This window comes from Methanobacterium formicicum DSM 3637 (assembly GCF_000302455.1).
GTDB lineage: Archaea > Methanobacteriota > Methanobacteria > Methanobacteriales > Methanobacteriaceae > Methanobacterium > Methanobacterium formicicum_A.
Map to the genome: position 1 here is coordinate 1 of NZ_AMPO01000013.1, position 82,042 is coordinate 82,042.

Genomic DNA, 82,042 nt, shown 5'->3' on the forward strand with positions numbered 1-82,042 from the left:
TAGATTAGGATTATAATAGAATTATAGTTTGGGATTATAATAATAGATTAGGATTATAATAGAATTATAGTTTGGGATTATAATAATAGATTAGGATTATAATAGAATTATAGTTTGGGATTATAATAATAGATTAGGATTATAATAGAATTATAGTTTGGGATTATAATAATAGATTAGGATTATAATAGAATTATAACTTGGGATTATAATAGATTGGCATTACTTACTACGTTACCTAAACTTTAAAAAAACACTTACTTGGGTGAAATTAATATGTGTGGAATTGTGGGATGTATACTTAAAAGTAATAAAGCAGCACCTGTGCTCCTGGATTGTGTTCAGCGCCTGGAATACAGAGGTTATGATTCAGTGGGTATTGCTACTTATTCATCTTCTGGAATCCAGATCAGAAAAGACCGGGGAAAAATTGACGAAGTTTCAGAGGAACTCCACCTGGAAGAACTTCCCGGAGAAATGGGCATAGGTCATGTTCGCTGGGCCACTCATGGCCTTCCAACCCAGGAAAATGCTCATCCGCATACTGATTGTGAAGGAAAAATTGCAGTGGTTCACAATGGTATCATAGAAAACTACAAGGAACTTAAAGACCAGTTGATACGTGAAGGGCACCAGTTCGTATCCCAAACTGATACAGAGGTTATTCCTCATCTCATTGAAAAATACCATAAAGAAGGGCTTGGCATGGAAGATGCCATGAATAAAGCTATCAGTAAGTTACATGGTTCCTATGCCTTTGCAGTTGTCAGTGTAGATGAACCCAACAAGATCATGGGAGTTCGGAAGGAAAGTCCACTCATACTGGGCCTGGGAAACGGCGAATACTTCCTGGCTTCTGATGCTCCAGCCATACTGCAACATACACGACGGATTATTTACCTGGCAGACCATGAAACATTCATCATTGATGCTGATGGTATCACTGTAAAGGATGTGGATGGACAGGTAATTGAAAAGAAAATCGAAACCATTAAATGGACTCCTGAAATGGCCCAAAAATGTGGTTATCCCCATTTCATGCTGAAAGAAATTCATGAACAACCAGAAGCAGTTAAAAACACCCTTTTTGAAGTTTCAGATATTGAGGAGATCGTCAAAAAATTCCCCAAATTCAAACGCATCACCTTTGTAGCATGTGGAACATCATATCATGCCTCACTTGTTGGAAAATATCTTTTTGAAGGTCTTTTAGGGTTGCCTACAGATGTAATGCTGGCATCGGAGTTTGAATTCTCAGAAAAAGCCATTGATCCCGAGTCACTGGTTATATTCATCAGCCAATCAGGAGAAACAGCTGATACTCTTAAAGCCCTTAGAATAGCCAATAAAAAGGCAAAAACCCTCACAATTGTTAACGTACTGGGTAGTACAGCTACAAGGGAAGCTGATTATGTTATATTCACCAGAGCAGGACCTGAAATAGGTGTAGCGGCAACCAAGACATATATAAGTCAATTAACCTGTATATACCTCCTGGCAGCATGTATGGGTAAAAACAGGGAGCTTTTAGATGAACTGCAACTGATTCCAGATTACATGAAAACAGTACTCTCCTTTGAAGATGAAATCAAAGAAATGGCAGCTAAGTACAAGGATGCCCAGGATTTCTTCTTCATTGGCCGAGGATTTTCCTACCCCACAGCCATGGAGGGGGCATTGAAACTCAAAGAAATAACCTACATTCATGGTGAGGGATATGCAGCTGGTGAACTTAAACATGGACCATTAGCCCTTATAGATGATGATGTGCCCGTGGTAGCGGTGGTACCTCCAGGTAAAAGTCACGATAGGACCCTCAGTAACGTGGAAGAAGTTAAAGCCAGAGGAGCACGGGTTATAGGTCTTGGATCAATTGATGATCATGTCCTGGAATATGAAGCCAGTGATATGATAAAATTCCCTGCCCAGATCAGTGAATTAATATCACCCCTGATCTACGTGGTGCCTTTACAGTTATTATCTTACCATATAAGTGTGCAGAGAGGCATTGACCCGGATAAACCAAAAAACTTGGCAAAATGTGTAACTGTGGAATAAAACTATCCTCTTTATTTCATTTTAATCCAGATAACAGAATATCTGCCGGGTAAAAGGAATTTTCGTGATGAAGACATTATTACTCCATACTCTAGCTTAATTGTTGAGTTATGCAGTAGGGCTATTCTATTTAAAGGTGTTTTGAGATATTAATCTACAGAAATCTAACTAAATTAAATAATTAATTCAAAGAATTAAATTATTAACCTGAATTTATCATTAAATCCCATGGTATTTGATTAACTGGGGTTATTAAGTGATTGATAGTTTTATGTTAGATGAAAGGTAATTTAAATGACTCCTAAAAAATCAGGAACTCTGTTCATTGTTCTAATGATTGCACTGGTTGCCTACGGGGCTGCTTCAGGTGCCAATGCTTTAAACATAGGTACCGATATTGGGGTGGGATTAATTCCATCGAACTTTAATTTAAACGGTGATCAGAAGATCAGTGAGATCGGTGATTCCAACTTCACCCCGGTTCACATTGTAAAACATATTCAGGTTAACATCACCAATACCACCAATACCACTAACAACACAACCGTCAACACCACTCCCACCAATGGAACCACTCCCTGAGATTATATCCATAAATTAGATTGATAATTCAGGATGTATTCCTGGAAAATAATCAATAAATTCAATATGTTTCTGGAAAATAATCAATAAATTCAATATGTTCCGGGAAATAATCGGTAAATCCAATAAATCAACTTTTTTTATTAAGTTGCAGATATGGAAAATGATGAAACATTTAGTCACCGTTCCCTAAAACCTATTTTAATGGGTCTCATGGATGGGTGGGTGTAATATTTAAAAAAATGTTTAAGTAACTAAAGTATAATTTTCAGGTATACTAAAATTAAGATATACTATAAAATATGCTAAAAATTACATGATTAAAGTTTACGTTTATGAATTGAAAATTATGAAATTGAAAAATTTAATATTTATGAAATTAAGGTGATTTGAATGAATGAGGAGAACAAAGTTGGAGCGAAAATCCGTCAGTTAAGAGAAGATCGAAAACTTTCGGTGGAAGAACTGGCCGATGCCAGTTATAGCAGTGTTGAACTCATAGAAGACCTGGAAAGCGGAGCACTGGTACCATCACTAACTCCTCTTTTAAAAATTGCACGGGCACTGGGAGTACGCCTGGGCACCTTCCTGGATGATGCCCCTCACAGAGGCCCTTTCATGGTTAAATCTGGAAAATCAGATAACATAATCCGATTTTCTGGTCAGGGACTTGGCGAACACAGCAACCAGAGTGCATTGGAATTCTACTCACTGGCCTATGGGAAGGGGGACAGGCACATGGAACCATTCATCATCGATGTCCACCCCACTGAAAACCAGGATTACGAGCTGGCATCCCATGAAGGTGAAGAATTTCTGTATGTTATCCAGGGAAAGATAGAAGTGCTTTACGGGCAGGATAAATACCTTTTAGAACCTGAAGACAGCATTTACTACGATTCAGTGGTTCCTCACCACGTACATGCCAAAGAAAAAGATTCAAAAATGTTGGCAGTGGTTTACACTCCCTTCTAAAATGAGGGAGACCCTTTTATAAAAATTGGAGATACTTATACATGTACACTATTACAGTAACACCGCGATTTGGAGACTCAGACGGATTAAGACACATAAACAACATAGTACTTGCTGAATGGTTTGAACTGGCAAGAAACGAGATTTACCGATTATTCACCCCAGATCTCGACCTCAGCTACGAGAAATGGAAACTGATAATGGTTAAAACCGATTTCGAATTCCTGGGACAGATGTACTACAGAGATGATGTGGAAATAAAAACCAGTATAATACGAATTGGTAACAGTTCCTATACCACATACCACGAAGCATGGCAATCAGGACACCTTAAAGCAAAAGGAACTGCAGTCCTGGTGAACTATGACTTCATACAGCAGAAATCACGACCAATACCCGATGATATAAGGAAAAAACTGGAAGAACATCTAGATGACTATTCAGGTAAATAACTTACCTAATTCCCGGTAAATAAATTCCTAATACTATCTAAATGGCATATTTCAGGTAAATAACCTAATTTCATAAGGGTTTATTTCAGGTAAATAATCTTGTTCCTGTAAATAGCTTAGTTCAGATGAATAGATAATTACGCTAAATAACCTGTATTGGGAAAATATATTCGAAGGGAACTAATTATTCAAAAAAATAAAGTCAAACCTACATATTTAAGATTGTAAAACGTGGAGTTTTTAAAATGGTTTTTAGTGAGCTTACTATTGGTGATTTCCTGGAAGAAATGGTAAAAAAGGATCCCAATCAGGAATTCATGGTATACCCTGACCGAGATCTTCGTTTCACCTACCAGGAGTTTGATGAGAGAGTCAACCTCCTGGCCAAGGGTTTCCTGGAAATAGGAATAAAAAAGGGAGACCACGTGGGTATCTGGGCCAAAAACGTGCCTGACTGGCTTACCATGTTGTTCGCAACCTCCAAGATCGGAGCAGTTCTGGTCACAGTTAACACCGCTTACAAAAGCCATGAACTGGCATACGTACTGGAACAATCAGATATGAAGGCCCTGGCGATTATTGATGGATACCAGGATGTTGATTACATCCAGATAGTTTATGAACTCATCCCTGAACTTAAAACCCAGGAAAGGGGTAAACTCAACAGTGAAAAATTCCCATTCCTGGACAGTGTGATCTACGTGGGCCAGGAAAAGCACAGGGGAATGTACAACACTAACGAACTACTCTTACTGGGAAACCACGCAGATGATGAGGAATTCCAGCGGATCAAGTCATCTGTTACCAATGATGAAGTGGTTAACATGCAGTACACCTCCGGAACCACTGGATTTCCCAAGGGTGTTATGTTAACTCACCGTAACATCTTGAACAATGGATATTACATTGGTGAGAGGCAGAAATTCACCGAAAAAGACAGGTTATGCATAACTGTGCCCCTTTTCCATTGTTTCGGTATTGTACTGGCAGTGATGGCCACCTTCAGTCACGGGGCCACTATGGTAATGGTTGAACTTTTTGACCCACTACTGGTTCTGGCTGCGGTTCAAAAGGAACGCTGCACAGCCCTATATGGGGTGCCTACCATGTTCATTGCCGAGTACAGTCATCCTATGTTTGATATGTTCGATCTTTCCAGCCTCAGAACCGGGATCATGGCAGGCTCCACCCCGCCCATTGAGGCCATGAAAAGGGTGGTCAACGATATGAACATGACCCAGATAACCAGTGTTTACGGATTAACTGAAGGGTCACCTGGATTCACTCAGACCAGTGTGGATGACCCCCTGGAGAAGAGGGTGGAAACAGTGGGCAAACCCTTACCAGAATGTGAAGTTAAAATCGTGGACCCTGAAACAGGAGAAACCCTGGGACCCCACCAGACCGGGGAAATATGCTGTAAAGGGTACAATGTTATGAAGGGCTACTACAAAATGCCGGATAAAACCAGGGAAGTCATAGATGAAGATGGATGGCTCCACAGTGGGGATCTGGCAAGTGTGGATGAAGAAGGATACTACTCCATAGTGGGCCGTATCAAGGACATGATCATCCGTGGAGGAGAAAACATTTACCCCCGTGAAATCGAGGAATTTTTATACACCATGCCCGGAGTTCTTGACGTGCAGGTAGTGGGAATCTCTGATGAGAAGTACGGAGAAATCGTGGGGGCCTGTATCATCCTGGAAGAAGATGCAGAACTTACCGAGGAAGATGTCCGGGACTACGCCCGAACCAAGATTGCCCGTTTTAAGGTACCCAAACATGTGTTCTTTGTGGATGAATTCCCCCTTACTGCTAGTGGAAAGATACAGAAATTTATACTGAGGGAACAGGCAGAAAAACTTCTAAAAGAAAAACTGGAAGAACAGGAAAAAGCTCTTTAGGAAATTTCTTTATAGGGGTGGGTTACTATTTTCCCATTCCCCTAACAATTTATGACAGAATTCAGTTTGATTCAAAGTGCGGAGGCCCAGTTAATGTCATTATTAGCTCTAGCATATCCTAAAATTAATCAGAAGGATTACCAGTGGATTCAGGAGTTCCGGGAAGAAAATGACGAGCTTTATCATGGTGTGGTGGAGCCCCATTTTACCCTTGTTTTTCCAGTATTCAACCAGAGACCAGAAACATTCATTGAAGAAATTAAAAGAAGAGCAGCAGATCACAGTAGGATAGAATTTGCCATAAGATGTGCAGTTATGGAAAAAGATGCATTCACCCCCTACTGGCATGTTTTCCTGGTGCCAGATGAGGGTTACAGCAAGATACTCAAACTTCACGATAGTCTTTATTCAGGGAAACTGGCTGATGAACTCCGAATGGACCTCCCCTTCATCCCCCATATTGGCATTGGTAATTCCATAGAACAGTGGACCTGCAAAGAACTGGTTGATCAGATAAATTATTCGGATATGGAGATAAAGGGCACCATAGAGGAAATTAACGTGGCAGAATACCATGAAGAACGGGTTGAAACAATGGAAAAAATAAAATTATCCCCTTAATTATTTTTTTGATGGTTAATTTGTAAACTTTAATTTCATCATAAGTCTGGTTTCTTCGATTTTATGATAATTAATTTTAGGTTTGGCACTGGGGTAAGTAAGTTTTGCACATGTTTAGGTGGTTCTGTAGGTTTTGCATACCCGAATCTAATTTTTCACTAAAATTGGTCCCTAAAATGGATACCATGGGTTCATATAGCTTTAACTAAGTGTGTTTTTAATTTTAATGAAATAGATATATGTGAAGGAATATAAACTAGAATAATACGTTTTAAATGGATATATTGCGTATATCCTGTGAATAACGATTTTAAGATGAATACATGAATTTTTGACAAGTAATGGTAAAATGATAATTTTAAGACGTAAAAAGAAGATTGTGGAATTATTCCCCATTGGAAGTTCAAAGGGTGCTTTGAATAATCGAAGAACACCTTTCTTCAATGGTTACATTAAGTTTCGCAGGGTGGATGGTCAGCTAAAGATCCACAAGTTCATAGTCACCAAAGACAAGGAGATCATCCTGCCTCCCAGTGAAGCAGTCAAGGTCCTGCGGAAACAGAACGTATTCCTGGTTGGCCGGGACCCCGATACAGAAGAATTCCTCCAATCATTGAATATAAAATATAATTACACTCTTATATGCAGGCACTGCACTTTTGAAGGTTTCATAACATTGATCCAGAGGGAAAAATCTTACCTCTATCACGGGGACTATCTCTGCAGGGTATGCGCAGAAAACGAGATAAAAAGAGAGCTAAAATCTCGTTCATACGACATGAGCACCTTCCCCAGATTCAGGAAAATGCTGGATGAAACTGGTGATCTTTCGAAAGTACTGAGTGTCTTTGACCCACGCTTCGATCCGCTCAAAAACCGAGAACTTACTTTATACGATAAAGTAACCACTAAAAAAGATACTCTTCCTAAAGTCAGAATTGATAGTCTGGATATCCCGGAAGCCTTTAAAAAATCTTTAAAAAGCCAGGGAACCCACCTTTTACCAGTTCAGGTTCTGGCACTTCAGGCAGGACTCCTGGAAGAGGAAAATCTACTGGTGGTATCAGCCACTGCCAGTGGAAAAACGCTTATTGGGGAACTGGCAGGCATACCCCACGCCCTTGAAGGTGGTAAATTCCTATTTTTAACTCCGCTGGTGGCATTGGCCAATCAGAAGTACCGGGATTTCAAGAAAAGATACCAGAAAATGGGGTTAAACGTTTCCATAAGAGTGGGAATGAGCAGGATAAAGGCCAAAGAAGAGCTTACTCTTCCGGATGAGAAAATAGACACATCAGACATTGTGGTGGGAACCTATGAAGGTCTGGATTTTCTTCTACGCGCTGGAAGATCATCCCAGCTGGGTGATCTAAAAACCGTGGTGGTGGATGAAATCCACATGTTGGGAGATGATGAGCGAGGGCCCCGACTCAGGGGACTCATACACCGCCTGAGGGCCCTATTCCCTAATTTGCAAGTCATTGGACTTTCAGCCACAGTCCGAAACCCCAAGGAAATTGCATCAGAATTTGGCATGAAACTGGTTGAATACCCACTGCGCCCGGTTCCTCTGGAGCGACACCTGATATTCACCAGAACCGAGGAGGAAAAAAACCATCTCCTAACCCAGATCGCCCGTAATGAATACCAGAACCGATCTCAAAAGGGTTACCATGGTCAGAGTATTATTTTCACCAATTCCCGTCGTAAAACTCATACTGTGGCTGATTACCTGACCCGAAGGGGTGTAAAGGCAGCAGCATACCATGCAGGGTTATCCTACTCTAAAAAAAACCGGATCGAAAAAGAATTTGGTGCACAGAAGCTGGGGGCAGTGGTCACCACCGCAGCATTAGCAGCGGGGGTGGATTTTCCTGCCTCGCAGGTACTTTTTGAAAGCTTGACCATGGGGAATAAAACACTCACACCCAATGAGTTTTCCCAGATGCTGGGCCGGGCAGGAAGACCCACTTACCATGATCAGGGAAAAGTATATCTTTTACCAGAGGTTGGCCGGAGTTACGGAGATGAAACCGAGGAAATGCAGGCCATGGAACTTTTATCCAGTGATGTGGAATCAGTCAATGTAACTTACTCTGAGGACAGTCAGATTGAGCAGTTCCTGGCTGATATATGTGCCGGAAGGGTGGATACCTTCTCCCAGATAAGTCATGAATACCGTAATGATGAGTTACCAATTGAATTTGAAGAAGCCTTCAATATACTGGTGGATTATGGTCTGGTAAAGGAAAAAGATGGTAAAATAACACCCACCTCCTATGGGCGGGCGGTTTCAATGTCCTTTTTATCATATCCCTGTGCAGATTACATCCGGAAGAACCTGAACCGGATGCATCCCATGGACATAGCCCTAAAATTGGAACCATTTGAAAGCGCGTACCTTTCCAACAGAATAACCACACAGATAGGTCGTATTCTTAAAATAAACATGTCCACTCGCTTATTTGCTGACAGTACCCTGGATATACTGAGTTCTGGTTCTGCGATTAATAAACTGGAACCCAGCTTGAGGGAAAGACTGACAAAACTCCAGATGGACTTTTACACCTGCCGGTGCAAGGAAAGACCGTTCTGTGGTTGTTTCCAGAGGGAACTATCCCGAAAAATGGTCAAACAGCGCCTGGCAAAGCGGGACCCAGTGGATATAAGTCGGAGGTTAATGCGGGATTATGAGATACATGCCTATGCTGGGGATATATTCAGCTGGCTGGACTCCCTTATCCGGATGCTGGAGGCAGTGCGCAGGATAAGCCAGGCATTTGGCAAGAAAAAAGTGGTTGGAGAGTGCAACCGGTTAATAAGGCAGATTGAAAATTAATTATATACTCTCCTTTTTGTTTCTTTTTAATTTGCAGTATTCTCTAAACGTTCGTAGTATTTTTTTTAAAATAATAGAACGTATCCTCTAAGAAGAACATATCCTCTAAAAAGAATAATATTCTCCAAGACTTTATGATATTTCCCTAGAATCATGACCATATATTAAAACTGATTTTATGGATTTCGGGAAAAGTGTCTAATTTAGTTTGCAGCTATCCTTTTTTGGCAGTGTTTATTGTTAAACTGGGTCCTTATGAATCTTCCCACTCATATAATCACTGCTCTTGTGGTGGTAAACTAAAATGTTATCTGGATATATATGGAAATAATCATAACCGGTAAATAGAAAATTCTAATTGTTAGAACAGTTCTAATTATCTATGATAATTAATTGAATGAAAGTTTTACCTAGAAACCAATCTTTGTGGGGGGTTAACTTTTTTGTCTGGTAAATCTAATGGGAACCAATCGAAGAATGGGGAAGTTAAGCCCTGGGGACGTAGATTCCTGAGATGGTGGATAATAGGGGTTATCCTGATATTTTTACTTGTTGGTAGTTATATGGTGGGAACTGTTTATGAAAATAAACAATCGGCCGTCACCAGACATGTGCAGTGGATAAGTCCCAATCTTACCGAAACCGGCCTCAGCGCAGATGATTTTAATCTTTCTTCCAATATTACTCCCACTAAAGTTATTTCTGGGTTTTATGTGGATCGAATCAAGGATCTATCTTTATCCGATAGTGTATGGACTGTTGATTTTTATATCTGGTTTAAATGGAATGGTAGTGAGGTCAATCCCGGTGAAAACTTCCAGGTTATTGATGGGGAAATAGAAAAAAAGGAACTGGTGGATGAATACACCAATGGAACTGAACATTACCAGATTTACTATGTCACAGCTAAGATCACCAAATTCTTTGATGTTCTAAGATTCCCAGTGGATAGTCACCTGCTTAAATTGGAGATAGAGGATAAAAAAACTGAAAGAGAAAATTTAATCTATGTAGCGGATAATAGCACCTCCAATATAAATCCAGGGGTTCAAATTCATGGTTACAGTGTTGAAAAATTTTCTGTTTTAGAAAAGCCTCATATTTATAATTCCAGTTTCGGAGACCCTCGCATAGAAACGAGGCCAACATCCTACTCTCAATTGAGAGCAGGTATTGATATATCCCGACCAGACCTTGGATTTTACTTCAGAATATTTATAGGATTGTTTGTAGCTGTTGCAGCTGCACTGGTGGCTTTATTCATTAAACCTACTGAAGCTGAGCCCCGTTTTGGATTAGGAGCAGGAGCTTTGTTTGTGGCAATTGCCAATACCATAGTCACCTCTGGACTAATACCAAAAACAGGTATCATGACCCTGGCAGATATGGTGAATGACTTAGGGTTGCTTTTAATTCTTATAACCATAGTAGAGTCAACTATTTCATTATATATCTATGATATTCGGGGTGAAAAGGAGTTATCAAGGATATTGGATAGAATTTCTTTTATATTCCTGCTTATTATTTATATAATCGTAAATGCAGTAATTGTAACTTCAGGTTGGTGATGAATAAAAATTGGTTAATGAATAGTAAAACGGTTTATTGGGGGAAAATTCGGGGATTGGCTTATAAATTGATTATAAAATAAGAAAAATAGTTTAATACAAGTTTTAGTTCCAAAGCTAGAAATCCACTTTAGGAACTTCTCCGGGTTCATGTTCAAAGTATTCAGCTTCTTCAAAATTGAAGAAATTCGCCAGTATATTGTTGGGGAAAACTTCACGCTTGTTGTTATAGGTTAAGACTATTTCATTGTATAATTCACGGTACTGGGCGATTTTATCCTCAGTTGCAGATAGCTGGTCCTGCAGTTCCAGGAAATTTTCATCGGCCTTCAAATCAGGATAATTCTCTGCCACTGCAAAAAGGCTTTTCAAAGTACCGGTCAGAATATTATCCGCTTTTTCATTTTCCTTAACAGTTTCTGCGTTGTTTAAGTTTGAACGTGCCCGGGCAACTTCCTGGAAGGTGGTTTTTTCATGTGCTGCGTAACCCTTAACAGTTTCCACCAGATTATCAATCAGGTCAGATCTTCTCTCCAGCTGTACATTTATCTGTGACCAGGCACCTTCAACCCCGTTTTGAAGTTTAATCAAACTGTTGTAGATTAAAATAATTATGGCAAAGAATATTACAATTATTAAAACTACCAGTCCAAAACCAATTAAGTTCCACATTAAGACACCTTTATCCTCATTATTACCTACTAATCCAGTTAGGTTATACTTTATTTAAATGTTTTTAAAGCCACTGGTATTAATTTCAAAAATCTCTCGGGTCATCTTAACCAGCTATCTTCAGTCATCATTTAATGAGGTTAAATAGCAATTAAAATCATTAAATGGGCTAAAATTGATTAAAAACTTTAAAATAATCTGTAAATCAAAATAAAAGGAAGAAAATGGCAAATTTAGGTAAAAAAAATGAGGTAATTAATTACCAAATTTACCATTGCTCCAGCTATATAGTATCCTAAACTCACCATATAAATTTTTTGAAAAGCAGTTTATTATTACATTTTTGAAAGATCTGCTATCAAAAATCAATGGGTAAACAAAATGATATGTGAATTAATTTTGAATTATAATATCTTAAAATATGTTAAATGTTAAATGGGATGCAAAAAATGAGTATGAATGGGCCCGCTGGGATTCGAACCCAGGACCTCACGGTTATCAGCCGTGCGCTCTACCGCCTGAGCCACGGGCCCCTCAAATGTTAGTAACAGCTTTTAAAACCTGAATTTCATGAACAAATTCAAAAACTGCAGGGGTAGATTCTTGATTTAGAATTCATCCTATATATACCTTTGCGGTGGTATCATTACTAAAATAGTATTAACTTTTTTTAAAAGCACCTGTTTTAAAAAACATCTACTTCTCAAAGGTTCAAATGATAATTTATACTATTTTTTCTAGCTAAATAATAGGAGTAATGGAGACGACCAGTTATAGTGAGATTTATCCCCTCTGAAAACTCAACTACAGTTGTCTTCCATGAATTCCCTTTAACACACCATAAAAGTGGGATGTGTAATGTTTTAATAAGAATCTCTATTTGTTGACCATTTCACTGATGGCATCAGCCATCATATGACCTTCAACCTGGACTTCTGCCTTGTCGATTCCTTCCACTTTCTCAGCAGCTACACGAGCTTGCATAGCCATGTTGGCAGCGCTCATGCAACCGGGGTTGGTTGGTTTTATAATGATTTTGGCAGTTTTATCAGCTTCATTAACCTCTATATCGGACACAAGGCCCATTTCCACAATACTAATTCCCATGTGGGGATCAGCTACCTGAGCCAGAGCTTCTCTAATTTTTCCAACTAATTCATCACTCATAACAATACCTCAAATGATTTTTTTATTTTTCACACTTTTTAGTGCGTTATAATGTATAATTACTTTAAAAAACCTTCATATACATTAAATAATACTTTTATATACATCAAATAATTCATATACCTTAAATAAAGGTACTCTTCTATTTCCATATTTATGCTATTTAAACTTATTTATAATCTGGGAACTTAAGTCACCCGATGTCTAACTCGAACCGCCACACCTTTTTCTCCCTTTTTCATTTCATTACCGGTCATGATAGCCTTACCTACTCCTATTACTTCTCCTTTTCGCACGATGACCACTTCATCCTTTGGAATTATCCCTGGATGGGCGTCCACCACTCCCGGAGCAAACAGGGTATTGGTCTTCATGTCAAAATCTATTTCCACCCAGTTAACACCAATCTCATTCAGGATGATGCCTCCCTTAATGTTTAAGCTGTAAAGCCCGTTGTTGTGGTGTAAGACTGCGATCTGTTCATCACCCTGCATCAACCGCCGGTCAAACCTTCCCCTTAATTTATAATCATCCGGCACCAGCTGGTCAGCATCCCGGGTGTTAAACTGGTAACGGGCTATGGAGCGGAGCATGTGTGGTTGGCGGGCACGACTTTTGAGCTTATTGTATTTTCTAACCTCATTTTTGAGGTTGGTCATTGAATCTGGGGATGTGGTTTTACTATCCTGACAGGTAAAAGTGGCCTGTGGCAGATATTCCTGACAGACTTCCAGATAACCGTGGGCCACATGGGCTATGACCTTGTGGTCTCCAATATACTCTTTTAGACATTCCCCTGTGATTTTTATTTCTTCACGGGACCAGTCTCCAACTGTGGAAACATCGTAGGACTGGATGGGATAGGTTTGTTCCATTTCCCGGGGGCAAACACCAAATGGTGATGTTAAAATCGCTTCCTGCAGGCCCTTGGTGGCCTGAGTGAACACATGGTGTGACTTACTGGCAGAATAAGGTTTACGCATACTGCAGGGTAAGACCACCACCACCTCTCCCAGGGGCTCTAAAAGTTTCATTCTCTCCCTCCAGCGACGTGCTTCTGGACGATTAAGTGAGGTTTCAGTGGTACATAGTACTTTGATCATTATTTTACTCCTAAATTTGTTATATAAATCAGTTATTCTGCTTTATAACTTAATTATTCGCTTTGAATTATTATTATTCCTTATAAATTGGTTATATGGGTTATTTCAGTCATATTGGTAATTTTTAGTTTTTCCAGTTAATTTATGGTTTTATTATGTTTAGATTTTTTCAGGTTAAGGTTTTTTTTCTTCTGTAGAAGTTGTTTTCTCCTTATATTATTATATCCTGACGAGTTCAATATAATTTTATATGTTAAATGGTAACTTTAGGGGATACTGATAATTTAGAGGTATACATGAATGGATACAAAATAATGGATCAGGAGGAAAACCAGACTTTTGTAGTCACGCAATCCTATCAGAATCTTCTTTCAACTTTTCATAAACTGCCTGATCATGGTGGGATTATTGTACACGTGGTAGGGGCCCCTGGAACTGGTAAATCCACCAATATATATGCTGCGGTGAATGAACTGGGCTTAAATTTTTATGAAGCCAAATTACCAATTCCTTCTTTGGATTTAAATTCACGAGATGTATTCAATTTGATGGTAAAATCCATGAAACAAGATCTGGGAGTTAAATCCAATGAAAGTTTATTTGATGTGTTAAAAAAATTTGATGCAGTTCTATTTGCAGACCTATTCCATGATTATCATGTGGTTAATGAAGACTGTGCAGGGTTCAGTCAGTGGACAGATTATGCTGGTTTTAAATCATTAAATTTTTATTTAATATGTATTTATGAGTATTTAAGGCATAGAAATGATTTTAAGGATGTTAATATGGTATTCCAGACTGCTTGGAGAATTTATAGGGGTGGTAAGAAGAAGGATTTGTTCACGGACATGGGGCCCCTCTCCAGGTTGGCTGTGTCAATACTTGAATTTCCATTTGAAGTGGTGGAAATATCTTACTCAGAAGAGGAAACCATAAATATAGTAAAAAGCCATCTAAGTGATACCAGCAGTGATGAAATAAAACAATACATGAAAAAATATGGTAACAAACCCCGTTTTATATGTCAAGACATTAAAACCGGTTTACAAAATGAGTGAATTTTTTCAAAGTATCGTTCTGTAATTTTCCGGTATCATAGGTATTGTATTCCCCAATGATTATCTGGTACTGAATGGAATTATCCTGTGAATGGAGTTTAAAATGATAAAAACCCTGATAAAATCCACCCGTATGACATGGGCATCCAAAAATGCCAACATGTTTTTACTGGCACTTACCTATGCCTATTTTTCCAACACTCCCATCAATAATCCCTTTGAGATTTTAGGTGGTCTGGTACTGGTTTCTGTTCTATGGGGTGCTCTGTACACACTTAACGATCTGACTGATCTGGATTTAGACCGAGGGGACCGTCAAAAGCAGGATCGTGCTTTTATAAAGAACAAGGTGGATAAAGAGTTCATACTCCTTTTTGTGGGAATTTTAACCTCTGCAGTATTCATAATCTCCTTTGCAGCTTTCCCGCCTGCTTTCACCTTTATAATGTCATTGATGCTGATTAATCAGTTGATATACACTGTTCCACCCATCCGCCTCAAGGAAACAAGTCTGGCTCCTTTTTTTAGCACTGCCACCAATTCAGTGCTGCGCCTGGCTTCCTGTGCTGTGCTACTGGGAAATGTTTTCCTGGTTCCCATTTCAGTTTACCTTTTCATGTACCTGGCGGGTATGGGAACTTACCTGATGTACAAATCTCATTCCAAGGATGCCAGTCTGGTGGCGATTATGGGGGGTGCAGTACTTCTTTACATGCTTTACTCGGGGGACATGAATTTAATACAATTCGCGGTGGCTGTTTTACCCTCTTTCCTGGCAGCAGTGCCTCTTTATTTATCACTGTTTACAAATAAGGAATCCATGTTCCATCTGGCAGATATACTGTACCATCAGGTGGCCATGGTATTTTTCCTTCTGTGCATACTGGTAATCGTATTTTAGTGGAAGTTTAGTAAAATTAGTGAAGATTAGTAAAGTAATGAATTCTAGTGGAATGGAAAAATCAAATAAAATATGAAATGTTTCAAAGGTTAAAAATTTCTTAACCTTTAAAACGGTTAAATCACATTTGAAGTATGCTTAGAATAATTTACCTAACTTTAAAAGAGCTTTTGGTGAGATTTTAACCAGTTTCCTAACCATTTCTGCGGTGTTAATGGTCTCAAAGTCACTGTCCTTGAAAACATTGGCAATTTCATCTAATTCTTCATCAGAAAGGCTTAAAAGATATTCTTTAGCTTTAAGGTACTTTTTGAATGATTCTCCCAGTTCATCTTCGCAGAGTTTTTCGTAGACTTTGAGGTTTTTATGGGAATAATCACCATCACTAACAGCCTGGGCAGCAACCTGACCAGCTATACGACCTCCCAGCATACCACTGATTATACCTCCACCAGTGAGTGGGTTTACCATGCTGGCAGCATCTCCAGTCACCAGAACGTTATCTGCCACCATTTTTTTGAGTAATCCACCTACTGGATCACCACCAACGTTGAGTTCCACAGGTTGAGCATTCTGAGTGGCGGGGTTGCTTTCCACAAACTCTAAAAGGTGCTGGTATGCAGTTTTGTCGGTTATGGTGGTTAAAACACCAAGACCAACATTGGCTATGTCATCCCCTTTGGGGAATATCCAGGCGTAACCTCCAGGGGCTACACTACCAAAGTGGAATTCTATACAATCTGGTTCTGCCATTTGGACTCCGGCCATTTCAAACTGTGCGCAGGATTCCATATTTTTAGGTTTAAGGGCAGTTTTGAGTCCAGCCCATCTTCCAACACGGGATTCAGGGCCATCAGCAGCTATAACAATCTTGGCTTTGATTTCCAGTTCTTCTCCCATGTGCTCGACAGTAACCACGACCTGGTCTTCTTCTCTTCGCAGGCCGGTAGCCAGAGTTTTTACCATGATCTTAGCACCGGCACGGCCGGCATCCATAGCCATAAACTTATCAAAGACCTTACGTTCCAGGATATAACCTGCTTCAGGGAGTTTCACTTTTTCATCTGTGAGGTTCACTGCAGTGCCGTTGGGTGAGACCATTCTAACTCCAGTGGCCTCTTTGGTCACCCATCGTGGGGATGGTTCAATTCCCAGTTTCTTAAGACCGTCTTTGGAGACACCTTCTGCGCATCTTTTGGGTGATCCTATCTCTGATTTTTTGTCAATTACAATTACCTGGGCACCACCAATGACTGCGTGTTTGGCCGCTGTTGAACCGGCAGGACCGGCACCTATAACCAGAATATCAGTTTCCATCATTTTATCATTCCTTTTTTTCCAGGGCCTTTACTGGACACACCTGGAGACATATCTGGCAGTCTTTACATTCTTCTTCGTTGAAATTTAAACTGATTTCCCGTACTTCAATGAGGTTACGCGGACAAACACCCGCACATTCCCCACAGTACATACACCATTCCTTGACTATCATATTCTCAGTCCTATCGTTATTTTTAAATTAACAATTGAATCATTATCAATTGAATCATATTATCAAACTTAAATTATTATCAAATCTTTTTATTTCTTACAATATTAGTTTTACTTTTTTAAAAAATCCTTGGCTATTTTATTCAATTTAGTGATAAATCTAATGAAATCAAATGTATTTTAAATCGCTTAATTCCCAATCTGGTATTCCCAATTAGGTATTTTCAAGATTTTTTTTAATCTAAGAATCAAAAACTGTTTTTAAAAGTAGGAAATAAATGAAATTTAGAAAATAGTTTTAAGCAGTTGTATTGGTTTCTTCAGAAGGGGTATTTGTGGTTGGTTCTTGTGTTTGAGTATTAGTTTTTTGGGTTGTGTAACTACTGCTTGATGTTGTTTTTCGGGTACTGGTGCTGGTTGTGGCTTTCTGTGATGTTGCTGTTTGCGTGGTAGTGCTGTTATTGGTAACTGTTGCGGGTGTGGATGTATTGGTGGATATATTACTATTTAAGGTTTGGTTGGTGTCTGGTGACTCGGCAGGACTGTAACCCATTCCCACTACTGATCCAGCAATTACTCCAACTAGTAGTATAGGTATGATTATCATATCTTTCCTAATCATAAAATCCACTCCTTAAATCAAATCCACTCCTTAATATTATCTGATTATTTATTACATTTATATTTTTGCAGAGTTAGAGTGAATTAGACTTTCAAAGTCTTGTTACATTAAAAGAATCCGTGGTCAATCAGAATTCCATTATTAACGATACAAGAAGAGTCTTTAACTATTTTTCATAAAATAGGAGGATATCTAAGTATAATCTCAACAATGAACAGATAGTAATCTAAATGGTTAATGGTAAGTTAAATAGTTATTTTACTAATAAAATAATTCATTAAATCAATAATTCATTAATCATGTAATCATTGATATAACATGTAATCAGCAGATAATTGTCAAAAATATCGTTAATTAATCTGGACATCTGCTTATTGTTGACTTCTACCTTCTTTGCAGAAGTAACCGGCTGGTTCCCCACTGAATAGGTTGTTCTCTTTCCAAACCAGACACTTATCGCACTGACATTCTTGATTGGTATTTAGGTCCCCTATAGTTTCCTTTTCTCCAGAGCAGTACATTGCTGGAATTCTTTCCTCTTCAATCATCATCCTGGAGTCCAGATCTTCCATTGCAATTTCATCTATTATTTTCATTTTATCCAGAACACATCTTGATCTATTTTGCACCGGACAACAGTCACAAAGACATTCATTCAGGTTTTCCAAATTGAATTCAACGTCCATCCAAATATCCCCCTTATCCCATTATCAATTGTTTAATTATGGCTATTATTAGAAATACAATTATGTGAAGAATACAATTATATGATTGTAGATGTTCTCAAATAATTATTTAACATGGCTGGAGGAGGTGATGGGAATCAGTGTAATTTTTAAATCATTGTTATTCTTTATTCTAGCAGGTTTATGTGAAATAGGTGGAGGATACCTTATATGGCTCTGGTTAAGAGAAGGCCGGGGCATTGAATTAGCATTTTAGGTGCCATTATCTTGGTACTTTACGGTGTTATTCCCACATTACAACCTGCTAATTTTGGAAGAGTTTACGCGGCTTATGGTGGTGTTTTCATTGCAATGACTTTAATCTGGGGTTGGCAAATAGATAAGGTCATTCCGGATAAATTTGATATTATTGGTGCCAGCATAGCACTTACCGGAGTTTTTATCATCATGTACTGGCCTCGTAGTTAACCATGTGTTGAAGTTAACCCGATTAATTAATTATTATTACTTAACGTCATAAATCACCAAGGAAAACCCTTAAAAATAATGTAATCTAGAATTTATAGAAATTGTAATCTAAAATTTATGGTATAAAACTGCTTTAACTGTTAAATAATGAATACTAAAAAAATAATGAAATACTAAATATTGCAATACTAAAACAGCTTAAAAATAATTAAATTTAATTAAAAGTAATTTAAAAAAAGATTTTAAATAAGCAGGATACATTCCTACTCATTTTCTTCTTCATTTTCATCTTCACGGGATTTAAACACATAACCACAGTCACTGCATGTAAGGTTTTGAGTGGTGCCAAAGGCACGATGTTTTGCATCTAATCGTCGGTTAAGGGTTTTATCTTTTGAACCGCATTTTGGGCATTTTTCATTCAATTTACCTAAATTCATCATATGCCTCCATTTAGAGTGAATTCTATGTCTGGGTATCTTAATAGTTCATATTAGGTTCATAACATCATTAAGTTCATATCATTCTGGTGGGGTACGTGTTCTTAGGGGGTATTGTAATGTATTAAACTTCATGTTGATGGTTGAGTTGTGGTTGTTTGATTTTGAGTGTTGTTTTGAGTGTTGTTGCCGCTGTTGGTATTTGTATCACTGGAAGATGTTGTTGATTGCTGGCTTTGAGCTGCCTGTCCAGACTGTGTCTGGTCCGATGAAAGGGGGTTTTTCAAAAGGGTGAATTTTGTGGAATTATTAGTGGTATTGTTACTTACAGAATTGGCTTCAGCGAAGTAACCCAAGGCAACCACTCCTATAATAAGCAGAACGCCTATAATTACCGGTGTACTTCTTTTCATATCAAGTCATCTCGTTATTTTATTTTTTTTGTTATCACGTTACTGGAGTATTTAGTAAATGAAAAATAATCATTTGATTATTTATGAATAATTTTTATTTAATCTTTTGCAAAATCAAACTTTGGTTTCAAATCCTGAAGGTTTCAAAACATGAATTCTTGATGAACTAAGAAGGTTTAAGCATTATGGACATTATTCCCTTCTTTGCTTTTTGTTCCATACCAGATGTATCTGGAACCATACCCATACTCGAACCCAGCATTTCTTTAGTGGCTCGCATGGTTATCTCCTTGAATATCATCTTGTACGCAGTGCAGTGAGGGTCCACCCCGTTGATTTCAGCTTTCCCTGTCTCTTCATTGATGGAAAGAGCATTGTACGGGCATCCGCCCCGACAAAACTTAATGTAGGAACATTTCTTGCATTCTGAGTCCACGTAATCCTTGAATTCCTGAAGAAGCTTCCATGCATCAGACTGGGAAAGATCCTCCATACTGGGATGGTCCCGTACGTTTCCAATAACGTATTCCGGCATACCAACGAAACGGTAACAGGGATAGATGCTACCATCGGGACCAACTGCAAAGGTGTCACCCATGCAGTCTACAAAGGTACAAACCACTCCTCTGCGGATAAAAACACACTTACAAAGGTGGTCAATGTTTTTAAGCTCAATTTGGTCCATATGTTCCAGGTACTGATCCAGGAGATAGATTAAAAGTTCCCCATACTCTTCAGGGGATAAAGCCCATTTTTCAGGGTTATCATCACGTAAAGATGGGAGAGCAGGGTGTAGTTTGAGGTTCAACCCATTTTCCAGGAAGAAGTTAAAGATATCCTCTTTGTACTGTATGGAGTATGATGTGAAGGTGGAAATGAAGCTAACCTGCAAATCCTGCTCTCGAGCAATTTCATATCCTCTCATGGTCTTCTGGTAGTAACCTTTTCCCCTTTGCAGGTCGTTAAGTTCTTCTGGACCATCCAGGCTGGAACCAATTGGTATGTTATATTCTTTGAATAACTGGGCCATTTTCGGGGTGAGATTCCACAGATTTGTTTGCAGGGCGAAGGCCGGTTTAAGATGAGCTAACTCTTCTGCCAGGAGGGGTAATGCTTCGGAAAAAAAATCATATCCTGCCAGTAATGGTTCTCCACCATGGAACGTAAAGGTCACAGGTTCCATGCGGAAATCCTTGAGCCATTCCACAGTCTCTTTGATAACATCAATATCCATAACTGGAGATCCTTCCTCAGAACTCCAGCAGTACTCACAGTCTGAGGGACAACCCAGGGTAGGGATCAGCATAACATGAAAAGCCATTAAGTTCACCACTTATTCTATTAGTTCATTATGAACATTATTGTACGAACATTTACTTTGCAAAGATCTTAGTTTATCTTTTTTGTAAATATCCTATTTTATCTTAATTTTTAGATATTGCACTTTTAGTGATATATTTAACTGTTTGAAGGATCATTGCACTGTTTTAATAATTATTGTACTGTTTTAGAAATATTCCTTCGGTAAATGTATTCTCAAATGAAACATTAGATAGTCATTATAGGGGGGTCTTGTTTTTATACCTTACTCTGGCTATTAACTGGTTTTGGGACTCTGGCCTTTTGTAGGTCTAATTTTAAGATTTATAGCTGGAAATTTTTATTAAACTCTAAAATAGCTATATTTTTAGTTTTTTCTTAGATATAATGGTTATTACCTGTTGAAAAACCTATTCTGGATTAATCAAAATTTTGAATGATTAATAATCTAAGAAATGTTTTTATAGGATGAGGGCAGAGACTATAAACTTCTATTACACTACCTCCCTTAAATTAATTGGATGGTTTTAATGATTAAAGGTGCAAGAGAAATTTTTAAAAGCGATCTTAGGGCTATAAAGAACAACCCTGTAGTTTTAATTGTCCTAGCGGCGATTATCATAATCCCCTCAATGTACGCCCTGTTGAATATTCAGGCAACATGGGATCCCTATGCTTTAACATCTAACCTCAAAGTGGCAGTAGCCAACGAGGATACAGGTTCTACTCTTAATGGGACCCAGTATAATGTTGGAAATATGCTGGTTGATGAATTGAAGGATAACGATAAATTCAACTGGCAATTCGTTGATGAGGAAACAGCGCGAAACGGGGTTAAAAATGGAGATTACTACGCAGCTCTTATAATACCCGGTAATTTCAGTCAGACTGTACTATCCATTGACACCACCAATCCACAGCAGGCCAATATAGAATATGTGGTTAATGATAAACTGAATGCCATTGCCCCTAAAATGACCAACACCGGGGCAGATACCTTACAAACAAAGATCAATGATGAAATAGTGGAAACTGTTGATGGTATCATATTTGGTAAACTCAGTGATGTGGGTCAGCTGGCCAAGGAGAACAAAGCAACGTTTCTTAAAACAAAATCCATGCTAAATGAGTTAAACGGGAATTTAGGAAACATTGATAATGATCTACTTCAGGCTAACTCAGTAATGGCCACTGTTAATGGAATCTGGCCTAAGTTCAGTGCACAGCTACCAGTTATGAAGAGCGAGGCTGATGAGGTCAAATCGAAATACGATACTCTGTACAATTACATTCAGAGTGACCCTGCAAAGGCCCTCTCCACAGTTCAGGATATGGAGTCCGTTGATACTAAAATTATAACTGGCTTAAAATATGTGGATGCCTTTTTAGTTGCCCTTTACAATCAAACCGGGGATGAAAATTTAAAGCCAATCATCGCCCAGGTCGAAGATGCCACTACCAAGGCAACTACAGTTCTCACACTCTTACAAGAGATTGAAGCAGATATTGCCAGTAGCAAAGACCCTTCAGGTAAGTTAAATCAACTTAAAACTTCAATTGACCAGATGGACAGTGCCATTAATTTCTTGGCAAACAACAAGGACAACATTGATCAGGCCATCAATACTGCATCAGCTAAACTGGCCATGGCCAACTCCCAATGGCCGGAGGTTAGAAGTTCCATCCAGACTGCAACTAGTAAAGTTAATTCAGTGGATGAAGCTGATCTGGATCGTTTAATTGCATTTGCGGACACAGATCAAAACGGTGTGAAAAATTACTTTGAAACTCCGGTAAAACTGGATAAAACCCATATTTATCCGGTAGATAATTATGGTTCTGCACTTGCACCGTTCTATATTGCAATCTCTTTATGGATTGGTTGTATAATTGCAGTAGCAATGATCTCCATGCGTGTCAAATCCCGGAAGAAGTACAGTGCCGAAACAGTGTATATGGGAAGAATGGGCCTATTTTTATTAATAGGTTTAATACAGTCGTTTATAGTTGCGGTAGGGGCTTTACTCATGCATATTCAGGTCTCATCACAGCTTTTGTTCCTGTTTACCACCATCTACATTGGTCTGTGTGGTATGGTTGTGGTCTACTCCATGACCTCTGCCTTTGGAAATGCAGGGAAAGCACTGGCCATTATAATCCTGGTTCTGCAGATAACTGCCACCGGAGGAACATTCCCAGTGGAGCTTTTACCCTCATTCTTCCAGGCCATACACCCCTATCTTCCTTTGACTTATGCTATTGGAGCACTGCGTGAAGTGGTTGCTGGTGTATTATGGAGTAATTTCTTATACTGCATAGGAGTACTAGCCATATTCCCAGTTGTAAGCTTTATCCTGACTTTGATCATCAAAGAAAAAGTTGATAAACGGGCCCAGTGGACGGAAAGCAAGTTGAAAGACAGCGGATTGTTCTAAAATAATTCCTTTTTTTTATTTTTCTATTTTTTTCAAATTAAATTAATCTAAAAGTTACCTCTTAGTTCTGGAGATTTTCTTTGTTCTTTTCAAGTAATTTTTGATTTACTGATGTTTTAACACCTTAACCATTGATTAAAAACTCTAATTATTTACTTAATATCTTAATTATCTATTTAACACTCTAATTATTTATTTAATATCTTAATTATCTATTTAACACTCTAATTATTTATTTAATATCTTAATTATCTATTTAACAGTCTAATCATCTATTTAATATCTTCAGATACTTCTCAACTACTCTCTCTACCCTAATGGCCATGACTAATGGAACCTATAGTATTGCACCCCATTGTAGGAGTTGATCATTTATGAGAGTAAGTCAGGGAGTGCTTTGCAGAATGAGAGTGGAACTTTATCATCCTGAACTATTCAAAGAACATGAAGATGTTATTATTTTCACCAGGGAAGAATTTAGAAGAATCTATGAGTCCATGGTTCAGCAGATAGAACACATCACTCTATTGGACATGAGCTTGGATCGAAGTGAGGCATGGAAAATGCTGGGGGTGTGGCCTAGGATTATGGAACGTGTACACCTGTTAAATTTGAATTTAGAAACTATTTTCAGTAACAAGCCATTACAGGCCTATCTTGATACATATATCTATGATAACACAGAACTACCTGAAATAGTCACAGAATCCTTAAATGGTATGGTTACAGTGGAATCACTGGGTACTACCTGGTTAAAATAGGTTTATGGTTAAAATAGTTTGAGATTATTCTCAACCCGCATAGTAACATGCTTAACTGGTTGGAATATTGGATATTTATGATTCATTACCTCATAATGGGAAATATTAGGTTTATAAAGAGATATACTCGGTATAAAAATGGCATAGTAAGTATAAAAGGATATACTGGGTTATAAGGCGAAATAATAAGTTATTAAAAGATATACTGGGTTTATAAATGGATAATGTGTTGATTTAGATGAAGTACAGTTATGGTATTGTGGACCGGAAGAATATACGAGTATATCAACCGTATTTGTTCCAGAAAAAGGAGGATCTACTGATTTTCCCTGGGGAGGATTTCCGGAAATGGTATAGTAACCTTAAAGAGTACTTGGACGGAATTTACCAGATCAACGCCCATAACTGTGAAAACGGAAGATCTGCAACTATAACTGATTTAAACCTGGTACAGGGAATTTTAAATGAGATCACCTTTGAAATGGAAAACATCTTCAACCCGGAAAAAGAACTGGATCTATCCTATTATTACATTTCAACCATGGATGAGGATTACAAAAAGATTAAAACCAATTTTTATGGAAGATATCGGTATAAAGTGGATAGAAAAGTAGTTCACGTCACACCGGAGTTAAAATATATGCACATGATGGAAATCGTGGATTATGCACATAAATTATGGAGCCAAAACAAAGACAGGAACCGTAAACTGAAAATGGTAGAAAATCCAGGAGATTAAATAGAATACCAAATACTAAATTAGGAGTATCCAATGCTAAACTTAGGAATACCAAATGCTAAAATTAGGAATATACAATACCAAAATTCATTTTTACAAGACCAGTCCCCATAAAATGAACTATCTTTCAGATCAGTCAAAGCATTTCTATAACAAATTATTACTCCTTTTTATAACATATAATATATTGGAGATGTTTTAGGAGGAATAAATGGGGGATGCTTTTATGAGAGGGATGTTTTTATGAGATCAATCTGGTCAGGTTCTATAAAATTCGGAACTATTTTTATACCCATCAGACTGTACGCTGCAAGTGAAAACCTCCATGTAGGGTTTCACCTGGTTCATAAAACTGATTGTGGTAGAGTTCATTATAAAAAGGTTTGTGAAAAGGATGGTAAAGAACTCAAACCCCATGAAATTGCCAAAGCAATAGATATTGCCGGAGAATGCATACAGTTCACCGATGAGGAGATTAAAAACCTCCACCCATTCTCCACTAGAACCATGGAAATAATGGGATTCTGTGATTACAGTGAAATACCCCAAATTTCCCTGTCCAAACCTTACTATCTGGGAACTGATAACCCCAAGAAGGGAGGTACCGGTCAGAGTTTCCATTTACTCAAGGAAGCTATGGAAAAGAAAGAGAAAGTGGCAGTGGTGAAATGGGTTCAGCGCAACAATGAGTACATTGGGATGTTACAATCCCATGAGAATGGATTTCTCCTGAAACAGTTGCTGTACTTTGAACAGGTGAGATCACAGGAGGAAGTGGAGATCATTCCCAGTGAAGTTGACCAGGATCTCCTGGAGAAGGCAACCCGAGTAATGGAAAGCATGATCTTTGATTTTGATTGGACTGATTACTCTGAAACCTACACTCAACAGTTACATGAACTAATTGAGAAAAAATCTGCTGGTGAAGAATTAATACCAGAATTAAAGCCTCCAGAAACCAGGTCACTGGAAAAAGAACTGGAAAAAATGTTAGCCATGATGGAAGAATAAATTTCGGGGGATTATTCTTATGGAAATGTTAGAACCCATGCTCAGCAAATTAGCAGAGGGTGATGTTTACCTGCAGGATGTCTGGATCAGCGAACCTAAACTGGATGGTGAAAGGATCATAGCGATGCGTGAAGGGGATGTTATCAACATGTGGACCCGTCGCCATGTTGAAGCTTCATATAAATTCCCTGAAATCGTTTCTAGTCTCAAAAAAAATGTTAAAGGGGATAACTGGATTTTAGATGGGGAACTCACAGTTCCAGGTGGATTTCGGAGACTTTTAAAACGCAATGTTGAAGATAAAATGAAAATCTCCATATTATCCCGGAAACTTCCTGCAACTTTCAACCTGTTCGACATTCTCCGCTTTAAGGGTGAAGATCTCACTGGTAAAGCACTGATTCAGCGCAAAAAAATATTATTGGAGGCGGTGGATGTGGGAAATCATGTCACCCTAATTCCCTTTAAAAGAGTAACCACAGAAACAGTTAAAGAACATTTTGAAGAATCTCTCAAGAAGGGGTATGAAGGAGTGATCCTTAAAAATGCCAGTTCTGGATATGAATCAGGTAAACGTTCGGTAAATTGGTTGAAAATCAAGAGATCGGAGACCATAGATGTTAATGTGATCGGTGCAACAAGAAGTACTGGAAGCATAGCCTTTGGAGCCCTGATTCTGGAGAAGGATGGTCAGTATTTTGGTAAAGTGGGCACTGGATTCAGTGATCTGGATCGAAGGAAAATACTGGAGTTTTTAGAAAAAAATAAAGCAGAAACTAATATTTCAATTCCACAGGTTCTGGATGTACTTTTAACCACCCGTCCCCTGCCTGCAGAGATCAAGGCCAATGAAATTGTAAAAAATAAACCCCGAGCCCCGGTATGGGTGAGATTCAGATGGGATTAATTAAAAAAAGAGAGATTCATACGGGAGTAAAATAAAAAAATTAAAAAATCCCTTTTTAATTAGAATCTCTTTTATTTAGAACTATTTATTTAAAAATTCCTTCTTATTTAGAATCCTTTTTTAAAGAAATAACTGGATTTTCTTAGTTTTTCGTAAATTTATCCAGTTAGAGTTGTTCTCCGCTGGAGGTGGTGGTGAGTTTGACGTGTTCTACACCCTTGAGTCTCATGATCTTCTCAGTAAGGTTTCTGATTTTCTGGGCGTCTCCTTTGACTACTATGACCTCCAGACAGTTTTTTTCGGTCATGTGTATGTGCATGGTGGCGTTAATGAAGTCCCGGAACTCGTGCTGGATATCGGTGAGGTCTTCCATTACTCCGGTGTAGTGATGATCGTATATGACCGCTACTATTCCAACCCGATCTCCCTCCACCTCTTTCATCCATTGATAACGCACGATATAATCCTTCAAGGCATCTCTAATACCTTTAGATCTTGAATTATATCCTCTGTCCTTCAAAACCTCATCAAATTCACTTAAAAGTTTTTTTGGCAATGACATGCTTATTCTCATCATTATATCCCATCCTGTTAATATGCTTGTTATAACTATTATTAATTTATTAAGTAATAAATATTTTCATCTAAGAACAAAATTATTGCTAATACATCACTTTTAATTATATGCTATTTTTTGGGTCATACTACGTTTTTGGGTCATAGCACTGTATTTTATTAATCTTATATTTTTAATAATTTTATTTTTCTTTAATTTAATAAACTTATTTTCAAAATTAAATTTTCTTCCTTAGATTTGAATCAATCTGGAGAACTGGGGAGAGTATTTTAACAGCCTCCCTAATATTTAAGTAATACAATTATTATTCAATTCATAACTTTTTAGTATATAAAAATACGCTTATTTAATGAAATATTTTGTTTGAGGAATAAGAATTCTTCAATGGCCATAAATGATTCAAATATTTGTTTATTGGGTTCAAATATTATAATTAGGTTTTCCTAACAATAAGTAAACATTATAAGGTTTAAAAATAAACTAGGACAAGAATAAATGAGTTTTATTATGAGAAAATCTACATTTTTATAATTTGATTTTAATGGACTATATTAACTTAAAATTTGTTTAGTGGGATGATTGAATTGAATAAAGACTTAGAAAGGGAAAATATTGGTAGAAAAGCTTCCATGGTGGCTATATCTGGTAATATTCTTCTGACAATATTCAATTTTATTGTAGGTACTTTATCTGGCAGTACTGCGCTGGTTGCCGAGGCAGCCCACACCCTTTCTGATGTGATAACATCTATACTCGCCTTTGTTGGGTTTAAAATTGGAATGAAACCCGCTGACAGGGATCATCAGTACGGGCATGGTCGGGCCGAACCAATTGCAGGGTTAATAATTGTGGTGTTTCTGGTGGTGGTTGCCTATGAAATACTTTCTGATGTTTATGTTAAGCTTTTAATGAACGAATCGCTTCAGGCACCGGATTGGACTGCTGCCGGAATGGCAGTGATTGGTATGATTGTTAATTACGCCATGACCACCTACCTTATTCGTTCTGGGAAAAAAATTAACAGCCCGGCCCTTATTGCAGACGGACAACATCAGAAAGTGGATATATTCTCCTGTGGAGCAGTACTAGTAGGTGTAATAGGTGCGCAAATGGGGTTCACCCTGTTAGATCCTATAGTGGCCATGTTCATTGCAATAATGGTTCTTAGAACTGCATTTGTCGTTGCACGTGATAATATCAACACTATAATGGGAAAATTACCTTCAGAAGAAATTTTAGAAGAAATACGGGCCGCGGCAATGTCTGTTGAAGAAGTTAAGGGAGTTCATGATTTGAGGGTAAACAACATGGGCCCTTATGCTTCAGCAGAGTTACATATAGAACTGGATGGAGATTTAAAACTCAGAGAATCTCATGAAATTTCCCATAAAGTTGAAAAACAGGTTATAAACAATGTAGGGCCTATAAAAATGGCTATTGTTCATACCTGTCCATTTGAAGATGGTTGCGAAGAATAACAGGGATTTAGTTCTAATGCTATGACCACAGAATATATCTGGGTCTGATTGGGGGCAGTTATTAAAATGAAGATCTGTCCATACTCTCTATTTTTTTTGAGAACTTCTTTTTAATTGAGAACTTCTAATTTTTCCTAATTAAATGAATTTTTTGTTGAAAAATACGGAAAAATAGAAAATTAAATAAATTGGTGAACTAATATTATTAATTATATTGGTAATTACCCACACATATAATTTAAAAATGCCAAAGCAGGTGTTTAGAAAATGTTAATTATAACATCCCCTACCCTTGAAGGGAAAAAAATAAACGAATACTATGGTCTGGTAACTGGAGATGCTCTATTGGGAGCCAATCTGTATAAAGATATGTTCTCAGGAGTGCGAGATGTGGTAGGGGGAAGAACTTCTAAATATGAAGAGGAGCTTACCACCGCCAGAAACTTAGCTCTTAAAAGTATGAAAGAAAAAGCTGAGGAAAAAGGAGCTAATGCAATCATAGGAACTAGGGTGGCCTACCATAACCTGGGAGGCACCATGGGAAACACCATAATGGTCACGGTAGTTGGAACCGCAGTTTCATTCCAGGAATGAATTGATCCCAGGAGATACCAAATCTGAGGTGACATGGTTGACCAGTACCGAGAATAAAAACATCATTATGGATAATCGGTGGGCAATTATTTCCATATATCTGGGATTAGTGGTAGGAGTTATTTCTGCTGTTATCTGTTTGAAATGGCAGTTAATTATTTTTGGATTCAACATAATGTACATAGTATCGCCATTACTGGCGGGATTTGTGGAAAACTACGTTGCAACCAGAAAGCATGGTAAAAGTACTGGTGCTATCAGCGCTCTATTGACCTTCATTTTAATCAATATTTATGGCTGGGTTTTACCGGGCTGGATTTTCCCCAAAGAACCAGTTACTCTTAGTTTAATAACCATAATTGCATTAATTTTGACTATTCAAGCAGCATTCCCCATATTCGTCAACCATCTTCTTTTAGTGGTGGTCCCGGGCATAGCTTCCAGGATTATGAGGGTACTGTTGAGGACTCCTTCTGAAATAATCCAGGCAACCGCAGGAGTTGAAGGGGATAAAACCACCAAACAGCCAGATGAACTTTTTTTAAATGAATTAGACATTCCATTAGTATCAGTTCCCGATGTAAATGGTGGAAAAATAAAGGAATATCTGGGCTTGGTTGTTGGAGAGGCCATAGCTGAAGAAAATGAGACTGAGGGGCGGCTTTCAAAGATTGTGAAGATCATCGAACCTGCTCAGCTGGATAACTTTAATTTAGGGTCCGCTAAAAAGATGGCACTGTCTCGAATGTTAGAAAATGCAGAATCAATGGGAGCTAATGGGGTGGTTGAAGTTTTAATCGATTTTGTATCCATGGGTGGGTTACAGGGCAGTGTCACAATTGTAACTGCAACTGCAACTGCAGTTATATTGGAACAAGACAATAAGTTAACTGAAAATGCATCTAAGTTAACTGAAGACACCCCTAAGTTAACTGAAGATGTTCCTAAGTTAACTGAAGAATTATCTGAATTATCAGGAAGAACTGCTTCTAAAAAATTAAAAAAAAGTTCACATGAGGATAGTAAACACTCAAAAACATTTAAAAATGTGTCTGATGAATTTTTTATACCTTTGGTAACTGAGAAAGATGATGTTCCTATCATTGAAAAGAGTTCAGAGGGCAATAATGCCAAAATGGATGATGACCTGTCTAATTATTTTTTAAAGATTGATAATGCATCAAAATCAGATAAAAATCTATCAAAAGATTTATCCCTTGAAATCAGACAATTTGTCAATGAAGAAATGCACAAATTAACCAAAACATTGGAACTGGCTACTAAAACTTATCTTAATGATGAGCTTGAAAGAAGATTCTTAGAGGTATCCAGTGATCTGGATGACCTTAAAAAAAATTGAATTGATAAAGAGGTGACTGATATGAGAATAAAAGAAGAAATGCTCGGTAAAGAAGTGGTAGACATCAACGCAATGGTAATTGGCAAAGTTACAGATGTGGAAGCGAACTTTGAAAGTAAAACCTTAGAAGCATTCATAGTAGGGGGAAATGGAGGTATTTTAGATAGTCTGAGAGGTTCTAAAAATGATGTTATAGTCCCTCTGCACATGGTAGTGGCCATTGGTGATAAAATAATAGTTAAAAGCGAAAAATAATCTGAGGAATAATCTGAGGAATAATCTGATAAATTACAATGAGTTACAGGATTAAATTAGTGGATAAAAAAGGATTGAAACCCTAAAACTCATAAATATGGGTTTTTAAGTCCATGAAATTATCTTTGTATGTCAGAGGTTGATATTTATTATAGGTTAATATTCATTGAGGATGGGGTCATGTTCATGGACCAAATTAAATGGGGGTGAAATCATGGAAACTGTACAAATGAGTGGGGGCGCAATGTTAGTGCTGGGAATCATTATCGCCATCATTATCATCTTACTACCAGCGTTCATATACATCTATGCATGGTTAGCAGCGATATTCTTAATCATTGGTGGCCTTGTAACAGTAATGCAAGGAAAATAATTTCAGTAATCTGAGCCATCAAAACTGTATTTTTTTATTTTTCATCCACCAATTCTATTTTTTTCAAATTGAATGAAAATGTGCGATCAATGGGGAATGTTAAAGCACTGGGAGTTTTATTTGCATTGATATTTCCATTAATTAATTAAAATTAATCGAATGCTAAGGTAAGAATGGAAATAAATAAAATAGGGGAATATATAAAATTATATCAGCATTTATTCCGTGCACTCTGTAGAATTTGAGGGAAAAAGAGTACAACTGTCTGTGTAACCTGGATTATAATCGTATTGGGAAATGATTAAAAATATCTGAGTTTATCCTAGATTATTATTGTATTGTGAATGAGTGTAAATATCTTGAGTTTATCCTAGATTATAATTGTATTTGGAAAAAGGGGTTGAAGTATATTTTTAGGGCTTTTAGTGTCATTAAAGAATCTTAAAAGTAAGAGGAAGATGATAGATGTGAACGATTATAAAATACCCTCATTTATGAGACAAATTAGTATCATAGCCATTTTGTTCATTGTGGTCATTGGAATGAAATACAGTTCCGAGATTTTAGGTCCAGTACTCCTTTCAATATTTATCAGCATAATAATTTATCCTTTCCTGATGTGGCTGAAGAAAAAAGGCCTTTCTTATAATCAGTCAGTTATTTTAACTTTGGCTGCTATTTTTGCCCTGGGAGTGGGGATAATATGGTTCCTGGCTGTTTCATTGGCACAATTAATAAAAGAACTGCCCGATTTAACCATAAACTCAGGCGGGATTCTGGCACAGTATGGGAATGAAATAATAAAATTCCTGGCCACCCATATCCCCATATCCGATATTACCGGACTTGTTGGCCTTGGAATTTTCATGCTCTTTGCAGTTATATTCCTGGTCTATGAACTCCCCCAAATAAAAGTCAGGTTGGTTAAAGGATTTGGAGAGGATAGCTCTGTTTTAAGTCGGATAATGGATCTGGTAGATGCCAACATCCACTACTTCATAATCAGAGCTAAAGTGAACTTTTTATATGGGGTGGGTGTTTCAGCAATTCTTTTCGTCTTTGACATTAACTTTGCAGTTTTATGGGGATTATTAACATTTGCACTGGGATTTATCCCCTACCTGGGGATAATAATAGCTGCTATCCCTCCAGTGTTAGTTGCCTGGGCCAAATATGGTATTTGGGGAGCTGTAATCATGGGATTATTCTTCATAATTATTAACACAGTAGCAGAAAGTTACATATTCCCCAGATTAACTGGAAAAGGACTTCAAATGTCTGTTTTTGTGGTATTCGTCTCATTATTTGTATGGGGATGGATTATAGGGCCCACTGGCTTCTTAATTGGAGTGCCTTTAACCTTGGTCGTCATAAAATACCTGGAAAACTTCGATGAAACCCGCTGGCTAGCCTTACTAATGATAAGTGAAGGTGATGAAGAGGAAAAACAAGAAAAAGATAAATAAAAATGAATTAATGGAGTTCAATGATCCTGTTTCACCTGAACTCCTCCCCTATTACTTTTTAGATTTTGTATTCCAGTGTTACTGTTTCTGTCCAATTTGCAAATTTCTATCCAAATAACAGGTCATACTCTGATTGGGTTATAACACCTTTGTCTATCAGGAGTTTAGCTAATTTTTCTAATTTTTCGGCAGTATCAATGGTTGGGGAACTGTCATCACGCACCCCGGATTCGGCATAGTTCTGCTCTTCATTATCCTCTTGGTTGGCAGCGGAGTTTACAGCGGTCATTCTTCTCCTGGTTCTTCTTCTAGCCCCTCCACGTCCTAATGGTCCTAAATCAGGCATGATATAACCTCCATTTTTCCCAGATATATTTATTTTTCCCACAAGAATTTTATGAAATCCACTTTTATTTATGTAATTCACAGTATAATTATCAATTCACATATCCTCCACATAAATTCCAGTTCATCTATCATCAATCAAATTTCAGTTACCCTGAGTCTGAAAGGTAATTTAATATGGGGATGAGAATAGAATAAAATTAAAATAATGGAGTTATCAGTAGGGGTGGTGATTTTAGTTGGTTGAGCTGTTATTCTTTTTTATAATGATTTTAATTGTGTCTCTGTTATCCTTCAAAATCGATAAAATGCCAATTAGTTTCCAGATGATATTCATCGTTGCTGGGATGTTCATGGGCTGGCTGGTCACTGGATACGTGGATGTCACAGAACCACCCTACTCTACCATAATCTTTTTAATAGCAGAAATAGCTCTGGTAATTGTTCTTTTTTCTGATGCATCCCGTGTGGGATTAAAGGCACTTAAAAATAACCTGAGCACCAGACTGCTCATTGTAAGCTTACCACTTACCATTATTTTTGGAGTTTTAGTAGCCGCGTTACTGTTCCCGAATTTACCATGGTGGTTGGCAGGGATTATAGGAGCAGCTCTGGCACCAACCGATGCTGCTTTAGGGCAGATAGTGGTTAAAAATAAGAACATACCCGAAAGAATAAGGAAGACTTTGGAAATTGAAAGTGGATTAAATGATGGAGGGTCAGTTCCCTTCCTTTTGGTCTTCATAGCTATTGGTTTAGCTTCGGAGGTTTTCAAGCCAATGGGATACTTTATTGAGGTTGCACTTGAACAGATAGGCTTTGGAATTTTAGTAGGTCTGGGTGTGGGTCTTATTGGCGGTGGATTGGTTTTAAAAGCACGGGATAAAGGATGGATCACTCCAGTCTACCAGAGAATAGCATTTTTAGCACTGGCAATTCTCACCTTTATCATAGCTGATGAAATTGGTGGAAGTGGCTTTATTGCTGCTTTTATAGGGGGTTTAGCCTTAGGATACGTTGTTAAAGATGCTGGAAATATATTAATGGATTTTTCCGAGGCAGAAGGACAATTATTAAACTTGATGGTTTTTTTCCTCCTGGGAATAGTGGTAGTTCCACTCCTCTTTCACCTGACCTGGCAGATATTGCTCTATGCCATCTTAAGTCTAACCATTATCCGAATGTTACCGGTGGCAATATCCCTGATTGGCACTAAATTAAGATGGAATACAGTACTATTCATGGGATGGTTTGGTCCAAGGGGCCTGGCCTCTGTGGTACTGGCCCTTTTAGCCATATCTGAACTGGGATCATTTCCAGGTGAAGATACCTTCATTTCAGTAGTTTTTATCACCGTACTTTTGAGTGTTTTTGCCCATGGCCTCACAGCATCGCCTTTATCTAACCTTTATGGTCGAGGAATAAGGGAAAGTAATCAGAATCAAAATTAATACATGAAAACGGGCAGTGTTTATATTACGAGAATTTTACATTTGATGAATCTAATAATTAGAAGTTATAGCGTAACAAACGTATCATGTTCCTAAAATTTGGAATTAGGTGCATGATTTTATAAATCAAACGGTATTTTAATGGAAGTTTATGTATATATTTCGATCCCATAATCGACAAACTGGAGATTCTTTTAAGCTTTGAATCCATTACATCCACTTTTTGAATGTCATCAACAGCCCATTTATGTTCTGCCCCGGTTGTCTTTTTAAGACTCTTTTGGCTGGATTCAATGGCAAATGAGTTCATAACATCAAATATAATTTGACCATGGGAGAAATGATCGGTGAGTCTGTTGAGCAATATTTTCACTTCATCTTCGGTAAGGTATTCCAGCACACCTTCTGCAACTACCATTACCGGTTTATTGTCTGGAATTTCTTCCAACCATCTTAATTCAGTTAATGAAGATTCCACCATCTGGTAGTTTTTTTGGTTTAAATAGAACTTTTTTCTTAGGTTTATAACTTCGGGGTAATCCACATCAAACCAGCTAACATCTGCAGAGGGATTTATTCTGGATACCAGGGTATCTAAGCCACAACCAAGATTAAGCACTACTACATCCGGATGTGTCTTAAGAAACTCTTCAAGCCAGGCATCTATCTGTTTGGCTCGGATAACCACAAGATTGGCACTATTTAAATCTTCAGGGGGAATCAGTTTCTCGAAATCATAATCTATTGCTTTTACCATTTCATCAGCTTTCTGGTCACTGAGAACTGGTTTTTCAGAACGTTTGTCCAGAGCTTTTGCATAAAGAGTGATAAGAAGTGTTTCTTTTTCCTCTGTCAAGTGAACTCTTTCTGTTTTACTGTATTCTGGACTTTTTGTTTTACTGTATTCAGGTTTCATATCAACTATCTCTTTTTCACTTTAATTTGAAAATTCCCACAATTTAATTTAAAAAAAACCGTTTCAAAACTATTAATGCACCTTTTATGTTGATTGTGAATGTAATTTTTTCTTGTGATGGTATTGCCGGTATATGATTATACGGCGGCTGATCATGGTTCCAAGGGTAATGGCCAGGAATATTGAGGTTAAAAGATCCAGGCTCAGGACGTGGTTTGCGTTGAGATAGTTTTTGCCCAAAACCTTGAGGGTAATTACGATCCCCCAGATGATAACCACCAGAATTGAGCCTTTCATCACAATTTTCCCATCTTCTTCCCGGAGCTTTACTTCCATTAAAGAGCCCAGAAACACTCCCAGTATCAAGCCCACCACCAGGCCAATGATTACCAGAAGTAGTGGAAACCATCCCATACTTGCTTCAGCAAAAAAGAATGGCAAGGATGCGATAGTCATTATAATTGGCATTATAATGAGCCGAGCCATGGAAACCTTCCTCTCTCTAAGCTGAAGCAGCAGGATTAGAAAGATTACAAATAGAAAAGCATCACTGTTAAGGAATACATCTCCGCTTACTTGCATATTATCCTCTCAATTGTAGTTTAAAAAAAATATCATGGTAATTTAAGTTTGTAAAAATCATTATTTACTTCATTTTAACTTTCATTCCAAAAATCACTTTAATCTTTATTTAACTTTTATTCGAAAAAAGCACTATTTAATCTCCATTTTAGCCTTTATTCCAAAAATCACTTTTTAATCTCCATTTTAGCCTTTATTCCAAAAATCACTTTTTAATATTCATCTTAACCTTCATTCCAATTAATCCACCTATGGCCCCCAGAATCACGCTTATTATTATTATAGATAGCTGGCAGATAATGTACGCTGCCACTACAGTATTAGCCCCGGGCATTATTCCAATTTGGAGAGATATTAAATTTATAATGGTGCTAATGGCTTCAAAGCCCATAATCAATATTAGTGTGATTAGAAGGCCACCTATAATTCCTGAAATTATTCCAACAACCGTTCCATCCTTTAAATCCATTTTATCGTAATTTTCATATCCTCGACTAAAGTAGGAGGCTAAAAATCCCCCAATTAATGGACCTAAAAAGGAAATAGGAAAGAAGATTAAAATTAAGATAATGGTTAATACTGAGTTAATGAGTTCACTTAATCCTATAATTTTCCAATCAGCCATTTTAACTCCTGTAATTTGAGAACAATTTATTATTAGTGTCGTTACTAAATGATTTAAACATCTTCATTTAAATCTTCATTTAGCATCATTCATTCTACTAATTATTCTCAGAATATTATATTAAGTATATTTTTGTTTTTGTCCAACCGTTCTAACTTGTGAAATCTTTTCAGTTCGATTAGTCCGGGCCATAGAATATTTTTTTATAAAAAGAATGATATAATATACATTCAGAATTATTAAAGGAATTATTAAAGGGCATACCTTGGAGTCAGGGTATCCATTGGAGTATTCAGGGGGTTTAAAATGAAAACTTATGTTCTTGTTCACGGTGGCAACATGTCAACAAAGACCTGGAACAAGCTATCTGGGCAGAAAATTTCCACAGATGACGGTTTTATGGGGGCCAGGTACTGGGATGGGACAGTTAATGCCATTGAAGCAGCAGGTGGCTGTGTTTTTGCACCGACACTGGGTGATGAATTTACCAGCAACTTAACTGATCACATCCAGCAGATATGCGAGCTGATTATTGAGAACAACTTGCAGGATATTATTCTGGTGGGACATAGTTATGGTGGATTCGTCATTACCGGCGTTGCAGACCGGATGCCCGAGAGAATTCATAGCTTAGTTTATCTTGATTCTGCTTTGCCCGATCCTGGACAATCCCTGATGGATATCCTGAATTTAGCATATTCGCAGGAGGACTCTGCAGTCCTGCCTGATCCAAATCCACCTTACGTGGAAAAACTGCAGTACAATCCAGAAACGATTTTCCGGATTGAAAAAATTTATATACGCTGTACAAAGAGTGAGTTTGCGGATATTTCTCATCTTGCTACGGAAAAAATAGATACTGCAGGAGGAAGGTGGACCTATTTTGAGTTACCATCTTCACACGTGCCAATGGCTGACCTTCCAGAAGATTTTTACAAATTATTATTTAGAATTGCTAAATTGTAACCTGCTTGAATAAGATTTATTCTATTTAACAAGGTTATGCTATTTTAAAAAAGGTTTCCTATTTTCAAAAGTGTTATACTTATTGTCAATAGAGTTATCCTATTTTTCAACAGTTACCTGTGTTTCTGGTACTGTTTTTTCAGTAATTTCCTGCTGTTGGGAGTGCCATGGCCAGGTAAAAATATATTACAGCTGGTTTCAAGGAGTTTGTTCCAGCTTATGATCATGGAAGGCACGTCATCGGCAAAAGCAGGGAAAACCGACCACCAGAATATTCCCACCATGGCATCACCAACTAAAGCCACTTCATCATCAATTATTAAACTCATTGAACCTTTAGAATGACCTGGAGTATGAATAAGATAACAATGGGGTGTTAAATGGTGCTTTTCACCCACTAAATAATCCGGTTTAACTGCAGGGTACTCATTGAATTGCTTAATTTTTCTTCCAATCTTCACCAGAATGCCAGTAATTGGATTGGTTCCATGTAGAATTGGTGTATTTCCGCGCTTTAAATTCTCTGATTCGCTTTTTTGAACGATTATTCTGGCTTTATACTCCTTTTTTATCCTGGTGGCATTTCCAACATGATCAAAATGGGTGTGGGTTAAAATGAGATATGATAAGTTCCTTTCACCTAAAAGGTGGTCCAGTTTTTTCATGAGTTCATTTTTTGAGTTTTCCAGTCCGGTGTCTATTAAAATTGAGATATCATCATCCAAAACTAGATAACTATTGGATCTACCTTCGGTGACCTGATAAACTGTGCAACCACTGGTTGTGGTCCATTTTTTCATTTTTAAGTCTTTAGTAATCAATTGTATGCCCGTCACTAATCTATTAACGCTAAATCACTTAATCTGTTAAAACACCAATCATTTAATCTATTAAATTCAATACTGATCTTATTCAATATTATGATTTTAGTGTTTGACATTGATCTTCATGAGTTAATAAAATTTACTAAGGGCGAAGGGTTTAGTATTTCACTGGAAAACTGTTATTTTCTTTGGTCTTTGCACTCAAATTTGGATAATTATATGTGAAAAATAAGATTAATTAAATAACATATCTACGTAAAATATCTCTTATTCCTGCAGTAAATTCTTAAACAAACTATTTATCTCAATGGATGAGGAGTGATCGGTAAAATAAAGTGTTTTTTAATTTGAGAGTGCATTTTTAAGAGTATTTTTTGTTTCCATACACACAAATAGTATTAATTATATATTATATTATGGGTCATTCCAATGGTGGATGAGAAAATTCTTCTGGTAGAAGATGAAAGCATAGAAGCCATGGATATTAAGCATACATTGGAATCCTTTGGTTATGAAGTTCCTTATGTTGCTACCAGTGGTGAAGAAGCGGTAGAGAAAGCTTTAGAAATCATGCCCGATCTTATTTTGATGGACATAGTTTTAAAGGGCGATATTGATGGAGTCGAAGCTGCAGCTATGATTAAAGACTTTAATATACCTCTCATCTATTTAACTGCTCATTCTGAAGAAAATACAATTGAAAGAGCCAAGTTCACAGAACCACAGGGGTACATAATCAAGCCCTATGATGTAAGTGGACTTAAATATGCTATTGACCTGGCAATTTACAAAAATCAGATGGAAAGAGAATTTAAAGAGTCAGAAGCATATTACAGAACAATTTTTGAGCACACTGGAACTGCAACAGTTATCCTCGAGGAAGATACAACTATTTCACTGGTCAATGCAAAATTTGAAAAGCTCAGTGGCTACACCAGGGAAGAATTAGAGGGTAAAAAAAGCTGGACTGATTTTGTGGTGAAGGATGATCTTGAAAAAATGGAAGAATATCATCGTCTTCGCAGGAATGATCCTGCTTCTGCCTCAGTAAATTATGATTTCAGGTTCATTGATAAGCAGGGTAATATTAAAAACATCCATTTAGATGTTGACATGATACCCGGCACTAAAAAGAGTGTATCCTCTCTTCTGGATATCACCGAACGTAAAAAGACTGAAATGGCATTACTTGAAAGTGAAGAACGATATAAATCAATCTTTGATAAATCCATTGATGCAATCTACATCCATGATTTCCAGGGGAATTTTGTTGATGCCAACCCTGTTGCTCTTTCGATGCTCGGTTACAGGAAAGATGAACTGGAAAACTTGAGTTTTGCTTCCCTGTTATCTCCCCAACAAATCCCACAAGCATTCAAGAACATTAACCAGATCAAAAATATTGGTTATCAAAAGGAAGTCTCTGAGTATAAGCTCCAGAAAAAAGACGGTAGTTCGATTTATGTAGAAACCAAGAGTTCTCTACTCAGCTTTCCCGGGGGAAACCATCTAATTCAGGGTATTGCAAGGGACGTAACTAGTCGTAAGCTGGCAGAAGAAGCATTGAAAGAGAGTGAAAGGAGTTACAGGGCCATATTTGAAAATAGTGGAATTGCTCTTTTGACTTTCACAAACGATGGCACCATCCTCATGTTTAACTCTGAATGGGAACGACTCAGTGGTTATTCCCGTGAAGAGGTGGAAGGTAAAATGAAATGGATGCAAATTGCCCATCCAGACTACCGGAAAAAGATGATGGAGTATCACCAGCAGAGAATAAAAGATCCTGACTATGCACCCCAGAAATATGAAACAGTTTTTATTAAAAAAAATGGAGAACAAAGGGTGGCGTATATCGCAGTTACTGCTCTTTCCGGTACCCAAAAGTGGCTAGCATCGGCCACAGACATTACAGATCTTAAAAGCATCCAAAAAAAACTGGAAAAAAACGTTCTACGTATCCGTGCTTTGGCTGAATACAATGTCGATGGAATAATAACCACGGATGCCCCTGGTAAAATTTTATATTTCAACAAAAGCCTGCTTGAAATGTTCGGTTATTCTGAGGATGAATTAAAAAACAGAGAAATTACCCTGTTAATGCCAGAAAGATACCGGGAAAATTTCATGAAAGGTATTAAAAAATACCAGTCAACAGGAGAACACCGTCTAGCAGGACGAACCATAGAAACATTTGGACTTAATAAGGAGGGCCATGAATTTCCCCTTGAAATGTCCCTGACCAAATGGGAAGCAGATGAAAAAATATACTTCACATCAATCATAAGAGACATAAGTGAACGTAAAAAGTCAGAAAAAGCCCTTTTAGATAGTGAACAAAAATACAGTCATTTATTTAGCAGCGTTCCGGTGGGAATTGGTATTACCAGTTTAAATGGTAAAATTCTTGACGTCAATAAAGTTATGCAGGATATAACTGGCTATGCTCCTGAAGAATTGAAAAATACAAATTTTAAAACTTCCTTTGTCACACCTGAAGACTATGAACTTTTATTAGAAGAATTACAAGAATCGGGTAAGGTTCGGGATTATGAAGTTACACTTAAAAGAAAAGGCGAAAGGATTTATCATGCCCTCCTAAATTCAGAATTAATTGAAATTGGAGGGGATGAAGTTATTCTTATCACTGTCCGAGATATCACTGAAAGAAAAGAGACAGAACAATGTCTTATTAATAGTGAAAAACGTTACAGGAAACTTTATTCTTCCATGAACGAAGGATTAGCTGTTCATGAAGTACTTTATGATGATGCAAATATTCCAGTAGATTATGAAATAATAGATGTCAACAATGCATATGAAAAAATCTTGGGAATTAAAAAGAAAGAAATCCTGGGGAAAAAAGCATCAGAGATTTATGGAGCTGGAAAAGCACCCTATGTTGAAGTTTACTCAGAAGTGGCTGAAACAGGAAATCCAGCTCACTTTGAAACCTACTTTGAACCAATGGATAAACACTTTAACATATCAGTCTTTTCACCATCAAAAGGAACATTTGCAACGGTATTTGAAGATATTACCTCTCGTAAAAAGGCAGAAGAAAAAATAAAAAAATCTTTGGAAGAAAAAGAGGTACTGCTCCGGGAAATCCATCATCGTGTTAAGAATAATATGCAGATTCTCTCCAGTTTACTGAATCTGCAGATACAGTATGAGGATTTGGATGAAACTATAGGTGTTTTGAAGGATAGTCAGGGTCGAGTGAAGAGCATGGCCATGATCCACGAGAAATTATATCAATCATCCAATTTCTCCAACATCAACTTCAAAGAGTATTTGGAGAGGCTTGTTTCTGGTATCTTCTATTCCTACGAGATCACCACCGGAGATATTGGATCAGACATAGATATTGAGGATGTTAATTTAAGTATTGACACTGCCATACCATTGGGGCTCATCATCAATGAGCTGGTGACCAACAGTGTAAAATACGCCTTTCCCCAAGGTGAAGGAACAGTATCCATCCAACTAAAATCCCTCCCGGAACAAATGGAGCTCACAGTTGCAGATAATGGAATAGGCTTACCTGAGAATATTGATATTCAAAACCCAAAAACACTCGGTCTTCAGTTAGTCAAAAGTTTAACTGAACAATTAGATGGGGATATACGGGTTGAAAGCTCTAATGGAACTGTATTTAGGATTACTTTTAACGAGTTGAATTACAAAGAAAGAATTTAATTGGATTAAAGTTATGGAAATAATGTAATTGGATTAGAGTTATGTTTATTTTAGTTTTCAGTGTCAGCTTCCTGGTACTGGGTGAGTAATTTTTCCTCTTCCTCTTTTTTTGGAAACTTGAAGAATACTATGGCCGCTCCAATTAGGATGGCAATCATCCCTGCAAAGTAGGCCCAGTGATCTCCTGCTAAAAATGAATATTTTGCAGCAGTGATGATCTGGCTGGAATATTGTGGATTCTGCTGTGCCAGGGCTGCAGCACTGGAGAATGATTTTTGAAGTGTCACTTCTATGCTGGTGGTTATTTGCTCTTGGGCAGAGGCGGGTAAATTGTCAATTTGTGAGGCAATTGATCGGGCATAACCGGCTGTAAGTAGCGCTCCAAATATGGAAGTCATTATTGCACCACCAAAATCACGCTGCAGGTCTGCGGTTCCCGAGGCCATACCCACCCTTTTCACGGGAACAGAACCAGTGAGGGAATGGGAAGCCGGAGTTCCGGCTAATCCCACCCCAATTCCAACAAAAGCATAAGCCAACCCCACTTTCCAGTAGGGGATGTGATCCTGCCATAAAATTAGCATGGTCAAAAATCCCAGTAAACAGAACACATAACCGGCAAGGAGTGTAAATCTGGATCCACGGGACTCAACCAGTTTGGCAGATTGTGGTGCTACAATGATCATGAGCAATGCTGCCGGTAAAATCGCAAGTCCAGAATCCAGAGTGGAATAGCCCAGAACGTTCTGTAAAAACTGCTGACCAATGTACATAGCACCCATTAAAGCCCCGAAAACTATTATCCCCGCACTTGCTGCTACCCAGAAGATGCTGCGCCTAGCAACTTTAAGATCATAGAGGGGATTTTCTACACTGAGCTGGCGTTTTATAAATAAGATTCCTGAAGCAGCAGCGATGATTAGGAAACTAAGTATCAGACTTCCGGAGTTAGGTACTGGGGCGAAGTTAATGGCCAGAATCAATGTTCCCAGAACAACAAGAGACAGTATTCCTCCAACATTATCAACACGGGCCTTTGTCTCGTTAATGTGATTTGGAATGAACTTAATCGCCATGATCAGGGCTACCACAGCGAGGGGTAGTGTAATTCGAAATACAGAACCCCAATCAGCAAATGTTAATAAATATCCGGAGAGTAAAGGTCCAAGGGCGGCAATGGCAGCACCTATAGCCGACCATAAGGCGATGGATTTTGTTCTTTTTGTTCCGGACCACAAAGCAGCTATGAGTGCTAAAGTTGTTGGATAAGCCATTCCTGCAGCTAAACCTCCAAGGATACGGGCAGCAATCAGGATCTCAACAGATGGTGCAAAACCAGCAATTAAAGATGATGGTATGGCCAGCAGGGTACCTATTATTAGCATCAGTTTTCGGCCGTGGTGATCACCCAAGGCACCGAACCATAAAACTGAAGCAGCCAGGCCCAGGGAGTAACCTACTGCCACCAGATTAATCTGAACCTGTGAAGCATTAAAAGCAAAACCTATGGAAGGAAGTGCCACGTTAGCCACGGATAAATTCAGGTTTGCAACTGCAGCTACCAGAATGAGGGTAACTAGAGCTATCATTCCTGTTTCAGCATTTTTTGTTGGTTTTTGGTGTTGTATCCATTTTTATGCACCATATCATCTATTTACGATATTAGTATGTTTTAAGATGATGATATAATCTAATCACCGTATTTTCTAATCAACATTAGTATTAGATTTTTTATATATTCGTTAATGGTTTTTTGGGCTGGAATTTAAAAGAAGTATAAAATGAAAATCGTAGGGTATCTCTTCATTTGAGAGTTGTTTCAAATCTCATATTTAGTGGCTTAAAAAGAGATATGGGGCCTAAAAAGAGTGATAAGAATCATTAAGGAGAATCATATTAATATATGGGTTAATATCTTTTTTTAAAATCATCCCAGTTCAATCAACCATTTTTAACCTTGAAAGAAAGGTAATAATCAATTCATAGTACATGGAAAGTGCTGGTTACAATTTCAAGATCTTTTTCAATGCTGGTAAGATTTTTACCGGAACCCGGGACAGCATAAATCGTGTACATGGTTCCATCTTTAATTAACCATGTTTTTATCAGTGGATTATTTTCTTGATTAAGTGCTGAAATTTGATACGCTGGAAGACCATCTACAGTAAGTTCTTTTTCGGATGTTATGGTCCAGTTCCTGAGTGGAATTTCCTTCTTTTCCGAACTAATGTATTCGGATAAAGTACGATTATAGGCACCTTCGTAGAAATGAATAAAGTCCATATTTTCATCGGTTCCTTTACTTATGGAAAACAAGTAATCCCCTGATGTTTCATTTTCCATTTTATAAAAAGACCAATTGATAGAAGAATTAAAAGATATGCCTTCACTCTCAAAATGTTTTATACCAGTAGATTCGGTTTTATATACATTATCCAGTGGATCATTTGAGAGGCATCCTGAAACAGCCACAACACTAAAAATAAGGATCACTAATCCAATGGAACTAATCTTTGGCAACATATATTTTAAGGTGGGATAATCTGTCTAAAATATTTTTTCTTGTTCATTTAGAAATCCTTTGGTTTATTTTATTAGAAATGTCAGTGTTGGGTTGGAAATGTCAGTATTGGGGGAATAAGAAACTTGAATACAGTAATTAATTTTAAACAATTGGGTGTAAATCGGGAATAATTACTTAAATATATTTATATCTATTGTTATGTATAATTAAACTGAAAATTTACTCAGGTTTCAATTGTGAGTTTTACAAAAAAAGGCGTTTATGGTTTTTAAGCAATGTATAGTGGTTATAGTATAAATCCTAGTGAAAAATTGAAATAATTTAATTTGATGAATTATAATATGGCTTATAAGTTCATTAATACAATTTTTAACACTTTAAAATGTAAATAAAGGTATTATGCTATTTTAATTGTAGGAATTTGAATTTTAGAAAATAAGTTTAAAGTTAATTTATTTTTATGGTGAAAAAATGAGATGGTCTTTAGTTGCGATAGCCATTCTGGTTGTTATTGTTGGTTACTCTTACGTTGTGGTTTCAAATGGTCCCATAGAGCCCATGGGAAGATTAGCATTTGTTAAATTGTTAAATCCGGATATGTATCCTGGCCATCCTCACTCAGTTCTTCTAGCTCAGGAAGCAGAAGCAACTGGATCTAAATGTGCAATGGTCCTGCAACTTTATGGTGGTTCCAATTATCGTAGTTATCAGGAAGGAAACGTGTATATAATTGAAGTAGCTTTTATTGACAGGCAGGGTATGGGTTCCATTAATATGAGTCAGGTAAACTTTTTAGACTCATTTAAAATTGCATTATTTGGTGTTCCAGATGATAGGTACTGGTACATGTCTGATGGACATGTTTACACTAGCTATGATGACATGATGGCTCACGTCAACCAACTTGCAGAAGCACACGGGCAAGAGGGTCCACTCCCCATGTTCTTCAAGGGAACAGTGAGGCAGGGAAATCCAGTGATAACTCCAGGAGAAGGGTTCCCATTGTACTTCCAGATATTAACAAAAACCTATGGAATAATCCCAGCCTACATATACACATTCACCGGATTACTATCCCCATATTTCACCAATCCATACAGGGCCTTTGAATTAAGAAACGCTACTCAATTACAGGACATGTATAATGCTGGATTGTTAAACGAGAACTTCAAAACCGGTAATGAAACAGCCATGAACTATGTCAGTCAGATGTACATAAACAACTCCCAGACCTATGGTAATTAATGGAGAATAATGCCTGGAAAAAGGATAATCTTATGTGGAGTACTAAAAAGGAACTGGTGGGTGGAAAAAACTGTTTCCGTCTTAAAAAACTGTTTCCATAAAATAGGGGAGTATTTATGGGGAACGAGTTCTTGGATACCAGTTCCTGGGGGAAAATAGTTAAATGAAGACTTTTAGAAAATATTCGGAACAAATATAACTAACTTGAAGAGATATTATAATAACAGAGGGGGGATTGTTAATGAGTGATGATGAGAAACGTTATGTCAAATCAGTGTACACTGGCCGTTACAAATCTAAAGGTAGCTTAAATAATACCAAAACCTTTGTTAACACTAAAGAAACTCAAGAAAAACAGGATATAATAGCTAAACACAACCTTAAAAATCGTTTAATTAAAAAACCCAAAAAATTGTATTCTCATTGATTTAATTTTTTTAACAGGCCATTGTTTTTTCAGGATTTAACAGGCCATTGTTTTTTTAAGGATAATTTAGGGATCATTTCCCATGATTGAGAACAATCTTAGTATTATTCCCAATTTAGGGGAACTGTAAAACTCTAAGGAAGCTGTAAAATTATATTTTACATTTTTTTCTCAATTACTATCTTATTTTTCTAAAAAAAATGAGGATATAATAAATAAATTTGAATAATCAACTAATCACAACCTAATGATTTGATCATTTATAATTCCTATTTTCTTTAATCTTCCAAAATTTTAATAATAGAAAATTGCAAGAATTATTCAATAACTCACAAATTCGAGTAACTTCACAATTATCTAGGGAAGAAAAATGACTGAACCCAAAGAACAAACTACTAGCTTGCCCTGTAATGATAATTCGAAATACGGGACTGTTATATTAAAAGATAAAGGAGTTTGCATTAAATTAAGAAGCAACAATCCATTTTCAAATGATTCAAATAGTGAATTAATTAAATACACTGATATATTAAGTGTTCGTTACGATAAAGGGTTTACTCTGTCCAGGTGGCCCAAATTATACATTGAAACTTCCACAATTTCTAAAAAAATTAGTATAAACGTTGCTGAGAGAGACCTGTTAAAACAGTTTGTGGATGAGTTGAATTCTCATATTCAGGAGATTAAAACTCAAGAAAAACCCCCTGAACAAAGTTTGGGGGAGAAATTAAAAGAGGCTAAAGAACTACTGGATATTGGGGCTCTCAGTCAGGAAGAATTTGATGAAATTAAACAGAGATATTTAAAGGAATTTTAATCCGGATCTTCCTACCAATCGGATAATGACTGTGACAACTTGGAGTGAGTCTATTCTAGGGATAAATTTCATGTTACTGGATTGTTTCCAGGATAATTTTCAGATCCCGTGTTTAAGTTCAGGATCCCAGATAAATTTTAGGTTCAGGGTTAGTTCAGTTTTCATGATAATTTTAGGTTCATGATAATTTCCAGGAATTATAAAGACAGTTAGGTGGATATAATCCACAGAAATTTAACAAAAAACCGATTTAGAATATGGTTTGATTATCAAATAATCAATAATTGGAGTATATCTCATGCATGACGTTTTATTAGCTGGAATACTCAATCAAAATGTAAATCTTTTCTACATGATTAATGGTGGGATGGATAACATTGTATTTGATTTTATAATGCCATTAATCACTAATTTTGGAAGTATCATAGCTTGGGTTGTTATTTGCGGGTTGTTATTTGTCTTCGGTGGTGTGAAAGGGAAGAAGGTAGCTGTACTAGGATTGGTTGCTCTATTTGTTAGTAATGCTATCGTCTATTCATTGAAATTTATAATAGCTGAACCTAGACCTTTCCTGACTCTGCCTAATGTTGATCTTTTAGTTTATGAAAATGGATCTTATTCTTTCCCTTCTGGCCACACTGCATCATCATTTGCAGCTGCTGTGGTAATAGGGCTGAAATACAAATTTAATTTCAGAGGAAAAAGTTATGGTTTGATTTATCCGTTATTAGCTTTTGCAGGAGTTGTAGGGTTTTCCCGGATATACGTTGGTGTTCATTATCCTTTAGATGTTGCCTTTGGTGCGTTAATAGGAATATTATCTGCTCTAATAGTTCTGAAACTGGAGAATACTGCTTTGGCAGACAAATTGCCGGGAGTAAATAGTTAGTAAGTAACTTAAATATCATAACTTGTTTTGTTAAATAACGTAAAACCATTATGGTTCACACAAATTATTCCCGAATTGCCAGGGGAAATCAGAGACACATATAAATCAAAAACTTAAAAAAACGTTTTTTATGAAGCATACATCTAGTTGACCCTGATGAACTTAGAATAATCTATTGAAATATAGAACACCTATAATTCAAAGAATCCCGGGCAGGAAAATATTCACTTGACAAGTTCCGTGAATTATAAAGTCAAAAAAGGGGATTATGTGCTGAAGTTTCAAAGAAGAAGGAGTTAAATGAACTCAAGGAAAGTGAGGAGTTATTTTTTTTGAATTATTTTTAAATTAAATTTTCATATTACTTTTAATCAATTTGCGGAGATATAAACAAATTTTAAACTGGAAATTGGTCCTGAAATCACATTATGCTTCAAAAAAAAGGTTTCGATTATCTTTTTCTTCAATAATTTAATAATCATAGTATATAATAATTATTATATATAATAACCATTATATATGATAAATACTGGTTACAACCAAATGGATTGGTTTAAAAGTTAGTGGAAAACTAACTTTAAAAATATTTTGGTGAATTAAAAATGGAAAATAACTTTTATAAATGGTTAGAATCGCCTGAAGAAATGACAGGAATTTTATTTTGGAAAATTACTTATTTATGGCAACGTGAAATCAATAAAAATCTTAAAGATGTTGATCTAACTCACAGTCATTTTGCTTTATTATCTGGGGTGGCCTGGCTTGAAAAACAGGGCGACCCAATTACACAAATTAAATTAGCGAATTTTACTCAGACAAATGCCATGGTAACTTCAAAAATTATTAGAACATTAGAAGGTAAGGGATTCATTGGAAGAACGAGTGAAGGGAAGGATTCAAGGGCTAAGTATCTTTACATTACTCCAAAAGGATCCACAACTTTAAACAAAGCTTTAATAATTGTTGAAAATACTAACAAGGAATTTTTTAAAGTACTGGGTCATGAGAAGAAACAATTTGATAAAAACTTATTGAATATCTTGTATTCCAATTACGATAAAGGAGAGTAAAGATAATGAGAATATTTGGATTTATAGGCAGTCCCTTAAAGAACAAATCAAATACTTACACTTTGACAAAAATGATGTTAGACAAACTTCAAGATATTGATGGAAATTTAAAATATGACCTATTCACGGCAGAAGATGTGAATATAATGTCATGTAAAGGCTGTTGGTCTTGTATGAGTTCTGGATTCTGTCCGCTCGATGAACGTGATGATATGGGGGTTTTGAAGAAAAAAATGCTGGAATCTAATCTAATTATTTGGGGATCTCCAGTTTATGCTATGCAAGTATCAGGACAAATGAAAACTTTTCTGGATCGGTTAGCCCATTGGTACCATACACTAAGACTTGCAGGGAAACCAGGAGTAACAGTGTCAACAACTGCAGGATCGGGTTTAGAAGAAGTACATGGATATTTGAGGGTAGTGCTCAACGCAACAGGAGTAAAAGTAGTATCAACATTGGATACATTTGGAACACTTCCAGGAACGCTCGTTAATCATGAAAATGCTTTAAAGTCAGCAAATAAAGTAGCTTATGAAATATATCCTTTTTTAACTGGTGAAAAACCTATTACATCTGATAAAGGACTTGAAGAAACATTCCAGGCGAACAAAATTAAAGTCACCTACGGTGCTGAAGTATTGGTAGCGGATCGCAGATACTGGGAAGAAAATGGGATATTGGAAATGAACTCATTTAATGAATTACTCCAAAAAATCAAACAGAAATCCTAGGTACTACTCCTGATGCATGTAAGAAGTATTGAGGAAAAATGATGATGCTTTATTTTCAAAAAATCAATCTAATGGTGACCATATGAGTACTGGGATTATTCAGTACTCCTACCGTGAACTGAATAATTTCATTGGTTGGGTACCAGATGAGGGTGGGTTCTACAAGGCCACCAGTCATAGATGTGAAAGTTCTCACAACACTCAATTAATAAATCCCCGGAAATCCTGGAGCATATGAGGGGGGAACAAGTTAAAATTTATGGTAAGGAGGCATTACTTCTTAGCTGACCCTGAAAACTGAAAAAGGTTTACCTAAATTTATCAACCAAAGACTCCCCTACCGGAAAATATTCACTATATTCCTGGAACTAACTTTTTTTATGTGTATTGATTACCATAATGCTCTTTAATGTACTCCTCAGCAAACCCTGGATTTTTGCCAGTTCCATTGCTTTCCTTTTTTGATATTCTTGATCTATTTCATCATCTGTTTGACTTGAAGTTTCAGTGCTGGTAGATGCGCTGCTATCGTCAGATACTTCAGAATCTTTATCCTGATTAGTAGAGGATCTGGTTTTTGTGGCAGAATTCACTTGATTAGCGTTAGAACTTGGAGTGTCAGATGCAACACTGTTATTCGTGAGATTGCTACTAGAATTTGAAACATTTTGGTTTAGGGATTCATTTTGGAGAGTGGTGTTATTTACGGGTTTATTAAATGCATAAACTGATAAAACTACTCCAATTATTACTAAAATTATTATAACTAAATTTAAAATATATTTTTTATTAAAAATTTTATCACCTTCTTTTTAAGCGGATTCACATTCAGGGCTATTTTTAATATGGTAAAGTTATTCTTAAACTGCGCTGAAATAAATTATAAGTCATTTAACACTCCTAAACTGCCAGTTTTGTTTTATAGGCATAAACATTGACTGTGCCTTTAACTCCATTTCCTGAAATTACAATACTCTTGATGGCGGAATTATCTATGGTTAAAATTCCGTTTTTATCGGCCTGGTCATTATCATGGAAGGTAACTCCTTCCGTGTAAATTATATTCCTATTATCCGGGGCACCCCAATGAGAAGTTACATTGGTGTTATATCCCGTTATTATCATACCGTTAACACCTGCAAATGCTGGTGTCCATGATAAATTGTATTCTACTGTAGTCTTTGTTGTTCCGGGTGGTATAGCAACAAATGTACCTAATGTGCTTGATGAATCTAATTGACTTGCATCATAAGACCCTATTAAAGTTTTTTCAGTGGTTACAAAATTATGGGGTGTGTTCTGGAGCAATATAACAGGTATTGCTATGATAATAAGAGCCAATACTCCAACCAGGATTAAAGTCTTTTTTCTTTTTATAAAACTGCGTACATCAAAGTTTGAGCCCTCTGATTGCGTATCAGATGGCATGTGTGTGGTATGTTTTAGAGTACCCCCGCACTGGCATTTTTCGAAATCTTCAGGGGATTCTCCAGCTTGTAATTGGTAATATCCTCCGCAGTTTTGGCATTCTAAAAACCCAGGATCATCAGATAGATAAAATAACGCAGTTGATCTGAAAAGGTAAATGATTAGGTAGGGGATGACAATTAAAGAAACCAGAAGCACACCCACTATTTTAAGCTGGATTAAAACGAAAAGTGCCTCAATTAAAGCACCAATGAAAATTATGATTAAACAGATAATTCCAGTAACTATGTACCATAATATAAAATTCTTCCATCCAATACTGGAAATTTTATTAATTATTTGACGAAATTCAAATGCAGACTCCAGTTTACCGTAAAATGCCATATTTGATAAAGCCATTAATAATATTGGGTAAACTATCAAAAAATACAATAATACAACCATGGATAAAACCACAAGAAATGTCGTAAGGGTATTAAATCTTAAAAAGCCAGAAGAAAGACCTAAAGAGATTGCGCTCACGACTATAATTAAAAATAATGGAATAAAATATATAATACGGACAAGAATCGCCTTGATACCGTTTATGATCATATCAAACCAATCATCAAAGTCAGGAAGTTCAGTAAAGCCAGCTTGTGATGACTTTAAAATTCTGATTTCGTAACCCTCTATCAATATTCCAAATAACAGTCCAAACATGCCTAACATGCCTAAAAAAAGAGCAAGCCCAGTATTCAATCCAAATAACTGTGAAATAGATCTCGAAGCGGCTAAAGTTGTGATAATCCCTAAAATTAGAAAACTCTTCCAATGTGAAAACGGATATCTAATAGAATCCTTAACAATTTCCCCAATTTTCATTTATGAAACTCCCCCTAACAATCTGGCCTTGATTTACAGTTAATTGAATTAAATCCTCTAATCGTTCCTCAATTACCAGATTGGAGTGTTAAACATTATGGTTCTCGTAGAGTAAGCACGCCATTTAATACTCACTGCTATTATGTGACTAAATTCGCGAAATGACCCTATAAACATTTCGTAAGTTTCATATATTTTTTTAATTAAAATAGCAATACATCTCAATTTGGGCATATCATAGGTTTATTGTCTGTGTTTATGGATTTTACTCTAATCTGATTCGTTTTAATACTGTTTTATAAATTTAAAAAGCAGGTAGCAACCATGTGCATACTTCGAACACTGGATATGTCTGAAGCTGGATTAATGGTCGCTTGGCTGAAATAGGCCCTGTAAATGAGAAGTGCTGAAATACCAATTATGAAGATAGGTAATACGGAAATGAGTAGCAATATTTTTCCATGCAATCTAGCCCGTTTATTGTTCCTCGTAATAAGATAAATGGCCAGTATAAACGATGCTGGCTAGAAAAAGAAAAATGCAACATAAGCTATTAATATTTCTGTTCCATACCGTTTATGCTCATATTCTTCTTCTGATAAATTGGATTCCCGAATCAAAGATTCATCAGCGCTTTGCACTAACTGCCCACCACATTCACACTCTGTGTCAAAATCTTTCCAGGATTCACCAGGTTGTAATTCGTAATATCCTCCGCAATTATTACATACTAAATAACCGTTTAAAGACTTTCCCTCTCTCTTATTCCGCAGTCTCAGATTAATCTCATCATTGGAAACCATCTAATCATCCCTATAAGTAATTAAATCTTGAAAGAAAGAAACACATGCATTTATAGATTTTCAGTTTTTTCATTGTTTAAACGGACTCTTAATAGGCTTGCAATATATCCTCCTACATATCCAAATATCAGGAAAGAAATTACAAATAAAAAGTAAGTGTTTTGTTTGGTTACTGTTCCATAGAGTACATAGGGTAAAGACCAAACCATTCCAAAAAATGATCCGTATACTGCTTTATTATTTTTCGATAAGAACGTAGCTATAAATCCGCCTAAAATAGCAAAGGGCACAATTAGTATTAAACTGTTTATTAAGGATGTACCCGGTAGATTCCATGTAAATAAACTAACGATTATAATCGATATTATTATTGATATAACTGGATGAAATCTCATTAAAAATACCCAAAAATAATGGGCAAAAAGTACTATTTATTACTTTCTATTCATATTTGCATCAACGTGAATAATTTTACAGGACAGGATTCAGTACAATGTACTTCCTAGATGGCCCTGAAGAGTTAAAAAAAGGTTTACCTAAGGTTATAAAAAACCGGCTCCGACGGTTTTATGGATGGAGTGTTTTAGGTGGTTTTTTATTTTTTGGGAGTGGTCATGTCTGAAATTTTCACTTCAGGGTGATGATAGCTTTTAGGTAGTTCACCATATCCATGTATGGCCTGTTGGGGGCACCATTTAATGCATGCCAGGCAATTCTCACAGTGGTGCTGCCATTCTGGCTTATTATCAACCATTTCGATATTATGAACTTTACAAACATTTAAACACGTTTGGCAGCCTGTGCAATGCTCATCAGTATGATAACTTCTGTCCATTAAGGGTATAATTTCATCCATTGTAAGATCTGCGTCTTTTGAAAGCTTTGCAGTACTTTTCATTGGATTTATGAAAAATGGTTTTAAATAATGGTTATTCATCATTACACTCAAAATATTCAAAAACAATTTAATGAATGGGCCATCTCTATCAAACCCTCCTTCATTTTTCTCTTGGACCCGTCCCTGAATAAAGTCAAGTTTTTTCTCTTTCCAGTTATTGTAAAGTTTTGTTTTATTCTCAAATGGTTTCCTAAAAGCGTTTTGAGGCATTTGAACGCCAAATCCTGATGCAAGATGGCCACCGCGTGCTTTGATCATCTCATCCAGTATTTTCAGTGTGGAGCCGGACCCTCCACCATAGGTACATACTGCAAAAATGTATTTTGTACTTATTTCATCCAGTTTCATGACAAATCGCTGGACAACCAGGGGAATGTTGACTGTTCCCAGATAATAAACTGGAAATACAATTCCAATTACATCGGCATCAGTTGTTATTCTTTTCTTATCCATCACGGAAGTTATGGATATTAAATTTCCTTCCATTCTCTTGGCAAGATCCCTGGCAACAACAAGAGAATTCCCTGTGCCTGAAAAATAATAAATTTCTGTTTTATTCATTATCATCATCTCATGAGGATAAATTATTCAAGTTCATTCGTTCCGGATTGGATATGGTCCAAATCAATTCGTTCTTGACTGGATAGGGTCCAAATCAATCCTTTTTTGAGTGAATGTGGTTGAAATCAATTTGTTCTTGGTTGGATATGATTCATCAATTCTCTTTTTTGGGTGGATATGCTCGAAATCATATGATGCGTAAGTACTCACAACACTCAGTTAACAGATGCCCGGAATGCCCTGGAAATCCGTGAGCACATGACTGGCCACAAGTTAAAAGAGTTGAATGGTGAGTTATAGACGTTATTTTTTCAGCCTTTTTAATAAAATCTACTTTTTTAAAAAAAGAAGGGAATATAATTTCTTTATCAAAACGTTTTAATTTTGATAATTTATATCCTGTGTTGTTAAATAAGGGCATTTGATTACTTCATCACCATCCAATTCTTCTTTATGCATATTAACCGCATTTATTCGGCTATTTCCATAATTTTTGTAATAATAGATGCCGTTTTCTTGATCCATACAAGCAGAGTAGGTTGTTTTTTCTGCCATTCCCTCTGTTAAAACCCCTGCTTTTACCATTTTCACATAGTCAAGCATGTGCATGCATTGGGTCACAGCACTGATATCATCTTCCAGAACTGGCATATGTGCTCTGGCATAGGCAATTCTCACAAATCTTGAAACGCTATGCGAGTCTCCTGGTAGTCCCAGAGTACCAGCTCCAACACCATGAATTTGCAACAACTGGTCACTCCACTTGACTGGTTCAGGTTGATTAGGATTAATAGATATGTATCTGTTTAGATTCATCAAATGCCAGTCAAAGGTAGGTTGATTGGTCATTACTCCCACAGGATTATCATAGACTGCGAGTTGTTCTTTAGTTTTTTCAACTACAATTGACGAACCAGTTTTATCAGTTATCATCCAGTGGAGTGTGGGAACTGGTGTCTGGTCATTTAAGGGCACATCTACTAAATCTATGTTAGAAAGAGCACTCTTAACTTCATCAATTGTATCGTAGTTAGAGACCACCCAGTAAATGAAGTCGTAGGGTGTGATATTTGTTTTTCCAGGCACTGGTTTTTCTTCAAAATGTGCGAATCCTTCAAAATTCAGACCAGCACAGACTAGTCCATTTTCATTCATGGCATCAACCATTGAAGGATGGTTGTCTATCACCGTTCCAATACCAATAATTGCTTTGCTGGTGATTTGCATATCTCCAGTAACTTTATCCTGGAGAAGGTAATTTCTCGGAAGAATTATAGGATATTCATTTACATTATATGCTAAATCTAAATTTCGTCCAACAAAGTTATTTCCATCTTCTGTTTGTATACTAAATGTTGTACACATTTGATTCACCCTATTTTTTTTTATTTTTTTAAATTTATATATTTTTTTTAAAGGAGGATTGAGTAAATAGGGGTATGTTTGGGCTCTAAATTTAAAACAGGGTTCAGGATGCATACTACCTAACAGGCCCAGATGGCCTGAGAAAAACTTATTTGAGAATATAAAATGATTCAAAGTTATAAATGAAAGAGTGAAAGCACTTTATTTATTTCTGGCTGTTAAAAAACTCCCTAGAACTATTAAAAGAGCCAGGATTATCGCGTTAAAGGGCATTCCTGTATTTTTCATGCCTACAGTTTTCACATTACTGGCATCCACAGTTTCAGTTTCGTTGGTTGATTTAACTGTAATAAACAGGGCCTGTATTTTCTGATTTAAGTCAGGGTTAAAGCTGGCAGTGGTTACTTCTGGACTTATAATAAAGCTTCCAACACGTTCTACCATAAATTGAATATAAGCATGGGGGTCACCCACTGGAACATCTCCCAGATTCCATATAACCATCCGGGTAGCGGGATCGTAATAGATGGTGCCATTATCTGCCCAGGTATTTATAAATTCCATGCCTTCCGGGATTGTAAACTTCAAAATGGTTTGGTAGGCAACGTTAGGTCCATTATTTCCCACTTTCAAGGTGGCTGTGACTATATCACCTAATGTAGGATTTTGATTATCTATTGATGTTAAAAGGTAAATATCTGAAGCTGGAGCCATAAAAGCATAAATTATTGATGTATAGATTACCAGTTCATGAGAATCATCAACAAATGTACCTCCACCATATAGGGTTCCATCTTTTGCTATGGCTGGTTTAATTGATGAGGGTATATCCGAAGTCCATTTTAAAGTTCCATTGGGATTTATAGCATACAGGGAGGACATGAAAGACATAACATATAGAGTGCCATCGGCTCCAATTGTGGGGGACCACTCTAGGTTATTTATGGGATATTTCCAGACCAATGAAGCTTCACTCCCTAAATCTGTAAATGCGTATAAATTTCTCTCTTTTGAAATTAAATCCGATGCAGCCAGGTATATAGTTCCATTTGAAGATATAGCCGGGGGAGCCATTATTCGATCAAATTCACTTATAATCCATTTCACCCGCACGTAACTGCTATTATCTTCAAAAGCATAAAGGTAAGAATTCCAGGAGCTATCCTGGGCCAGTTTTTCAAATCCCACATATATGGTGCCATCAGGGCCAATGGTAGAATATCCTACGGGGTAAATAGGGGCATCATCCCTTATTGTGTAGCTCCATTTACAAATGGCACTAGTTTGTATGTCTTTCAAGGCATAGAAGACGGAATAATAATCTAAATATTGGCGTACGAGAGCGTTAAAATAAATAGAACCCTCTTTGGATAAACTCACTTGACCCACCAGATTGCTGCTATCTCCATCCATAACAGTGTAATTCCATTTTTGGGTCCCATTGGAATTAAGTGCAAAAATAACCAACCTGCCATCATCGATATTCATTCTAGCACCTAAGTAGATGGTTCCATCAGAACCTATTACTGGTGAGGGGATGGGAGACGAGCCAGTGGGAGGGTCGCGAAGTTCCAAAGGTAAAATGTATTCCCAAACACATTTTGCTTCGGTTCCCGTATCTTTAAGGGCCATTAACGTCCCCTGATAGTAAGACATATCACCATTAGACTTCAGGGTCACATAAATAGTTCCATCAGGACCCAGGACGGGGTAAGATGTTATGATTGATTTTTCAGGATCTGAGAAGGTATAAGTCCATTTCGTAGTTCCATTGGGGTTCAGGGCAACCAGGCGGTAAATATCATACCGGGTATCACCAACGTCATCGTAAGCAACATATACTGTACCATCAGAACCAACGACTGGTGTGGATCCAAATAACACACTATTACCTTCAAAAACAGAGTTATTGGCCGATGAATAATTCCACTTTACTGAGTCATTTTGAGAAGATAGGTAAGGGGATTGGCCGGTTTTTTGATTATCATAAGCTGCTTGTGGCCACTGGTTATCTGATTCGGCTGCGCTAACCACAGAAAGAGAGATTAAAATAAAAATTCCTGTTAATATTATTTTTAGCCCTGTTTTTCCGGATAATGATTTTATTATGGAACTCCCCCCATGTAAAGGTAAAAATATTATTTCAAAAGCAATATTTAAGGGTTTAGATTTTCTTTATTAGGTTATCTACAATACCACCAGTTATATGATGCACATTATGGTGAATATATTGGTAAAAATAAAAAAAATAATTAAATTTTATTTATATTTCCTTAGAAAACGTCTCTATAGTGCTTTGCAGTTCCTGAGGTAACTTTTCTACTTTATTTGGGTCAATCACAGAATATAATGTTTGGGCCACCTTTTCTTTGTCGAGTCGTAGATCTCTTTCTTCTTCCAATTTTTCTATTGCTTTTTCCTGTTCCTTTATCGCAGTTTGTTTTCCTTCAGCACCTACATTGGCTCCAACATATGCACCTACTATTGTTCCAACGGCTGTTGTAAGTGAACCTACAATTACAGCTATATCACTCGTAGATTTGCTTATAGCATAAATACAAATAAATCCAAACAATACAAAGGCAGCTATTACTGCCACTAGATTGTATTTAAGCCTATCATTAACCATTTTTGTCCACCCCTCTATGATGTAGTTCATATTAATTTTTATTTTCAAACATATAAATCACTTCTTATATGATCGATTATGGCAATCCTGCACTCCTGCCGTGAATTGAACCGTTTTCTTGGTTGGGTGCCTGATGAGGGCGGGTTCTACAAGGCCACCAGTCATATGATGCGGAAGTTCTCACAACACCCAACTAATACACGCAATTATGCCTGAGGAGATACGTGAACATTTATGGGAATAAGTATCGAGACCTGTACGCACAGCTATTACTTGATTTGGCCCTAAACCTAAAAGTCTACATCAAGTACTGGAACACGTGAAATAACCGAAAAACTACCAATAACCCGGTAACAATTCAGAGAACTCCAAAAACGAAAACAGACTTTTGTGTGACATAGTCTCAGAGATGAAAAAAGAGTTGAAGGAACTGAAAGGTGAAGTTTAAGGCTTATTTTTTTTTATTGAGACTATTTAATTAAATTTTTATATTACTTTAATCAACTATTTTTAAATTAGTTTTAAAATTCGTTAAAGTAGGTGTAATGACATATGAGTTCGTGGAATTTAAAACAATTATTTTTCATAGCTATTGCCAGTGTTTTTTGGGTTCTTTCATTCATTTTTAATAATTTTTTACAACTAATTTTATTTTTAGGTTTTGTATTTATTTTACCTTTCATTCTGAATAAATTTTTCACAAAATATGATGATAGGGTGTATATTGTTATTGTAACATCAATTTTGTTGTTATCAACTATTTTCTATTCTATTTGGACTAAAAATAGTGATTTATTTAATATTGGGACGTATACTCCGTTTTTAGCAGGTTTAATTTTTGCTTTTGAATTAACTTGGGACCGGCGTAAATATTATGAAAAAATCACAATATTCCGTAAAGGAATTGAATTTTTAGAGGAGAAAAAATTCACTGAAGCTTTGGATAAATTTGATGAAACATTGGAATTGGATCCAAAATATCTTCCGGCCTCAATTAATAGAGCATTAACATTAGGGTTTCTAGAAAGACATAATGAGGCTATAAATGCATCTAATGACATTCTATTGAGACATCCTAATAATTTTATAGTATTAAACCTCAAAGCGCATGCTCTTCTTAAAGTGGGAAAATGTGATGAAGCTCTTGAAATTGTAGAAAGAACTCTTAAAGAACCATCATTGGATGATAATTTGCTGTTTGTTGCGCTTGTAAATAAAGGAGAAATATTATTTGAAAAAGGAAGTTACCATGAAACAATTGAATATTATGAGCAAGCATTAGAAAAAGTACCCCTCAAAAAAACATGGAAACTTCAAGGGTCTAACATTTCACTGACTGTATTAAATTATGAAATAGCAAAGGTTTGGTTTAGTAAAGGAAACGCCTATCAAAAACTCCAACAACTTGATGAAGCATTGAATTCTTTTGAAGAAGCTTTAAAATTAGATCCTGAAAATCAGGAAGTTTTAAAGGCTAAGAAAGAGCTTTTGGGGCTGATGAATTATGTCCTTTAAAAATTCATGATCCAACCCCAAACAAAAAAAACCCCTTCTATTTATTTTTTAACCAAAAAAGAAAACTTACTAAAACTTATTCATCTCCTAACCATTTATTACTTCTTCAACAAAATTCTGATGGAAAATTCTTGGGTATTAACTTATTCTACTAATTTTCCTTTTGATAAACTAAATATAATCAGCGAATCGTCACGTATTTAGTTTTAAAAGTATAAAGGCCAGCAATGACTCCAATAATTAAAAAAATTACTGAAATTTCAATTACAATATTAATGAAGGGTGTCATATATGGACTTATTCTCCCTAAATGCATTAACTGATCTCCTATAATAATAATTATTAATATAAAACCTATTATTAAGGGAGATATAACTTTACTTGACATAAATGTTTTACCTATCCTAGTTTCTGTGTATTTGTATCCATAATTCCAATCTGATTTTATAAAATGTGGGAGGCCATACCCTAAGACGGCACCAATGGGTATTGCCAATAATAATTGAAAAGAAAGCCCAACAGAAAGATATGCTGGATTTTTAGAAATGATTCCGGCATTATATATGAGCATTAATAATATTATACTTGCTATTGATAAGAGAACAATTATTATTGCCTTCCAGAAAGGTATTGCAATTTTTGGGATATCTATTGACTCAGAGTAGACTAATTCTCCGCCACACTCACATGCAAGGTCGAAATCTTCTGGAGATTCTCCTTCCTGGAGCTGATAGTATTCCCCACATTTATCACAGATTAAATATCCCATTTAAACCCCTGATATAATATGAATTAAGATTCGATTGATTATATTATTCATAATATTTATTTATAAATGAATATGCAAATAGTTAAATCCATTTAATTCCCTCTTATCCAAAAAAAAACAGACTAAATATTAGCCTAACAATTTATTCATTGTCCAAATTCTGATGGAAAATCCTTGAGTATTAGCTCCCATAATTTTTCTTTTGAGATTAAATCATGTGGTAATACCAAAATTTATATAATCATACTTCTAATGCTAATAATACATTACCATTAAAACTATTTAATGGAGTGGGGGGTTATTATGGACAAGGGCGAATTATTAATTGGATTGCCTATATTTGGGGTTTGTTTATTACTACTTTTAGGTCTTCATGATATTCCAGCTGAAATATATGTGGGAAACTCTGGATTTGACCCAAATGTTACTAACATATATCCAAGTAAGGTTACCTGGACAAACAATGACTCTCAAATCCATCGCATTATCAGTGATGATGGATTGTTTGATAGTGGTAATTTAAGCCCTGGTGAAAATTATACTTACGATTTCAGCTATCATAAAAATAAAATATATAAATATCATGATTCAACAAACACTTCTTTAAAAGGCACCATACAGATTGAAATGGGGCCAGGCCCCTACTAATCCTAAACAGATTCTCCTTACTTTTTAAGTGAAAAAAACAAACCTATTAAAGGTTAGTCCGTCCCTAACAATTTATTACTTCTTCAACAAAATTCAGATGGAACATCCTTGAGTATTAACTTATCCTACTAATTTTCCTTTTGATAAACTTAAAAATAAGGCGTAATCCTCGTTTTACTCAATTTTTTGCTATTTTTTATTTTTTTTAACATATCTTTTGATTAACCATATAATTGCCAATATAATTACTAAAAAAAATAGTAGACCAATTAATAATTGAGTTGTTGAAATGGTAGTAGTTGCAGTCATCGCATCTGCTATGATTTTCACCTCATTAACCTCTTTAGTGATGTAGTCTCATAAAGAATATTGTTAACTGGTGGGTGTGACAAAAAAATATTAAAAGTAGGAGAGGAGTTTTATAATGTTTAAATGTCGTCCAGAAAAAGATGCTGATCGAAAAGCTATTTTTGAGATTAACCGACTTGCATTTGGACAGGAAACTGAATCTTGTTTGGTTGATATGCTTAGGGAGTCTGAAAATTATGTTAATGGACTTTCATTAGTAGCAGAAAAAGATGGGGAAGTTGTTGGGCATATATTATTTACTAAAATATCTCTGGAGCCTCCCAATGGTGACTTCGTTGGTCTTGCACTTGCACCGATGGCGGTAAGGCCAGATTTACAACGACAGGGGATAGGGTCTAGCCTAATTATCGAGGGACTTAAAGCATGCAAATCAAGGGGATACAAAACAATAATTGTTATTGGACATCCGAATTATTATCCTCGTTTTGGTTTTTCTTCCGCCAGGGAAAAAGGCCTGGAATCACCATTCCCTGAACCTGATGAGGCTTTCATGGTACTTGAGCTAGTCCCTGGATGCCTGGATGGTGTTGAAGGGATAATAACATTTGCACCGGAGTTTACTGAGGTTGAATAGAACCCTGGTGGATTCATGCCCTGTTTTCTAATAAAATGTTTTTAAGGTATCATATGGTGAGTTTGGTTAGGTATTGGAGAGTGTTTAATTGGATAATTTGTTAAAAAAATTAGGATGGAATGCTTTTTTCGGGGAACATTTTAGGGAGTATGTAGGATTATATGAACCAGCAAGGGTCTCAACAGTGTACAAAAATGGTTTTAATGTGTACACTAAAGATGGAGAGGTTCGTGCCAGAATTTCAGGTAACCTACATCAAAATGGAAATCTTCCCGCTGTAGGTGATTGGGTAGTTGTATCTAAAGATAATGTTGGGCCTGTAACTATACATGCCATTCTTCCTCGAAAAAGCAAGTTTTCTCGCAAAGAAGCAGGAAAAGTTACCGAAGAGCAAGTTATTGTCACAAATATTGATACCATTTTTATTGTAACCTCACTTAACCGGGACTTTAACTTAAGAAGGATAGAAAGATACCTTGCCATTGCCAAAGAAAGCAAAACAGAGCCTGTAGTGATCCTGAGTAAATCAGATCTTTGTAAAGATGTAGATGAGAAAATAAATGAGGTTCTGGAGATCGCACCTGGGATAAATGTGATTGCTATTAGTGCAACCCGCAATGAGGGCATAGAACAATTATCACCTTACCTTAAAGATGGTAAAACCGTTGCATTACTGGGATCATCGGGTGTGGGGAAATCTACACTCATCAATGCCCTTGAAGGTTATAAAAGACAGAATATCGGTGAAATACGGGAAAAAGATAGAAGGGGAAGGCATGTTACCACCGAAAGGGAATTGATCATGTTGGAAAAAGGTGGTTTAATTATAGACAACCCGGGCATGAGGGAATTGCAGCTATGGGATGCTGGAGAAGGGATGCTGGATCTTTTCAGTGATATTATCGAACTTGAAACGCAGTGTAAATTTTCAGATTGTATGCATGAAAGTGAACCTGGATGTGCAGTTAAAAGAGCCATAAGTGACAAATCCCTCTCAGAAAAAAGGTTAGAAAGTTTCAGGAAATTACAGGGAGAAATGCGTGCTGTAGAAAGGAAAAAAAACCCTCAACTTGCAGGAAAAAAGAGATGGAAAGAAATTGCGAAAATGACCAAAGAGATTAAAAATGTTAAGAAACGATAAATCAATTAAACTATTCCCGAAGCTCAAAACTCATTCCAATCATTTATTCTCCGAATAAAAATACAATCAAAAACTTAGCCCACCCCTAAGGATGGCTTCAACAAAGCAACCAGTCACATGATGCGGAAGTTCTTCAATACCCAGTTAATTAATGCAGGAATGCCTTGGGAAATCAGAGAACCCATGATGGGACACAAGTTAAAGGATAGGGTCCGTGAGGCATACTTCCTAGCTGACCCAGAAGAGTTAAAAAAGGTTTACCTAATTATATAGAACACCTATCAGTCAAAGACTCCACGGCAGGAAAATATTCACAAGATGAAATCCGTGAACTACAAAGACAGCTATTGGAAATGAAAAAAGAGTTAAAAGAGTTAAAAGGTGAGGTTTGAGGGTTATTTTTTTTGATTGAGAACATTAACTTAAGTTTTTATATTACATGAAAAGTGTTTAGTACCATTTCGAGGCCAGGTTCGATGCTGGTAATGTTGTTATTTGGGCAGGGAACCGCAAAAATCGCAAATAAAATTCCATTTTTCATAAAGTATGTTGATATTACTGTTGTTTTTTTTCCTTCGTTAAGTGTTGTAACTTGATATGCGGGAAGACAATCTACAGTAAGATTTTTTTCAGATATTATGGTCGAATTGCTAAGTGGATTTTTCTCATTCTCAGAATTAATATGTTCTAATATAGTACCATTATAGTAACCAGCGTGGAAATGAATAAGATCTGTATTTTCACCTGTTCCTTTCCCTATCGAAAACAGGTAATCATTCGTTTCGTTTTACATTTGACCAAGAGACCATGTATTAGGAGCATTAAAAGATATGCCTTTTCCTTCAAAATGTTTAACATCACCCGATACAGTTTCTTTGACAGTATCCTGTGATGTGCATCCTGAGATAACTATAACAATCAGAACAAGGAGCAATAATCCAATGGAACTAATTTTTGACGACATACTTTTCAACTCGTGTATAATATTATACTTAATTGTTGCCCAGTTATTATTAATATTCATCTATTTATTTTCCCAAACCCCCAAACTCAAAACTCCTTCAAACCCCTTCATAACCCCAAAAGAAATGTAACTAAAACTTAGCCCGTCCCTAACAATTTATTACTTCTTCAACAATATTCAGATGGAAAATCCTTGAGTATTAACTTATCCTACTAATTTTCCTTTTGATAGACTAAAAAATAAGGCGTAATACCAAAGATTTATATATAATCAAAAGTGACAATTAATGATAATTATAAAAAAACCATTTTAGGGCCTTATTATTATATAAAAAGCCTTAATTAAGTTCTAATTAATAAATAGGTTTATATATGGTCTAATATAATAATTATTATTAGTTATGAAACCTAATAAATGTTTTTATAAAAATATTGGTCTTATTTTAATAGACAAACAAAAGAAAAGGCTATTAAAGACTAAAAACGACTCAATTATCAGGTTATTCTTTGATGATAAAGGTTTTATTTCAACCTTTAGAATTGATTGTAAATTCCGTTTGAAACCTCTTAACTCGTCTTTAGAGCAAATAGGTAAAAAATACTTGGAATTAGATGATCCCTCTTTTAAAAATTTCTTAAACTATTTGATAACGCCTGAGATGGAGATTGAGAGGATCTTCAATAACATTCGATACAAGTATTTGGAGTGTATTTATCATTCTGGTCTTGAAAGTCCTCAAAAATTTATTAATGCGGACTATAACAATGCTTTCCAATCATTAACAGGTATCAAAGTCTATCAGGGTAGTACTAAAAATAGAAAGCACAATGATGATTATTGGCGAGAAGCAGGGTTCCAAAAACCATCGGACATGGGCATCACATTTGATCCTGAGCGTAAGGACCTCCAGTTTATTTTAGATTATATTCGCAATTTCCACCAAGATGACTTTAACCGGATTTATAGAGAGCTAATTGCTATTAAACCAGGATTTCATGAGCTATTGTTGCACGAAGACTTTTACGACAGTATCCCTGCTGATGATAAAGCACGCTCACAAATTTTAAGACAATTACGACTTAAAAATAACCCTGATAGTGGAAATGACAAAAAAATGAGTAGATTACCCCGTGACATTAATAGCCAGAGCTACTTGACTTATGCTTCCTGTAATATAACAGAAGGTCCTTTTGTATTCCGTAAATGTATCAAAACCTCATATTATAATGAGATCCGCAAAATAAATTCAAGACATGAATTAAATAAACTAAATGAAAGTTTTAACATATTAGACTATTGTGATGGATCTATTAGATCCTTAGATGATCTAAAAAGGATATTAGATGATGCAGAAAGGTTTAAAGGATTCAATCACTTGAGGTATATTAAATGCCCGAAAAAATAGATTATTTAAAAAAAATAAGGGAATTAACCCAAGAATATTTCCAAATATCCCTTGATGACATTCCAATTCCAGAAACCGAACTAGTTAATATCGAACCGGACCGAGCAGATGGTTTACTGGTAGGTTCCAAAGAAGCATTAAACTACCAATACCTCGTTCAAGGAGATATAACACCATTTTTAAATAAAGCACCAGAAGGATACTTCTTAATAGGCTTTTGGGGACACGGATTCAACAGTTACGGATTCTATTACAGCAGGGTAGAACCTAATAGCAGGATATTCTTTAGATTACCATATGGTGGAGCTTATATGAACAATAAAAGAGAAGCCATACGAATAAAAAATTTCTTAATCAACTTTTTCGAATTCAAAAATAAATTAAAAACTGCAACCACATTCAATGTAGTTGAATCCATGGGAGAAGGTTTTCACGAAATCAAATACAAAGATCAGACTGTTAAATTCAAAGGATCAGTATATCGTCAGAGAAATCCTGAAAAACACTTCCAAAAAATCTTAAAATCTTTAAAAGTACCAACTAAACGCCATCAACATATTATTAAGCTTCCATCATGGGCAGGTAAAAAATATGAAGATATGACTCCCAAGGAACAGGAAGAGTATCAAGAACATTTAAGGCGTAAGTTCACTTGGGAACCTGGCGACCTTAAAAAGGTTGGTCATGAACCATTAACTGAAGATGAGAAAAAGTTGGTTGAATCGATTAAGAAACAAGAGGAAGATGTAAACAAAGAGTAGGGTTAAATCTTATGATAATATGAGTATTCGAGTATTATGGAATGTATTTGATCGAGATACTGATTTATGTAGGATCCATCTTGAAATTCATAATTGTTCAAAATAAACGATTGTTTTCTTTTTTCATTATTATAAACTGCGTTTATGAGGTGGATTATGGCGCTTTTAACAATTTTAAAAAGTCGTATTGTTCTTTTTAACATTTTTTCATAGCTTATATTATAATAGTCTTCTTTGTCGTCCCAATTATTATCATGGATTATTAATTTTTCGTGAATTAATTTGTTACGCATTATACGCAAATTGGTATAATAACCTGTTTCAAAGTTTAAATCTAAACTTAAATCATAAAGTGCATATAAACTAGCATTGTTAGATTCAATAATGTCTAATTTTAATCTCTTTTTATTATTTTTAATCCATTTGTTCTTTTCAATAGTGTCCATCCAAAGTTTTTCTGAAGTTATGTAAATATTTTTATTAAGTGGTATGCCTAACCAAAAATATTCGTTTATAAATCTCGCTATTTTATCTAAAATATTATATGCTTCTTTAAAAGCGCTTTTTAATAATCCGATATAAATATTAGATAAGCTATTGTCTTTGGTATTAGCAAAGGTTGTCCTTTGATTAATATTATCCAAATCTTTTGTATTGAATTGTGATTGAACTAATAATAATCTAGCGACAGCATAATCTTCTTTGATTTGGTTAATGGGTTTAGCTAATTTTAAAAAAACGCTTTCTTCGTTTTTGGGTAACCATAATCGTATGAATACTGGATCAAATATGGATGCTTCACAAATATCCTCATGAATATGGAAGTTTAAAAAAAGTTGTTTATTACTGCAGAATTCAATATAAAATCTTTCAAATAGGCTTAATTTACTTAAATCGTAGGGGTTATGTTCGATTTTTTTGGAAAGGTTTTTTTTATCCATGACTGATTCAATATATTTAATTTCTTTTTCAACACTATATTTAGCCTCTATTCCACCATTTGCTATTAAATCAGGTCGATATTTGACTGAATTAAGCATTTGGTATGTTTCACTATAAATTGCATCCCTATAATTACCAGATATATCTGCAAATACCCTCATAGCTATTGCTTTATTTGCAATTGCCATTGAAAAATTTGGGTCTAATTTTAAGACTTCTTCGTAAGCAAATAATGCATCCATATTTCTACCTAGAGTGCTTAAGCAATTAGCATAATTTGTCCATATCCGTTTCTGTAAACCTATCGGAGCATCTTTTAAGTATTTAATAGCATCTCTAGAGTATTCTTTAACTTTTTGTAAGTTGTCATTGTTGAGTACTTTCTGCCAACCTCTTTTTTTTGTAAATTCTAAATGATACAGGTTTCCATAGCCATTTGCAATATAATAATTTAATTTACATAATTGTTTATTGTTATAAACTTCTTTGTAAGCATCGAGTAAGTCTTCTCCGCGAGATATGCCTTTTTTAATCAATTTTGGATCATTATAATCACGACCCATATCAATAAGGTAACTTACATAATTCAATTTAAATTCTCCTGTTATTTTTGCTTCTATTTGAATCAGAAATTCTTTATACAAATATCATTAACGTTACAATCTTGGCATTTTTGGGAGTCACGGCAGAAACAGTAACCACGGCAATGTAATTTACTGCAATAAACATACAACCCTTTATTAATTTCTCTAAGAGTGTAATGAAGATTTAAATCACTCAAAACTTTCACTGCATTTGCTTGGTTTAATTCAGAACTTTTAATTATCCCTGTTTTTTCTAAAAACCTTTCATTAGCAGAATCTAGTTTATATGAGTCTTTAACAAATTTTAATTCTACAATGTCCCCCATAATATAATCAAATACATTAGGTCCGACTCCATAAAGCTCATTCCAAGGTTTTTTGTGCTTTTTGAATTCTTCCCATTCATTAGTTGATATTTTAAAGAATTCATCATTTGATATATTTTTTATCTCCTTGTAATCAGTGTATTGTGACTGGAGATAGTCTGAAAAACTGGCGTTATAATTTACTTTAATGTAGTTGCAAGCTACAAGCATATACCATAATAATTTGAAATATGCTGCCCCTTTGCCTCCATTAAACTCTTCCACAGATTTATAGAACCCTTTTCCTTCTGTTTTATATGTCCCTTTTTTCATATCTTGGTAAAAAGGTGAGTTTAAGGAACCCGCAAGTTCACGGTTGTACTTTTTTTCAAATTTAGTGCCATCTAATATTGAACCGATTTTTTCGATTGAATATATATTGTATTTATTGAGAAAATCAACAAAGAGCCAATCGTCAAAACCCATTTGGTCATAAGCTCTACTCAAAAAAATTTCATCCATATCTTCCCAGTGAACGTCCCATCTACTCCAAGTGGGTTTAGTTGTATCAACTGCATTTAAAATTATTTTCCGAGCATTTTCTTTATTCAAAAATAAACCCCTCCCCCCAAAAAAAATTATTTCAAATAATAATTCTTTTTAAATTTCATAATTTCGTTATCCTACCATATGACGAACTTCCTAATTAATCTAATTTTTGAATATAAGGGCTAAACATTTCTTTGAATTCTGACATTTTATCTATGCCCCATATTATGGCATTATTTTTAATTTCTTCATTTAATTCCATTATATTTGCTTCAAAACCTTCTTTTAATCTTATTTGGCGGGTTTTATTACCTTCGATATTACGCCAATCTAATGCCCCGATCTTTTCTTCAATTTCATCTTTCCATTTATATAATTGATCAAAATAGCCTTCACTCCTTTTATGATCCCCTAATATGTACAATTCGATTGTCAATCGGCCTTCAGTGAAAGTCCAGTTGTAATATAAACCTGCTTTGCTGGCACCAAACCATAGCCATGATTGTGGATATGGGCTTTTTACTCTGAAGTTTGGATCAAATTTTCCATATTCACGAGCTAAATCAATCCAAAATTCCTTATAAGCAAGTTGTCGGGCGGTAAATTTATTAGAACTTTTTGTTTTTTCCTCTTTTTGTATCATGAAGTCTTTAGCTTCAGGTAAAGGTATAATAATGTCAGGTTTTATTGCAATTTTATCTCCTATTTGATAAGGTTCGAGTTTAACACAGGTTATATCAACTTGATGGTCTCTTAGCCACAAAACAGATGCAATAGTTTCTTCTCGATAATCATTGGCAACCAATATGATACGTGGGTCTTCATCAAGATCTGAGAATTCACGATTAGTGATAAACTCGGTTATTGAGACTCTTGCTTCTTCCTCAGATTCATCATGGTAAATAGCTTTTTCACTTATAATATGCTCAAATTTCAGTGTTGAACAGTAAGCAGCATAATGTATGGCTTGTAAATCTACAAATTTGTCAGCGACATCCCTTTTAAGTTCAATAACCACTAATTTGCCTTTTTTATCAATAGCCAAAATATCTAAACGGTTATCTGTCTTATCAAATTTATCATACTCTGTAGTTATAGTCAGGAGTTCTTCACCAAGTATATCTGGATATTTGGCAATCCACTCTTCCAAATGAGTTCTTTCCCAAATATTTAATTCTGAGAATTTGGATTCTTTAATACGCTCTTCAACATCGTTATTTTTTCCTATTAATAAAATCAAATTTGAGCCCCCTGAAACATTTTTTTAAAACTTGGCAATAATAATTTAATTAAACTTAATCCGGATCTGAAATTTCAAAATCGAATTCTTGAATAGATATACCACTTTCGATAACAAAATTAATGACAAATTCTGCTTCTTCTTTATTCGAAGATCTTTCAAGTCCTCTAGACCAATATTCACCATTAGGTCTTTTTACTACGTGGGGGGTTATTAAATTAAATTTAAGGTATTTTCGGTAGTCTATATTGAACATAACTATTTTCAGAACTTCTCTCATTTTCTCTATCGACTCATTTAGTGTATCAGCGTATCTACTTAAATCCCTCATTTCATGACCAAATAATCTACTACCGCTCATAAAAGTGAAATTTGGTCCTAATGAAAGCGGTGAACGACCATACTGGTCTCTTTTTCTATCCTCATAATCATCTAAAACTTGATTAAATGCAATAGTTGCTTTTAGAATACTTTCTTCATAATTCGTTTCTTGCAGTAAATTTCGAGCTTCTATAAGATTGTTTTTAGCTTCTTTATATTGTATTAAATTAATAAGAGACACATCGGAAAAAGGAATACCAAAAATAACTTCGGTATTTTCTTCAAAAAAGTTTGTTGTTGTTGCTCTATGTGCTTCGATATCTAAATCAGATATTAAATGACCATGGTGTTTTAAAGACACTCTAGCATTTTTTAATCGTTTTATTGAACCTTTTTGGGAAATTTCAACACCATTTGGTAAATTAGAAATCAAATCCCAATATTGCATAAAATTAATGCTTCTGGTGTCTTGATTACCATCTAAATATAAATAAGCAAAAATCAAAAATAGTTCTATAGCATCATGAAAAGTTAAAATTGAGTAAGATGACATTGGAGCTGACTTTTTCGACTGCTCTACTGCGTTTTGGTAAAGATATTTAATAAATGCCAAACGTTTCATAATTATATCATCTAATTCCATTCCCACACCTACTCATAGTTCTTCAATACAAGATTCTGAAATTTCGTCAAGTATTTCAGGCTTAATATATTTTATAATTGGTTTGTAATTCTCGATTTCTATTTTCAATGTTTTAAACGAGATGTAACGACAAATTTCCTTTAATGGTAATGGTAATTTTGAGAAAGTAGGCCTATTAACTTCTTGCATTACTTTTTCTCTCCTAGATTCAGGTGCCACTATATATAATGGGATATTTAAATTAGGTTGCATCGCTACCAAGTCAGACATTCTTAATAAACCAGAATAGATTGAAGTTGTGCTTTCGATTTCAAAAGCTGCTATAATTGAGTTTCCTTCAAGCCATAAAACGTCTATTAGTTCAATTGTTTTTGTAGTTGCTTCGTCAAATTGTAATGGTAAATCATTTATTATTCCAGAAATATCCGAAAATTTGTTCCCTTTATAGTCTTTGCTCCTATCATTACGCGCTACCCAAACATCGAATCCCATATCACTTCCTAATTTTAGCAGTAACCATTGGATTTCAGTATGTGGAGTTGTTTCGTTTGTTTTAACTAGAATTTCGTCTTCTTTATCATCTGGAATAGTCACTGGTGTTTCAATGTTTTTTGTTCGGAGATAGCGAGGAATCATTTCAAATTTCTTCTGATCATAAGAGATAGGATTAGGATTTTTTTGAGCATCATAGATAGCTTTAATAATTAATTTTCCATCTTCCGGGTCTAATTTTTTTGGCGAACCTCTAACTAGTATTCCCCAAGCAGCAGGATTTTCTAATCGTTGATACATTAATAAACGTTTTTTAAGAGTGGAAAAAGGCACAGCATTTTTTGGATCCAATTTTACAAGTGTTTTAACTTGTAATCTTGAGGGAAATGTGTCAAATTCCCATATTTTGTTCTCAGAATCTTTAAATGCTTCGGAGGTGACCTCAAGAACACCGATAAAACGAGAAATTCCAGTTACATAACAGAGTAAATAATCACCGGGTTTGATTCTTTTAGTTGTTGTCCATCTGTTTTCCTTAAAACCAGTAACATTTCCCCCTGCTTTAAGAAATTCCTGCCAAGTAGTACCTGTAAATAGATTTAACCAATAATTTTTGCTCGTCCCCATTCCTCCTTCGTATAATAACAATCATTATTCTTTTCTTATACCCTATATTTTTTTGGTTATAACTTTCAAATATTTCCTCAAGAATCTTAGCTGGAGAAAAATAGCTCTTAATCGGTTTTCCGTTGTACAATATATTTCCGACCTTCCAATTATTGGCCTCTAATATTAGTCCGGATTGGCAACATCAAGAAATTATGGGTCAAACCCTCTGAAAGATTGAAAGTTGCAGAAGAAATAAAACAAAAGGTTTGAGGGTGATTTTTGTCTTATTTAGAAAATTAGTATTAATAAATGGGAAGGTCAAATATTATTAGATTATAATGTTTTACCCTGAATAATTAAAGTGAAATATTCAATAGAACAAAATATTTTATATTAATTGTTTAATACAATAATTGGTGACTTGATGGCTCTATGCATGATTTGTAATAAAAGAAAGGGAGTTCGTAGTTGTTTAAAACAGGGCGGAGGTTTGATATGTACTTCTTGTTGTGGTATGAACAGATCATGGGATGACTGTATAACAACATGTAAAGGTTTCAAAGCTGAAAAAAAGGGCGGTCCGGAAATATTCTTTGATATGTCCCTGAAAAGTGAAGAAACAGGTGAAATAATAAGATTTGTAAGAAATTGTTTTTTACCAAATGTTTATAATTACGTGGATTGTATTGTTGATAATTTGAATCTAAAATTTTTAAATTCACAGATTTTAGAAATAAAAACTAAATTCTTTTTAAAGTCTAACAGAGAAATTCCAGATGAAATATATTTGAAAGATGGTTGGAAGAAAAAAGAAAATTGGGGTCCTTTTGAAGATCAATATAATTTTCATCCACTACTTTTTGTTTTCGCAGGTAATGATAGTAAATTTTTTCCACTTAAAACTTCTATTAATATTGGTTTAAGAGATTTAACATCATTTGAAAGCTTTGCTCATTGGAATATTGGTTTGCCTTTTTCTAACTTTGATTATAGGAAATCAACAAGTTATGATCCTTCTGGAAGAAAAGAATTAAGTTTAGTACCGTGGATTAATAATGCCTTTTCAGGGAATAACTTGGCTATTTTTAGTGAAGTAATATTAAACGAATTAATAGAACTTAAAACATATGTTGGATATCATAATTTAACAATTAACCAAAATCAAAGCATTAATTTCCCTTTCAAAATATTCTTTCCATTTAAAAATGTTAAGTTGAATGACATTAAAGTTATTCCTCCTGTAGGATTTAAAATAACAAATCCTCAATTTACCTTATTAAAACCTAAAAAGCTTATGAGAATATTTAATCCTCCAATATCTTCCAATACAAAGGATAAATTAGTTTATGGGGAAGATGAATTTTTTGATCACAGGAAAACAAAGAATATTTCTGATTATGGTTTGTTATCCATTGACTTATCTTTACATAATGAAAAAATGAACGAGGCACTAGCATTTGTAAATTCATTTCCTTTACCTTCTAGTGTTTATAACTCTATAAATAAGTTATATTCTGAAAAATTCGCCCCAGCAATTGTAATATTGTCCAATTACTCAAATTCTCCCCTTAAAGCAACAGTCATATCTGAAATCCAAAATTTGTCAAATAAATTTGAACAAGATGTAACAATTGATCCATATGGTCAGGAAGAAGTAAGAATTACCCCTAATTTGGACGTAAATGTTATTAAGGGGTTACATCACCTCATGGAGACATCTTTATCGATTAAAGTAGTTTCGGGTGGCGATACGCTACTTTCACTTAACGAGCCCATTGAGGTTCTGGCAAAAGATACAATGGTTTGGGTAATTGAAGATCCTGGTAGATCATGGGGAATAGATTTGAGTGATTTGGTTGTATCATGGATAACTCCACAAGCACCCACTATAATCGATATTATCTCAAAAGCTGCCAGAAACACTAAAAATATAGGTTATTATGTGGATTATACGAGTATGGAAGAAACGATTAAATCAATTTATGATACCATATCAGAAGATATTCGATATGTAAACCGGCCATTTTGTTTCGGGCAGACTGAAAATATTTTTATTCAAAGAATTGCTACTCCTACAGAAACATTAGTAGAAAAATCTGGAAATTGTATAGATTTAAGTGTTCTTTTTGCTAGTTGTTTGGAAGCTTGCGGTATAGATCCTTTGATTATTTTAGTACCGGGTCATGCATTTGTTGGATGGAAAGGTGATTCATCTGATCATTTTTTAGAAGCTACCTCCTTGGGTCTATTCAATTTTGAAACTGCTAAAGCAGAAGGAAAATCAAAATATCATGAAAATTTCGGTAAACGGCGTAAACCGGATACGAATATCATAGATGTAAAGAAAGTGCGTGAGAAGGGAATATATCCTCCATATTGGTTTAGTTAAAATAAAAATTTATTCATAACTCCTCCTCCAACTTAGACTAACTAAAAATACAAACAGCATGTATGTTTGATATGGTCTCTGAAATGAAAAAAGAGTGTTAAATGAACTGAAATGTGAGGTTTGGGGTTATTTTTTTTTTAATTTAGTTGCTTTTATGTATGGTAGCTCCCTAAGAATGGGGTTAAAATGTCCCTAAGTTGGTGTAATAAAGATATTATAAATAAATTCAAATGACTTGGAGATATTAGAAATATGAATAATTTATTTACAACTAATCAAAAATCAACGAATATAATATTTTTTATTCTATCATATTCGGTATCAAATAATTTGTTAACAGATTTTTGAGATGATTACAATTATTTCCACTTGATTTAATTTCACCAAATACTCGGGTATCAGTTCTAAATTCTATTACAAATTGAGATTTTTCGGAGTATTTTTCATTTTTTATATCATAATCATTGAATCTCATTTTAAAAGTTTCTACATGTTGAGAAATCGGTAATGTTAATAAAGAATTTTCATTTCTAAAATTTTTACAGTCTATCATTAAATTTTTTTCAGTCAAAAAATAGATAGAATCATATTCACGTCCTGTTTCTGTTAAATAGTCTTCGACGAAAATATCGTTAATTTTCTCTTCAGGAAAAATGTTTTCTATGTAACCCATAATTGATTCTGTACGGTTAATTAAAGTTTTTGAAAAACCTATACTTTCCAAATATTTTTCAAAGTTTTCTTCCATATTTTCACCTTTGTCTTTCTCTTGCTTCCATGATCATTCCTTCAACATAATGTAAGATATGCCCCAGATTATTTGCTAAAAATTCATCACTTTTATAATCCCATAACCAATCATTGTCAAAATCCTCATAGGATTTTCGCTTTTTCTCATAATGACTATGAAGTAACAGCCTAATATTCTCTTGAAGTTGAGTAGTTATTTGAATTTCTACATGAATATCGTTTTTCTGAACTTCTAAACCTACTGGGATCTCCACTGGAAATACTAGATCTATATGTGCTGCATAATAGCCATCCATTCGTGCTTCAAAGTCATAATTACAATCGATTGCACAGGATGTACCAAGGTCATTAATCATATCAACTAAAAATTGAACACCATCTAAATATTTAACCACTATACAAGTTCTCAAGATATCATTAATTTTAGAATAATCATTGAGGAGTATCCAGTCGTTATTCGGAGCTTCTGGCCAATTTTCATTGTTTAAAACATTTTTTCGATACGTTTTCTCGAAAAATGATTTATATGGTTTGATTTGGATATGAGGAATTTTATCTCTATACATCAAAAGATGATAACCATTTTTTTGATGATATTGATCATTATAATCTTTTAAATTTTTAGAAAAATCTATCCAGAAATCAGAATTTTCAAAATCTTGCTTCATCTTAGCAGATGCAGATTCATAAAACACTTGCTCTTTATGACAATCAACTTTATGATTTTTAAGTAGCCATTTTTTATACCCTTTAGGATAATCAAGCTTATCACTTTTCATAGCTACACCATATAATCAATATAAATTATGTAATAATTAGATTAGGTGTTTCCATATAATATTTTCTAGTTATAAATATTTTAGCAGTGAATAGTAATTTTCTGATTTCAATATTAAAAAACCCAAACTCAAAACCCATACTAATCCTCTCTTAACCAAAAAAGAAAACAGACTAAAGGTTAGTTGCCTCATAACAATTTATTTACTCTTCTCAAAAATAATACATAAAAATTTCGGAGTTTTTACTTAGACTAAGTATTAAGCTTTTGATAGACTAAAAAATAAGGCGTAATACCAAACATTTATATATTATCATAAGTGACAATTAATGATAATTATAAATAATGGTAAATTTATACTAAAATCAGATAATTATATTACTTAATAGATTCGGTGATTCCAAATGCTTACATCAGTTCAGAAAGAAATACTACAGAGTCTCATAAACTTATACCGCAATTCCGAAGGCAGATCTGTTAAAGGTGAAGAAATAGCGGAATTAATGAAGCGTAACCCTGGAACCATCCGTAATCAGATGCAATCCCTCCGTAGTTTAGGGCTGGTAAAAGGGGTGCCTGGACCAAGAGGAGGGTATAAGCCAACCATCAAAGCTTACCATACCTTAAACATACAGGACACCGATAAAAAGAGTCAGGTGCCTGTATACAAATCAGGGGAACTTGTAAAAGATATTACCGTGGCCAAGATAGAATTCACCAGTATCCCTCACCCTGGAGAATGTGAAGCAGCCATCAAAGCAGTGGGAAACATCAAAACCCTGGATCTGGGAGATAAAATACGAGTAGGCCCCACACCAGTAAATAAACTGGTAGTAGATGGAGTGGTAGTAGGGCGGGATGACATGGATAGCATTATTCTCCTGGACACCACTGCAATTCGCAGCATCCCCAAAAAAAGAGTAATAGAAGTGGCAACCCCTAACCTGATAACCCTGGATGGATTAAGCACAATCCGTGATGCAGCCCGGGTTTTATCCACCAACTCAATTGAAGGTGCACCAGTAATGGATGATGGTGAAATCAGGGGAATGGTAACATTGTCTGATATCAGCCGGGCCCTGGCAGAGTCACGTGAAGAAATGAAAGTGGTGGATATAATGACCAAAAACACCATCACCGTCAACGAAGATCTGATGATCGCCGATGCCATTGAAATCATGAACAAAAAACATATTGGCCGATTAATAGTGGTAGATCCTGCAGGAAACGCACGGGGAATTGTGACCCGTACCGACCTTCTTGATAAAATCGCTGGCTTAAAATAATTAATTATCCTGAGTTTATTTTTTATAAATTGAACACTTTAAAAGTACTGATTTGAAATTGTACATGAATTAATCATTATATATATGATTAATTCACAGACTGAAAACTAGAAGAAACTAGTTTTAAATAAACCATTGAATAAATAAAATAAGATATACTTTTTACTAGTTAAATCATTTAAACTAAATTTTATTAGATCTATACTTTTAGATCTATTCCATACTCTTAAATTTATCCCATACTCCTTAGATGGGGTTTTATTCATATAATTAAAATAGGAAGTGCAGAAACTGAAGATTCAACACATGAATGTAGGTCCTGGAATGACCACCCTGCAGTTAATGGAAGAAATGGGGAAAAGCGGAGTTTTGGGGGCCGGCAGACTTTACAGGGCTACAGAGCTCCTGGCAGAACTTATCAGTGATGAGGAAACCACGGTTTTCCTGAGCATTGCCGGGCCAATGGTCCCCGGTGGCCTTAGAAAGATCATCCGTGATCTGGTGGCCGGTGGCCATGTAGATGTTATCATAAGCAGTGGGGCCAACCTCACCCATGACCTTCTGGAGTCCTTTGGGGGTTCACACTACCGTGAACATAATGAAACTGATGAACAACTCTGTCAGATGGGCATGGGTCGTATTGGAGACATATACACAAAATCAGAAGATTTCGAAGTTTTCGAGAAAAAAATTAACACCATCCTGACTGAAATTGCCGGAAAAGAGAATCAGCTGAATATCAGGCAATTTTTAACCGAGATCGGGAACCATATTCAGGATCCTGAATCCATAATTCACACTGCCACCGAGAAAAACGTGCCAATCTTCGCACCGGGTATTATTGACTGCATGCTGGGACTGCAGCTGTGGATGTTCACCCAGGAAAACCAGCTCACCCTGGATGCAGCCGGAGACATGAGCGAACTATCAGACATAGTCTACGGATCCAAAAAGGTAGCCACCATAATCCTAGGAGGAGGACTACCCAAACATTACGCCCTGGCATCCAACATACTAACTGGTGGAGTGGACGCTGCAATACAAGTGACACTGGACCGCAGTGAAGCAGGAAGTCTGAGTGGGGCCCCACTGGAAGAAGCTAAATCATGGGCCAAGGCCAAATGCGGATCCAAACTGGTGACTGTGATTGGGGATGCCACCATAATATTCCCAATGATGGTGGCCGGTGCACTGGATTTGATTAACAAGAACGGTTCAAAAAGTGATTAAAACGTTAAAATAGTATAAAATGGGATATAATATGGGATAATAATAAAGCACAACATAATGCTGTTTATTGGGCGTATAGTGTGCTTTGATAGGATTTAATTAGATAAGATTAGATAAATTGTAATAATATTTATGAGGAGTTTAAAAAGTCATGTTTTTAGAGGCAGTTCTCTACGCATTATCTGGATTTTTCATGAAATTCTCGGATGATGCTCTGGATGTGGAGAACAACACTGTTCTGGGTATTCTAGGTGGGATAATCTGTGTTATAGGAATTGGATATTTATCAGTGAACTTCACTGATGCTGCCACCATCTTCCTGGCCATACTACTGGGAACCCTACTTTCAGGTAAAGTGGATAAAATTGGTCATCTGGTCACTTTAGGAATCTTCCTGGCAATCCTGGCCATATTTGGCATGCCATATGTTGGGTTGGGTGCACTGATTGTATGCACCATTGCTGCCTGGTTGGATGAAGTGGGCAATGATCGGGAAAGCTTAAAAGGAATAAAAATTGTAGAAAAATTCTTCAACTACCGCTGCGCCCTGAAAATAGCAGTTCTGGTTCTGGCGGTTCTGGGAGGTCTGCAGATGATCTACCCCCAGCTTATAATTCCAGGAATGAACTATTTCCAGCCAGTAACCTTCATCTATTTCCTGCTATTTGACATTGCCTATGAAATAGCGGGTTTAAAGTTCAATAGAATCTATGATGGACTCAAGGATCTCTACCGGGTCCGGGGCTAGGTATATACTTCGACCAATTATCAGTGCATCGGCAAATTCAAGAGTATCTTTAGGATTTCCTCCCTGTACACCCACACCAGGGGATATCAGGAATGAATCCTTACCTATTATCTGTCTTATTTTTCCCAGGCGATCCAGACGGGTGGATGGTCCAACGTAGTTGGTGATCCCCATTTCCACACCCATACTGGCTATGTCCATGGAAACTGGTTGCAGGAACCGGGATGCACCGGGGTGTGACATTTCAGTCAGTAGGAAAATCTCTTTTCCATGTTGATTGGCAGATTCAAGGCAGCTGGTTGCACTGTCTGCTCCCACAAATCCATGCACGATAATTGCATCGGCACCGGCCTGGAATGTTACATCAGCAATCTTCTGGTTGGTTGCAGGTATGTCTGCCACCTTAAAATCACAGATAACCTTACAATCATACTCCTCTTTAACCCGACTCACAGATTCCAATCCCTCAGCTAACACCAGGGGATAACCAATCTTAACTGTGTCCAGGTAAGGAGAAACTTTATCCATCAATTCCACGGCTTTTTCCATGCTGGGAACATCCAGGGCCAGGATGATCTTGTTTTTAACCTCCATGATGGTAGTATGTTTTTGATCATTAAAATATTTTGTATGGAGTTTTAAATCATTTTTATAAGGTTAAAAATTATTTTGAAAGGGATATGAATCAAACATTGTTTGTGTTAGGATACAATCCATTATTTTTTGCAGGTTATGGATCATACTAGGGTAAACATTGTTTGTGAGGATCTGTTTTTTGGAAACTGTTTATCACTGATAAAAAGATCCATTAATGTGGTTAAGATCATGCCAATGTTAATATTCAATCTACCCCAATTACCATCACAAGCTTGAAAATAATCAAAAATAGGTCTGGAATTTAACATACCTTTATAAGCCCCCAAATCAATATAAAGTCAGCCATTTCTAATGGCAAATTTGGAAGTGAATAAATGTTCGGAAATGATTACGGAAGAGATGAAAGGGAAAATTCCTCCCCCATCAGTGAAGGGGAAGAATACGATGTTAAAATTGAAGATTTAGGTAGAGATGGTGACGGCATTACCCGTATTGAAGGTTTTGTGGTTTTCGTTTCAGGAGCCAAAGTTGGAGATGAAGTAAAAATCAAAATTAACTCTGTTCGCAGAAATTTTGGTTTTGCAGAAGTGGTGGAATAAGCTAGTGAATGAAATAAGATTCTTGAAGCGAAATAAAAATCTTTTTTATTAAGTTTTTTAAGAATTCACATTTTTAAAAAGCCAATTTAAGGCAAATTATTTGGAAGTGAATATATATGTTCGGAAGTAATTACGGAAGAGATGAAAGGGAAAATTCTGCTCCTATTAACGAAGGGGAAGAATACGATGTTAAAATTGAAGATTTAGGTAGAGACGGCGACGGTATTACCCGTATTGAAGGGTTTGTTGTCTTTGTTTCTGGAGCTAAAGTCGGTGACGAAGTTAAAATCAGAGTTAACTCCGTCCGCAGGAACTTTGGTTTCGCTGAAGTAGTCGAATAATTTTATAATTATTCATATCTTCGATCCTAAAAGAGGATAAAATCAGATTTTATCCTTTTTGAATTTATTTTTTAACTTCATCCTGCTTTTTATTCAATTACTTTCTGTTTTTATTAATTAGATTAATTTTAATGACCGATTTATAATTTAGCAGATTTGGGTCTCTTAATTTGTAATTTTTTATAGTTACTATCTGTTTTTTATCCTTATCAGATTTTTACACTCATTTATGGTCTTTATCTAGTTTTAATAGCCTATTCCATGTTTTTACGGTCTTTACAAAGCTTTTCATAGTAATTTATCTGTTTTTATAGGATTTGTTAGTTATTCATAAATTACTTATCAGCATTTTACAGTCCCATATCATCATTTACTAATTATAATAATACTGTATTAATTAAACAGGCCGGGATTCGTAATAAAACCAATTTAGGCATTAGTCTGGGTGAAATTGGTATAGATTTGGGAAAATCCATTTAAGTGATAAAGGTATATCTAGTTATTGTGTGGTGTTTCTTTTAACACTGCA

Annotated in this window: 81 protein-coding genes, 1 tRNA gene and 1 pseudogene; 46 read left to right on the forward strand and 37 right to left on the reverse strand. The window is 35.8% G+C overall.

The genetic code is table 11. The features are described 5' to 3' along the window. Positions 1-276: 276 nt before the first annotated feature. The 8 genes from glmS (at position 277) to A994_RS11955 (ending at position 11,002) form a co-directional block, all read left to right on the forward strand. Positions 277-2,058 (forward strand): glutamine--fructose-6-phosphate transaminase (isomerizing), encoded by a 1,782-nt coding sequence (gene glmS / locus A994_RS11920; protein WP_004031902.1) that lies wholly within the window; start codon positions 277-279, stop codon positions 2,056-2,058. Positions 2,059-2,352: 294 nt separating this feature from the next. Then, positions 2,353-2,640 (forward strand): hypothetical protein, encoded by a 288-nt coding sequence (locus tag A994_RS11925; RefSeq protein WP_004031903.1) that lies wholly within the window; start codon positions 2,353-2,355, stop codon positions 2,638-2,640. Positions 2,641-3,033: 393 nt separating this feature from the next. Beyond that, on the forward strand, positions 3,034-3,615 hold the full coding sequence (locus A994_RS11930) for a helix-turn-helix domain-containing protein (RefSeq protein ID WP_004031904.1): 582 nt from the start codon (positions 3,034-3,036) through the stop codon (positions 3,613-3,615). A 41-nt stretch (positions 3,616-3,656) separates the two neighbouring features. After that, the gene (locus tag A994_RS11935) at positions 3,657-4,067 is read left to right on the forward strand and encodes an acyl-CoA thioesterase (RefSeq protein ID WP_004031905.1); all 411 of its coding nucleotides are present in this window, start codon (positions 3,657-3,659) and stop codon (positions 4,065-4,067) included. Positions 4,068-4,312: 245 nt separating this feature from the next. Next, a complete protein-coding gene (locus A994_RS11940) occupies positions 4,313-5,974 on the forward strand; it encodes an AMP-binding protein (RefSeq protein WP_004031906.1) in 1,662 nt (553 codons plus the stop codon). 51 nt (positions 5,975-6,025) lie between these two features. Continuing rightward, positions 6,026-6,595: a 2'-5' RNA ligase family protein gene (locus tag A994_RS11945; protein ID WP_237739746.1), complete on the forward strand. Its 570-nt coding sequence runs from the start codon at positions 6,026-6,028 to the stop codon at positions 6,593-6,595. A gap of 349 nt (positions 6,596-6,944) precedes the next feature. Then, complete coding sequence (locus A994_RS11950) at positions 6,945-9,434, forward strand: DUF5814 domain-containing protein (protein ID WP_048204262.1); 2,490 nt, start codon at positions 6,945-6,947, stop codon at positions 9,432-9,434. Positions 9,435-9,877: 443 nt separating this feature from the next. Continuing rightward, on the forward strand, positions 9,878-11,002 hold the full coding sequence (locus tag A994_RS11955) for a ligand-gated ion channel (RefSeq protein ID WP_004031913.1): 1,125 nt from the start codon (positions 9,878-9,880) through the stop codon (positions 11,000-11,002). 117 nt (positions 11,003-11,119) lie between these two features. On the opposite strand, the gene A994_RS11960 is transcribed toward A994_RS11955, so the two are convergent. The 4 genes from A994_RS11960 to A994_RS11975 form a co-directional block, all read right to left on the reverse strand. Beyond that, positions 11,120-11,674 carry a LemA family protein gene (locus A994_RS11960; RefSeq protein WP_004031914.1) on the reverse strand — a complete coding sequence of 185 codons (555 nt, stop codon included), beginning with the start codon at positions 11,672-11,674 and terminating at the stop codon, positions 11,120-11,122. Positions 11,675-12,134: 460 nt separating this feature from the next. Beyond that, positions 12,135-12,207 (reverse strand) — tRNA-Ile (locus tag A994_RS11965). A 343-nt stretch (positions 12,208-12,550) separates the two neighbouring features. Further along, positions 12,551-12,841 carry a metal-sulfur cluster assembly factor gene (locus A994_RS11970; RefSeq protein ID WP_004031915.1) on the reverse strand — a complete coding sequence of 97 codons (291 nt, stop codon included), beginning with the start codon at positions 12,839-12,841 and terminating at the stop codon, positions 12,551-12,553. A 188-nt stretch (positions 12,842-13,029) separates the two neighbouring features. Then, a complete protein-coding gene (locus tag A994_RS11975) occupies positions 13,030-13,944 on the reverse strand; it encodes a DUF5591 domain-containing protein (protein ID WP_004031916.1) in 915 nt (304 codons plus the stop codon). 296 nt (positions 13,945-14,240) lie between these two features. Here A994_RS11975 and A994_RS11980 point away from each other — a divergent pair, with 296 nt between their 5' ends. After that, entirely contained in the window at positions 14,241-15,002 is a 762-nt protein-coding gene (locus A994_RS11980; RefSeq protein WP_004031917.1) for a hypothetical protein, read from the forward strand. Positions 15,003-15,105: 103 nt separating this feature from the next. Further along, entirely contained in the window at positions 15,106-15,903 is a 798-nt protein-coding gene (locus tag A994_RS11985; protein WP_004031918.1) for a UbiA family prenyltransferase, read from the forward strand. Positions 15,904-16,041: 138 nt separating this feature from the next. On the opposite strand, the gene A994_RS11990 is transcribed toward A994_RS11985, so the two are convergent. From A994_RS11990 to A994_RS12005, 4 genes are all read right to left on the reverse strand, one after another. Continuing rightward, positions 16,042-17,223 (reverse strand): NAD(P)/FAD-dependent oxidoreductase, encoded by a 1,182-nt coding sequence (locus A994_RS11990; protein ID WP_004031919.1) that lies wholly within the window; start codon positions 17,221-17,223, stop codon positions 16,042-16,044. Positions 17,224-17,227: 4 nt separating this feature from the next. Next, positions 17,228-17,395, reverse strand: a complete 168-nt coding sequence (locus A994_RS11995) for a DUF362 domain-containing protein (protein WP_048204263.1) — start codon at positions 17,393-17,395, stop codon at positions 17,228-17,230. 297 nt (positions 17,396-17,692) lie between these two features. Next, positions 17,693-18,016, reverse strand: a complete 324-nt coding sequence (locus tag A994_RS12000; RefSeq protein WP_048204264.1) for a hypothetical protein — start codon at positions 18,014-18,016, stop codon at positions 17,693-17,695. 371 nt (positions 18,017-18,387) lie between these two features. Further along, entirely contained in the window at positions 18,388-18,702 is a 315-nt protein-coding gene (locus A994_RS12005; protein ID WP_004031921.1) for a hypothetical protein, read from the reverse strand. A 130-nt stretch (positions 18,703-18,832) separates the two neighbouring features. Between A994_RS12005 and A994_RS12010 the strand changes: the two are divergent. Then, positions 18,833-19,170: pseudogene (locus A994_RS12010) on the forward strand (YnfA family protein). Positions 19,171-19,433: 263 nt separating this feature from the next. On the opposite strand, the gene A994_RS12015 reads toward A994_RS12010, so the two are convergent. The 3 genes from A994_RS12015 to A994_RS12025 form a co-directional block, all read right to left on the reverse strand. Next, complete coding sequence (locus A994_RS12015; protein WP_004031924.1) at positions 19,434-19,610, reverse strand: TIGR04165 family Cys-rich peptide; 177 nt, start codon at positions 19,608-19,610, stop codon at positions 19,434-19,436. 131 nt (positions 19,611-19,741) lie between these two features. After that, a complete protein-coding gene (locus A994_RS12020) occupies positions 19,742-20,023 on the reverse strand; it encodes a hypothetical protein (protein ID WP_004031925.1) in 282 nt (93 codons plus the stop codon). Between the two features lie 166 nt (positions 20,024-20,189). Continuing rightward, complete coding sequence (locus tag A994_RS12025; RefSeq protein ID WP_004031926.1) at positions 20,190-21,344, reverse strand: TIGR04083 family peptide-modifying radical SAM enzyme; 1,155 nt, start codon at positions 21,342-21,344, stop codon at positions 20,190-20,192. A 529-nt stretch (positions 21,345-21,873) separates the two neighbouring features. Between A994_RS12025 and A994_RS12030 the strand changes: the two genes are divergently transcribed. From A994_RS12030 to A994_RS12050, 5 genes are all read left to right on the forward strand, one after another. Further along, positions 21,874-23,778, forward strand: a complete 1,905-nt coding sequence (locus tag A994_RS12030) for a YhgE/Pip domain-containing protein (protein ID WP_004031927.1) — start codon at positions 21,874-21,876, stop codon at positions 23,776-23,778. Positions 23,779-24,152: 374 nt separating this feature from the next. Then, positions 24,153-24,539, forward strand: a complete 387-nt coding sequence (locus A994_RS12035) for a hypothetical protein (RefSeq protein ID WP_004031928.1) — start codon at positions 24,153-24,155, stop codon at positions 24,537-24,539. Positions 24,540-24,777: 238 nt separating this feature from the next. After that, the gene (locus A994_RS12040) at positions 24,778-25,278 is read left to right on the forward strand and encodes a hypothetical protein (protein WP_004031929.1); all 501 of its coding nucleotides are present in this window, start codon (positions 24,778-24,780) and stop codon (positions 25,276-25,278) included. A 243-nt stretch (positions 25,279-25,521) separates the two neighbouring features. Continuing rightward, positions 25,522-26,289, forward strand: coding sequence for a non-homologous end joining protein Ku (gene ku, locus A994_RS12045; protein ID WP_004031930.1), 768 nt, complete (start codon positions 25,522-25,524; stop codon positions 26,287-26,289). A gap of 19 nt (positions 26,290-26,308) precedes the next feature. Continuing rightward, on the forward strand, positions 26,309-27,196 hold the full coding sequence (locus tag A994_RS12050) for an ATP-dependent DNA ligase (RefSeq protein ID WP_004031931.1): 888 nt from the start codon (positions 26,309-26,311) through the stop codon (positions 27,194-27,196). A gap of 166 nt (positions 27,197-27,362) precedes the next feature. Here the strand turns inward: A994_RS12050 and nikR are convergent, their stop codons facing one another. Further along, on the reverse strand, positions 27,363-27,773 hold the full coding sequence (gene nikR, locus A994_RS12055; RefSeq protein ID WP_048204265.1) for a nickel-responsive transcriptional regulator NikR: 411 nt from the start codon (positions 27,771-27,773) through the stop codon (positions 27,363-27,365). 575 nt (positions 27,774-28,348) lie between these two features. Between nikR and A994_RS12060 the strand changes: the two genes are divergently transcribed. The 6 genes from A994_RS12060 to A994_RS12080 all read left to right on the forward strand — a co-directional run bounded on the left by A994_RS12060 (position 28,349) and on the right by A994_RS12080 (position 33,299). Then, the gene (locus A994_RS12060; RefSeq protein ID WP_048204266.1) at positions 28,349-29,251 is read left to right on the forward strand and encodes a cation diffusion facilitator family transporter; all 903 of its coding nucleotides are present in this window, start codon (positions 28,349-28,351) and stop codon (positions 29,249-29,251) included. A gap of 267 nt (positions 29,252-29,518) precedes the next feature. After that, on the forward strand, positions 29,519-29,845 hold the full coding sequence (locus A994_RS12065; protein WP_004031934.1) for a YbjQ family protein: 327 nt from the start codon (positions 29,519-29,521) through the stop codon (positions 29,843-29,845). 1 nt (position 29,846) lies between these two features. Then, a complete protein-coding gene (locus tag A994_RS13100; protein ID WP_237739747.1) occupies positions 29,847-31,205 on the forward strand; it encodes a YbjQ family protein in 1,359 nt (452 codons plus the stop codon). 21 nt (positions 31,206-31,226) lie between these two features. Beyond that, positions 31,227-31,460 carry a PRC-barrel domain-containing protein gene (locus A994_RS12075; protein WP_004031936.1) on the forward strand — a complete coding sequence of 78 codons (234 nt, stop codon included), beginning with the start codon at positions 31,227-31,229 and terminating at the stop codon, positions 31,458-31,460. A 214-nt stretch (positions 31,461-31,674) separates the two neighbouring features. Then, on the forward strand, positions 31,675-31,833 hold the full coding sequence (locus A994_RS13305; RefSeq protein WP_004031937.1) for a hypothetical protein: 159 nt from the start codon (positions 31,675-31,677) through the stop codon (positions 31,831-31,833). Between the two features lie 425 nt (positions 31,834-32,258). After that, positions 32,259-33,299, forward strand: a complete 1,041-nt coding sequence (locus tag A994_RS12080) for an AI-2E family transporter (protein WP_237739748.1) — start codon at positions 32,259-32,261, stop codon at positions 33,297-33,299. Positions 33,300-33,405: 106 nt separating this feature from the next. Here A994_RS12080 and A994_RS12085 read toward each other — a convergent pair whose 3' ends face one another. Continuing rightward, a complete protein-coding gene (locus A994_RS12085) occupies positions 33,406-33,645 on the reverse strand; it encodes a hypothetical protein (RefSeq protein ID WP_048204271.1) in 240 nt (79 codons plus the stop codon). Between the two features lie 238 nt (positions 33,646-33,883). Between A994_RS12085 and A994_RS12090 the strand changes: the two genes are divergently transcribed. Next, entirely contained in the window at positions 33,884-35,095 is a 1,212-nt protein-coding gene (locus A994_RS12090) for a cation:proton antiporter (protein ID WP_004031940.1), read from the forward strand. A gap of 58 nt (positions 35,096-35,153) precedes the next feature. Here the strand turns inward: A994_RS12090 and A994_RS12095 are convergent, their stop codons facing one another. From A994_RS12095 to A994_RS12105, 3 genes are all read right to left on the reverse strand, one after another. Next, positions 35,154-36,011: a class I SAM-dependent methyltransferase gene (locus A994_RS12095; RefSeq protein WP_004031941.1), complete on the reverse strand. Its 858-nt coding sequence runs from the start codon at positions 36,009-36,011 to the stop codon at positions 35,154-35,156. A gap of 84 nt (positions 36,012-36,095) precedes the next feature. Next, positions 36,096-36,593, reverse strand: coding sequence for a CcdC protein domain-containing protein (locus A994_RS12100; protein ID WP_004031942.1), 498 nt, complete (start codon positions 36,591-36,593; stop codon positions 36,096-36,098). A gap of 205 nt (positions 36,594-36,798) precedes the next feature. Further along, a complete protein-coding gene (locus A994_RS12105) occupies positions 36,799-37,218 on the reverse strand; it encodes a DUF5518 domain-containing protein (RefSeq protein ID WP_004031943.1) in 420 nt (139 codons plus the stop codon). 306 nt (positions 37,219-37,524) lie between these two features. On the opposite strand from A994_RS12105, the gene A994_RS12110 reads away from it, so the two are divergent. Then, positions 37,525-38,184 carry an alpha/beta fold hydrolase gene (locus A994_RS12110; RefSeq protein WP_004031944.1) on the forward strand — a complete coding sequence of 220 codons (660 nt, stop codon included), beginning with the start codon at positions 37,525-37,527 and terminating at the stop codon, positions 38,182-38,184. Positions 38,185-38,297: 113 nt separating this feature from the next. On the opposite strand, the gene A994_RS12115 is transcribed toward A994_RS12110, so the two are convergent. After that, a complete protein-coding gene (locus A994_RS12115) occupies positions 38,298-38,984 on the reverse strand; it encodes an MBL fold metallo-hydrolase (protein WP_048204272.1) in 687 nt (228 codons plus the stop codon). A 453-nt stretch (positions 38,985-39,437) separates the two neighbouring features. On the opposite strand from A994_RS12115, the gene A994_RS12120 reads away from it, so the two are divergent. Continuing rightward, positions 39,438-42,710, forward strand: coding sequence for a PAS domain S-box protein (locus tag A994_RS12120; protein ID WP_004031948.1), 3,273 nt, complete (start codon positions 39,438-39,440; stop codon positions 42,708-42,710). A 50-nt stretch (positions 42,711-42,760) separates the two neighbouring features. On the opposite strand, the gene A994_RS12125 is transcribed toward A994_RS12120, so the two are convergent. Together A994_RS12125 and A994_RS12130 are read right to left on the reverse strand one after the other, a co-directional pair. Beyond that, positions 42,761-44,299 (reverse strand): MFS transporter, encoded by a 1,539-nt coding sequence (locus A994_RS12125; RefSeq protein WP_004031949.1) that lies wholly within the window; start codon positions 44,297-44,299, stop codon positions 42,761-42,763. 391 nt (positions 44,300-44,690) lie between these two features. After that, positions 44,691-45,149, reverse strand: coding sequence for a PsbP-related protein (locus A994_RS12130; protein ID WP_237739751.1), 459 nt, complete (start codon positions 45,147-45,149; stop codon positions 44,691-44,693). On the opposite strand from A994_RS12130, the gene A994_RS13580 reads away from it, so the two are divergent. The 8 genes from A994_RS13580 to A994_RS13310 all read left to right on the forward strand — a co-directional run bounded on the left by A994_RS13580 (position 45,070) and on the right by A994_RS13310 (position 50,654). Continuing rightward, positions 45,070-45,252, forward strand: coding sequence for a hypothetical protein (locus A994_RS13580; protein ID WP_237739753.1), 183 nt, complete (start codon positions 45,070-45,072; stop codon positions 45,250-45,252). The genes A994_RS12130 and A994_RS13580 overlap by 80 nt on opposite strands. Positions 45,253-45,705: 453 nt before the next feature. Continuing rightward, positions 45,706-46,479 carry a hypothetical protein gene (locus A994_RS12135; RefSeq protein ID WP_004031952.1) on the forward strand — a complete coding sequence of 258 codons (774 nt, stop codon included), beginning with the start codon at positions 45,706-45,708 and terminating at the stop codon, positions 46,477-46,479. Positions 46,480-46,720: 241 nt separating this feature from the next. Further along, positions 46,721-46,906 (forward strand): hypothetical protein, encoded by a 186-nt coding sequence (locus A994_RS12140; protein WP_004031953.1) that lies wholly within the window; start codon positions 46,721-46,723, stop codon positions 46,904-46,906. A gap of 400 nt (positions 46,907-47,306) precedes the next feature. Then, the gene (locus A994_RS12145; RefSeq protein ID WP_237739749.1) at positions 47,307-47,723 is read left to right on the forward strand and encodes an SHOCT domain-containing protein; all 417 of its coding nucleotides are present in this window, start codon (positions 47,307-47,309) and stop codon (positions 47,721-47,723) included. Between the two features lie 298 nt (positions 47,724-48,021). Next, on the forward strand, positions 48,022-48,612 hold the full coding sequence (locus tag A994_RS12150; protein ID WP_004031955.1) for a phosphatase PAP2 family protein: 591 nt from the start codon (positions 48,022-48,024) through the stop codon (positions 48,610-48,612). A gap of 602 nt (positions 48,613-49,214) precedes the next feature. After that, positions 49,215-49,682: a MarR family winged helix-turn-helix transcriptional regulator gene (locus tag A994_RS12155; protein WP_004031956.1), complete on the forward strand. Its 468-nt coding sequence runs from the start codon at positions 49,215-49,217 to the stop codon at positions 49,680-49,682. A gap of 5 nt (positions 49,683-49,687) precedes the next feature. Beyond that, positions 49,688-50,416, forward strand: coding sequence for a flavodoxin family protein (locus A994_RS12160; protein WP_004031957.1), 729 nt, complete (start codon positions 49,688-49,690; stop codon positions 50,414-50,416). A gap of 82 nt (positions 50,417-50,498) precedes the next feature. Continuing rightward, positions 50,499-50,654 (forward strand): hypothetical protein, encoded by a 156-nt coding sequence (locus A994_RS13310; RefSeq protein ID WP_157787280.1) that lies wholly within the window; start codon positions 50,499-50,501, stop codon positions 50,652-50,654. Positions 50,655-50,784: 130 nt separating this feature from the next. On the opposite strand, the gene A994_RS12165 is transcribed toward A994_RS13310, so the two are convergent. From A994_RS12165 to A994_RS12200, 8 genes are all read right to left on the reverse strand, one after another. Further along, entirely contained in the window at positions 50,785-51,009 is a 225-nt protein-coding gene (locus A994_RS12165) for a hypothetical protein (protein ID WP_004031958.1), read from the reverse strand. A gap of 307 nt (positions 51,010-51,316) precedes the next feature. Beyond that, a complete protein-coding gene (locus tag A994_RS12170) occupies positions 51,317-52,708 on the reverse strand; it encodes a DUF4013 domain-containing protein (protein WP_048204267.1) in 1,392 nt (463 codons plus the stop codon). Positions 52,709-53,232: 524 nt separating this feature from the next. Then, complete coding sequence (locus tag A994_RS13425; RefSeq protein ID WP_004031961.1) at positions 53,233-53,511, reverse strand: hypothetical protein; 279 nt, start codon at positions 53,509-53,511, stop codon at positions 53,233-53,235. Positions 53,512-53,561: 50 nt separating this feature from the next. Next, positions 53,562-53,906: a hypothetical protein gene (locus A994_RS12180; RefSeq protein ID WP_004031962.1), complete on the reverse strand. Its 345-nt coding sequence runs from the start codon at positions 53,904-53,906 to the stop codon at positions 53,562-53,564. A gap of 200 nt (positions 53,907-54,106) precedes the next feature. Then, complete coding sequence (locus A994_RS12185; protein ID WP_004031963.1) at positions 54,107-54,970, reverse strand: EFR1 family ferrodoxin; 864 nt, start codon at positions 54,968-54,970, stop codon at positions 54,107-54,109. A gap of 378 nt (positions 54,971-55,348) precedes the next feature. Next, positions 55,349-56,335: a choloylglycine hydrolase gene (gene bsh, locus A994_RS12190; protein ID WP_004031964.1), complete on the reverse strand. Its 987-nt coding sequence runs from the start codon at positions 56,333-56,335 to the stop codon at positions 55,349-55,351. 201 nt (positions 56,336-56,536) lie between these two features. Beyond that, entirely contained in the window at positions 56,537-58,369 is a 1,833-nt protein-coding gene (locus tag A994_RS12195) for a PQQ-binding-like beta-propeller repeat protein (protein WP_004031966.1), read from the reverse strand. A gap of 229 nt (positions 58,370-58,598) precedes the next feature. Further along, entirely contained in the window at positions 58,599-58,964 is a 366-nt protein-coding gene (locus A994_RS12200) for a hypothetical protein (RefSeq protein WP_004031967.1), read from the reverse strand. A gap of 552 nt (positions 58,965-59,516) precedes the next feature. Here A994_RS12200 and A994_RS12205 point away from each other — a divergent pair. Further along, complete coding sequence (locus A994_RS12205; protein WP_004031969.1) at positions 59,517-60,479, forward strand: tetratricopeptide repeat protein; 963 nt, start codon at positions 59,517-59,519, stop codon at positions 60,477-60,479. 181 nt (positions 60,480-60,660) lie between these two features. On the opposite strand, the gene A994_RS12210 is transcribed toward A994_RS12205, so the two are convergent. Continuing rightward, on the reverse strand, positions 60,661-61,248 hold the full coding sequence (locus A994_RS12210; RefSeq protein ID WP_004031970.1) for a hypothetical protein: 588 nt from the start codon (positions 61,246-61,248) through the stop codon (positions 60,661-60,663). A 303-nt stretch (positions 61,249-61,551) separates the two neighbouring features. Here A994_RS12210 and A994_RS12215 point away from each other — a divergent pair, with 303 nt between their 5' ends. The 4 genes from A994_RS12215 to A994_RS13585 all read left to right on the forward strand — a co-directional run bounded on the left by A994_RS12215 (position 61,552) and on the right by A994_RS13585 (position 64,253). Further along, positions 61,552-61,896 (forward strand): cupredoxin domain-containing protein, encoded by a 345-nt coding sequence (locus tag A994_RS12215; protein WP_004031972.1) that lies wholly within the window; start codon positions 61,552-61,554, stop codon positions 61,894-61,896. Positions 61,897-62,320: 424 nt separating this feature from the next. After that, complete coding sequence (locus A994_RS12220) at positions 62,321-62,839, forward strand: GNAT family N-acetyltransferase (protein ID WP_004031973.1); 519 nt, start codon at positions 62,321-62,323, stop codon at positions 62,837-62,839. Between the two features lie 88 nt (positions 62,840-62,927). After that, positions 62,928-63,980, forward strand: a complete 1,053-nt coding sequence (gene rsgA, locus A994_RS12225; RefSeq protein WP_004031974.1) for a ribosome small subunit-dependent GTPase A — start codon at positions 62,928-62,930, stop codon at positions 63,978-63,980. A gap of 117 nt (positions 63,981-64,097) precedes the next feature. Beyond that, positions 64,098-64,253 carry a hypothetical protein gene (locus tag A994_RS13585; protein WP_004031975.1) on the forward strand — a complete coding sequence of 52 codons (156 nt, stop codon included), beginning with the start codon at positions 64,098-64,100 and terminating at the stop codon, positions 64,251-64,253. Positions 64,254-64,767: 514 nt separating this feature from the next. Here the strand turns inward: A994_RS13585 and A994_RS13590 are convergent. After that, on the reverse strand, positions 64,768-64,944 hold the full coding sequence (locus A994_RS13590; protein WP_237739750.1) for a hypothetical protein: 177 nt from the start codon (positions 64,942-64,944) through the stop codon (positions 64,768-64,770). Between the two features lie 400 nt (positions 64,945-65,344). On the opposite strand from A994_RS13590, the gene A994_RS12240 reads away from it, so the two are divergent. Next, positions 65,345-66,349, forward strand: coding sequence for a hypothetical protein (locus tag A994_RS12240; protein ID WP_004031977.1), 1,005 nt, complete (start codon positions 65,345-65,347; stop codon positions 66,347-66,349). After that, complete coding sequence (locus A994_RS12980) at positions 66,334-67,110, forward strand: hypothetical protein (protein ID WP_004031978.1); 777 nt, start codon at positions 66,334-66,336, stop codon at positions 67,108-67,110. The genes A994_RS12240 and A994_RS12980 overlap by 16 nt, the downstream gene beginning before the upstream one ends. A gap of 2 nt (positions 67,111-67,112) precedes the next feature. Here the strand turns inward: A994_RS12980 and A994_RS12250 are convergent, their stop codons facing one another. The 5 genes from A994_RS12250 to A994_RS12985 form a co-directional block, all read right to left on the reverse strand. After that, positions 67,113-68,642, reverse strand: coding sequence for an LA2681 family HEPN domain-containing protein (locus A994_RS12250; protein ID WP_157787281.1), 1,530 nt, complete (start codon positions 68,640-68,642; stop codon positions 67,113-67,115). Positions 68,643-68,677: 35 nt separating this feature from the next. Further along, complete coding sequence (locus tag A994_RS12255; protein WP_004031980.1) at positions 68,678-69,553, reverse strand: hypothetical protein; 876 nt, start codon at positions 69,551-69,553, stop codon at positions 68,678-68,680. 94 nt (positions 69,554-69,647) lie between these two features. Further along, positions 69,648-70,730: a DUF4268 domain-containing protein gene (locus tag A994_RS12260; protein ID WP_004031981.1), complete on the reverse strand. Its 1,083-nt coding sequence runs from the start codon at positions 70,728-70,730 to the stop codon at positions 69,648-69,650. Positions 70,731-70,785: 55 nt separating this feature from the next. Beyond that, positions 70,786-71,694: a hypothetical protein gene (locus A994_RS12265; RefSeq protein WP_004031982.1), complete on the reverse strand. Its 909-nt coding sequence runs from the start codon at positions 71,692-71,694 to the stop codon at positions 70,786-70,788. A 12-nt stretch (positions 71,695-71,706) separates the two neighbouring features. Beyond that, entirely contained in the window at positions 71,707-72,834 is a 1,128-nt protein-coding gene (locus A994_RS12985) for an EVE domain-containing protein (protein ID WP_157787282.1), read from the reverse strand. A 385-nt stretch (positions 72,835-73,219) separates the two neighbouring features. Here A994_RS12985 and A994_RS12275 point away from each other — a divergent pair, with 385 nt between their 5' ends. Beyond that, entirely contained in the window at positions 73,220-75,184 is a 1,965-nt protein-coding gene (locus tag A994_RS12275; RefSeq protein WP_004031984.1) for a transglutaminase-like domain-containing protein, read from the forward strand. Between the two features lie 301 nt (positions 75,185-75,485). On the opposite strand, the gene A994_RS12280 is transcribed toward A994_RS12275, so the two are convergent. Further along, positions 75,486-75,932 (reverse strand): hypothetical protein, encoded by a 447-nt coding sequence (locus A994_RS12280; RefSeq protein ID WP_004031985.1) that lies wholly within the window; start codon positions 75,930-75,932, stop codon positions 75,486-75,488. A 4-nt stretch (positions 75,933-75,936) separates the two neighbouring features. Beyond that, entirely contained in the window at positions 75,937-76,713 is a 777-nt protein-coding gene (locus A994_RS12285) for a nucleotidyltransferase family protein (RefSeq protein ID WP_004031986.1), read from the reverse strand. Between the two features lie 403 nt (positions 76,714-77,116). On the opposite strand from A994_RS12285, the gene A994_RS12290 reads away from it, so the two are divergent. The 3 genes from A994_RS12290 to A994_RS12300 all read left to right on the forward strand — a co-directional run bounded on the left by A994_RS12290 (position 77,117) and on the right by A994_RS12300 (position 79,976). Beyond that, positions 77,117-77,998: a CBS domain-containing protein gene (locus A994_RS12290; protein ID WP_004031988.1), complete on the forward strand. Its 882-nt coding sequence runs from the start codon at positions 77,117-77,119 to the stop codon at positions 77,996-77,998. Positions 77,999-78,304: 306 nt separating this feature from the next. Then, positions 78,305-79,228: a deoxyhypusine synthase gene (locus A994_RS12295; protein ID WP_004031989.1), complete on the forward strand. Its 924-nt coding sequence runs from the start codon at positions 78,305-78,307 to the stop codon at positions 79,226-79,228. A gap of 151 nt (positions 79,229-79,379) precedes the next feature. Next, complete coding sequence (locus A994_RS12300) at positions 79,380-79,976, forward strand: hypothetical protein (protein ID WP_004031990.1); 597 nt, start codon at positions 79,380-79,382, stop codon at positions 79,974-79,976. Here the strand turns inward: A994_RS12300 and pyrF are convergent. After that, a complete protein-coding gene (gene pyrF / locus A994_RS12305) occupies positions 79,920-80,570 on the reverse strand; it encodes an orotidine-5'-phosphate decarboxylase (protein ID WP_004031991.1) in 651 nt (216 codons plus the stop codon). The genes A994_RS12300 and pyrF overlap by 57 nt on opposite strands. 377 nt (positions 80,571-80,947) lie before the next feature. Between pyrF and A994_RS12310 the strand changes: the two genes are divergently transcribed. After that, complete coding sequence (locus A994_RS12310) at positions 80,948-81,172, forward strand: TRAM domain-containing protein (protein ID WP_004031992.1); 225 nt, start codon at positions 80,948-80,950, stop codon at positions 81,170-81,172. Between the two features lie 116 nt (positions 81,173-81,288). Beyond that, positions 81,289-81,513 carry a TRAM domain-containing protein gene (locus tag A994_RS12315; RefSeq protein ID WP_004031993.1) on the forward strand — a complete coding sequence of 75 codons (225 nt, stop codon included), beginning with the start codon at positions 81,289-81,291 and terminating at the stop codon, positions 81,511-81,513. Positions 81,514-82,042: the final 529 nt, after the last annotated feature.

Bases quoted from the DNA above. Each gene is read 5' to 3' on its own strand.
- glmS (WP_004031902.1), top strand. From the start codon at position 277: ATGTGTGGAATTGTGGGATGTATACTTAAAAGTAATAAAGCAGCACCT.
- A994_RS11925 (WP_004031903.1), top strand. From the start codon at position 2,353: ATGACTCCTAAAAAATCAGGAACTCTGTTCATTGTTCTAATGATTGCA.
- A994_RS11930 (WP_004031904.1), top strand. From the start codon at position 3,034: ATGAATGAGGAGAACAAAGTTGGAGCGAAAATCCGTCAGTTAAGAGAA.
- A994_RS11935 (WP_004031905.1), top strand. From the start codon at position 3,657: ATGTACACTATTACAGTAACACCGCGATTTGGAGACTCAGACGGATTA.
- A994_RS11940 (WP_004031906.1), top strand. From the start codon at position 4,313: ATGGTTTTTAGTGAGCTTACTATTGGTGATTTCCTGGAAGAAATGGTA.
- A994_RS11945 (WP_237739746.1), top strand. From the start codon at position 6,026: ATGACAGAATTCAGTTTGATTCAAAGTGCGGAGGCCCAGTTAATGTCA.
- A994_RS11950 (WP_048204262.1), top strand. From the start codon at position 6,945: ATGATAATTTTAAGACGTAAAAAGAAGATTGTGGAATTATTCCCCATT.
- A994_RS11960 (WP_004031914.1), bottom strand. From the start codon at position 11,674: ATGTGGAACTTAATTGGTTTTGGACTGGTAGTTTTAATAATTGTAATA.
- A994_RS11970 (WP_004031915.1), bottom strand. From the start codon at position 12,841: ATGAGTGATGAATTAGTTGGAAAAATTAGAGAAGCTCTGGCTCAGGTA.
- A994_RS11975 (WP_004031916.1), bottom strand. From the start codon at position 13,944: ATGATCAAAGTACTATGTACCACTGAAACCTCACTTAATCGTCCAGAA.
- A994_RS11980 (WP_004031917.1), top strand. From the start codon at position 14,241: ATGAATGGATACAAAATAATGGATCAGGAGGAAAACCAGACTTTTGTA.
- A994_RS11985 (WP_004031918.1), top strand. From the start codon at position 15,106: ATGATAAAAACCCTGATAAAATCCACCCGTATGACATGGGCATCCAAA.
- A994_RS11990 (WP_004031919.1), bottom strand. From the start codon at position 17,223: ATGATGGAAACTGATATTCTGGTTATAGGTGCCGGTCCTGCCGGTTCA.
- A994_RS11995 (WP_048204263.1), bottom strand. From the start codon at position 17,395: ATGATAGTCAAGGAATGGTGTATGTACTGTGGGGAATGTGCGGGTGTT.
- A994_RS12000 (WP_048204264.1), bottom strand. From the start codon at position 18,016: ATGATTAGGAAAGATATGATAATCATACCTATACTACTAGTTGGAGTA.
- A994_RS12005 (WP_004031921.1), bottom strand. From the start codon at position 18,702: ATGGACGTTGAATTCAATTTGGAAAACCTGAATGAATGTCTTTGTGAC.
- A994_RS12015 (WP_004031924.1), bottom strand. From the start codon at position 19,610: ATGAATTTAGGTAAATTGAATGAAAAATGCCCAAAATGCGGTTCAAAA.
- A994_RS12020 (WP_004031925.1), bottom strand. From the start codon at position 20,023: ATGAAAAGAAGTACACCGGTAATTATAGGCGTTCTGCTTATTATAGGA.
- A994_RS12025 (WP_004031926.1), bottom strand. From the start codon at position 21,344: ATGGCTTTTCATGTTATGCTGATCCCTACCCTGGGTTGTCCCTCAGAC.
- A994_RS12030 (WP_004031927.1), top strand. From the start codon at position 21,874: ATGATTAAAGGTGCAAGAGAAATTTTTAAAAGCGATCTTAGGGCTATA.
- A994_RS12035 (WP_004031928.1), top strand. From the start codon at position 24,153: ATGAGAGTAAGTCAGGGAGTGCTTTGCAGAATGAGAGTGGAACTTTAT.
- A994_RS12040 (WP_004031929.1), top strand. From the start codon at position 24,778: ATGAAGTACAGTTATGGTATTGTGGACCGGAAGAATATACGAGTATAT.
- ku (WP_004031930.1), top strand. From the start codon at position 25,522: ATGAGATCAATCTGGTCAGGTTCTATAAAATTCGGAACTATTTTTATA.
- A994_RS12050 (WP_004031931.1), top strand. From the start codon at position 26,309: ATGGAAATGTTAGAACCCATGCTCAGCAAATTAGCAGAGGGTGATGTT.
- nikR (WP_048204265.1), bottom strand. From the start codon at position 27,773: ATGATGAGAATAAGCATGTCATTGCCAAAAAAACTTTTAAGTGAATTT.
- A994_RS12060 (WP_048204266.1), top strand. From the start codon at position 28,349: ATGATTGAATTGAATAAAGACTTAGAAAGGGAAAATATTGGTAGAAAA.
- A994_RS12065 (WP_004031934.1), top strand. From the start codon at position 29,519: ATGTTAATTATAACATCCCCTACCCTTGAAGGGAAAAAAATAAACGAA.
- A994_RS12075 (WP_004031936.1), top strand. From the start codon at position 31,227: ATGAGAATAAAAGAAGAAATGCTCGGTAAAGAAGTGGTAGACATCAAC.
- A994_RS13305 (WP_004031937.1), top strand. From the start codon at position 31,675: ATGGAAACTGTACAAATGAGTGGGGGCGCAATGTTAGTGCTGGGAATC.
- A994_RS12085 (WP_048204271.1), bottom strand. From the start codon at position 33,645: ATGCCTGATTTAGGACCATTAGGACGTGGAGGGGCTAGAAGAAGAACC.
- A994_RS12095 (WP_004031941.1), bottom strand. From the start codon at position 36,011: ATGAAACCTGAATACAGTAAAACAAAAAGTCCAGAATACAGTAAAACA.
- A994_RS12100 (WP_004031942.1), bottom strand. From the start codon at position 36,593: ATGCAAGTAAGCGGAGATGTATTCCTTAACAGTGATGCTTTTCTATTT.
- A994_RS12105 (WP_004031943.1), bottom strand. From the start codon at position 37,218: ATGGCTGATTGGAAAATTATAGGATTAAGTGAACTCATTAACTCAGTA.
- A994_RS12110 (WP_004031944.1), top strand. From the start codon at position 37,525: ATGAAAACTTATGTTCTTGTTCACGGTGGCAACATGTCAACAAAGACC.
- A994_RS12115 (WP_048204272.1), bottom strand. From the start codon at position 38,984: ATGAAAAAATGGACCACAACCAGTGGTTGCACAGTTTATCAGGTCACC.
- A994_RS12120 (WP_004031948.1), top strand. From the start codon at position 39,438: ATGGTGGATGAGAAAATTCTTCTGGTAGAAGATGAAAGCATAGAAGCC.
- A994_RS12125 (WP_004031949.1), bottom strand. From the start codon at position 44,299: ATGATAGCTCTAGTTACCCTCATTCTGGTAGCTGCAGTTGCAAACCTG.
- A994_RS12135 (WP_004031952.1), top strand. From the start codon at position 45,706: ATGAGATGGTCTTTAGTTGCGATAGCCATTCTGGTTGTTATTGTTGGT.
- A994_RS12140 (WP_004031953.1), top strand. From the start codon at position 46,721: ATGAGTGATGATGAGAAACGTTATGTCAAATCAGTGTACACTGGCCGT.
- A994_RS12150 (WP_004031955.1), top strand. From the start codon at position 48,022: ATGCATGACGTTTTATTAGCTGGAATACTCAATCAAAATGTAAATCTT.
- A994_RS12155 (WP_004031956.1), top strand. From the start codon at position 49,215: ATGGAAAATAACTTTTATAAATGGTTAGAATCGCCTGAAGAAATGACA.
- A994_RS12160 (WP_004031957.1), top strand. From the start codon at position 49,688: ATGAGAATATTTGGATTTATAGGCAGTCCCTTAAAGAACAAATCAAAT.
- A994_RS13310 (WP_157787280.1), top strand. From the start codon at position 50,499: ATGAGTACTGGGATTATTCAGTACTCCTACCGTGAACTGAATAATTTC.
- A994_RS12170 (WP_048204267.1), bottom strand. From the start codon at position 52,708: ATGAAAATTGGGGAAATTGTTAAGGATTCTATTAGATATCCGTTTTCA.
- A994_RS13425 (WP_004031961.1), bottom strand. From the start codon at position 53,511: ATGGTTTCCAATGATGAGATTAATCTGAGACTGCGGAATAAGAGAGAG.
- A994_RS12180 (WP_004031962.1), bottom strand. From the start codon at position 53,906: ATGAGATTTCATCCAGTTATATCAATAATAATATCGATTATAATCGTT.
- A994_RS12185 (WP_004031963.1), bottom strand. From the start codon at position 54,970: ATGAATAAAACAGAAATTTATTATTTTTCAGGCACAGGGAATTCTCTT.
- bsh (WP_004031964.1), bottom strand. From the start codon at position 56,335: ATGTGTACAACATTTAGTATACAAACAGAAGATGGAAATAACTTTGTT.
- A994_RS12200 (WP_004031967.1), bottom strand. From the start codon at position 58,964: ATGGTTAATGATAGGCTTAAATACAATCTAGTGGCAGTAATAGCTGCC.
- A994_RS12205 (WP_004031969.1), top strand. From the start codon at position 59,517: ATGAGTTCGTGGAATTTAAAACAATTATTTTTCATAGCTATTGCCAGT.
- A994_RS12210 (WP_004031970.1), bottom strand. From the start codon at position 61,248: ATGGGATATTTAATCTGTGATAAATGTGGGGAATACTATCAGCTCCAG.
- A994_RS12215 (WP_004031972.1), top strand. From the start codon at position 61,552: ATGGACAAGGGCGAATTATTAATTGGATTGCCTATATTTGGGGTTTGT.
- A994_RS12220 (WP_004031973.1), top strand. From the start codon at position 62,321: ATGTTTAAATGTCGTCCAGAAAAAGATGCTGATCGAAAAGCTATTTTT.
- A994_RS13585 (WP_004031975.1), top strand. From the start codon at position 64,098: ATGATGCGGAAGTTCTTCAATACCCAGTTAATTAATGCAGGAATGCCT.
- A994_RS13590 (WP_237739750.1), bottom strand. From the start codon at position 64,944: ATGTCGTCAAAAATTAGTTCCATTGGATTATTGCTCCTTGTTCTGATT.
- A994_RS12240 (WP_004031977.1), top strand. From the start codon at position 65,345: ATGAAACCTAATAAATGTTTTTATAAAAATATTGGTCTTATTTTAATA.
- A994_RS12980 (WP_004031978.1), top strand. From the start codon at position 66,334: ATGCCCGAAAAAATAGATTATTTAAAAAAAATAAGGGAATTAACCCAA.
- A994_RS12265 (WP_004031982.1), bottom strand. From the start codon at position 71,694: ATGGAATTAGATGATATAATTATGAAACGTTTGGCATTTATTAAATAT.
- A994_RS12275 (WP_004031984.1), top strand. From the start codon at position 73,220: ATGGCTCTATGCATGATTTGTAATAAAAGAAAGGGAGTTCGTAGTTGT.
- A994_RS12280 (WP_004031985.1), bottom strand. From the start codon at position 75,932: ATGGAAGAAAACTTTGAAAAATATTTGGAAAGTATAGGTTTTTCAAAA.
- A994_RS12285 (WP_004031986.1), bottom strand. From the start codon at position 76,713: ATGAAAAGTGATAAGCTTGATTATCCTAAAGGGTATAAAAAATGGCTA.
- A994_RS12290 (WP_004031988.1), top strand. From the start codon at position 77,117: ATGCTTACATCAGTTCAGAAAGAAATACTACAGAGTCTCATAAACTTA.
- A994_RS12295 (WP_004031989.1), top strand. From the start codon at position 78,305: ATGAATGTAGGTCCTGGAATGACCACCCTGCAGTTAATGGAAGAAATG.
- A994_RS12300 (WP_004031990.1), top strand. From the start codon at position 79,380: ATGTTTTTAGAGGCAGTTCTCTACGCATTATCTGGATTTTTCATGAAA.
- pyrF (WP_004031991.1), bottom strand. From the start codon at position 80,570: ATGGAGGTTAAAAACAAGATCATCCTGGCCCTGGATGTTCCCAGCATG.
- A994_RS12310 (WP_004031992.1), top strand. From the start codon at position 80,948: ATGTTCGGAAATGATTACGGAAGAGATGAAAGGGAAAATTCCTCCCCC.
- A994_RS12315 (WP_004031993.1), top strand. From the start codon at position 81,289: ATGTTCGGAAGTAATTACGGAAGAGATGAAAGGGAAAATTCTGCTCCT.